This window comes from Burkholderia sp. Se-20373 (genome assembly GCF_017104705.1).
GTDB lineage: Bacteria > Pseudomonadota > Gammaproteobacteria > Burkholderiales > Burkholderiaceae > Burkholderia.
In genome coordinates this window covers 1-93059 of sequence record NZ_JAAGPH010000011.1, presented here as the reverse complement: position 1 = coordinate 93059, position 93059 = coordinate 1, and the positions used below count along the sequence as shown (strand labels likewise).

The following is a 93059-nucleotide window of genomic DNA, read 5'->3' as shown; positions in this document are numbered from 1 at the left end:
TCATCGGGCCGGGCGCGGCATCGGGTGCGCCGCGGCGTGGGACGGATTCGTCAAGGCGGATTCTCCGTTGGGCGGCGCATGCCGCGGGGTCTGCGGAAGGCGGCACTCTAGCGCGCCGCGGGCGGGCGCGGCAAGCGCGACCGGCGGCCGCAGCTCGCGGGGCCGGATCGCGGCGGCTTGTGGATAACTCTGTGAAGAACTCCCTGCTCGATGGCGTCAAACGCCCGCCGGGTGGGCTTCGAATCGGATGAGAATCATTCAGAAAGATTTAAAAATATATAAAAATCAATGTGTTAGAGAGAATTGTCTGGATTTTTCAGCGGTTTTCACGCGTTTTAGGCCGATGATTGCCAAAGTGTGGACACCTTCCGAACGTCACGGTGCATGCGCCCGGCGCTGGACGTCGCGTGCGTGTCGGACTATCGTGTCGCCGCCAGCATTCATTCGACCGTCCATGCCTTCCGACTCCCCATTTGCCGCACCGGGCGCGACCCGCGGCGGCGACGAAGTGATTCCCGTTTCGGCGCTCAATCGCGCGATTTCGACGATGCTCGAGCGCTCGTTTCCGCTGCTGTGGATTTCGGGCGAAGTGTCGAATTTCACGCGCGCCGCGAGCGGCCACTGGTATTTCTCGATCAAGGACCAGCAGGCGCAGATGCGCTGCGTGATGTTCCGCGGCCGGGCGCAGTACGCGGAGTTCACGCCGCGCGAAGGTGACCGGATCGAGGTGCGCGCGGTCGTCACGATGTACGAGCCGCGCGGCGAAGTGCAGCTCAACGTCGAGGCGGTGCGGCGCACCGGGCAGGGGCGCCTGTACGAGGCGTTCCTGCGGCTGAAGGCGCAGCTCGAGAGCGAGGGGCTGTTCGCGCCCGAGCGCAAGCGGCCGCTGCCGGCCCATCCGCGCGCGATCGGTATCGTCACGTCGCTGCAGGCGGCGGCGCTGCGCGACGTGCTGACCACCCTCGCGCGCCGCGCGCCGCACATTCCGGTGATCGTCTATCCGGCGCCCGTGCAGGGCGCGGGTTCCGCCGAAAAGCTCGTCGCGGCCGTCGAGACCGCGAATGCGCGCCGCGAGGTCGACGTGCTGCTGGTCTGTCGCGGCGGCGGCTCGATCGAGGATCTGTGGTCGTTCAACGACGAGGCGCTGGCACGCGCGATCGCGGCGAGCGAACTGCCGGTCGTCAGCGGCGTCGGGCACGAAACCGATTTCACGATCGCGGACTTCGCGGCCGACGTGCGTGCGCCGACGCCGACCGGCGCGGCCGAACTCGCGAGCCCGCAGCGCGCGCTGCTGCTGCGCGAGGTCGGCGAGGGCCAGCGGGCGCTCGCGCGCGGCATGGAACGCCGGCTCGAACAGCGCGCGCAGCAGCTCGACTGGCTCGCGCGCCGGCTGGTGAGCCCGGCGGAGCGGCTGCAGCGGCAGCGCACGCACGTCGAGCAGCTCGCGGTGCGGCTGGCGTCGGCGGCGTCGCGGCCGGTACGCGACGCGCGCGCGCGGTTCGCGCTCGCGCAGCTGCGCTGGCAGCGCGCACGGCCTGATCCTTCGCAGGCGCGCCAGGCGCTTGCGGGGCTGTCGCAGCGTCTTGCGCTGGCCCTGCGGCGCCGTCACGAACGCGACACGGCCCGCGTGTCAGCCTGTGCGGCACGGCTCGAGGTGCTGAGCCCGCAGCGCACGCTCGAGCGCGGCTATGCGGCGCTGATCGATGCGCAGACGGGCCGGGCGGTGCGCACGCCGAACGCGCTGAAGCCGCAGCGCCGCCTGACCGTGCATCTCGCGGAAGGCTCGGCCGACGTGTCGATCGCCGACGTGCAGCCGCGGCTGACCGATACGATCTGACGTAACGGGGGCAAGCGGCGCGAAGGTTGTCGCAACGGACGCATCGTGCACGGGAACGGATGCTGCTCCTCGACGGATTCGTCCTGCCGGACGTTGCGCAAACATCGCTTTTCCGCATACCGCGGATAAATGGCCCGTGAGTTTGCGGGGTTATTCGTCCTCGCCTACAATCGGACGCTCGGCAGCATCCAACACAGCCTCCCTACATACTCAACGAAGGAATCGCCATGGCTCATACGCTCCCGCCGCTCCCGTACGCTGAAGACGCACTCGCGCCGACCATCTCGCTCGAGACGATCCAGTACCACTACGGCAAGCACCATCAGGCTTATGTGACGAACCTGAACAATCTGATCCCGGGCACGGAATTCGAAAACCTGTCGCTGGAAGAGATCGTGAAGAAGTCGTCGGGCGGCATCTTCAACAACGCCGCGCAAATCTGGAACCACACGTTCTTCTGGAACAGCCTGTCGCCGAACGGCGGCGGCGCACCGACGGGCGCGCTGGGCGACGCGATCAACGCGAAGTGGGGTTCGTACGACGCATTCAAGGAAGCGTTCACGAAGGCCGCGGTCGGCACGTTCGGCTCGGGCTGGGCATGGCTCGTGAAGAAGGCTGACGGTTCGCTCGACATCGTGTCGACGAGCAACGCAGCAACGCCGCTGACGACCGCCGACAAGGCACTGCTGACGATCGACGTGTGGGAACACGCGTACTACATCGACTACCGCAACGCACGTCCGAAGTTCGTCGAAGCGTTCTGGAACATCGTGAACTGGGACTTCGCAGCGAAGAACTTCGCGTAAGGTCCGGCGCCTGCGCGCCGCTACGGCGCACGGCACCCAGCAAGAAAAGCCCTCGAAACGAGGGCTTTTTTGTTTTTGACGCGGTGGAACGTGCCGCGCGTACCGGGTCAGGCCAGGAGGCCGAGCCCCCAGCCGAGCGTCGCGCTTGCGATCACGACGGCCCACGGCGGCACGCGCCAGAACACCAGCGCGACGAATGCGACGAGCGCGGCGGCCAGATCGCGCGGCGCCACGATCGTGTCGGTCCAGACCGGGTGATAGAGCGCGGCGACCAGCAGCCCGACGACGGCCGCGTTCACGCCTGCGAGCGCGGCCTGCATGCGCGTGCTGCGGCGCAGGCGTTCCCAGAACGGCGCGGTGCCGGCCACCAGCAGGAACGACGGCGCGAAGATCGACACCAGCGCGATCGTGCCGCCGAGCCAGCCGTTCGGCGCCATGCGCAGCGACGCGCCGAGGAACGCCGAGAACGTGAACAGCGGCCCCGGCACGGCCTGCGCGACGCCATATCCGGCCAGGAACGCCGCATCGCCGACCCAGCCGGGCGCGACCACGGCCGCCTGCAGCAGCGGCAGCACCACGTGACCGCCGCCGAACACGAGCGCGCCCGTGCGGAAAAACGCATCGACGACGGCGAGCGTATCGGCGCGCAGCGTACGGGCCGCGAACGGCAGGACGACGAGAAGCGCGGCGAACAGCGCGAGCCACAGCACGCCCGCGCGAGGCGACACGTGCAGCGGCAGCGGATCATGCGCGCCACGCGGCGGCTGCGGCAGCAGCACGAGGCCGGCCAACCCGGCCGCGACGATCACCGCAACCTGGGTCCACGCGGCCGGTGCGAGCAACGCGACGCAGGCGGCCACGGCCATCAGCGTGACGCGGCGCGCATCCGGGCACAGCGTGCGCGCCATGCCCCACACGGCTTGCGCGATCACGGCGACCGACACGATGCGCAGCCCGTGCAGCGCACCGGCTTCGATCGGCGCGCCCGTCGCGTGCACGCCGAGCGCGAACAGCATCATCAGCAGCGCCGACGGCAGCGTGAAGCCGAGCCACGCGGCGAACATGCCCGCGTAGCCGGCGCGCGCGAGGCCGATCGCCATCCCGACCTGGCTGCTCGCGGGCCCTGGCAGGAACTGGCACAGCCCGACGAGATCCGCATACGTGCGCTCGGTGAGCCAGCCGCGCCGCGTGACGAATTCGGTGCGGAAGTAGCCGAGATGCGCGACCGGGCCGCCGAACGACGTGAGGCCGAGCCGCAGGAACGCGATGAACACAGGCCACGGATGGCGGGAGGGGGCGGAGGCGGTCGATGTGCTCAAGGCGAGGCGGGCGGATGAACGGACGAGCCGCCACGATAGCGCAACGCGGTGACAGCGGGGAGGTCGCGTGGCGGTGGTGCCGAACCTCAGCGCAGGCCGTCGGGCAACCCGCTCGCGCGCCGCAGCGCATCGACGTCCACGAGCTCGATCTCGCCGACGTGCAGCCGCACGACGCCGTCGGCCTGCAGCGCCTTCAGCAACTGGTTGGTGGTCTGCCGCGTCAGCGACAGCATCGCCGCGAGCTTTTCCTGCGACAGCCGGATGCGGGTGCGGCCGGCGCTGATCCCGCCGTAACCGTCGGCGATCATCAGCAGCCGGGCGGCGAGCCGCTGCGCGGCCGGCATCACGCTCATCGATTCGACGGTCAGGAAACTCAGACGCAGTTTCTGCGCCATCAGCAGCGCGAATTGCCGCCAGTATTGCGGCGTCGCATCGAGGATCGCGAGCAGCGCGGCCTGCGGGACGTGCAGCAGCAGCGCGTCGTCGAGCGCGATCGCGTCGTGCGTGCGCGGCTGGCCGTCGAACAGCGCGATTTCGCCGAACCAGGTAACGGGCTCGGCCACCGTCAGCAGCGCTTCCTTGCCCTGCGGGTCGACCGCACCTATCGTGAGTGAACCGGCCAGTACCGCGTACAGACCGCACGGCGGGTCGCCGCGCCGGAACAGCGCATGGCCGGCCGGCAGCCGGCGCAGCGCCGCGCGGGCGAGCAGGTCGGCGCGCAACGCGGGCGGCAGCGCGGCGAACCACGGGTTCGCTTCGATCTGCAGCAGGTACGGGGCGAGCGAAGAGGGCATGGGCACGCGATGTCGGGTAGCTGACAGAGGTTCTCGGGCGTGACGCGCATCATAGCGCTCAACCATGGACCAGGAGACGCGATGAAGACACTCGAAGACCATCTTGCCCAGTATGCGGCCTACCACCGCGACGCGCGCAACATCGCGACGCATCTGGTCGGCATTCCGATGATCGTGTTCGCGGTCGAGGTGCTGCTGTCGCGGCCGGCGCTCGGGATGCTGGCCGGCGTCGCGCTGTCGCCGGCGCTGCTGCTGGCCGTCGCGTTCGCGGTGTTCTACCTGCGTCTCGACCTGCGGTTCGGGATCGTGATGACCGCGCTGTTCGCGCTCGGCCTGTGGGCCGCACAGGCGCTCGCATTGCTGCCGACCGCGCAATGGCTCGCGATCGGCATCGGCGCGTTCGTCGTCGGCTGGATCGTGCAGTTCGTCGGGCACTGGTTCGAGGGCCGCAAGCCCGCGTTCGTCGACGATCTGGTCGGCCTGATGGTCGGGCCGCTGTTCGTCGTCGCCGAGGTCGCGTTCTTCGCGGGACTGCGCAGCGACGTGCGCCGCGAAGTCGAGCGTCGGGCCGGGCCCGTGCACGGCGGCGCGCATTCGCATGTCTGACGCACCCGTTTGCGTCTTCGGCGCGGGCGCGGTCGGCTGCTATCTCGGCGGACGGCTTGCGGCCGCAGGCGCGAACGTGACGCTCGTCGGCCGCGCGCGGATCGGCGACGCGATTCATCGGCACGGGCTGACGCTGACCGACCAGCGCGGCTATCGCGCGACGCTCGCGCCGGCCGATGTCGTGTTCGAGACCGATCCGGCGGCGGCAGCGGCCGCGCGGCTCGTGCTCGTGGCGGTGAAGTCGGCCGCGACGCGTGAGGCCGCGGTGCAGCTTGCCGGCGTGCTGCGGCCCGGCACGGTCGTGATCAGTTTCCAGAACGGCCTGCACAACGCCGACGTGCTGCGCGAAGCGCTACCGCAAGCGACCGTGCTGGCCGGCATGGTGCCGTTCAACGTGATCGAGCGCGCGCCCGGTGCGTTTCACCAGGGTTCGGCCGGCGCGCTGGCAGCCGAAACCTCCCCCGCGCTGACGCCGTTCGCCGGCGCATTCGCGCGTGCCGGGGTGCCGCTCGCGCTGCATCGCGACATGCCGGCCGTGCAATGGGCGAAGCTGCTGCTCAACCTGAACAACGCAGTCAACGCGCTCGCGAACCTGCCGCTGCGCGACGAACTCGCGCAACGTGCGTACCGGCGCTGCGTCGCGCTTGCGCAGCGCGAAGCGCTGCACTGGCTGTCGCGGGCCGCGATCCGGCCCGCGCGGCTGACGCCGTTGCCGGCCGGGTGGCTCCCGGCCGTGCTCGACTTGCCCGATCCGGCGTTTCGCGTGCTGGGCGGCCGGATGCTCGCGATCGACCCGCTCGCGCGTTCGTCGATGTCCGACGATCTCGCGGCGGGGCGGGCGACGGAAGTCGAGTGGATCAACGGCGAGGTCGTGCGGCTGGCCGCGCACTTCGGCGGGCAGGCGCCCGTCAATGCGCGACTGCGCGCGCTCGTGCACGACGCGGAACGTGCGGCGGCGCGCCCGGCCTGGCGCGGCGATGCGCTGTGGGCCGAGCTGAGCGCGCAAGCGCCGCGCGCGGGCGACGTGAGGGCTGCGTAGGGCTGCACGACTCGCCGCATGGGCGTGCGTGATGCCGCACGGCGTGTGCAACGGCTAAGATGCGGAGTGCGTTATACGACGCCTATGCGGAGCCGTCACCATGGTGGATCGCCCGACTCTCGATGCCTACGACGCTCATGCCGCGCAATACGCGCAGGACTGGCTCGACCAGGCTGCGCCCGACGACATGTACGCACTGCTGGAGCAGCATTTCTCGCCGGGGCCGACCGCGGACGTCGGCTGCGGGGCCGGGCGCGATACGGCCTGGCTTGCGTCGCGCGGCTTCGACGTGCGCGGCTACGACGCGAGCGCCGCGCTGCTCGACGAGGCGCGGCGCCGCCATCCGGATCTCACCTTCGAGCTGGCCGCGCTGCCGGCGCTGGCCGGCGTGCCGTCCGGCGCGTTTCGCAACGTGCTGTGCGAAACGGTCGTCATGCATCTCGAACAGACGGAGGCGGCCGCTGCCGCCGCGCGGCTGGCCGAGCTGCTGATGCCGGGCGGCACGTTGTACATGAGCTGGCGGGTGGCCGGAAACGGCGCGTTGCGCGACGAGCGCGGCCGCCTCTATACGCCGCTCGATTCGGCGCGGATGCGGGCGGCGCTCGGCGCCGGTACGCAAGTGATCGACGAGCACGAGGTCGTCAGCGCTTCGTCCGGCAAGCGCGTGCACCGGCTGATCGTACGCAAGGCTGCCGCGGCCGAATGAGCGCGGCGCGGCGGCGCGCTCATTCGCGGTTGAGTGCCGCTTCCCAGTTGATGTCGACGCAGAGCACCTGCATGCCGGTCGCGACCGGCGCGGCGATCGACGCGGTCACGCACAGGTGCGCCTCGTTGATCGACAGGTACGGTGCCGTCAGGTGCACACGGCCCGGCGCGCGCATCGCGTCGATGAAGTACGGGCGGCGTTCCCAGCTTGCCCCTTCGGAATGCAACAGCGGCCGGAAGCGCTTCGCGCGCTGCGAGACGCTGCCGCGCGCGAGCACGTTGTCGCCGATCTGGCGCCCCGAGGCGTCGAGCAGGAAGCAGCGTGCGGTCTCCGGCAGCCCGAGTACGGCTGCGGCCGCGTCGGTCAGCGATTCCCCCGCGACGAGCGTCTGGCTCGCTTCCTCGAGCGCCGCGACGTATGGCGCGAGCCGTTCCGCCTGCGTGCGCTCGCGTTTCGCGACGCGCAGCCGCAGCGCGGCCGACAGCGTATCCATGCAGCCCGCGGCGGCCTGCGGCTGCACCGGTTCGACGCTTGGCCCCGCGAAGTATTGGCCCTGCACGAAATCGACATCGCACTCCAGTGCGATCAGCGCATCGCGCTCGGTCGCGAGCCCGCCCATCAGCACGAGCTGACCGGATTCGTGCAGCAGCGACACCAGCCCCGGCAGCACGCGTTCGAGATGTGAGTGCTCGCTCGCCTGCGCGAGGATGCCGCGGTCGAGCGTGACGATGTCGGGATGCAGGTGCCACACGCGGTCGATGTTCGAATGCTTCGCGCCGAACCCGACCAGCGCGATCAGGAAGCCGGCCTTGCGCAGCCCGTCGACGATCGCCGCGTAGCGCGGCGTCTCGCCGCCCGCCTGTTCAGGCACCTCGAGCACGACCCGATGCGGCGGCAGCCCGAGCGCCTTCAGGTTCGCGAGCATCGCGTCGCTGTAGACGGTGTCCATCAGCGCGGCCGGATGCAGGCTCAGGAAGAGCCATTCGTCGTGGCTGTCGAAGGCGTGGAAGTTGCCGAGATGCAGCGATTCGGCGAGCCGGCCGAGCTCGAGCAGGTCGCCGCGCCGCGCCGCCTGCGTGAACACTTCGTGCGACGCCACCTGGCGGCTTTCCTCGTCGTGCGCACGCAGCGACGCGTGATAGCCGATCGCGCGGCGGTGCGACACCGAGAAAACGGGCTGGAACACGCTGAACACGGTGTAGCCGCCGTACAGCACGGTGCGCCGGTTCCCGTCGTCGCCGGCGACGGGGCGGGGCGGCTGAAAGCCGGGGGGATCGATTTCGATCATGCTCATGATGTCGGCCGAAGGAGGACTGCCAGTTTACCTAGAGAATAGGCGAGCAAGAAGCGTGCACGGCATCGTACCCCGTGCGGCGGCGCGTCGCGGCCGAGCCCCGCGGGGCATTGCCGTGTTTCAGATGCGCATCGCAGGGCCGCGCTGCACCGTGATGGTGCGCGCCGATCCGGTTCGGCGCGCACCACGCATCATGCGCGCTCGGACGGGTCGGTCTTGCGCGCGGTGCTGCGGATCTCGGGCGCGAGCTGCGCGAAGATCCACGCGGAAGCCGCCGTGATGATGCCGACGCAGATGAACGTCGCATGGAACGCCGGCAGCGTGTTGCTGGGCGTCACGGTGCGCAGCATGCCGGTGAACGTCGCGAGCAGCGCGCCCGCCACCGTGACGCCGAGGCTCATCGACAGCATCTGCACGAGCGAGAACAGGCTGTTGCCGCTGCTCGCGCCGCCCGTGCCGAGATCCTTCAGCGTCAGCGTGTTCATCGCGGTGAACTGCATCGAGTTGAAGCCGCCGAACAGCGCGAGATGCACGACCTTCACCCAGACGGGCACCGTGTCGCGCATCAGCGCGAAGCTCGCCATCATCACCCCGACCATGATCGTGTTCGCGAGCAGCACCTTGCGGTAGCCGTGCCGCGTGATCAGGCGCGTGATGATCCGCTTCGAGAACATCCCGGCGGCGGCCACCGGCAGCATCATCAGCCCGGCCTCGAACGCCGAGTAGCCGAGGCTCACCTGCAGCAGCAGCGGGATCAGGTACGGCATCGCGCCGCTGCCGATCCGCGCGAACAGGTTGCCGAGCAGCCCGACGCTGAACGTGTGGATCCGGAACAGCTCGAGCGAGAAGATCGGTTGCGGCGCGCGCACCGCATACAGCCCGTACGCGACGAAGCACGCGAGGCTCAGGATCAGCAGCACGAGCACGGCCGCGTGCTGCATCCCGAGATCGGCGAGCCCGTCGAGCGACAGCGAAATCGCGACCATGCCGATCGTCAGCAGCAGATAGCCCTTCAGGTCGAAGCGGCCGACGGCCGGGTTGCGCGAATCGGGCATCGAATAGAAGGTCGCGATGCAGCCCGCGATGCCGACCGGCACGTTGATCAGGAAGATCCAGTGCCACGACGCGATCTTCACGAGCCAGCCGCCGAGCGTCGGCCCGATCAGCGGGCCGATCAGGCCGGGAATCGCGACGAACGACAGCGCGGCCAGGTAGCGCTCGGCCGGAAAGGTACGCAGCACCGCGAGCCGTCCGACCGGCAGCAGCATCGCGCCGCCGACCCCTTGCACGACGCGGAACGCGACGAGCTGAGTCAGCGTATGCGCGTTTGCGCACAGCAGCGAGCCCAGCGAGAACACCAGGATCGCGCTGAAGAACACGCGCCGCGTGCCGAAGGTATCGGCGAGCCAGCCCGAGACCGGGATCATCACCGCCATCGTCAGCGAGTACGCGATCACGACCGACTGCATCCGCAGCGGCGATTCGCCAAGGCTCGCGGCCATCGACGGCAGCGCCGTGTTCACGATGGTCGCATCGAGCGTCTGCATGAAGAAGCCCGTTGCGACGAGCCAGAGCATCACGGTGAGGTTCTTTTCGCCGGGAGCGGCGGCGGGCGGGCGCTGGAACATGGGGGGCGGGAGGGTGGCGCGGGACAGCCGACATTGTAGGGAAAGCCGTCGCGTCGTGCCGGTTCGGCGCAAGGACGGCGCGGAGTCCGCCTGCGGAAGCCCCCGTCCCCGTCGATCGACCAGTACAGTTCAGCCAAAAGTGTCTGCAGCCGTATCTGTCCGTGTGCTGTCACTGTCCGAAATACTGATGCCATCGGATCCGTGCGACCAGGAGGCTGCCATGCGCGAACTGCGACTTTACGTGATCGACGGCGACGAGCCGGCCGGTCGCTGGCGGATCGTCGATCGCACCTCGCTGGAGGTGGCCGACGGCGAGGTCTGGGTGACGATCGAGGGCTTGCCCGACGATCACTGGCTTGGCGCCGGGGCTGCGCTGATGCTGGTGCCCGGCATGCGCGTATGGGTCAGCGCGGGGCCGCAGGGGGCGACGTTCGCGTTCGGTCCGCTCGAGGGGCCGGCGAGGCGCGCCGCGCAGGCGTGGTGGAGGCCGTTCGTCGCGTGGCGAGACGGCCGGCGCCATGCGTCCGTATCACTGCCGACGTAGCGCGCCCGGCGCGGGATCAGCGCTCCGTGCGTGCAGTGTTCGAGCGCATGTGTGATCCAGCCGGCCGTGCGGTCATGCGGCGATCAGCGTGATCTGCGAGTCCAGTTCCGGTACGTTCCGGTCGAACGAACGTTCGACGCTGGCGCGCGAGCGTTTCGCGTCGGCACGGCAGCGTGCGGGCAGCCGCACTCGATTCGCGTGATGGAGTGCGGTACCCGGTTGCGCGATCCGGTAATGAGCGCAGCAGGCCGCGGTTCACATGTGCAGGGGTTCACGCCGGCATCGAGGATACCGGCAGGTTTCCAGCGCACTGAAAGGCGTGAGGTCGGCCGTTTCTGCCGGTACGCAGGGAATACGACCGTATGTGCTCTGCGGATTCGTGCAATCGGGATTGTTCGCGACTGCCGCCGACCCTAGACTCGATGTTGTCTTCCTCTCCGTCCATTCCGCCATGACACCCGAACTTGCTTTGGCGCATCTGTGGCGGCTCGCACACGGCGACCCCGGCGCGCTGGCCCGTGCAACCGTAACGGGGCAGGACCCGACGCTGCCTTCGACCTTCCGGGTCGGCACGCTGGCCGCGGCGACGGTCGCGGCAGCCGGGCTCGCGGCGGCCGAATGCCACCGGCTTCGCACGGGTGTTGCGCAATCCGTCGACGTGTCGGTGCGCGACGCGCTCGTCGCGTTCCGCAGCGAACGCTACCTGCGCGTGGACGATGGTCCGCCGCCGGAGTTGCGTCATCCGGTGACGGGCTTCTTCGAGACGGGCGACGGACGCTGGGTCCAGTTGCACGCGAACTTCCCGCATCACTTGAGCGGCATTCTCGACGTACTCGGCTGCGGCGCGCAGCGGGACGATGTCGCCGCGGCGATCCGCACGTGGGATGGCGCGGCACTCGATACCGCGCTGGCCGACGCCGGGCTGTGCGCCGCATTGATCAGAACACCTGACGAGTGGGCGTCGCTCGAGCAAGCGCGCGCGATCGCGTCGCTGCCGCTGTTCGAGATCGAGCGGATCGGCGATGCGCCGCTCGAGCCGATCGGTCGCGGCGAAGCCGGCCAGCCGCTCACGGGTGTGCGCGTGCTCGATCTCACGCGCATCATCGCGGGGCCGGTCGCGGGCCGCACGCTGGCGTCGCACGGCGCGCAGACACTGCTCGTCAACGGCCCGCACCTGCCGAACATCGCGCCGCTCGTGATCGACAACGGGCGCGGCAAGCGTTCGACGTGGATCGACCTGCGCGATGCGGCCGGTGTCGATACGCTGCACGCGCTCGTGCGCGATGCGGACGTGTTCCTGCAGTCGTACCGCCCCGGCGCGCTCGCGGCCCGCGGATTCGCACCGCACGCGCTGGCGGAGCGGCGGCCGGGCATCGTGTGCGTGTCGATCTCGGCGTACGGACATGCGGGGCCGTGGGCGGCGCGGCGCGGCTTCGACAGCCTCGTGCAGTCGGCGAGCGGGATCGCATGGCAGGAGCAGCAGGCCGCGCACGCGGACGCGCCGCGCCATCTGCCGTGCCAGGCGCTCGATCACGCGACGGGGTATCTCGCGGCGTTCGGCGCGATGATCGCGCTCGCGCGGCGGGCGAGCGAAGGCGGAAGCTGGCACGTGCGGGTGTCGCTCGCGCAGACGGGACGCTGGCTGCAGTCGTTCGGCAATGTGCCGGACGGCCTGGGTGCGCCCGATCTCGCGGCCGCCGACGTGCGCGACCGGTTCGATCGCGTCGCATCGCCGTTCGGCATGCTCGATACCGTGCGGCCGGCCGAGCGTCTGTCGGCCACGCCGCCGGCGTTCGAGCGGCCGCCCGTGCCGCCCGGCACCGACGTCGCGCGCTGGCGGTAAGCGGCGGCCGCGCGGCCGGCGTTACTTGCGCAGCTCGACGACGAAGTCGTAGTAGTCGTTGCGGCAGTAGGTATCGGTCAGTTCGATGGCGCGCTGGTCCGACGTATAGCCGATCCGCGTGATCAGCAGCAGCGCGTCGTGCGGCGCGATGCCCATCTGTTCGGCGATTTCGTCGGTCGCGTTGACCGCGCGGAAATGCTGCAGCGCGCGCACGATCGGCGTGCCGCGCGCTTCGAGATAGCTGTACAGCGAACCGCCGATCGCCTGCGGATCGGGAATCAGCGTCGCGGGGAACGTCGAGTTCTCGACGGCCATCACGATGCCGTCGGCGAGGCGCAGGCGTTTCAGGCGTGTAACGGATGCGGCCGGCGACAGTCCGAGCTGGATCACTTCGTCGCGGTTCGCCGGCTGAATTTCGCGTGCGAGCCATTGCGAACTCGGCTTGAAGCCGCGGCGCTCGAGCATTTCGCTGAAGCTCGACAGTCGCGACAGCGGATCCTCGTAGCGCGGCTGGATGAAATTGCCCGCGCCCTGCGTGCGGCGGATCAAGCCCTGCTCGACGAGCAGCGCGATCGCCTTGCGCGCGGTGATGCGCGACACGCCGAGCGCATCGGACAGCACGCGCTCCGAAGGCAGGGCCTCGCCGGCTGTCCAGCGGTTGTCGTGGATCGCGTCGCCGAGCTTGCGGGCGAGCTGCAGGTACAGCGGCGTGTCGTTGTCCGGGTCGGGGCGCAGGTCCTGCCACCGGTCGTCCGTGGGTGCCTTCATGGAATGGGTATCGATCAGGTTGCGGCCATTCTAAGTCATCATGCGGTGCCGTTATAGCCGGTTTTTGCCGTGCAATAGGCCGTCGGCGTGCCGATTGACTACACTGACGCGTCGTATTCCATGCTTCGGCCGCGCTGCGCGGCCACGAACCCGCAACGAGGAACGCATGACAGACACGATCGCCACGGTCGTCCTGCCGGACGGCGAGACGATTCCGAAGCTCGGTCAGGGCACCTGGGAAATGGGTGAGCGGCCCGCCCGCCGAGCAGACGAGATCGCGGCGCTGCGCGAAGGCGTCGAACTCGGGATGACGCTGGTCGATACGGCCGAGATGTACGGCGACGGCGCGACCGAGGAACTGGTCGGAGAAGCACTCGCGGGCCTGCGCGACGACGTGTTCCTCGTCAGCAAGGTCTATCCGCACCATGCGAGCCGGCGCGGCGTCGTTGCCGCGTGCGACGCGAGCCTCAAGCGCCTGCGCACCGATCGTCTCGATCTGTACCTGCTGCACTGGCGCGGCTCGGTGCCGCTCGAGGAAACGGTCGAGGGCTTCGAGGCGCTGCAGCGCGCGGGCAAGATTCGTCGCTGGGGCGTGAGCAACTTCGATACGGCCGATATGGAGGAACTCGTCGACGACGCGGGCGGCGGTGCCTGCGCGACCAACCAGATCCTCTACAACATCGCGCGGCGCGGCCCGGAATTCGACCTGCTGCCCTGGCTCGCCGATCACCGGATGCCGGCGATGGTGTACAGCCCGGTCGACCATGGGCGGTTACCGAAGCGTTCGCCGCTCGACGAGATCGCGCGGCTGCGCGGCGTGTCGGTGATGCGCGTCGCGCTGGCATGGGTGCTCGCGCAGCCGGGCGTATTCGCGATCCCGAAGGCATCGAAGATCGAGCACGTGCGCGACAATCGCGCCGCGCTCGATTTCGAATTGAGCGATGACGAGCGCGCGCGGCTTGACGCGTATTTCCGTCCGCCGCGCAGCAAGCGCGCGCTCGAGATGCTCTGACGGCACCCGGCCAGGCAACGTGTCCGGTCAGTGGTTGCCGCCGGACGAGCCGCCGTTGCCGTGACCGCCGCCATTGCCGTTGCCGGTGCCGTGGCCATTGCCGACACCGTTGGGCCCGCCATTGCCGGCGCCACCACTGCCATTGCCGTTGCCGCCGCCATTGCCGTGGCCACCGTTGCCGTTGCCTTCGCCGTTGCCCGAGCCGCCGTTGCCGTGACCGCCGCCATTGCCCGAGCCGCCGTTGCCACCGCCATTGCCTTGACCACCGTTGCCATGGCCGCCGCCGTCGCCGTGACCACCGCCATTGCCCGAGCTGCCGTTGCCGCCGCCATTGCCTTGACCACCGTTGCCATGGCCGCCACCGTTGCCGTGACCGCCGCCATTGCCCGAGGCGCCGTTGCCACCGCCATTGCCTTGACCACCGTTGCCATGGCCGCCACCGTCGCCGTGACCGCCGCTGTCGCCATGACCGCCACCGTTGCCATGGCCACCACCGTCGCCGTGACCGCCGCTGTCGCCATGACCGCCACCGTTGCCATGACCGCCACCGTTGCCATGGCCACCGCCGTCGCCATGACCGCCGCCGTCGCCGTGACCGCCGCCGTCTCCGTGACCACCGCCGTCGCCATGACCGCCACCGTCGCCGTGGCTGCCACCGTTGCCATGGCCACCGCCGTCGCCGTGACCGCCACCATCGCCGTGGCCGCCACCATCGCCACCGCCACCGTGTCCGCCATGGCCTCCGCCACCGGAAGTGCCGCCCCCCGAAGTACCGCCACCCGAAGTACCGCCACCGGAAGTGCCACCACCGGAAGTGCCACCACCGGAAGTGCCGCCACCCGAAGTGCCGCCACCCGAAGTACCGCCACCGGAAGTGCCGCCCCCCGAAGTACCGCCACCCGAAGTACCGCCACCGGAAGTGCCACCACCGGAAGTGCCGCCACCCGAAGTGCCGCCACCCGAAGTACCACCACCGGAAGTGCCGCCACCCGAAGTGCCGCCACCCGAAGTACCGCCACCCGAAGTGCCGCCACCCGAAGTGCCGCCACCCGAAGTGCCGCCACCCGAAGTGCCGCCACCCGAAGTACCGCCACCCGAAGTACCGCCACCCGAAGTACCGCCACCCGAAGTGCCGCCTCCCGAAGTGCCGCCACCCGAAGTACCACCACCGGAAGTACCACCACCACCACCGGAACTACCGTTACCACCGTTGCCGGACGAGTTGCCGCTGCGACCCGTGCCGCTCGTCCCGCCGGACGTTCCGCCTGTCGTTCCACCGACACCGGCAGGTCCGACGGCACCGTTGCCGTTATTTCCCCCGCTACCGTTGCCGCTGCCACTACCGTTGGCCGGCCCAGGGCTGCCGCTACCACTGCCGCTCGGGCCGGCCCCGTTCCCGCCGATACCATGACCGGCATAGACCTGCACCGCACACCCAGCCGGATCGGCTGCGCATGACGTAGCGTCCGCGACCAGCGTCATGATGGTGTCCGAGCCGGCGTTCGCGCCGGGCGCGGAATCAGGCGTGGTGGTTTGTGCGACGGCATACGAGCAGCAGCACGCAAACGCGGCTGCGGCCAGCAAGGTTGCACGAGGGCGCCGTCCCGCCGGGCGGGACGGTTGTTTCGTCTTATGCATCATGGCCTCCCCATGCGCGCGATGCCTCGTTGCCGCGCGGCTAGCTACGTGTGGTGCAGGGGGCCATAAAATATTCGTTGTCCTATCGGTGGCCGATTGCCTTCGGGCCGGCGCTTGACGCCAGCCGCTAACGCGGATCGGCACGCGGGCCCGCCGTGCGAATCCCTATCTGCGAGATTCGTGCCATCGGCCGCTTGTGCCCGTCGCGCAAGGCGCGCGCGGACGCGCGACGCACGCACGCAGCATCGTCGGGGGATTTTGTTTCCGGAATGAAACGTCTGAGCTATGTTCAGCGCGCAGGCGCATCGGCCGCGCGCTGCCAGCGGTGGAACAGGATCGACGCGATCCAGCAGACGAGGAACAGGGAGACGATGCCGTAGCCGATCGGGCCGAAGCGTTCGCCGAGCGCATCGAGCGTGTCGCGCACGGGGCCCGTCAGCGACAGCTTGTCGGCCAGCAGGCCGGCCGCCTCGATCCCGCCGATCGCCAGTGCGACGGCCGCCGACACGAACGTGATGCTTGCGTTGTAGAGCAGCTTGCGCTGCGGATCGTCCATCGCCCAGCCGTACGCGTGAATCATCAGCACGTTGTCGGTCGAGTCGATCAGCGTCATGCCGGCGGTGAAAAGTGCGGGAAACAGCATGACCGTATAGACCGGCAGCCCCTGGCTCGCCTGCGCGGCGGCGATCGCGAGCAGGCCGATTTCGGTTGCAGTATCGAAACCGAGCCCGAACAGCACGCCGACCGGATACATGTGCCAGCTCTTCGACACGAACCGGAACAGCGGACGCAGCAGCCGGGACACGAGCCCGGCAGGGCGGTGCACATGCGCGGTATCGTGCGCATGCCCGTGCGTGCCACGATAGCGCCGCCACACGTCGCGCAGGATCACCAGGTTCACGCACGCGAGCACGAGCAGGAAGGTGGCCGACACCGCCGTGCCGATCGTGCCGCCGATCTCGCGGAACGCATCGAACCGGTCGCGCAGCGCGAACGCGGTCAGCGCGATGCCGAGCGTCGCGGCGATCACGATCGTCGAATGGCCGAGCGAGAAGAACAGCCCGACGCTCACCGGACGCTGGCCTTCCTGCATCAGCTTGCGCGTCGCAACGTCGATCGCGGCGATGTGATCGGCGTCGACCGCATGACGCAGCCCGAGTCCGTATGCGATCGCCGCGGTGCCGAGCAGCAGCGGATGATCGCGCAACACGGCGAGCGCCCACAGCCAGACGGCGGCGTTCGCGGCGATCAGGCCGGCATAGAGGATCAGCAGGCGGCGCAGGGCAGGGGTGGGCGGCATCGGGATGGTTCCATCTGATGAATCGCGATGCATTGTGGCACGCGAAAAAAAACCGGGTCGTGCCGATCAAAAAGGCTGCACGCACGGTGCGCGCGAATGAAAAAAGGCCCGTCCGGAACCGGACGGGCCTTGCCGCAAGCAGCAGCGCGCGAGCGCGTCGCGCTTACTTCACCTTCGCGCTGATCACGCCTTCCGATACGTTGGCCGGCGTTTCCGCGTACTGCTTGAACTCCATCGTGTAGGTCGCGCGACCCTGCGTGGCCGAACGCAGCGACGTCGAATAGCCGAACATTTCCGCGAGCGGCACTTCGGCGCGCACGAGCTTGCCGCCGCCGCCCGCGATGTCTTCCATCCCCTGCACGATGCCGCGACGGCTCGACAAGTCGCCCATCACGTTGCCCATGAAGTCCTCGGGCGTTTCCACCTCGACGGCCATCATCGGTTCGAGCAGCACGGGCTTCGCGCGGCGCATCGCTTCCTTGAACGCCATCGAGCCGGCCATCCGGAATGCATTTTCGTTCGAGTCGACGTCGTGGTACGAACCGAACGTCAGCGTGACCTTCACGTCGACGACCGGATAGCCCGCCAGCACGCCGCTCTTCAGCGTTTCCTGGATGCCCTTGTCGACCGACGGAATGTATTCGCGCGGAATCACGCCGCCCTTGATCGCGTCGACGAACTCGTAGCCCTTGCCGGGGTTCGGTTCGAGCGTGATCACCGCATGCCCGTACTGGCCGCGGCCGCCCGACTGCTTGACGAACTTGCCTTCGACGTCCTTCGCCGGCGTGCGCACCGTCTCGCGATAGGCGACCTGCGGCTTCCCGACCGTCGCTTCCACGCCGAATTCACGCTTCATCCGGTCGACCAGAATTTCGAGGTGAAGCTCGCCCATCCCCGAAATGATCGTCTGCCCGGATTCTTCGTCGGTCTGCACGCGGAACGACGGATCTTCCTGTGCCAGACGGTTGAGCGCCAGGCCCATCTTTTCCTGGTCGGCCTTCGTCTTGGGCTCGACGGCCTGCGAAATCACCGGCTCCGGGAAAATCATGCGTTCGAGCACGATCGGGTGCGCCGGATCGCACAGCGTGTCGCCGGTGGTCGCTTCCTTCAGGCCGACGGCCGCCGCGATGTCGCCCGCGCGCACTTCCTTGATTTCCTTGCGCTCGTTCGCGTGCATCTGCAGGATCCGGCCGAGCCGCTCCTTCTTGTCCTTCGTCGCGTTCAGCACCGTGTCGCCGGATTCGACCACACCCGAATACACGCGGAAGAAGATCAGCTGGCCGACGAACGGATCGGTCATGATCTTGAACGCGAGCGACGAGAACGGATCCTCGTCGTTCGGATGACGTTCCGCTTCCTTGTCGTGCAGGTCATGGCCGAGAATCGCGGGCACGTCGACCGGCGACGGCAGGTAGTCGATCACCGCGTCGAGCATCGCCTGCACGCCCTTGTTCTTGAACGCGCTGCCGCACAGCATCGGCACGATCTCGTTCGCGATCGTGCGCTTGCGCAGCGCGGCCTTGATCTCGTCCTCGGTCAGCGATTCATGGTCGTGCAGGTACTTCTCGAGCAGTTCCTCGCTCGCTTCCGCCGCGGCCTCCACCATCTTTTCGCGCCATTCGTGTGCGAGCTCGACGAGGTTTGCCGGGATGTCCTCGTACGAGAACTTCACGCCCTGGCTTTCGTCGTCCCACACGATCGCCTTCATCTTCACGAGATCGACGACGCCCTGGAAATGATCTTCCGCGCCGATCGGAATCTGGATCGGCACGGCGACGCCTTTCAGGCGCTCGCCGATCTGCTTCTGCACGCGGAAGAAATCGGCGCCGATGCGGTCCATCTTGTTGACGAACGCGATGCGCGGCACCTTGTACTTGTTGGCCTGGCGCCAGACGGTCTCGGACTGCGGCTGCACGCCGCCGACCGAGTCGTAGACCATGCACGCGCCGTCGAGCACGCGCATCGAGCGCTCGACTTCAATGGTGAAGTCGACGTGCCCGGGCGTGTCGATGATGTTGATCCGGTGCTCGGGATAGTTGCCGGCCATGCCTTTCCAGAACGCCGTGGTCGCGGCCGACGTGATCGTGATGCCGCGTTCCTGCTCCTGCTCCATCCAGTCCATCGTGGCCGCGCCGTCGTGCACTTCACCGATCTTGTGGCTCACGCCGGTGTAAAACAGGATGCGCTCGGTCGTCGTGGTTTTGCCGGCATCGATGTGAGCGCTGATCCCGATATTGCGATAGCGCTCGATGGGGGTTTTGCGGGGCACGTGAACCTCCTTAGGTTCGGATGTAAGCGGGCCGACGGTGGCGGCCCGGACTGGACAAGCGAGACTTCAAGCATAGCGCTTGCGCGTGGCTTTTGCAGATGCGGCCGGCGGCGGCGGAATCAAGCCGGGCGCCCCCGCCGGCGGGCGAAAAAAAGCCGGCGCGCAACGGGCGGCCGGCTTCGGTCGGTGCGCGGCACGGTGCCGCGGCAATGGCCGTTACTGGGCCTTCGGCAGGCCTTCGAGCTTCATGCCGGGCTTGATGCCCTTCGCCGCGAACCAGCCCTTGCTCATTTCGAGCGCATAGACGCCGTTGTTGCGCGGGCAGTGGTTGTCGGTCGTCTCGGCCTTCATCTCGTCGATGTCGGTGATCGTGCCGTCCGCGCGGATGAACGCGATCGACAGCGGAATCAGCGTGTTCTTCATCCAGAAGCAATGCACCGCGTTCTCGTTGAACACGAACAGCATGCCTTCATTCGGCGCGAGCTGCGAACGGTACATCAGCCCCTGTTCGCGGTCGGGGTCGTTCGCGGCGACGGCCGCGTCGATCACGTACATGCCGGCGCGCAGCTTCACGCGCGGGAATTCGCTCGGCTGCTTGGCGCCGGGCGGCACTTGCGCGCTGGCGGCCTGCATGCCGAACGCCATGACGGCGAGCGCGGCGGGAAACACGGCGGCGCGCGCAAGGCGGCCGAGCGACGAACGCAGGGAGAATTGCACAGCAAGGCTCCTATCTGGAAAACGAGACCCGCATGGTACGCGATGCGTGTCGTCGGGCACAAAAAGAAAAAGGCAGATCGCCTTGCGGTGATCTGCCTTTCAACGCCGTAAGAACGGCAAGACTGCGTGTTCTTGACTGCGTTATTTATTACAGCAAGCTTGCTTAGTTCGAAGCAGCTGCCGGTGCTGCTGCGTCGCTCGCTGCAGCCTTCTTCGATGCCTTGTGGTGCTTCTTAGCTGCGTGGTGCTTCTTGGCAGCGTGCTTAGCCGGTGCCGAAGCAGCTTCAGCAGCAGCCGGAGCAGCTTCCGGAGCCGATGCTTGTGCGAAAGCAGCCGTTGCGAAGAGACCAGCGACCAGAGCAGCGATCAGTTTGTTCATGTTGTGTTCCTCAGCTTTAGTTAATTAACCAAATGACCCGGCAATAGGAGTCATGTCGTCTAACGGTGCCATCCACCTTTCGGTTGACAGACGCTTCGAGAAATTTCTCATTGCGCTGCGGGCGCCGAATCGTATTCGATAAAAACGTCGCTTTCGTGACGCAAACACGGGTTCGGCTGCCAATGCCGGATAGCTAAGGTTGGCATCTGCGTGATTTAACGCGCGATCTTCGCAGCCGGTTGACGAAAAAGATGACGAAAAATTCGCCCATCCCGAATTCGTCATCCGGCGGGCGCGAAACCCTCCCACGGCGCGCGCGGCGGCAATGCGATTGTTTCTCCTGGTGCAATGCCGAGCGCGAATATATCCAGTGAGCCGATGCCGACACGCACCAGGCGCAACGTCGGAAAGCCGACGGCCGCCGTCATCCGGCGCACCTGCCGGTTCTTGCCCTCGGTGATCGCAAGCTCGATCCACGTCGTCGGGATCGCGGCGCGGTAGCGGATCGGCGGATTGCGCGGCCACAGCGTGTCGGGCGGCTCGATGAACTCGGCGCGGCACGGACGCGTCACGTAGTCGCCGAGGTCGACGCCGCGCGCGAGCGCCTTCAGGTCGGCGGAGCCGGGCGCGCCCTCGACCTGCGCCCAGTAGCGCTTGACGAGCTTGTGGCGCGGCTCGGCGATGCGCGCCTGCAGCGCGCCGTCGTCGGTGAGCAGCAGCAGCCCCTCGCTGTCCGCGTCCAGCCGGCCGGCCGCATAGACGCCGGGCGTTTTGACCCAGTCGCCGAGCGACGGGCGCGTCTCGTGCGCGGAAAACTGGCAAATCGTGCCGAACGGCTTGTTGAGGGCGATCAGGTTCATGGCGGGGCGTCCGCCCGGCGCGCCGCGGGAAGCGGGGGGCGGGCGGTCTATGGCAAATGGCGGAATCTTAATGCATAATACGGAACGGCAAGTCCTCTGTCTTATATAAGACATAAGTGGGGTCTTGATACGCAGTGCCGCGCTTCATGCCGAAGTGCCCGGTTGGGGCGCTAGAATAGCGGCTCGCTGTTGCCGTCACGGGGTGGCCATGCCGCGCCCCCGCCGCGCGCGCAGCTTCGACCAGCATCACCTGCTCAGCCACGTCACTGGAGTCGATCATGCCGTATCAGCACATCAAGGTTCCGGAAGGCGGTGACAAGATCACCGTCAACAAGGACTTCTCGCTCAACGTTTCCGATCAGCCGATCATTCCCTATATCGAAGGCGACGGTACGGGCTTCGATATCACGCCGGTCATGATCAAGGTCGTCGACGCGGCGGTCGCGCATGCGTACAAGGGCAAGCGCAAGATCCACTGGATGGAGATTTTCGCGGGCGAGAAGGCGACGAAGGTGTACGGTCCGGACGTGTGGCTCCCGGACGAAACGCTGCAGGTGCTGAAGGAATACGTGGTGTCGATCAAGGGTCCGCTCACGACCCCGGTCGGCGGCGGCATCCGTTCGCTGAACGTCGCGCTGCGCCAGGAACTCGACCTGTACGTGTGCCTGCGCCCGGTGCAGTACTTCAAGGGCGTGCCGTCGCCGGTGCGCGAGCCGCAAAAGATCGACATGGTGATCTTCCGCGAGAACTCGGAAGACATCTACGCAGGCATCGAATGGGCCGCGGGCTCCGAGCAGGCGAAGAAGGTGATCAAGTTCCTGCAGGACGAGATGGGCGTGAAGAAGATCCGCTTCCCGGAAACCTCGGGGATCGGCGTCAAGCCCGTGTCGACCGAAGGCACCGAGCGTCTCGTGCGCAAGGCGATCCAGTATGCGATCGACAACGATCGCAAGTCGGTCACGCTGGTGCACAAGGGCAACATCATGAAGTTCACGGAAGGCCTGTTCCGTGACGCCGGCTATGCGCTCGCGCAAAAGGAATTCGGCGGCGAGCTGATCGACGGCGGCCCGTGGATGCGCGTGAAGAACCCGAAGACGGGCAACGAGATCGTGATCAAGGATTCGATCGCCGATGCGTTCCTGCAGCAGATCCTGCTGCGCCCGGCCGAATACGACGTGATCGCCACGCTGAACCTGAACGGCGACTACATCTCCGACGCGCTGGCCGCGCAGGTCGGCGGCATCGGGATCGCGCCGGGTGCGAACCTGTCGGATTCGGTCGCGATGTTCGAAGCGACGCACGGCACCGCACCGAAGTACGCAGGCAAGGATTACGTGAACCCCGGTTCCGAGATCCTGTCCGCGGAAATGATGCTGCGCCACCTCGGCTGGACGGAAGCAGCCGACACGATCATCGCCGCGATGGAGAAGTCGATCCTGCAGAAGCGCGTCACGTACGACTTCGCGCGCCTGATGGAAGGTGCGACGCAGGTGTCGTGCTCGGGCTTCGGCGAAGTGCTGATCGAGAACATGTAAGACCCCTTCCGGGGTGGGCCGGCAGGTTGCCGGCCGCCCCGGCGCCTACTGCCGGCGCCGGAGCGTTTCGTGGATGGCAGGTTTGTTGGCAGGGCGGTCCGGCATGCGGGCCGCGGCGCCGCGATGCGGCCCGGAGCCCCTGCAAGGTAGAACATGACGGCCCTCGCAATACCACCGCCCGGCTGAGCCGGCGCGCCCCTTTCGCGACCGACCCGGTCGCTCCCCGCCGGTTACCCGCCGGCGCTCCCAGTCCAACAATCACGTAGCAATGCTTTGACCACCATGTCCACTTCGCCCAAGATCATCTACACCCTCACCGACGAAGCGCCCGCGCTCGCGACCTATTCGCTGCTGCCGATCGTCAAGGCCTTCACGCGCTCGTCCGGCGTCGCCGTCGAAACGCGCGACATCTCGCTCGCCGGCCGCATCATCGCCGCCTTCGCGGACATCCTGCCGCCCGAGCAGAAGGGTTCCGACGATCTGGCCGAACTGGGCCAGCTCACGCTGAAGCCGGAAGCGAACATCATCAAGCTGCCGAACATCAGCGCATCGGTGCCGCAGTTGAAGGCCGCGATCGCCGAACTGCAGGCGCAGGGCTACAAGCTGCCGGCCTACCCGGAAGATCCGTCGACGGACGAAGAGAAGGCGGTCAAGGCGCGCTACGACAAGATCAAGGGCAGCGCGGTGAACCCGGTGCTGCGCGAAGGCAACTCCGACCGCCGCGCGCCGCTGTCGGTCAAGAACTACGCACGCAAGCATCCGCACAAGATGGGCGCGTGGAAGGCCACGTCGAAGGCACACGTCGCGCACATGAGCGAAGGCGACTTCTACGGCAGCGAGAAGTCGGCGCTGATCGCCGATGCCGGCAGCGTGAAGATCGAACTCACGACGACCGACGGCGCGAAGAAGGTGCTGAAGGAAAAGACGGCCGTGAAGGCCGGTGAAGTGATCGACGCATCGGTGATGAGCCGCAATGCGCTGCGCAGCTTCATCGACGCGCAGATCGCCGACGCCAAGGCGCAGGACGTGCTGTTCTCGGTGCACCTGAAGGCGACCATGATGAAGGTCTCGGACCCGATCCTGTTCGGTCACTTCGTGTCGGTGTTCTACCGCGACGCGCTCGCGAAGCACGCGGACGTGCTGGCGCAGGTCGGCTTCAACCCGAACAACGGGATCGGCGACCTGTACGCGCGCCTGAAGGACCTGCCGGCCGACACGCGCGAAGCGATCGAAGCCGACGTCAAGGCCGAATACGCGGTGCGTCCGCGCCTGGCGATGGTCAACTCGGACAAGGGCATCACGAACCTGCACGTGCCGAGCGACGTGATCGTCGACGCATCGATGCCGGCGATGATCCGCGATTCGGGCGGCATGTGGGGCCCGGACGGCCAGCTGTACGACGCGAAGGCCGTGATTCCGGACCGCTGCTACGCCGGTGTCTACCAGGCCGTGATCGAAGACTGCAAGCAGCATGGCGCGTTCGATCCGGTCACGATGGGTAGCGTGCCGAACGTCGGCCTGATGGCGCAGGCGGCTGAAGAATACGGTTCGCACGACAAGACGTTCCAGATCCCGGCGGACGGCGTCGTGCGCGTCACCGACGAAGCGGGCAACGTGCTGCTCGAGCATGCCGTGGAAGCGGGCGACATCTGGCGCATGTGCCAGACGAAGGACGCACCGGTGCAGGACTGGGTCAAGCTCGCGGTCAACCGCGCGCGCGCGACCGGCGCACCGGCCGTGTTCTGGCTCGATCCGGCGCGTGCACACGACGCGCAGATCATCGCGAAGGTCGAGCGTTACCTGAAGGATCACGACACGACTGGCCTCGACATCCACGTGATGACGCCGGTCGACGCGACGCGTTTCTCGCTCGAGCGCATCCGTGCGGGCAAGGACACGATCTCGGTCACCGGCAACGTGCTGCGTGACTACCTGACCGACCTGTTCCCGATCATGGAACTCGGCACCAGCGCGAAGATGCTGTCGATCGTGCCGCTGATGGCCGGCGGCGGGATGTTCGAAACGGGTGCGGGCGGCTCCGCGCCGAAGCACGTGCAGCAGTTCGTCGAGGAAGGCTTCCTGCGCTGGGATTCGCTCGGCGAATTCCTCGCGCTGGCCGCGTCGCTCGAACACCTCGGCAACGCGTACCAGAACCCGAAGGCGCTCGTGCTCGCGAAGACGCTCGACCAGGCGACCGGCAAGTTCCTGGACGAGAACAAGTCGCCGGCGCGCAAGGTCGGCGGCCTCGACAACCGCGGCAGCCACTTCTACCTGTGCCTGTACTGGGCGCAGGCGCTGGCCGAGCAGACCGAGGACGCGGCGCTGAAGGCGCAGTTCGAAGGCGTGGCGAAGGCGCTGTCCGACAGCGAAGCACGCATCCTGGAAGAACTGGCGGCCGCACAGGGCAAGGCGCAGGCCATCGGCGGCTACTACCGCCCGAACGTCGACCTGACGAGCCAGGCCATGCGCCCGAGCGCGACGCTGAACAGCATCGTCGACGCGGTCGCCTGACGCAGGCCGCGCGATCGCGCGGGCCGATGCGTGTGCCGGCGCGGCGGGCATTGCTGCCTGCCACCGGCCACAAAAGAAAAACGCCCCGGACGCCCGGGGCGTTTTTCGTTGCTGGCGTGTCATTCAGACGTGAACAATTTCCCATTCGGCGATTTCGTGCGGCACTTCGAGCGTTGCCGTGTCCAGTTCGGACAGTTGCTCGCAGTCGCCGCGGGAGATGTGGTCGGCTGCCACTTCGGGGCACGAGAATGCGCCGAGCAGGGCGTTGCCGAACGTCGCTTCCCAGCCGCCGTTACCCGGCAGGATGTAGAACGACCCGAGCGCTGAACCAAAGCGAAATCCCTTCATTTCCGTTCTCCCTTTCTGATCACAAGCGATTCTGGTGTGCCGCCTGCCGGCTTGGCCGGCTGTGGCCCGACTGGCTGCTTGCGCCGGGTTCCGTATCGAACGTCGTGGCGAAGCGTCAGTGCATGGAACAAAGTCTACGTCCGCGGCCCGCTCGGATGGTGCATGTAGAACGGCTTCACTAAACAAAAATTCTCTTTTAAAAACAAATGATTATTGTCTTCGTTTTGTATTGCGGAACGTTTTTTGGCATCGCGAAACGGGGATTTTGTGCCCTGCACCACGAATTTTTATAACGCAGAGACTTGTTCCGCATCGTGAAATATTGACGGGTTTGCGGATCGATGAGGTGACCGGCGCCTTGGTGGGGCCGAACGGCAGGCGCGAGGCGACCGCCTGGGAACTGTACGCGGCAGGGTTGAGTGGCGCTTCGGCCGTGAGCGAAGCGCCGTGCATCGCCGGTCGACGATGCGTGCCCACGCGTGCCGAATCGGGTGCGGCGTGGTCGAACCCTGCGGCGAATCGCCGCCCGGCCGGCCGCGGCGCATCTCGATTTGGGCCTGCGGTTATGATGACGCGGGCATCGGGATTTGCGTCGCGCATCGGCGCTTCGGCCGGCCGGCGCGGGCGTCGCGGCGGCCGCGCGACCCAGCATGGATAACGAGGAACGATTGATGATACGGAGAACCTTCCTGTCGCGCGCCATCGGTGTCGCGGCCGCGTCGCTGTTCGCGCGCGCCGCGTGGGCGCAGCATGCCGGTCACGCCGGCATGGCCGGCATGGACTCGATGGACGACATGCCCGGCATGTCAGGGATGGCGGGTCACGGGCAGCACGGCAAATCCGCACCGGCCGCACTCGCCGCCGCCGACGCGCTGCCGGCCGGCGGGCCGCTCGCGGCGCTGCGCACGCTCGCGAACGAAAGCCGCGAGCCCGGCATGTTCCGGGCCACGCTGGTGGCGCAGCCCGTGGCGCGCCCGATGCTGCACGGTGCACGGCCGACCACGTTCTGGCAGTTCGGGGCGGGTACGCAGGGCCCCGTCGTCGGTCCGCTGATCGATGTGCGCGAGGGCGACACGGTCGAGATCAAGTTCGTGAACAAGCTGCCGCAGCCGTCGACCATCCACTGGCACGGCCTGCCGGTGCCGCCTGACCAGGACGGCAACCCTTCCGATCCTGTCGCGCCCGGCGCGTCGCGCGTGTACCGCTTCACGTTGCCGAAGGGGAGTGCCGGCACCTACTGGTACCACCCGCATCCGCACATGATGACGGCCGAGCAGGTCTTCCGCGGGCTGGCCGGCCCGTTCGTCGTGCGCGCCGCGGACGATCCGCTGGCGGGCTGGCCCGAGCGCAACCTGTTCGTGTCGGACCTGAAGCTTGCGCGCGACGGCACGATTGCATCGAACGACATGATGGACTGGATGAACGGCCGCGAGGGCCAGTTCGTGCTGGTCAACGGCGCCCGCCGGCCGCGGATCGACGTCGCGGGCGACGAGCGCTGGCGCGTGTGGAACGCGTGCAGCGCGCGCTATTTGCGCGTCGCGTTCGACGACGGCCGCGCGTTCGAGCATGTGGGCACCGACGGCGGCCTGTTCGACGCGCCGCGCCGCGTCACGTCGCTGTTGATCGCGCCGGGCGAACGGGCGGAGCTGCTGGTCCGTGCCGGCGACCGGGTGTCGCGCGCCGTGCTGCAGGCGGCCGAATACGACCGCCGCAAGATGTCGATGTCGCACGATGACGGACACGGCAGCCTGCGACCCGATCCGGCGCTGGCACTGGCCGACGTCGCATTCGCGCCGGCCGCCGCACGTGCGCTGCCGGCGACTCTGCGCGCGGTGCCGTCGCTGGGCGAACCGGTCGCGCACAAGACGGTCGCGTTCGGCGAGGAAATGGACATGGACGCGATGATGAAGGGGGCGGCGCGTGGCCGTCCGGCGGGCATGCGCTTCACGATCAACGGCGACACATACGCGCCGCATCGCGCGACGCTGACGAGCCGTCGTGGCGACGTCGAGCGCTGGGCGATTCGCAATGGCACCGACATGGATCACCCGTTCCACCTGCATGGCACGCAGTTCCAGGTGATCGAGCGCGAGTCGGGCGGTTCGCGCACGAGCGAACCGTTCCGTGCATGGCGCGATACGGTGAACGTGCGCAGCGGCGAAACCGTGACGATTCTCGTCACGCAAGACATGCCTGGAGAGCGCATGTTTCATTGCCACATTCTCGAACACGAGGATCTCGGCATGATGGGCACGCTGAAGGTCGTGTAACGAGGGAGTGATTATGTTTCACGCGCGAGATGAGTATCCGATCTGCACGCGTGACAAGACAATGTGTGTTCAATTATCGGGATTGAACGAAAAGGCCGGCCAATCGATTATCGATTGGCCGGCCTCAAATAAAGAAACCCGGCGCAAACCACGCGCCGGGTTTCTTCGTCTGATATCCGGTGCCTTATGCGGCCTGGATGTTCGACGCTTGCTTGCCCTTCGGTCCTTGAACGACGTCAAAGCTCACCTTCTGGCCTTCCTTCAGCGTCTTGAAGCCATTCATGGTGATAGCCGAGAAGTGCGCAAACAGATCCTCACCGCCCTCATCGGGAGTGATGAAACCGAAGCCCTTCGCGTCGTTGAACCACTTAACGATACCAGTTGCCATTTCCTACTTCCCCTGTCACACAGTCGCTGCTACTTACCACGAGCACGCTCGAAAAGCTAAACGACCGGAAAACACAGCCGTTCCCCCCTCACAAGCTCACCTTCGGCCTCTTTCATTTTGCCAACCGGCAAATTGAAAAAAGTGCCAGCTTGATTGTTGGCGCTCTTTATTGGAGTGTCAAGTGGAATTTTTAGACGTTTAGAGGGACGTTGTAAAGAACCCATTTTCAGGGTTTTTCCGGCTTTGCTTAGCAGCACGCGGCCAAGCGCGAGGTCTTGAAAAGCCGCATAATCGGCTCATATACCAGGCTCGAGTGACACGCGTTCGAGTCGTCCCGGCTTGTGGGATACTGGATGCGGACACGACGTTCCGGTGCGGTTCCCCCTGACGGTTCGTGTTCCGCGCCACGCGTGAAAGCCGGCACCGCAGCCGGCTTTCGTATGGCACGAAGAAGATCGCGTGTTCCGGGATTCCGGGGAGGGCGCCGGCCGGTCGGTCGGGTAATGGCAGGATTGCGGGCCTGTCCGAGTTGTTTAGAATGGGTGTATGGCGATTATCCCGGACAAGCAGGACAGCACTGTCCTGGAACGCAAGCAGCAGAAGCTCAAGCCGCCTTCGATGTACAAGGTGGTGCTGCTGAACGACGACTTCACGCCGATGGAATTCGTCGTGATGGTGGTCCAGGAGCATTTCAAGAAGGATCGCGAGACGGCCACGCAGATCATGCTGAAGGTCCATCGCGAAGGGCGAGGGGTATGTGGGGTCTATACGCGGGACATCGCGTCGACCAAGGTTGAGCAAGTCGTTACCCATGCGCGGCAGGCCGGGCATCCGCTGCAGTGCGTGATGGAGGAAGCATGATTGCCCAGGAATTGGAAGTCAGCCTGCACATGGCGTTCATGGAAGCACGCCAGGCGCGCCATGAGTTCATTACGGTCGAGCATTTGCTGCTGGCTCTGCTGGATAATCCGACGGCAGCCGAGGTGTTGCGCGCGTGCGCGGCAAACATCGAGGACTTGCGTCAGAACCTGCGCAATTTCATCCACGACAACACACCTACCGTCCCGGGTACCGACGATGTCGATACCCAGCCGACGCTCGGTTTCCAGCGCGTGATCCAGCGCGCGATCATGCACGTCCAGTCGACGTCGAACGGCAAGAAGGAAGTGACCGGCGCGAACGTGCTGGTCGCGATCTTCGGCGAGAAGGATTCGCATGCCGTGTACTACCTGCAGCAGCAGGGCGTGACGCGCCTCGACGTCGTGAACTTCATTTCGCACGGCATCGCGAAGACGAACAACGGCGAAGCCGCGAAGTCGGCCGATGCGAACGCGGAAAGCGAAGACGCGAATGCGCAGAAGGAAACCCCGCTCGCGCAATTCACGCAGAACCTGAACCAGATGGCGAAGGACGGCCGCATCGATCCGCTGATCGGCCGCGAGCCCGAGGTCGAGCGCGTGGTCCAGGTGCTGTGCCGTCGCCGCAAGAACAATCCGCTGCTCGTCGGCGAGGCCGGTGTCGGCAAGACCGCGATCGCGGAAGGGCTCGCCTATCGCATCACGCGCGGCGAAGTGCCCGACATCCTCGCGAACGCGCAGGTCTACTCGCTCGACATGGGCGCGCTGCTCGCGGGCACCAAGTACCGCGGCGATTTCGAGCAACGTCTGAAGACGGTGCTGAAGGAGTTGAAGGAGCGTCCGCACGCGATCCTGTTCATCGACGAAATTCATACGCTGATCGGCGCGGGCGCCGCGTCGGGCGGTACGCTCGATGCGTCGAACCTGCTGAAGCCGGCGCTGTCGTCGGGCGTGCTCAAGTGCATCGGCGCGACCACGTTCACCGAGTATCGCGGCATCTTCGAGAAGGACGCGGCGCTGTCGCGGCGCTTCCAGAAGGTCGACGTGACGGAGCCGACCGTCGAGCAGACGGTCGCGATCCTGCGCGGGCTGAAGTCGCGCTTCGAGGAGCATCACGGCGTCAAGTATTCGTCGGGTGCGCTGTCGGCCGCGGCCGAACTGTCGGCGCGCTTCATCACCGACCGCCACCTGCCGGACAAGGCGATCGACGTGATCGACGAAGCGGGCGCGGCCCAGCGCATCCTGCCGAAGTCGAAGCAGAAGAAGACGATCGGCAAGAGCGAGATCGAGGAAATCATCTCGAAGATCGCGCGCGTGCCGCCGCAGAGCGTGTCGCAGGACGATCGCAGCAAGCTGCAGACGCTCGACCGCGACCTGAAGAGCGTCGTGTTCGGCCAGGATCCGGCGATCGACGCACTGGCTGCGTCGATCAAGATGGCGCGCGCGGGCCTCGGCAAGATGGACAAGCCGATCGGCGCGTTCCTGTTCTCTGGCCCGACGGGTGTCGGCAAGACCGAAGTGGCGCGCCAGCTCGCGTTCACGCTCGGCATCGAGCTGATCCGCTTCGACATGTCGGAATACATGGAGCGTCACGCGGTGAGCCGCCTGATCGGCGCGCCGCCGGGCTATGTCGGGTTCGACCAGGGCGGCCTGCTGACCGAAGCCGTCACGAAGAAGCCGCACTGCGTGCTGCTGCTCGACGAAATCGAGAAGGCGCATCCGGACATCTTCAACGTGTTGCTGCAGGTGATGGACCACGGCACGCTGACGGACAACAACGGCCGCAAGGCGGATTTCCGCAACGTCATCATCATCATGACGACGAACGCGGGCGCCGAGTCGATGCAGAAGGCGACCATCGGTTTCACGACGCGCCGTGAAACGGGCGACGAGATGACCGACATCAAGCGTCTGTTCACGCCGGAGTTCCGCAACCGGCTGGATTCGATCATCAGCTTCCGCTCGCTCGATGAGGAAATCATCATGCGCGTGGTCGACAAGTTCCTGATCCAGCTCGAGGAACAGCTGCACGAGAAGAAGGTGGACGCGCTCTTCACCGACGCGTTGCGCAAGCATCTCGCGAAGCACGGCTTCGACCCGCTGATGGGCGCGCGGCCGATGCAGCGGCTGATCCAGGACACGATCCGCCGTGCGCTGGCCGACGAACTGCTGTTCGGCAAGCTGCTGAACGGCGGTCACGTGACGGTCGACGTCGACGAAGGCGACAAGGTGCAGTTGTCATTCGACAAGCTCGGGAACCCGCCGCACAAGCCGAACGAAGAGGCGGTCGAAGTCGAGTAAGCGATAATCGGGTAGTTCATGCGAACGGCGCGGGATGTTTTCCGCGCCGTTTCGTTTTATCTGGCGCCGGCGGCGCGATGGTGGTGCAGGGGAGTGGCAACGCAGTGACACAACAACAACGGACGTTCGACGACATCGTCGCGCGCGAACAGGGTTTGCGCCATGCGCTGACGTCTGGGCAGATGGCGATGATCGCGATCGGCGGCGCGATCGGCACGGGGCTGTTCCTCGGCAGCGGGTTCGCGATCGGGCTCGCCGGCCCGAGCGTGCTGGTCTCGTATGCGATCGGCGCGCTGATCGCGCTGCTGCTGATGGGCGCGCTCGCGGAAATGACGGTCGCCCATCCGACGGCCGGCTCGTTCGGCGCGTACGCCGAGCACTATGTCGGCCCGCTGGCGGGTTTCCTGGTGCGCTATGCGTACTGGTTCGCGGTCGTGTTCGCGATCGGCACCGAGATCAGCGCGATCGCCGTGTTCATGAAGTACTGGTTCCCCGCCGTACCCGGCTGGTACTGGGTGATCGGCTTCTCCGCGCTGCTGATCGCCGTGAACCTCGCGAGCGTCACGCTGTACGGCACGGTCGAATACGCGTTCTCGCTGCTGAAGATTGCGGCGATCGTCGTGTTCATCGTGCTCGGCGCCTATCTCGTGTGGTCGGCGCCGGCCGCATCGGGCGTCGGTTTCGCGAACTACACCGCGCACGGCGGCTTCATGCCGAAGGGGCCGTGGGGCACCTGGGTCGCGGTGATCGTCGCGATCTTCAGCTACATGAGCATCGAAGCCGTCGCCATTGCGGCCGGCGAGGCGCGCGATCCGCAGCACGCGGTCACGCGCGCATTTCGCTCGACCGTGTTCCGGCTCGTGCTGTTCTACCTGCTGACGCTGTCGCTGATGCTCGCGATCGTGCCGTGGACGCAGGCCGGCACCGACGAAAGCCCGTTCGTGAAGGTGATGGCCGCGACTCATGTGCCGTACGCGGCAGGCGTGATCAACTTCGTGCTGTTGATCGCGGCGCTGTCGGCGATGAACAGCCAGCTTTACGTGACGACGCGGATGATGTTCAGCCTGTCGCGCGCACGGCTCGCGCCCGCGGTGTTTGGCCGGCTCGGCACGAACGGCGTGCCGCGCGCGGCGCTGTGGATCTCGACGAGCGGCGTCGCGGTGGCGGCCGTGCTGGTCGCGCTGGCGCCCGACACCGCGTTCACCGTGATGATGGCGATCGCGATGTTCGGCGCCCTGTTCACGTGGCTGATGATCTTCGTCACGCACCTGCGCTTCCGTTCGCAGTATCGCGGCCCCGCGCTCGCGTTCCGGATGTGGGGACACCCGTTCGGCAGCCTGCTCGGTGCGGGACTCGTCGCGGCGATCCTGTTCACGACCGCGTTCACGCGCGAATTCCGGATGACGATGGTGGTCGGCGTCGTGTTCGTCGTGCTGCTCACGCTCGCGTACGCGCTGCATTACCGCCACCAGCACGCGCGGTGAGGGGCGCGGCCCGCCCGCGCCGATTTCCCGTTCGCTAAGGTTCCGTTAAGCCCGCGGCGACTACATTCGACCCTGTCTGCAAGGCAGGCCGGCATGCGCCGGCTTGCCGCTTTCCTGCAAAAAGGGGTTCGAATGAACAAACTTCCCGAAATCACGCTCGCGTTCTGGATCATGAAGATCTGCGCGACGACGCTCGGCGAAACCGGTGGCGACCTGCTATCGATGACGCTGAACGTCGGCTACGCGGTGAGCTCCATCCTGCTGTTCGGCTTCTTTCTCGTGACGCTGGGCGCGCAGCTCAGGACGACACGCTATCGCCCGGCGATCTACTGGGCCGTGATCGTCGCGACGAGCACGGCCGGCACGACGATGTCCGACTTCATGGATCGCACGCTCGGCCTCGGCTATGCGGCCGGCTCGTCGATTCTCGTCGCAATCCTGCTGGCGATCTTCGCCGTATGGCGCCTCAGCGGCGAATCGCTGTCGGTCGACCTGATCCGCACGCGCAAGGTCGAGCTGCTGTACTGGATCGCGATCCTGTTCTCGAACACGCTCGGCACTGCGCTCGGCGACTTTCTCGCGGACAGCTCGGGGCTCGGCTTCGGTGGCGGCGCGCTTCTGATCGGCGGGCTGCTCGCGGTGATCGTGCTGGCGCACTATTTCACGCGGATCTCCGGCGTGCTGCTGTTCTGGGCCGCGTTCGTGCTCACGCGCCCGTTCGGCGCGACGGTCGGCGACCTGTTGACGAAGCCGGTGGCGAAGGGCGGCCTCGCGCTCGGCACGATCGGCTCGTCGGCCGTGCTGCTCGGCGTGCTGGTCGCGATGGTGATCTATGCGATCGTGGCTCAATCGCGGCAGCGCGACCTGGCGCTCGCGCGGATCGCACAACCCGTCGAGGAATGACGGCGTAGGAATGAAAAAAAAGGGGCCGCGGCCCCTTTTTTGTTGCGCCGCTCAGTGACGGCCGGTGCTGCCGAAGCCGCCCTCGCCACGATCGCTTTCCGCGAAGTCGTCGACGATGTTGAACTGCGCCTGCACGACCGGGACGATCACGAGCTGGGCGAGCCGCTCGAACGGATTCAGCACGAACTCGGTCTGGCCGCGGTTCCATGTCGAGACCATCAGCTGGCCCTGGTAGTCGGAATCGATCAGGCCGACGAGGTTGCCGAGCACGATGCCGTGCTTGTGGCCGAGGCCCGAGCGCGGCAGGATCAGCGCCGCGTAGCCGGGATCGGCAAGATGGATCGCGAGGCCGGTCGGCACGAGCGTCGTCTCGCCCGGCTGCAGCGTGACCGGTGCATCGAGGCACGCGCGCAGGTCGAGGCCCGCGCTGCCGGTGGTTGCGTAGGCGGGCAGGTAGTCGCGCATGCGCGCGTCGAGGATCTTCAGGTCGAGTTTCATGCGGTCGTCGGATGAGTCGGGAAGTGCGCGGCGGTAATGGCCGCCGCGCAGGAGATCAGATCAGGCGGTTGTCGGGCAGGCGCTTCGCGATTTCCGCGACGAGCGTGTGCGCGAGTTCATCCTTCGGTGCGCGCGGCAGGCGCGTGAGGCCGGCGGCCTCGAACAGCACGACTTCGTTGTCGTCGCGGCCGAACGTCAGCGGGCCAAGATTGCCGACGAGCAGCGGCACGTTCTTGCGCTTGCGCTTCTCGTCGCCGTGCACGTCGAGATCGCCGCTTTCGGCCGCGAAACCAACGCAGAACGGCGGATCGGGCAGCGCGGCGACCGACGCGAGGATGTCGGGATTTTCGACGAACGCGAGCGCGGGCACCTTGTGGTCGGCCGTCTTCTTCATCTTGTGCTCGGCCGGTTGGGCGACGCGCCAGTCGGCGACTGCAGCCACCGCGATGAAGATGTCGGCATCCGCGACGGCATGCATGACCGCGTCGTACATCTGCTGCGCCGTCTGCACGTCCTGGCGGTAGACGCCCCACGGCGTGTCGAGTGCCACCGGCCCCGCGACGAGATGCACGTCGGCGCCGGCCTGCTGCGCGGCGCGCGCGAGCGCGAAGCCCATCTTGCCGCTCGAGCGGTTCGTGAGGCCGCGCACCGGGTCGAGCGGTTCGAACGTCGGGCCGGCCGTGATCAGCACGCGCCGGTGTGCGAGCACCTTCGCCGCGAAGTGCGCGACGATCGCTTCATAGATCGCCTCGGGCTCGAGCATGCGGCCGTCGCCGACTTCGCCGCACGCCTGCGCGCCCGAATCCGGGCCGAGTACCGACACGCCGTCCGCGCGCAGTTGCGCGGCGTTGCGCTGCGTGGCCGGGTTCTGCCACATCTGGCGGTTCATGGCGGGAACGACGAGCAGCGGGCAATCGCGCGCGACGCACAGCGTCGACAGCAGATCGTCCGCGAATCCGTGCGCGAGCTTCGCGAGGAAGTCCGTCGACGCGGGCGCGATCACGATCGCATCGGCTTCGCGCGACAGGTCGATGTGCGCCATGTTGTTGCCGACGCGCGCGTCCCACTGGCTCGTGTAGACGGGCCGGCCCGACAGCGCCTGCATCGTGACGGGCGTGATGAACTGGGTGGCGGCTTCGGTCATCGCGACCTGCACGGTCGCGCCGGCCTTCACGAGCAGCCGCGTGAGCTCGGCGATCTTGTAGCAGGCGATGCCGCCGGTCAGGCCGAGAACGAGGTGTTTTCCTGCGAGTTCTGCGTGTGCCAACTCAGGCCTCCAAGGGTCAAACGGAACGGCCGGCGCGAAGCCGGCCGTCGACGCCGAGTATGCGCGCTTAGCGCGAGCCGCGCACGCGACGCAGTTCGTCGTAGATCAGCAGCACCGCGCCGACCGTGATCGCGGAATCGGCGAGGTTGAACGCCGGGAAGTGCCAGGCGCCGAGATGGAAATCGAGGAAGTCGATCACGTGGCCGTAGACGAGCCGGTCGATCACGTTGCCGAGTGCGCCGCCGAGGATCATCGCGAGCGACAGGCTGAACAGCCGCTGCTGGCCGTGACGCTTCAGCAAGAAGCAGATCACGAGCGTCGCGGCGATGCCGAGCGCGGTGAACGCCCAGCGCTGCCAGCCGCCCGCGGTCGACAGGAAGCCGAACGCGGCGCCGCGGTTGTACACCAGCACGAGGTTGAAGAACGACGTCAGCTCGTGCTGCGCGCCGTACGCGAACGTCTTCAGGATCGCGATCTTCGACAGCTGGTCGAACAGGATCACGATCAGCGAAATGCCGAGCCAGGGCGCAAGCGCGCCGCTGGCCGGTTTCGACAGGGTCTTCGCCATGGTTAAGCAGCGCTCCGGATTTCGCCGTTTTCGAACAGGTTGGAGAAGCAGCGGCCGCACAGCGTCGGATGATCGGCGTGCGCGCCGACATCTTCACGGTAGTGCCAGCAGCGCTCGCACTTCTGGTACGTCGACGCAGCCACGTCGACGCTTTCCTGTGCTTCGTCATCGACCTTGACGACCGTCGCGGCCGACGTGATCAGCACGAACTTCAGATCGTCGCCGAGGCTCGTGAGCGCGTCGTAGCGTGCGCCGCTCGCGTGCACCGCGACTTCGGCCTGCAGCGACGAACCGATGCGGTTCGCGGTGCGTGCTTCCTCGAGCGCCTTCGTCACGTTGCCGCGCACATCGCGCAGCAGCGCCCACTTCTCGATCAGCGCGGCCGAGCCGTCAACTTCCGGATACGCGTAGTAGGTTTCCGTGTAGATCGTGTCGCTGGCCGGCTGGAACACCTTCCACGCTTCTTCCGCCGTGAACGACAGGAACGGTGCGAGCACGCGCAGCAGGCCGTGCGTCAGGTGGTACAGCGCCGTCTGCGCGGAGCGGCGTGCGCGCGAATCGGCGGCGCTCGTGTACAGGCGATCCTTCAGCACGTCGAGGTAGAAGCCGCCGAGATCCTCCGAGCAGTACGTCTGCAGCTTCGCGACGACCGGGTGGAATTCGTACTTCTCGTAGTGGCCGAGCAATTCCGTCTGCAGTTGCTGCGAGAACGCGACCGCATAGCGGTCGATCTCGAGCCATTCGTTGACCGGCACGGCGTGCTGCGCGAAGTCGAAGTCCGACAGGTTCGCGAGCAGGAAGCGCAGCGTGTTGCGGATGCGGCGATAGCCTTCGGTCACGCGCTTCAGGATTTCCTCGGAGATCGCGAGCTCGCCCGAGTAGTCGGTCGAGGCGATCCACAGGCGGATGATTTCCGCGCCCAGGCGGTTCGCGACTTCATGCGGGTCGATGCCGTTGCCGAGCGACTTGCTCATCTTGCGGCCTTCGCCGTCGACCGTGAAGCCGTGCGTGAGCAGGCCCTTGTACGGCGCGCGGCCGTCGATCATCGACGCCGTGAGCAGCGACGAGTGGAACCAGCCGCGGTGCTGGTCCGAGCCCTCGAGGTAGAGGTCGGCCGGGAACTGCAGCTGATCCTTGTGCGAGCCGCGCAGCACGTGCCAGTGCGTCGTGCCCGAATCGAACCACACGTCGAGCGTGTCGCGGTTCTTTTCGTACAGGTTCGCGTCGTCGCCGATCAGCTCGCGCGGGTCGAGCGTCTGCCACGCCTCGATGCCCGACTGCTCGACGCGCTTCGCGACTTCCTCGAGCAGCTCGAGCGTGCGCGGATGCAGTTCGCCGGTTTCCTTGTGCACGAAGAACGCCATCGGCACGCCCCACTGGCGCTGGCGCGACAGCGTCCAGTCGGGACGGTTCGCGATCATGCTGAACAGGCGCTGCTTGCCCCACGACGGGTAGAACGCGGTCGCGTCGACGCCTTCGAGCGCCGTTTCGCGCAGCGTCTTGCCGCCGTCGCGCGGCGTCACGTCCATCCCGGCGAACCACTGCGACGTGGCGCGGTAGATGATCGGCGTCTTGTGGCGCCAGCAGTGCATGTAGCTGTGCGTGTACTTCTCGCTGCGCAGCAGCGAGCCGGCCGCGTTCAGCGCCTCGACGATCTTCGGGTTCGCGTCCCAGATCGACAGGCCGCCGAACAGCGGCAGCGATTCGATATAGCGGCCGTCGCCCATCACCGGGTTGATGAAGTCGGAGTCGGTCATCCCGTGCGCCTTGCAGGACACGAAGTCCTCGATGCCGTACGCGGGCGACGAGTGCACGACGCCGGTACCCGTGTCGGTCGTCACGTAATCGCCGAGGTACACGGGTGCGGTGCGCTTGTAGCCGGGGTGAGCCGACGCGAGCGGGTGGTGGAAGCGCAGGCCCGCGAGCTTCACGCCCGGCGCGGTCGCCACGACGCGGCCCGTCAGCTTGAAGTCGGTCATGCAGGCTTCGACGCGCTCTTCCGCGATGATCAGCAGCCCGCGCTCGGTGTCGACCAGCGCGTAGACGATTTCCGGATGGAGGTTCAGCGCCTGGTTCGCCGGGATCGTCCACGGCGTGGTGGTCCAGATCACGATGCCGCCTTCGGCGCGCGGCAGGGCCGGCAGGCCGAACGCCTGCGCGGTCTTTTCCGGTTCCGCGAACGCGAACATCACGTCGATCGTCGGATCGGTGCGGTCCTTGTACTCGACTTCCGCTTCCGCGAGCGCCGAGCCGCAGTCGAAGCACCAGTTCACCGGCTTCAGCCCGCGATACACGTAGCCCTTCTCGATGATCTTGCCGAGCGCGCGGAGCTCTTCCGCCTCGTTGACGAAGTTCATCGTCTTGTACGGGTTGGCCCAGTCGCCGAGCACGCCCAGACGCTTGAAGCCGACCTTCTGCTTCTCGATCTGCTCGGTCGCATACGTGCGCGCCTTGCTCATCACTTCGGCCGCCGGCAGCGACTTGCCGAACTGCTTCTCGATCTGGATTTCGATCGGCATCCCGTGGCAATCCCAGCCCGGCACGTACGGTGCGTCGAAGCCGGCCATGTTGCGCGACTTGACGACGATGTCCTTCAGGATCTTGTTGACGGCGTGGCCGAGGTGGATGTCGCCGTTCGCATACGGCGGGCCGTCGTGCAGGATGAACTTCGGACGGCCGGCGCTGGCCGCGCGGATCTTCTCGTAGATGCCGCGCTCTTCCCATTCCTTGACCCACTGCGGCTCGCGCTTGGGCAGGTCGCCGCGCATCGGGAACGGCGTGTCGAGCAGGTTGACCGGATACTTGGCCTGCGGTTTCGAATCGGCTTTCTTGTTGCTCATGATGGAATCGCTATCTCAATCTCGGGGGACGCGCGAGCGTCGTGAATCGGGTATGCGCGCGACTGGGCGGCGCGAGGGTGCGGCGCGGGGCGCCGCCGTCCGGATCAGCTAATTCGGTCGGTGGCCGACGTCGCGAAGCCCGTGGCGCGGCTGCCCGGCGCACGGTCGCGCTCGATGAAGTACGCACGCGCATTCGCGACGTCCAGCGCGATCGCGCGCGACAGCGTCTCGAGATCGTCGAATTTCGCCTCGTCGCGCAGCTTCTTCAGGAATTCGACGCGGATGAGCTTGCCATAGGCATCGCCGTGCCAGTCGAGCAGGTGGACTTCGAGCAGCACGCGGCCCGAATCGTCGACGGTCGGGCGCAGGCCGAGGCTCGCGACGCCCGGCAGCGGGGCGGGGCCGAGGCCGTGCACCTGCACGACGAAGATGCCCGCGAGCGCCGGCCGCTTGTGTGCGATCGGCAGGTTCAGCGTCGGGAAGCCGAGGTCGCGGCCGAGCTTCAGCCCGTGCGCGACGTGGCCGCTGATCGCATAGCCGTGGCCGAGCGCCTGCGCGGCCGCATCGAGATCGCCGGCCGTGAGCGCGGCGCGCACGCCCGAGCTCGAGATGCGCGTGCCGTCGCTGCCGGCCACCGTACCCATCTGCTCGACCTCGAAGCCGTACTGCGCACCGGCCGCCTGCAGCGTGTCGAAAGTGCCCGCCCGTTTCGCGCCGTAGCAGAAATCGTCGCCGACCATCATCCAGCGCGTGTGCAGCCCGTTCACCAGCGTGCGTTCGACGAACGCCTGCGGCGACTGGCTCGCGAACGTGTGGTTGAAGTGCTCGACGACCACGCGGTCGACGCCGTGATCGCGCAGCGCCTCGAGCTTGTCGCGCAGCATCGCGATGCGCGGCGGCGCGCCGGCCGGGTTGAAGAATTCGCGCGGGTGCGGTTCGAACGTCATCACGCACACGGGCAGGCCGCGCGCGTCCGCTGCCGCGCGCACGCGCGCGAGCAGGGCCTGGTGGCCGCGATGGACACCGTCGAAGTTGCCGATCGTCAGCGCGCACGGGGCGCGGCTCTCGGCGTTGGGCAGGCCGCGGAAGACTTTCACGATAGCGGATGCAGCGTCGGGGAATGGGCGGTGGGATGCCGCAAAGCAGAAGATTATAAACGTTCGGGCGGGCCGGCGGCCGAGAAGGGGGGAAACGCGGGGGCGAATGGTAAAATTCGCGGATGAAAAAACTCGTGATCCTGATTTCCGGTCGCGGCAGCAACATGGAGGCCATCGTCCGCGCGTGCGCGCAGGAACGCTGGCCGGCCGAGGTTGCGGCCGTGATCGCCAACCGGCCCGACGCGGCCGGCCTGGCATTTGCCGCGTCGCACGGGGTGGCGACGGCGGTGGTCGACCACCGGTCGTTCGACGGCCGCGACAGCTTCGACGCGGCGCTCGCCGCCGAGATCGACCGATTCGCGCCCGATCTCGTGGTCCTCGCCGGCTTCATGCGCATTCTCACGCCCGCATTCGTCAGACGATACGAAGGCCGGCTGCTGAACATCCACCCGTCGCTGCTGCCGAGCTTCAAGGGCATCCACACGCACCAGCAGGCGCTCGACGCGGGGGTCGCGCTGCATGGCGCGAGCGTGCATTTCGTGATTCCCGAGCTCGACAGCGGCGCGATCGTCGCGCAGGGCGCGGTGCCCGTGCGCGCGGGCGACGACGCGGCCGCGCTCGCGCAGCGTGTGCTGACGGTCGAGCATGTGCTGTATCCGCGCGCGGTGCGCTGGTTCATCGAGGGGCGTCTGCGCCTCGAGAACGGCCGTGCAGTGGTGGCGCCGGAAGAGGCGCGCTGGATTTTCGCGGATCAACCGCATACCGAAACGAGTGAGGGCGTATGAAACTGCACGGATTCCTGATCGGCCAGACCGAGACTTTGTTGGCCGAGGTGCTGAAGTTCGCCGGCCCCGCCGATGCGACGACGAGCCGGTTCTTCCGCGCGCATCCGAAGCTCGGGCATGCCGAGCGCGGCGTGATCGCCGAGGCCGTGTTCGCGGTGCTGCGCCGCAAGATGGAGTTTTCGCATCTCGCCGAGAGCGGCACGGGCACGCCCGCGCGGCGCCTCACGCTGCTCGGCCTGATGCAGACGGCTGGCCGCAATGCGCTGAAGCCGTTCCTGTCCGACACCGAGTCCGCATGGCTCGAGCACGTATCGAAGATCGATCCGGCGAGCCTGCCGGTGCGCATCCGCACGAACCTGCCCGACTGGATCCACCAGGCCTTGTCGGCCCGTTTCGACGCCGACGAGCTCGCGCAGCTCGCGGCCGCGCTGAACTACCCGGCGCCGCTCGACCTGCGCGCCAACGTGCAGAAGGCCAGCCGTGATCAGGTCATCGACGGGCTGCGCGCGGAAGGCATCGATGCGGGCGCGACGCCGTTTTCCCCGTTCGGTGTGCGCGTGGTCGGCAAGCCGGCGCTGACGCGCCTGAGGCTGTTCGAGGAAGGCGCGATCGAGGTGCAGGACGAAGGCAGCCAGCTGCTGTGCTCGCTGGTCGCGCCGCGCCGCGGCGAGATGGTCGTCGATTTCTGCGCGGGTGCGGGCGGCAAGACGCTCGCGCTGGGCGCGATGATGCGCTCGACCGGGCGCCTCTACGCGTTCGACGTGTCGGAGAAGCGCCTGGCGAAGCTGAAGCCGCGCCTCGCGCGCAGCGGGCTGTCGAACGTGAACCCGGTGCTGATCGACAGCGAACATGACGCGAAGATCAAGCGGCTCGCCGGCAAGATCGACCGCGTGCTGGTCGATGCGCCGTGCAGCGGCCTCGGCACGCTGCGCCGCAATCCGGACCTGAAGTGGCGCCAGACGCGCACCGCGATCGACGAGCTGACGCCTAAGCAGGCGTCGATCCTCGCGAGCGCCGCACGTCTGGTGAAGAAGGGCGGCCGGCTCGTCTACGCGACCTGCAGCGTGCTCGACGCCGAGAACGAACGCATCGTCGAACGGTTCCTGGCCGACCATCCCGACTTCGTGCTGGTGCCGGCGCAGAAGGTGCTGGACGACCAGCGCATCGAGCTCGAGACGGGCGACTACCTGTCGCTGTGGCCGCATCGCCACGCGACCGACGGCTTCTTCGCCGCGGTGCTCGAACGGCGCGCTGCGCAGTAACGGCGGGCTGGACGGACGATGGAGAATCTGCAGAGCCGCCTGCTGTCGCACCGGCTGGCATTGGTCATCCGCGATTTCCACCAGCCGGTGATGATCTGGCAGGCGGCGATCCTCATCGGCGCGCTGTGCTTCGCATGGGTGGCCGCGCGCTTCGTGCACGGCCGGATCGACGCGCGCCGCCGGGCGGCCGGACGTGCGCCCGGCGCGGGCGCGCAAAGCCTGAAGCGCGCGTTGTTCCCGCTGTTCGGCAGCGTGTTCGTGGGCGGCGCGCAGCTCGCGTTCGACCCGTTCATGTCGACGTCGCTGCTGTCGCTCGCGCTCGTGCCGCTGTTCGGCATCGGGCTGATCTACGTGTTGTTCTTCTTTGCGCGGCGCGTGTTCGCGCGCGACGGCCACACGCATGCATGGCTGTCGATCGTCGAGAAGATCGTGTCGACCGTCGTGTGGGCCGCGATGGTGCTGACCGTGCTCGGCATCCAGCGTGACGTGCTCGGCTGGCTCGACAGCGTGCAGTTCCGTGTCGCCAATGCGCATCTCACGCTGCTGTCGGTGATCTCCGGCGCGCTGTGGGTGTGCGTGACGCTGATGGTCGCGATGTGGCTCGGCTCGGTGCTCGAGGATCGCCTCACGCGCGCGAGCACGCTCGACGCGAACCTGAAGGTCGTGCTGTCGCGGGTCGGCCGCGCGCTGCTCGTGTTCGCGGCGATCCTGATCGGGCTGTCGCTGGTCGGCATCGACGTGACCGTGCTCGGCGTGTTCGGCGGCGCGGTGGGTGTCGGCCTCGGTTTCGGGCTGCAGAAGATCGCCAGCAACTACGTGTCGGGCTTCATCATCCTGCTCGACCGCTCGCTTCGGCTCGGCGACGCGATCAGCGTGGGCGGTTTGCAGGGCGTGGTCACGCAGATCCGCACGCGCTACACGGTCGTGCGCGGCCTCGACGGCAACGAGACGCTGATCCCGAACGAAAAGCTGATCACCGACGTCGTGCAGAACCAGTCGTCGTACCTGACGCGCGGCTACGCGAAGGTCGCGGTGCAGGTCGCGTACACGAGCGACGTCGAGCACGCGCTCACGCTGCTCGCCGATGCGGCCAAGGGTGTGCCGCGCGTGCTGACGGAGCCTGCTCCGACCCCGTATCTGGTGGGTTTCGGCGCGGACGGGATCGACCTGGAGCTCGGTTTCTGGATCGAGGATTCGGCGAAAGGCACGTCCGGCGTGCGTTCGAGCGTGAACCGGAACATCTGGCGCCTGTTCAGCGAGCACGGGATTTCGATTCCGTTCCCGCAGCGCGAAGTGCGCGTCGTCGGGTTGCCCGACGCCTTTCCCGCCACGGACGTGACGGCCGGCAACAGCGCCGTGGACGGCCACGCACCGGCGGCATGACGCGGGCGGCCGTCAATCGTATCGACCCCGCGGCCGGTACCGGATCGCGGGCCTTTCCAAGTCCGCCCATGGACTGGGTTTGTTGCGTCAGGGCAAGAAAATGTTCATTTTTTACAAAGACTTGGAACGGTTGAAGTAAAATTCTGGTCTACACGCGGTATGCTTTCATTTTTCTGACGCTCGGCGCGTGCCGGCGTCGCTCTCATCACAGGTAACTGCCTTGTTGAATTCCCTGCTCGATTTTCTTTCCCACGGGCTCCTGCATTTTTCGTGGTGGCAGGTCGCGCTGTTCGCGCTCGCCGTCACGCACGTCACGATCATCGGCGTGACGGTCTACCTGCACCGCTGCCAGGCGCACCGCGCGCTTGAGCTGCATCCGATCGCGAGCCACTTCTTCCGCCTCTGGCTGTGGATGACGACCGGCATGCTGACCGGCCAGTGGGCCGCGATTCACCGCAAGCACCACGCGAAGTGCGAGACCGAGGAAGATCCGCACAGCCCGCAGACGCGCGGCATCTGGAAGGTGTTCCTCGAAGGCGCCGAGCTGTATCGCGCGGAAGCGAAGAACGAAGAGACGATGCGCAAGTTCGGCCACGGCACGCCGAGCGACTGGGTCGAGCGCAATGTCTATTCGAAGTATCCGATTCTCGGCATCAGCCTGATGATGGTGATCGACGTCGCGCTGTTCGGCGTGATCGGCCTGACCGTGTGGGCCGTGCAGATGGTCTGGATTCCGTTCTGGGCGGCTGGCGTCGTCAACGGCTTCGGTCACTTCTGGGGCTATCGCAACTTCAACTCGGCCGACGCGAGCACGAACCTGTTCCCGTGGGGCATCGTGATCGGTGGCGAAGAGCTGCACAACAACCACCACACATTCGCGACGTCGGCGAAGCTGTCGAACAAGTGGTACGAGTTCGACATCGGCTGGATGTACATCCGCATCATGTCGGCGTTCGGTCTCGCGAAGGTGAAGAAGGTCGCGCCGACGCCGCGCCTGAACAAGCCGAAGACGGTGCTCGACCAGGAAACCCTGCAGGCCGTGCTGTCGAACCGCTACGAAGTGATGGCACGCTACGGCAAGGCCGTGAAGCGTGCGTACCGCCAGGAGCTTGCGCACCTGAAGGAAATCGGCGGCGAGAAGTACCAGATGATGCGCGGCGCGCGCAAGTGGTTCCACAAGGATGCCGAGGGCCTCGACGAGCCGCAGAAGAAGCTGCTGCCGGAAATCTTCGCGAACAGCCAGAAGCTGCAAACCTACTTCCAGCTGCGCCAGGATCTCGCCGCGATCTGGGATCGTTCGACCGCATCGCGCGAACAGCTTCTCGCGCAATTGCAGGATTGGTGCCATCGCGCAGAACAAAGCGGCATCAAGGCGCTGCAGGAATTCGCGACGCGCCTGCGCCGCTACGCCTGATTCGAAATCGATTAGAATCTAAGGACGTCAAAAACCCCGCGTTGGCGGGGTTTTTTATTTGGTCCGCCGGTTTTTGAATGGTGATCGGCGGGGCCGGATTGGTATGAGGCTTGGGGCAACGTGGAAGCGTTGCTCCGGGGCGAGATCAGGGGATGGGATCGGGGTGGGCGCTAAAGCGCTAGCGCTGATCGACCGCGAAGCATGGGATCGGAGTAAGCGCTAAAGCGCTAACTCCGATCGACAGGAGATATGGAGATGCAATCGACGATCAAACCCGTCGAGTACGACCGGCCCGTTGCAGCAGGGACCGTATGCGGCGTGGGCCAGGCATGGGCCAAGGTGCCCGATGCACCGTCCGCCGAAGAGCGGGCCGCGCTGAAAGCGCGCATCAAGGCCTTGCTCGTGCGTGAAAAGGCCGTGCTGGTCGCGCACTACTACGTCGACGCCGAATTGCAGGAGCTCGCCGACGAAACCGGCGGCTGTGTCGCCGATTCGCTCGAAATGGCCCGCTTCGGCCGTGACCACGACGCACAGACGCTGGTCGTCGCCGGCGTGCGCTTCATGGGCGAAACCGCGAAGATCCTGAGCCCGAACAAACGCATCCTGATGCCCGATCTCGACGCGACCTGCTCCCTCGACCTCGGTTGCCCCGTCGACGAATTCTCGGCGTTCTGCGATGCGCATCCCGACCGTACCGTCGTCGTCTATGCGAATACCAGCGCCGCCGTGAAGGCGCGCGCGGACTGGATGGTCACGTCGTCGATCGGCCTCGAGATCGTGGCCGACCTGCACGCGCGCGGCGAGAAGATCATCTGGGCGCCGGATCGCCATCTCGGCAGCTACATCCAGAAGAAAACCGGCGCGGACATGCTGCTGTGGCAAGGCTCGTGCCTCGTTCACGACGAATTCAAGGGCATCGAACTCGACCTGCTGCGCGCCGAATATCCGGACGCGAAGGTGCTCGTCCACCCGGAATCGCCGGAAAACGTCGTCGCGCAGGCCGATGTGGTCGGCTCGACCACGCAGCTGATCGATGCGGCGGTCAAGTTCGACGCGACGCACTTCATCGTCGCGACCGATCTCGGCATCCTGCACAAGATGCAGCTTGCGGCGCCCGGCAAGACCTTCATCGCCGCGCCGACGGCCGGCAACAGCGCCACCTGCAAGAGCTGCGCGCACTGCCCGTGGATGGCGATGAACGGCCTCGCGAACCTTGCCGACGTGCTCGAACGCGGTCACAACGAGATCTGCGTCGATCCTGCGATCGGCGAGCGCGCACGCCTGCCGATCGACCGGATGCTCGATTTCGCAGCCGCGCACAAGAAGCGCGTGCAGGCGAGCGGCGATCTGCAGCGTGACCAGCAACTGTTCGCGAACGTGGGGGCTGCGTAATGAATAGCCCCCACGCTCACATTCGTTCGCTGGCCCCCGAGGGGGCAGCCACCGTCCTTGGGAGCGGCCCGGCGGAAGGCGGCGCGAGCTCCGCAGTATCGCCGCTCTTCAACATCGTCCGCGAGCAGTACGGCGCGGCATTCGACGATGCGATCGCGCGCAACGTGGCCGATGCGATCGCGGAAGACGTCGGCACCGGCGACCAGACCGGGCGGCTCGTACCGGCCGGCGGACGCCGCCGTGCGCGCATCATCGTGCGCGAGGAGGCCGTGCTGTGCGGCGTGCCGTGGTTCGAGGCCGTGATTGCCCGGATCGATCCGGCGATCGTCGTGCAGTGGCGTTATCGCGAAGGCGATCGTATGTCGCCCGATTCGACCGTCTGCGAACTCGAAGGGCCGGCGCGCGCGCTGCTGACGGCCGAGCGCAACGGATTGAACTTCCTGCAGCTGCTGTCGGGCGTCGCGACCGCGACGCGTCGTTACGTCGATCGCGTCGAAGGCACGCGCGCGAAGATCCTCGATACGCGCAAGACGCTGCCGGGCCTGCGGCTCGCGCAAAAGTATGCGGTGCGCGTCGGCGGCGGTGAGAACCAGCGCCTCGCGCTGTATGACGGCATCCTGATCAAGGAAAACCACATCGCGGCGGCAGGCGGTGTCGGCGAGGCGCTCGATGCGGCATTTGCGCTGGAGTCGGGCGTGCCCGTGCAGGTCGAAGTCGAGACGCTTGCGCAGCTCGATACGGCGCTCGCACATCGCGCGCAGTCGGTGCTGCTCGACAACTTCACGCTCGACATGATGCGTGAAGCGGTGCGCGTGGCGAACGGCAAGGCCGTGCTCGAAGTGTCGGGCGGCGTCAATTTCGATACGGTGCGTGCGTTCGCGGAAACGGGGGTCGATCGCATCTCGATCGGCGCGCTGACGAAGGACGTGCGCGCGACGGATTATTCGATGCGGATCGTCGACTGACCGAACGCCTTCGATCAGACAAAAAAGCCGTTGGCGCGCAAACGCCAACGGCTTTTTTCCTGTGCGGCCGCAGCCGGAAAGGGCGTGCCGCTCAGCGACGCGCGCGCGGTGTGAGCACGCTCGGCAGGGCCTTCGGCAGCGAGTTCGGCCAGTCGCGGCTGTAGTGCAGCCCGCGGCTTTCGCGGCGCGAGTGTGCGCTCTTCACGATCAGGGTCGCCACGTCGACGAGGTTGCGCAATTCGAGCAGGTCGCGCGTCACGCGGAAGTTCGCGTAGTACTCCTGGATCTCGTCACGCAGCAGCGACAGCCGGTGCTTCGCGCGTTCGAGGCGCTTGTCGGTACGCACGATGCCGACGTAGTTCCACATCAGGCGGCGCAGCTCGTCCCAGTTGTGCGCGACGACGACTTCCTCGTCCGCATCCGACACGCGGCTTTCGTCCCACGCGGGCAGCGTGGCCGGCGTTTCGGCATCGAAGCCGGCCGCTTCGATCGCCTCGGCCGCCGCGCGGCCGATCACGAGACATTCGAGCAGCGAGTTGCTCGCGAGCCGGTTCGCGCCGTGAAGCCCCGTGTAAGACGTTTCGCCGACCGCATACAGGCCCGCGAGATCGGTGCGCCCGGCGAGGTCGGTGACGACGCCGCCGCACGTGTAGTGTGCGGCCGGCACGACGGGAATCGGCTCTTTCGCGATGTCGATTCCGAATTCGAGGCAGCGCGCGTGGATCGTCGGGAAGTGTTCGCGCAGGAACGCTTCCGGCTGGTGACTGATGTCGAGATACACGCAGTCGATCCCGCGCTTCTTGATCTCGAAGTCGATCGCGCGCGCGACGATGTCGCGCGGCGCGAGTTCGGCGCGCGGATCGTGTGCGGGCATGAAGCGCGTGCCGTCGGGCAGCTTCAACAGGCCGCCTTCGCCGCGTACGGCTTCGGAAATCAGGAACGACTTCGCATACGGATGGAACAGGCAGGTCGGGTGGAACTGAATGAATTCCATGTTCGACACGCGGCAACCCGCGCGCCACGCCATTGCGATGCCGTCGCCGGTCGCGGTGTCGGGGTTCGTCGTGTACAGGTAGACCTTGCCGGCGCCGCCCGTGGCGAGCACCGTATGCGGCGCCTCGATCGTGATCGTGCGGTCGTTGTCGACGTCGAGCGCGTAGAGGCCGTGACAGCGGCGGCCGGGCAGGCCGAGCCGGTCCGACGTGATCAGGTCGATCGCGTGGTGGTTTTCGAAGAACGTGATGTTCGGATGCTGGCGTGCACGCGCCGACAGCGTGGCGAGCACCGCATGGCCGGTCGCGTCGGCCGCGTGGATGATCCGGCGGTGGCTGTGGCCGCCTTCACGCGTGAGGTGGAAGCCGAGCTCGGCCGCGTCGTCCTTCGTGAACGGCACGCCCTGCGAGATCAGCCATTCGATCGCTTCGCGGCCGTGCTCGACGATATAGCGCGTCGCGCCTTCGTCGCACAAGCCGCCACCGGCGACCAGCGTGTCGTCGACGTGGTTCTCGATGCTGTCCGCCGAATCGAGGACGGCCGCGATGCCGCCTTGCGCGTTATCGCTCGCGCCCTCCATCATCGACCGTTTCGCGATCAGCGCGACACGTCGCGTGCTGGCCAGGTTGAGTGCGACCGACAGCCCTGCCAGGCCGCTGCCGACGATCGCCACGTCGAATTTCATGCTGCATCTCCATCGTTACGCTTTTGATCTTGTGCGTTCCGGCGGCCGTGGCCGCGGAAAGGGGAGAGCATACCGCGTCGCGCCGGAGCGTGCGCGCAAAACAAAAAGCCCCGCATGTGCGGGGCTTTTCGGTCGCCGTCAGGCTAGCAGAAACCGGAGATTACTTGATCTTGGTTTCTTTGTATTCCACATGCTTGCGGACGACGGGATCGAACTTCTTGATCGCCATCTTTTCCGGCATGTTGCGCTTGTTCTTCGTGGTCGTGTAGAAGTGACCCGTACCAGCGGTCGACTCGAGCTTGATTTTGTCGCGTGCGCCTTTTGCCATGATTCTGCTCCTTGGGCTTAGGCTTCGCCGCGTGCGCGCAGGTCAGCGAGCACGGAATCGATGCCGTTCTTGTCGATCAGGCGCAGGCCGGCGTTCGAGACGCGCAGGCGCACCCAGCGGTTTTCGCTCTCTACCCAGAACCGGCGGTTTTGCAGGTTCGGCAGGAAGCGGCGCTTCGTCTTGTTGTTGGCGTGGGAAACGTTGTTGCCGCTCATCGGCGCTTTCCCAGTTACTTGGCATACGCGTGCCATGAGAGCACTCCTAATACGCTAAATTCGGGGTTCGATCGCCGATGAAGGTTCCATCGTACCGCCACGTGATCCATGGCTGCACTCAGAACGCCGAAGCCCTTACAGACAAGGCCCTTCGATGGCTAGAACTGGTTGGAAAAAAGACAGACGGCGATTCTAGCAGAAAAAGTTCAGAAAAATCAAACCTAATTTCGCATCGCCGTTGCGGCGCCGTTGGGCGGGCCGCAATCGCACAGTCTACATCCAACCGGCCCGTGCGAACGAAAAAGTATCACTGGTGCCGATCACGACGTGATCGAGCAGCCTGACATCGACGAGTGCGAGCGCGTCGTGCAGCACGCGGGTCAGGCGGCGATCTTCCGCGCTCGGCTGCACCGCGCCCGACGGATGGTTGTGGGCAACGATCAGTGCCGCGGCGTTGTATGCCATCGCGCGGCGCACGATCTCGCGCGGGTAGACGGCCATGCGCGTCAGCGAGCCGCGCGTGATTTCCTCCATGTCGATCAGGCCGTGGCGCGCGTCGAGGTAGACCGCGGCGAACACTTCGTACGGACGCGCGCCGATCTTCAGCCGCAGATAGTCCTCGACCGCGCCGGGCGAATCGATCGGCATCTTCTCTTGCGCTTTCTCCTTCAGCATGCGACGCGCGATCTCGATGACGGCAACCAGCCGCGCGGCGCGCGCGGGGCCGATGCCGGGGTGCGCCTCGAAATCGCCGGTGGTTGCCTCGAGCAATCCGTGCAACGACTTGAACTGCTTGACCAGTGCGCGGGCGGTGGTGAATACATCGTGCCCGGGCTTGCCCGTGCCGAGCAGCAGGGCGACCAGTTCGTCGTCGGTCAGCGCCGCCGGCCCGCGCTCCAGCAATCGCTCGCGTGGCCGCTCGGGCCGCCAGCCGCGCAGGCGGTGCTTGCGCCGGTGGATCGGGATGACGCGGCCGGGCGGATCGGCCGGCAGATCGGCGCTGTCGCGGCATTCGACGGGCGGCAAGGCTGGGCAGGGTGACAGCATGCTTGAAACTCCATTGGCGGCGGGCAGTGTGCGCGACGTCGTCGCACTTTCCGCCTTGCGCGCTCAGGTGACTTACAATATTGGTTTTGCGCCGGGCCTTTCGGCCGTATCGGGCGCCGACTGAACGAGTAATTCATGAGCCTCATCGATCTATCCGAAGTGAAGCCCGGTTCCCACGTCACGTTGCATTACCGGCTGGCACTCGCCGACGGCGCCGATATCGTCAACACCTTCACCGACAAGCCGGCCACGCTGCTGCTCGGCGCGGGGCAACTGGCGCCGTCGCTGGAACAGATTCTGATCGGCCTCAGGGTCGGCGACCATTCGACTTTTCAGCTAGCCCCCGAACAGGGGTTCGGTCCCCGGAATCCCGACATGCTCCAGCGCGTGACGCTGTCGACGCTGCGCGAGAACGGGATGGTCGGCGACGATTTCACGCCGGGCGAGCTGATCGAGTTCAACGCGCCGGACGGCGGCCGATACGCGGGCGTGCTGAAGGAAGTCAGCGAAACCTCGGCACTGTTCGACTTCAATCATCCGCTCGCGGGCCAAGCGCTCACGTTCGAAGTGAAAATCATCGGAATCCTGTAATCATGAGCACCACCGATACGCTGTCCGGGCAGACCGTCGCCGCCGATGCCGAAATCCTGCTGGCCCAGCCGCGCGGTTTCTGCGCGGGTGTCGATCGCGCGATCGAGATCGTCGAGCGCGCCATCGCGATGCACGGTGCGCCGATCTACGTCCGTCACGAGATCGTCCACAACAAGTACGTGGTCGAGGATCTGAAGAAGAAAGGCGCGATCTTCGTCGAGGAACTCGAGGAAGTGCCGGCCGGCAATACCGTGATCTTCAGCGCGCACGGCGTGTCGAAGGCCGTGCGCGACGAGGCCGACGTGCGCGGGTTGCGCATTTACGACGCAACCTGCCCGCTCGTCACGAAGGTGCACGTCGAAGTGGCGAAGATGCGCCAGGACGGCGTCGACATCGTCATGATCGGGCACAAGGGCCATCCGGAAGTCGAAGGCACGATGGGGCAGGTCGAGCGCGGCATGCATCTCGTCGAGAGCGTCGAGGACGTGCAGAAGCTCGAGCTCGCCGATCCCGAACGCATCGCGCTCGTCACGCAGACGACGCTGTCCGTCGACGATGCAGCCGAGATCATCGGCGCGCTGAAGGCGAAGTATCCGAAGATCCGCGAGCCGAAGAAGCAGGACATCTGCTACGCGACGCAGAACCGCCAGGACGCCGTGAAGTTCATGGCGCCGCAGTGCGATGTCGTGATCGTCGTCGGCAGCCCGAACAGCTCGAATTCGAGCCGCCTGCGTGAAGTGGCCGAGAAGCGCGGCGTGGACGCGTACATGGTCGATGCACCCGACCAGATCGATCCGGCATGGGTCGCAGGCAAGCGTCGCATCGGCGTGACGGCAGGCGCGTCGGCCCCCGAAGTGCTCGCCCAGGCCGTGATCGCACGGCTGCGCGAACTCGGTGTGCGCAATGTCCGCGCGCTCGACGGGATCGAGGAAAACGTGTCGTTTCCGCTGCCGCGCGGGTTGAACTTGCCGCCCGCCGCCTGATTGCCGCATCGCACCCGCGGAACACCGAAGCGCGCCTGACGGCGCGCTTTTTTTTGCCTGTCGAAATCGCAATCGCAACCATTATTCGGATCAATGGTGCAACCGGGTTGCCCCGCGCGCTTCCAAGCGTCTCTCAAAATTGGTTGCAATGCAGGAAAACCCCATCGAATCAGGATTATTGGCGTCCTATAAATGGAGTTACAATGCGCCCGTTTTCAGGCCTGAATGGCTTTGAAATCGGATTTTGGCAAGGCGCGGGAGACCACTCGATGCATGTGAAGTTGGCTTACGCCATGTCCGTCGCCGCACCGGTTGCAATGCTTGCCGGCTGCAGCAAAAAGAGCGACGACGAGGCGGGGAGGGAGGCTGCGGTGTTCGCGGCACCGCCGGCCAGCAGCGTGCGCGTCGCCGGAACCGGTCGTGCGGCACCGTTCGTGTGCCGCACCGCGCAATTGGGCAAGGACAAGGAAAACGGGGCACGTTTGGCGATCGAGGAAATCAATGCGCTTGGCCTGGCGAACGGCCAGGCAGCGGGCACGCAGGTTGCAGCACAGCAGGCCGCCGGTCGTGGCGTGACAGCGACCGTGCGCGCCGATCGACGCAGGCCGGCCCGAGTGCCCGGCGATGCGGGCAGCGTGCCGATGTCGCCGGTCCCCTTTCATTTCGATTCGACGAAACAGCGCGTTGCCGCGAGCAATGATGGCGCGGCGCGCGGTCTGGTTCGTACGATGGATTCCGACGCAGTCCTGACGAATGTCGGGCGCGGCGTTCGCGGTGCCTTGCGAGGCAGCGCGGCACGGAATCCGATCTGCCCGGGTGCGGGGCTTGCCTCGCCCCGGACGGGACAAGGCACGGATGCCGGGCAACCGGACGATGGCCGTCTCGGCATGCTGCCCTACGACTTCAAGGAGGCCACGAACACCGTCCTCGATGTCGTGACGATTTAGCGACGGGACTCATGACGGCACCGGAACAGTGCGGTGCCGTTTTTGTATCCGCTCCGGCGGCAGGTCCGGCCGTACAGGCCGGGCGACGCGCGCCGGGACGATCCACCCTTACCGGTATCGACTAGTACCCGCAGTGTCGCCGAGAAGGCGCGATTCCTCGCTTACCCGCGGGGCGCAACGTCCTCCGGCAGCACGGGCCAAGGAGCTTTAAATGGATATTTTCGTCCAGCAGGTTCTCAACGGGCTGGTGCTCGGCAGTGTCTACGCCATCATCGCGTTGGGCTACACGATGGTGTACGGCATTCTCGGCATCATCAACTTCGCGCATGGCGACGTGCTGATGATCGGCGCGATGGTCGCCCTGTCGGCCATCACCGTGCTGCAGAACCATTTCCCCGGACTCGGCAACGTCGCGACACTGACGATCGGCCTGGGCATCGCCGCAGTCGTCTGTGCATTCGTCGGCTTCACGATCGAACGGGTCGCCTACCGGCCGCTGCGTCGCGCACCGCGCCTCGCCCCGCTGATTACCGCGATCGGCGTGTCGATCCTGCTGCAGACCGCCGCGATGATCATCTGGTCGCGCAACCCGCTGCCGTTCCCGCAATTGCTGCCGACCGATCCGATCAACGTGATCAAGGCCACCGACACGACGCCCGGCGCCGTGATCTCGGTGACTGAAATCGTGATCATCGCGGTGGCGTTCATCGTGATGGGCGGCCTGCTGCTGCTCGTGCACAAGACCAAGCTCGGCCGTGCGATGCGCGCGATCGCCGAAAGCCCGAATACGGCCAGCCTGATGGGCGTGAACCCGAACTTCGTGATCTCCGCGACGTTCATGATCGGCTCCGCGCTCGCCGCGCTGGCCGGCGTGATGATCGCATCCGAATACGGCAACGTGCACTTCTACATGGGCTTCATCCCCGGCATGAAGGCATTCACGGCCGCGGTGCTGGGCGGGATCGGCAACCTCGGCGGTGCGATGGTCGGCGGCGTGCTGCTCGGCCTGATCGAGCAGCTCGGGGCCGGCTACATCGGCAACCTCACGGGCGGCGTATTCGGCAGTAACTACCAGGACGTGTTCGCCTTCGTCGTGCTGATCATCGTGCTGGTGTTCCGTCCGTCCGGCCTGCTGGGCGAACGTGTCGCGGATCGCGCGTAACGGAAGGGAGCAAACAACATGACATCCATTCAACCGATCGAATCCTCGACGTCGCTCGTCGAAGAGCGCAACACCACCAAGACCGTCATCATCGGCCTTCTGACCGCGGTCTTCGTGATCGCGGCGCCGATCATCATCGGCTCGGCCGGCGGCAACTACTGGGTCCGCGTGCTCGACTTCGCGATGCTGTACGTGATGCTCGCGCTCGGCCTGAACGTGGTGGTCGGCTTCGCCGGCCTGCTCGACCTGGGCTACATCGCGTTCTACGCGGTGGGCGCGTACACGGCGGCGTTGTTGAGCTCGCCGCACCTGAGCTCGCAATTCGAGTGGATCGCGGCGCTCGCGCCGAACGGGCTGCATGTGCCGTTCCTGATCATCGTGCCGATCGCGATGGCGCTGGCGGCGACCTTCGGGATCCTGCTCGGTGCGCCGACGCTGCGCCTGCGCGGCGACTACCTGGCGATCGTGACGCTCGGCTTCGGTGAAATCGTCCGGATCTTCATGAACAACCTCGACCGTCCGGTGAACATCACCAACGGCCCGAAGGGGATCACGGGCATTGATCCGGTGCACGTCGGCGGCTTCAACCTGTCGCAGACGCACTCACTGTTCGGGATCCAGCTGCCGTCGGTGTACATGTACTACTACCTGTTCGTGCTGTGCTCGCTGCTGGTGATCTGGGTGTGTACGCGCCTGCAGCACTCGCGTATCGGCCGCGCATGGGCGGCGATTCGCGAAGACGAGATCGCGGCGAAGGCGATGGGCATCAACACCCGTAACGTGAAGCTGCTCGCATTCGCGATGGGCGCGTCGTTCGGCGGCCTCTCGGGTGCGATGTTCGGTTCGTTCCAGGGCTTCGTGTCGCCGGAATCGTTCACGTTCTGGGAATCGATCGTCGTGCTGGCCTGCGTGGTGCTCGGCGGCATGGGCCACATCCCGGGCGTGATCCTGGGCGCGGTGCTGCTCGCGATCTTCCCGGAATTCCTGCGCTCGACGATGAGCCCGCTGCAGCACGCGCTGTTCGGTCATGACATCGTCGATACGGAAGTGATCCGTCAGGCGCTGTACGGTCTCGCGATGGTGGTCATCATGCTGTACCGCTCGGAAGGCCTGTGGCCCGCGCCGAAGCATGAGGACAAGATCGCGAAACTGGCGAAGCGCAACAGCAAGAAGCCGGTTCGTGCTTAATCGACGGACACTGGGGATATACACATGAGCGACAAACAAATCCGACTGTCCGTCAAAGGCGTGAACAAGCGCTTCGGTGGCCTGCAGGCGCTGTCCGACGTCGGCCTCGAAATCAAGGAAGGCGAGATCTACGGGCTGATCGGCCCGAACGGCGCCGGCAAGACGACGTTCTTCAACGTGATCACGGGCCTCTACACGCCGGACTCCGGCGAGTTCAAGCTCGACGGCTCGGAGTACAAGCCGACCGCGGTGCATCAGGTCGCGAAGACGGGCATCGCGCGCACGTTCCAGAACATCCGCCTGTTCGGCGGGATGACGGCCCTCGAGAACGTGATGGTGGGCCGCCACGTGCGCACCAAGCACGGGCTGCTCGGCGCGGTGTTCCAGACGCCGGCCGAACGCCAGGAAGAGCGCGAGATCAAGGAACGCGCGATCGAGCTGCTCGAATACGTCGGCGTGCTGCAGTACGCGGACTATACGTCGCGCAACCTGTCGTACGGCCACCAGCGCCGTCTCGAGATCGCGCGCGCGCTGGCCACCGACCCGAAGCTGCTCGCGCTCGACGAGCCGGCGGCCGGGATGAACGCGACCGAGAAGGTCGAACTCACGCGCCTGCTCGACAAGATCCGCTCGGACGGCCGCACGATTCTCCTGATCGAGCACGACGTGAAGCTCGTGATGGGACTGTGCAACCGGATGACGGTGCTCGATTACGGCAAGGTGATCGCCGAGGGTCTGCCGCAGGACGTGCAGAAGAATCCGAAGGTGATTGAGGCATATCTCGGCGCAGGGGTGCACTGATGGCAGCGGCAATGTTGAAAATCAAGGGCTTGCAGGTCAACTACGGCGGCATCCAGGCCGTCAAGGGCGTTGACATGGAAGTCCGCCAGGGCGAGCTCGTGACGCTGATCGGCGCGAACGGCGCGGGCAAGACCACGACGATGAAGGCGATCACGGGTCTGAAGGCGTATTCGGCCGGCGACATCGAGTACGAGGGCAAGTCGATCAAGGGCATTCCGACGCACGAGTTGCTCAAGCGCGGCCTCGCGATGGTGCCGGAAGGCCGCGGGATCTTCGCGCGGATGTCGATCGTCGAGAACATGCAGATGGGTGCATATCTGCGCAACGACGGCGAGCAGATCAAGAAGGACGTCGACCGCATGTTCGGCTTCTTCCCGCGCCTGAAGGAGCGTGCGACGCAGCTCGCGGGCACGCTGTCGGGCGGCGAGCAGCAGATGCTGGCGATGTCGCGCGCGATCCTCTCGAAGCCGAAGCTGCTGCTGCTCGACGAGCCGTCGATGGGCCTGTCGCCGATCATGGTCGAGAAGATCTTCGAAGTGGTGCGTGAAATCTCGAAGGAGGGCATCACGGTGCTGCTCGTCGAGCAGAATGCACGCCTCGCGCTGCAGGCGGCCGACCGCGGCTACGTGATGGATTCGGGCACGGTCACGATGGAAGGCGATGCGAAGCAGATGCTCGACGATCCGAAGGTGCGGGCTGCGTATCTGGGTGAATGAGTGAGTGAATGAGCGGGCCCGGTGGCGCGCGACGGCAGATGCCGGCCGCGTCGCACACGGGCTTTCGAAAGGCTGTCACGGGATGCCGTGACAGCTTTTTTTTCGTGTCATGCGATTCCGGTCGAACTTGTGCGTGCGGGCGCGACTCCATTCGACTGTTGCGCCGCGCTCGCGGCGCGGGAACGATGGGGGCGGCCGCTCGTTGCCGGTCGCCTGCCAACCGTCACACGGGCCGTGTAGCATCGGCGGCCCATCGGGACACGGAGAGCGCGCATGAGTCTGGACTACGGTTTCGTGAAGGCGAAGGTGACATCGGTGGCGAAGCTGAAAGGCTCGCCGCACGGTAGCGAGATCCAGTATCACGTCCACCTGACGCTGGCATTGCCGGGAGGCGACTGGGACGTCGCGATCAACGTGGGCACCAACGACGCGGACGACCTGCTGAACTACAAGCTCGTCTACGATTTCCACCACCCGATCACGCAGACGCTCGCGGCCGCGGCCGAGGGCTATACGGACCTGACGGGGCAGGCAGCCTTGCCCGCGCTCGACTACCTGCGCAGCGACATCCTGAACGAAACGGGCGCATGGCGCCCGAGCGCCGTGATGGACGGCACGGAGAATCAGGAGCCGATCCCGTCGCTGCTGCGGTTGGTGAACGCCGCGCAGTCGCAGGGGCTCGACGTCGTCGTGTTCGGCCGCTCGTATTCGGAAGGCAACGGCATCCACGACACCCACATGAACCAGGGGTCGACCGGCGCGAACTACCTGAACCGCGCGGGCGACGACCACAACGATCACAACGACATCTGGCAGGACGGCGCGCTGATCGTGCGCGTGAGCGATACGCAATGGGCCGCGTATTTCGCCGCGTTCGAGCAGCAGGCCGTGCCGACCGACGCGCTCGGCAATCCGCTGCCGGGCGCGGGGCCGATCACGCGCTGACGTGGCGGGCGGCCGGCCTCTGCTTCACGCGGCCGGCAGCGTCTTGCCGAACGAGATGCGTTCCTCGACGCGATAGCCGAGCGCCGCGTAGAAGCGGCACGCATCGTCGTTGCCGGGCAGCACCTGCAGGTTGATCTTCAGGCAGCCGCGCGCGGCGAGCGCGCGTTCCGCATGCGCGATCAGCGCGCGGCCGATGCCGAGCCGGCGTGCGTCGTTCGACACGCCGAACGAGTAGAGCCAGCCGCGATGCCCGTCGAAACCCGCCATCAGCGTGCCGACCACGCGTGCGCCGCTGGTCGCGACGAAGAACAGTTCCGGCTGCGTCGCGAGCTTCAGCTCGATCGATCGCAGCGGATCGCGGTGCGGCGGCGCATCCGCGTCTTCATACTGCGGGAACGCGTCACGCCATACCGCGAGCACGGCATCGGTGTCGGCGCGTTCGAACGGGCGGATTACAACGGCATCGGCGGTGGCATCCATCGGCGGGCTCTCCTTAGAGCGTGTCGAGCACCGACCGCAGCATCGCCATCATCTGGTCGATTTCCTCGGTCGTCACGTTCAGTGCGGGCATGAAGCGCAGCAGGTTCGGCCGCGCGGCGTTCAGCAGCAGGCCGTCGGGCTGCATGTCGCGGGCCTTCTCGACGATCTGCGGGCCGATGTCCTTGCCGAGCAGCAGCGCGCGCAGCAGGCCTTCGCCGCGTTCGCCTTCGAAGCCGCGCTCTTCCGACAGCTCGAGCAGCTTGCGCTTCAGGTATTCGCTGCGCGCACGCACACCTTCGAGGAAGCCCGGTGCGACGAGCTGCGAGATCACCGAATAGCCGACCGCCGTCATCAGCGGGTTGCCGTTGTACGTGCCACCCTGGTCGCCGGCCTCGAACACCGCGAACTCGGCCTTCGACAGCAGCGCGCCGAGCGGGGCGCCGCCGCCGATGCCTTTCGCGAGCGTCATGACGTCCGGCTCGATGCCGGACAGCTCGTACGCGAACAGCGTGCCCGCGCGGCCGCAGCCGCTTTGCACTTCGTCGACGATCAGCAGCAGGTCGTGCTGCTTCGTCAGCGCGCGCAGCGCCTGCATGAATTCACGCGTCGCCGGAATCACGCCGCCTTCACCCTGGATCGGCTCGAGCATCACGGCGACGGTCTTGTCGGTGATCAGCTTCTCGACCGAGTTGATGTCGTTCAGCTCGGCCTTCGGGAAGCCCGGCACCTGCGGGGCGTAGATCGTGTCCCAGCCCGGCTTGCCGCTGGCCGACATCGTCGCGAGCGTGCGGCCGTGGAAGCTGTGGTCGAACGTGATGATCTCGTACGCGCCGTTCTTGAACTTGCGGCCCCACTTGCGCGCGAGCTTGATCGCGCCTTCGTTCGCTTCCGCGCCGCTGTTCGTGAAGAACACCTTGTCGAACACGCTGTGCTGCGTGAGCAGGCCCGCGAGCTTCGCCATCGGTTCGTTGTAGAACGCGGGCGACGGGTTCAGCAGCTTTTCCGCCTGCGTCTTCAGCGCGTCGACGATGCCGTCGTTGCAATGGCCGAGGCTGTTGACGGCCCAGCCCTGGATGAAGTCCAGATAGCGCTTGCCCGTATGATCGTAGAGCCACGAACCCTTGCCGTGCGTAAACACGATGTCGGGGCGGTTCGTGATGTACATCAGCGAGTCGATCGGATAATCGTTCAGGGGCATGGCAGCAGACTCCAGCGGACGTTGAAAGGAAAGCAGGCAATAAAAAAGCCACGGAAGGCCGTGGCTGGTGGGTCGAACAGCTTGTGCGTAACCGGTGAAGCAGTGTGGGGGTTACGCGCGAGTCCGTGACGAGCCTGCGGCATCCGGGCGGAGCGGCGAGCGGCGACGTCGAAGGGCGGACAGGAAGCAGTTCATGTGCGCAAGCATAAGGCATCCCGCGCGTCACTGTAAACCGCCGCGATGCCACGGATGTGACATCGCGGCGCGCAGTGCCGTACGCGGGTGCGTCGGCCTCAGACCGGATGCGCGAGATCGGCGGCGCTCGTGAACGAGTCCGCGTAGAACTCGTCGGCCGGCAGCGCGTGGTGCTGCGTGAAGTCGCGCTGCGCGGATTCGACCATCACCGGCGCGCCGCATGCGTACACCTGGTGGCCCGACAGGTCGGGCAGATCCTCGATCACCGCGCGATGGACGAAGCCGGTGCGGCCCGTCCACTGATCGCCGGCGTCCGGCTCGGAGAGCACCGGCACGTACGTGAAGTTCGGGATCTCGCGAGCCCACTGCTCGGCGAGCTCGCCGAGGTAGATGTCCTTCTTGCGGCGCGCGCCCCAGTAGAGCGTCATCGGGCGCGTGATGCCCGTGTGCTTCACGTGCTCGATGATCGCCTTGATCGGCGCGAAGCCGGTGCCCGATGCGAGCAGCACGATCGGCTTGTCGGAATCTTCACGCAGGAAGAACGTGCCGAGCGGGCCTTCGAAGCGCAGGATGTCGCGCTCCTTCATCGCGCCGAACACGTGGTCGGTGAACTTGCCGCCCGGCATGTGGCGGATGTGCAGCTCGACCGCGCCTTCCTCGTGCGGCGCGTTCGCCATCGAGTAGCTGCGGCGCGAGCCGTCCTTCAGGATGAACTCGACGTACTGGCCCGCGAGATACTGCAGGCGTTCGTTGGCGGGGAGCTGCAGCTTCACGACCATCACGTCGTCGGCCTTGCGCTCGAGCGCGGCGATCCGGCACGGCAGCTTCTTGACCTGCACGCCGTCGACGCCGGCGATTTCACGCACGTCGATTTCGAGATCGCACTGCGCCTTCGAGCAGCACAGCAGCGCGAGGCCGCGCGTGCGCTCGTCGTTGGACAGCGCCGACGCGGCATGCGGGCCCTGTTCGATCTGGCCCGACACGATCTGGCCCTTGCACGAGCCGCACGCGCCGTTCTTGCAGCCGTACGGCAGATGGACGTTCTGGCGCAGCGCGGCCGCCAGCACGGTTTCATCCGACTCGACCTGGAATTGCCGGCCGCTTTGCTTGAGAGTGACGTTGAATGCCATAGAACCAAACTAGAACAAAATGGGGGGACCGTGCATGTCGGGCACGGCAGCTACAATGCAAACCCGTTGCGCGTCGCGCAACGGTGGCTACTGATTTCGCAACCAACATGATCGCGACTCGAATCCTGCGCCGGCCGCGCGCACTGATCGTCGGCTGCGGCGACGTCGGCATGCGCTGCGTCGCGCAATGGCGCGACGCGCGCCGCAACCTGCGGATCTTCGCGCTGACGAGCCATCCGGCCCGTCGCGACGAACTGCGCGCCGCGGGTGCAACACCGATCGTCGGCGACCTCGATGGCCGGGCGACGCTTGGCCGCCTCGCGGGTCTGGCCCGCACGATCCTGCATCTCGCACCGCCGCAGCCCGATGGCCGCGACGACCGGCGCACGCGTGCGCTGATCGCCGCAACGACCGTGCCTGCGCGACGGCCGCCGGTGCCGCCGGCCTCGGCGGTCGGCCGGCTCCGAACGCTGCGCACCGCTGCCCGACAGGCCGGCGCGCCCGTTCGGGCAGCGCGTATTGTACCCGACGGCCTTCGTGCGCCGAGGCTCGTCTACGCCAGTACGACGGGCGTTTACGGCGATTGCGGCGGCGCGCGCATCGACGAGACGCAGCCGCTGCGCCCCGCGAATCCGCGCGCGTTCCGGCGCGTGTCGGCCGAGCGGCAGTTGCGTGCGGCGACGGTGCGCGGCGTGCTGTCCGCGCGCATCGTGCGGATTCCCGGGATCTACGCGGCGAACCGTCTGCCGGTCGCACGGCTCGAGCGCGGCACGCCGGCGCTCGAACCGGCCGACGACGTCTACACGAACCACATCCACGCGGACGATCTCGCGGCGATCCTGCGCCGTGCGGCCGAACGCGGCAAGCCGGCGCGCGCCGTGCACGCGTCGGACGACAGCGAACTGCGGATGGGGGAGTATTTCGACCGGGTCGCGCAGGTGCTCGGCCTGCCGAGGCCGCCACGCGTCAGCCGCGCGGACGCCGAGCGTCAGCTCGAACCGACACTGCTGTCGTTCATGCGCGAGTCGCGGCGCCTGTCCAACGCACGGCTCAAGGCCGAATTGTGCGTGACGTTGCGCTATCCGACCGTAGACGATTTCCTTCAAACGCTTGCGCCGGGCAGCGCGTCAGGTGAGCGCCGGTAACGCCTCGATCAGCAGGAAGCACAGCAACGCGCCGATCAGCGCGCCAATCAGGTTCGGATGATATTTGTGCTTCCGGTGCATCGTGGCCAGCAGGCCGCCGATCACGATGACCCCGACGACCGCGAACGCGATCATCACGTACGACAGTTCAAAAGTATGGTTGCTCATGATGTCTCCCCTGCATCGCTGCTCGTACAGCTTGTGATTTCAGTATAGCGGGGGAACATGCGGCGGAGATGCGGCCGGACGTCGAACGGTCGTGCGGATTTTCCCTTACAGGGTTTTGACGGTATTGCGCAGCGCCGAAAGGTCGGCGTCATCGAGCCAGCGCCACGCGCCGGGCGCGAGATCGTCCGGCAGCGTGAAGCCGCCGATGCTTTCGCGATGCAGCGCTTCGACGCGATTGCTCGCCGCCGCGACCATGCGTTTGACCTGGTGATACTTGCCTTCGAGGACGGTCAGCGCGAGTGCGTGCGGGTCGCGCGCGTCGGCGGCGACCGCCGCGATCGGCTTCGGCTCGCCGTGCAACTGCACGCCGGTGCGCAGCGTGTTCAGCTGCGTGTCGTCGAGCGGGTGGCGCACGGTCGCCACGTAGGTCTTCGGCACCTTGCGTTTCGGCGACGTGTACGCGTGCACGAACTGGCCGTCGTCGGACAGCAGCAGCAGGCCCGTCGTGTCCTGGTCGAGACGCCCGACGCACTGCACGCCGCGTGCGACGAGCGGCGCAGGCAGCAGGCTGAACACGCTCGCGTGGTGTTGCGGGTCGCGTGAACACTCGTAGCCGGCCGGCTTGTTGAGCGCGAGATAGGCGCGTGCGTGGAACGGCCACGCCGTATCGTCGACCGAGAACACGAGGCCGTCGGTATCGAACGCGGCGTCGGGGTCGGTCGCGCGGGCGCCCGCCACGCTGACGCGGCCCGCTTCGATCAGGCCGCGGCACTGGCGGCGCGAGCCGAAGCCCTGGGTGTAGAGAATGCTTTCGAGATCCATAGCGCGCGCATTCTATCAAGCGATGGCGCGCGACCGGCATGAACGCGCATGCGCTGGTAAGCTGCCGGTACGTCGCGCGGGGCGCGGCGCCCGCTCATTCTTCACGGAAAGTCCATGCCTTTTGCTTCGTTCCCGTTCGGCCGCCACGCCGCTGCCGTCATCGTTGCGGCGACCGTCTCGTCGGCCGCGTTCGCGCACGCGCACCTCGCGAAGAGCGATCCGGCGGCGGGCGCGTCGGTGGCTGCCGCACCGGCCGCCGTCACGATCGACTTCACCGAGCCGCTGGAACCCGCGTTCAGCTCGATCGTCGTCGTCGACGGCGACGGCAAGGCGGTGTCGGACGGCCGCGCGCGCATCGACGCGTCGAACCGCAAGCGGATGTCGGTGCCGCTCACGGCGGTCGGCACCGGCGCCTATACGGTGAAATGGGTGGTCGTCGCGACCGACGGGCACCGCACCCAGGGCGCGTACGGCTTCAGCGTGAAGTGACGCAACGGCGACGGCAGGCCCGTGCCAGGGCTGCCGCCGCCCCTATCCGACAGGGAGTCCCGCATGAATCCGACGACGCTCGACGCACTCGCCGATTTTCCCCGTCAGCTCGAAGCGCATTTCGCGGCCGTCCCCGACGGCTACGCGCGCTGGACGCCCGACGACTGGGCCGGGATTCCAAGCGAGCATTTTTCGCCGCTCGGGCAGCTCTGCCATGTGCGCGACATCGAGATCGACGGCTATCACGTGCGGCTGCGGCGGATGCTCGACGAAGACCGGCCGCTGCTCGTGTCGATCGATGGCGACGCGCTCGCGATCGAGCGCCGCTACAACGACGCTTATGCGTCCGACGTGCTGGCGGCGATCCGCGAAGCGCGGCGCGAGACGCTGGACCTCGTGTCGCGTCTCACGCCCGAACAGCTCGCGCGCACCGGGGAATTCGACGGCTACGGTTCGCTGACCGTGCGCGGGCTCGTCCACTACCTGTGCAGCCACGACCAGCAGCACCTGGCCGGCATGCAGTGGCTGCTCGGCAAGATCGACGCGACGCTGTACGCGCGCTGAGCGGGCGCCGGGATAGGCGTCAATCGATCGAGGACAGATTCCGGCGCGGTTGTCGGTGCGACAGGCTGCACATCCGCGCTTCGATTGGATCGTTTTTCTGGATAATCCATCCAGCCGCGCCCGGCTGACCGGCGCGTCGCGCGTGCCTACACTCCAAGCTTCGTTCAACGAGAAAAGGAGTCAACCGTGGCAACTCACACGCTCGCAGACAAGGTCGTCCTGATCGCAGGCGGCGCAAAGAATCTCGGCGGCCTGATCGCGCGGGATCTGGCGAGCCACGGTGCGAAGGCCGTGGCGATTCACTACAACAGCGCCGCGTCGCTGGCGCAGGCCGAGGAGACGGCCGCCGCGGTGCGTGCGGCCGGCGCGGAAGCGGCAACCTTCCAGGGCGACCTGACGACGGCCGGCGCGGTTGAGAAGCTGTTCGACGACGCGAAGCAGCGCTTCGGCAAGATCGACATCGCGATCAACACGGTCGGCAAGGTGCTGAAGAAGCCGTTCACCGAGATCAGCGAGGCCGAGTACGACGAGATGTTCGCGGTCAACAGCAAGTCGGCGTTCTTCTTCATCAAGGAAGCGGGACGGCACCTCGAGGATCACGGCAAGCTCGTCACGCTCGTGACGTCGCTGCTCGGCGCGTTCACGCCGTTCTATGCGGCGTACGAAGGGTCGAAGGCGCCGGTCGAGCATTTCACGCGCGCGGCGTCGAAGGAGTACGGCGCACGCGGGATCTCGGTGACGGCCGTCGGGCCGGGCCCGATGGACACGCCGTTCTTCTACCCGGCCGAGGGCGCCGATGCAGTCGCGTACCACAAGACGGCGGCCGCGCTGTCGCCGTTCAGCAAGACGGGCCTGACCGACATCGAGGACGTCGTGCCGTTCATCCGCCATCTCGTCACCGACGGCTGGTGGATCACGGGTCAGACGATCCTGATCAACGGCGGCTACACGACCAAGTAACCGACCCGGCAACGGGCCGCGCGGCGCACCGCAATGGCGCGTTTGCGTGGACAATGGACGGGCGCGCGGCCTTGCGGCCGCGTGCCCGTTTTCTCTGTGCCGCCGAACCTTGTCGCGACGCGCGACGGCTGGCGGCGGCGTTCGTCCGAACCTACGTTCCCCGCCGATGGACAAGCTGGATCAGGTCAGAATCTTCCTGCAGGTTGCCGAGATGGGCAGCTTCATCAAGGCCGCGCATGCGCTCGACGTGCCGCGCGCGACCGTATCGGCGGCCGTCCAGCAACTGGAGACGGGGCTCGGCACGCGCCTCTTGCACCGCACGACACGCCAGGTGCAGCTGACCGCCGACGGTGCGCTGCTGCTCGAACGCGGCCGGCGCCTGCTCGCGGAGGCCGACGAACTCGACCGCCTGTTCCGCCGCCGCGACCGCGACGTGATCGGCCGGCTGAACGTCGACGTGCCGAGCCGGATCGCGCGCCGCGTGGTGGCGCCCGCGCTGCCGTCGCTGTTTCACCGTTATCCGAAGCTGCAACTGTCGCTCGGCTCGACCGATCGTTCGATCGACCTCGTGCAGGAGGGTGTCGATTGTGCGATTCGCGTGGGGCGGCTCGCGGACAGCAGCCTCGTCGTGCGGCCGCTCGGGCAGTTCACGCTGATCAACTGCGCGAGCCCCGACTACCTGCGCGAATGCGGCGTGCCCGAGCATCCGGATGCGCTCGCACACGGACACTGGGCGATCGGCTATGCGTCGCCGACGACCGGGCGCGAACTCGACTGGGAATACTGCGTGGACGGCCAGCGGCACACGCTCATGCTGCCGAGCCGGGTGATCGTCAACAATGCCGAAACCTATATCGCCAGCTGCATCGCCGGGATGGGGCTGATCCAGATTCCGCGCTTCGACGTCCAGCATCTGCTCGACAGCGGCGCACTCGTCGACGTGATGCCAGGCCACCGCGCCGCACCGATGGACGTGTCGGCCGTGTACCCGCACCGGCGCCATCGTTCGCGCCGGCTCAATGCGTTCGTCGAATGGTTCGGGGAACTGATGGCGAGCGCGCTGACGAGGGGCGGGGAGGGTGTGGAGGGCGACTGACCGGCACGGCCGGATCGCGTCACGTGCCGTCGTGCCTGTTTCAGCCGGGCAGCGCCGCGAACTGCCGGCTGCGCCCGGTTTCCCGCACCGCGTCGATCAACGCCGCGGCGGCGCCGCTCGGTTTCGCCGCGAACGCGTAGAAGCGCGCGGCCGGCAGCGCCGGCAGGCCGTCCTGCGGGCCGCATTCGCGCAGGCCGTCGCGCAACTGGCTGCGCGCCAGCGCGGTGACCGCGAAGCCCGCGAGCGCGGCCGACACGCAGCCGGCCATGCTGCTGCTCTCGAACAGCACGCGAAACGGCCGCAGCGCGGCGGCGAGTGCCGCGACGGCGGCTTCGCGATAGACGCATGGCTGCGGAAACAGCGCGAGCGGCACGTCGCCGCCGGCGTCGAGCGTGCGATCCGACGCGAACGCCCACACGAGCGGTTCTTCCCACAGCAGTTCGCCCGGCGTGTCGACCTGCCGGCACTGCTTGCCGAACACGACGTCGAGCCGGCCGAGCGTCTGCTCGCGCAGCAGCGACGCGGTGATCCCGACCTTCAGCTCGATCGACGTGCGCGGGTGGCGGTCGCGGAACGTGCGCAGCACGTGCGGCAGCCACGCACCCGCGAAATCCTCCGATGCGCCGACCCGCAGCGGCCCGTGCGCCGGCGCGCCGCGCAGCCTCGCGCGCACTTCGCGCTCCATGTCGACGATGTTGCGTGCGTACGCGTACAGCGTGTCGCCGGCCGGCGTGAGCGCGATGCGACGGGTGGTGCGCGCGAGCAGCACCGTGCCGGCTGCCTGTTCGAGCCGCTTGATGTGGCCGCTGACGGCGGACGGCGTCAGCGCGAGCCGTTCCGCGGCCGGCGCGAACCCGCGGCTGTCGACGACTTCGAGGAAGGTGCGCAGCAACGTGATGTCGAGCGACGTCGACGCGGGATCGGTCAGCGGTTCCATGGATCAATTAAACGCGATACTCAATGAATGAACCATGATACTCCGTGAATCGTGATGAAACGCCGGCCTACCATCGTGCACTCGGATCGACCCAACGGAGTGCACGATGACGACCTATGCGCATGCGACGACCGCGTCGCTCGACATTGCCTATCTCGAATGGAATCCGCGCGGCGAGCGCGTGGCCGTGCTGCTGCACGGCTGGCCGGACAGCCCGGTCGGCTGGGACGCGGTGGCGGCAAGGCTCGCCGCGCACGGCTACCGCGTGCTCGCGCCCGCGCTGCGCGGTTTTGCCCCGACCCGCTTTCGCGATGCATCCGTGCCGCGCAGCGGCCAGCTCGCGGCGCTCGGGCGCGACCTGCTCGACTTCGTCGACGCGCTCGGCCTCGAGCGGCCCGTGCTGGTCGGGCACGACTGGGGTGCGCGGGCGGCCGCGAACGCGTGCGGGCTGCGCGAAGGCGCCGCATCGCATCTCGTGATGCTGTCGGTCGGGTACGGCACCAACGATCCGGGGCAGCCGCTGTCGCTGCAGCAGGCGCGCAACTACTGGTATCACTGGTTCATGGCGACGCCGCGCGGCGAGCAGGCGTTGCGCGACGATCGCCGCGCGTTTGCCCGCCTGATGTGGGATACGTGGTCGCCGCCGGGCTGGTATCGCGACAGCGATTTCGAGGCGGCCGCCGCCGCGTTCGACGGGCCCGACTGGATCGACGTCGTCCTGCATTCGTACCGGCATCGATGGGGATTCGCACCGGGCACGCCGGCCTATGCCGACGACGATGCGTGGCTGAATCCCGCACCGGTGCTGGCGCTGCCGACGCTCGTACTGCACGGCGGCGCGGACACCTGCAATCATCCGGACAGCTCGGCCGGGCGCGAGCGGTTCTTTGCGGGGCGCTACGCGCGCCAGGTGCTGGACGGTGTCGGCCACTTTCCGCAGCGCGAGGCGCCGGCGGTAATCGCCGACGCGATCCTCGGCTTCTGCGCGCCAGGCCGAGGCGCGCCGGCGTGACCGGCGCACGGTGGATCAGCCGCCGACGCGGGCCGCGAGCAGGTCGGCCAGGCCGATGTTCCTGAACATCTCGCGGCGAATGCGATCGCCGACGCGGAACACTTCCTCCGCACCGTCCTGCGACGGATCGACGAACACGCGGTACGGGCGCTTGCCGGCCGGGGCGGCGACGATGTCGGCAATCGCCGTCGCGACGGCACCGGCATCGGCGTCCGCCGGTTCGAGCGCGGCGAGGCCTTGCAGCGCCTGTTCGGCGACGCCCGCGTACGGGCCGTCGACGTAGGCGGCCTGAATGGCCGCATCGGCCGGCTTGCCGGCGTGGGCGAAGTGATTCGTGCCCTGGGTGAAGGCGCCCGGCACGACGATCGACGTCTCGATCCCCCAGCGGGCCAGCTCGGCCGCATAGGACACCGCGAGCGAATCCATCGCGGCCTTCGCGGCGAAGTAGGGCGCGAGGAACGGCGGCGTACCGCCGCGCGCGGACGACGACGACACCCAGACGAGCAGGCCGCGCCCCTGGCGGCGCAGGTGCGGCAGCGCCGCGCGGTTGACGCGCTGGGTCGACACGACGTTGATGTCGTAGAGCTGGGCGATCTGCTCGGGCGTGAACGCTTCGGCCGGGCCGAACACCATGTGGCCGGCGTTATGGACGATGACGTCGAGGCGGCCGTTGTCCGCGATCACGCGATCGATGGCGGCACCGACGGACGCGTCGTCGCTGACGTCGAGCTCGACGGTGCGCAGGTCGACGCCGTGTTCCTGCGCGTACGCGGCGATGGCGGCGATGCGCGGCGCGTTGCGGCCGGTGCTGTCGCGCATCGACGCGTAGACGGTATGGCCGGCGCGCGCGAGCGCTTGGGCCGTCAGCAGGCCGAAGCCGCTGGAGGCGCCCGTGACGAGAATGACTTCCTTCATGATCGATCTCCGGTAAACGGTGGGCGTGGCAGGCGGCCGGTCAGCACATGCCGCCGTTGGCACGCAGGACCTGGCCGTTGACCCACGCGCCGTCGGGGCCGGCGAGGAATGCGACGACGCTGGCGATGTCCGCGGGCTGGCCGAGCCGCTCCAGCGGGTTCATCTTCGCCATCCGGTCGACGAGTTCGGCGCTCTTGCCCTGCAGGAACAGCTCGGTCGCGACCGGCCCCGGCGCGACGGCGTTCACGCTGATGCGGCGGCCGCGCATCTCCTGCGCGAGCACCTGCGTCATGCCCTCGACGGCGGCCTTGGTCGCGATGTACACGCCGTAGGTCGGCAGGCGCATGCCGATCACGCTCGAGGTCAGGTTGACGATGCGGCCGCCGTCGCGCACGCGCTTCGCCGCCTCGCGGCTGACGTTGAACGCGCCCTTCAGGTTGATCGCGACGGTCTGGTCGAATGCTGCGTCGTCGAACTCGGCCACGGGCGCGAGCTTCATCACGCCCGCGCTGTTGACGACCACGTCGATCCGGCCGAATGCCTGCTCGGCCGTGTCGAACAGCGCGGCCACCGCGGCCGGGTCGGCGACGTCGGCCTGTACCGCGACGGCCGTGCCGCCGTCGGCGACGATCGCGTCGACCACGTCCTGCGCGGGGCCGGCACCGCCCGCATAGTTCACGACGACCCTGAAACCGTCGCGCGCGAGACGACGGGCGATTTCCGCACCGATGCCGCGCGACGAGCCCGTGACGAGGGCGACCTGTTCCGATGTGCTCATGTCCTGCTCCTTGGTTCGTGAGTGCCGTGCGATCCGGCGACAGGACTACTGTAGGCTTCCTCGACCAATAAAAATAATGAATAATGATCAGATCAAGAATGACAGAAAGTATGTCTCATGGCATTCGACAGCAGGCTTTTGAGCGGGATCGGCGTGCTCTCGGCGGTGATCGAGGCCGGCACCTTCGCGCGCGCCGGCGAGGCGATGGGGTTGACGCAGCCGGCGGTGAGCCGTGCCGTCGCCCGGCTGGAGGAGCGCGTCGGCATCCGGATCTTCAACCGCACGGCCCGTGCGATCACGCTCACCGACGAAGGGCGGCGCTTCTATGAAGCGGTCGCGCCGCTGCTGGCCGGCATCGAGGACGCGGCGATCGACGCCGGGCAGTCGAAGGCGCGTGTCAGGGGGCGGCTGCGCGTCAACGTCGACGCGACTTTCGGCCACTACGTGCTGGCGCCGAAGATGGCGGAGTTTCTCGACTGCTTTCCCGACCTGTCCGTCGAGATCAGCGTGCGCGACCGGATGGGCGACCTCGTCGCCGACGGGTTCGACGTGGCGGTGCGGTTCGGTATTCCGGAACCGTCGTCATACCGTGCGCGGCTGCTGCTGGAAACGCGCGTGCTGACCTGCGCGTCGGCGGCCTATGTCGCGCGCCATGGCGAACCGCGGCACCCGCGGGATCTCGCGAGCGGGCATCGCTGCGTGCTGATCCGCGATCCGGTGACGGGGCGGCCATTCGAATGGGAATTCCATCGCGGCGAGGAGGTGGTGCCGTACGATGCCGCCGGCCGGCTGATGGTCAACGACACGGGCATGCTGCTCGGCGCGTGCCTCGGCGGCGCGGGGATTGCGCAGTTGCTGGAACTCTATGCGCGCGACATCCTTGCCGACGGGCGGCTGGTGCTGCTGCTGCCGGAATGGGCGGACGAGACGTTTCCGCTCTACGCGTACCACCACGCGTCCAATCTCGTTTCCGCGAAGGTGCGCGTGTTTCTCGACTTCGTGCGGGCGTTGATGGCCTGAGCCTGAACTCGGCTCGACGTGCCGACGGCGGCCTTCGCGTCCATTCATTCGGTGCGATGCGGAATGCTGTCCGGGAACGGGTAGGGCGCGTGCGGGCCCGGCCAGTCGGGCACCGGCGGCGCGGTCAGGATGTCGCAGCCGGTCAGCATGAGCGACAGCACCACGGCGAGCGCGCGGCGGCAGAGCGGAGATGAAATCGGGCGCATGGACATGGCGTGCCTCCGTGCCGCGCATCCTCATGACGCTTGGACTGTTGCGCGGGGGCATGCGTTGCGGTGCACGGCAAAAACAAAAAACCCGCGAAGCGGCGAGCTTGCGCGGGTTTCGGGAGGCGCAGCGCGTCACGCTGCGAGAATGCTGGTGCCCAGGGCCGGAATCGAACCGGCACGCCTTGCGGCGGGGGATTTTGAGTCCCCTGCGTCTACCAATTTCACCACCTGGGCTTGATCCTGGCCGCGCATGCGATGGTGCGCGGCGAAACGCGGATTATGTCCGAAATCCAGCCGCCGGGCAAGCTGCCCGGTTGCGGGCCGCGCACGTCACTGACTGAGGTAGACGAATCGGCCCTGCTTGACGATCCCCATCACGCTTGCGCGCTGGTCGAGTCCCACATGATCCTTGTCGCTCGTGTTGACGACACCGTTCGGCACGACGAGCTCGTGCGCGCGTTCCAGCTCGCGCCGCAGCGCCGCGCGGAACGCGGGGGTGCCGGGCTGGGCGGCCTTCAATGCGCGGCCGACCGCGTCGGCGAGGCGCGGGTAGACGCCCGCCGCGTCGCCCGCGAACTGCGTGACCGTGGCGGCGCCGTACTTCGCTTCGTACGCGTCGACGAACGCGAGCGCGGCCTTGCGGGCCGGATGATCGGCCGGCAGCGTGCGCGCGACGACCACCGGCTGGGTCGGGAACAGCGTCCCGTCGACATCCTTGCCGCCGAGCTTGATGAATTCCGGTGTCGCGATCCCGTGCGTCTGGTAGACCGGGCCCTTGTAGCCGCGCTCGATCAGCGTGCGCTGCGGCAGCACGGCCGGCGTGCCCGAGCCCGCGATCAGGATCGCGTCGGGTTTCGCCGCGATCAGCTTCAGCGCCTGGCCCGTGACGCTCGCGTCGGTGCGGTTGAAGCGCTCGGTCGCGACCACGCGGATCTTGCGCAGGTCCGCGAAGCGCGTGAACTCGTTCAGCCAGCTGTCGCCGTAGCTGTCCGCGAAGCCGATGAAGCCGACCGTCTTCACGCCGTGGTTCGCCATATAGCGCGTCATCACGTCGGCCATCGCGCGGTCGCTCTGCGCCATCTTGAACGCCCAGGTCCGCGCGCCTTCCTGCGGCTCGACGATCGCGCCCGAGCCGACCAGCGTGATCATCGGCGTCTGCCCGGCGGCCACCGCGTCGAGCGCCGCGAGCGCGGCCGGCGTGATGTTCGGCCCGACCACGACGTCGACATGATCCTCGTCGACCAGCTTGCGGATGTTGCGCACCGCCGTGCCCGGGTCGGACGCGTCGTCGAGCACCGTTACCTGCACGGGTTGCCCGGCGATCGTCTTCGGCCACATCAGGATCGCGTTCTTGCTTGTGATGCCGATCGCGGCGGCCGGGCCGGTCGACGACAGGTCGACGCCGACCTTCAGGTCGGCATGCGCGGCGGTGCAGGCCAGCACCAGGGCGGCGCCGGCAGCGCGGCGCAACAGGGCGGGAAGCGTCATGCGGAATTCTCCGTCGGACAGCAAAAAGGGGCGCGATGTGCGCCCCCGTGTTTATACACGCCGCTCAGAGTTCGTACGATTCGGATTCGCCCTTGAGCGCCTGCTCGATCAGCTTGCGGTTCAGCGTCGGCGACAGCAGTTCGACCAGCGTATACACATAGCTGCGCAGGTAGGCGCCCTGCTTGAGCGCGACGCGCGTCACGTTGCTGCCGAACAGGTGGCCGACCGGGATCAGCCGCAGGCTGCGGTCACGCTCCGGATTGAACGCGATGTCGGCCATGATGCCGACGCCGAGGCCGAGCTCGACGTAGGTCTTGATCACGTCGGCATCGATCGCCTCGAGCACGATGTCCGGCGACAGCCCGCGCAGCGCGAACGCATGGTTGATCTTCTTGCGGCCCGCGAACGCATCGTCGTACGTGATCAGCGGGTACTGCGCGAGATCGTCGAGCGTGACCGGCTTGCGTTCGAGCAGCGGATGGTCGGCCGGCACGACGGCCGCGTGGTGCCACTGGAAGCAGGGCAGCGACACGAGTTCCTTGTAGTCGGAGATCGCCTCGGTCGCGATCGCGAGATCGGCCTGGTCGTGGATCACCATCTCGGCCACCTGCGTCGGGCTGCCCTGCAGGATCGACAGGTGGACCTTCGGGAAGCGCTTCTTGAACTCGGCGATCGCGGCCGGCAGCGAGTAGCGGGCCTGCGTGTGGGTCGCGGCGATGGTCAGGTTGCCCTGATCCTGTGCGGCATAATCCTTACCGACCCTTTTAAGGCTTTCAACCTCCTGGAGAATCCGCTCGACCGACGCGAGGATGATCCGACCCGGCTCGGTGAGCGAGCGCACGCGCTTGCCGTGCCGTGTGAAGATCTCGACGCCCAGCTCGTCCTCGAGCTCGATGATCGCCTTCGATACCCCCGGTTGCGACGTGTAGAGCGCCTTGGCGGCCTCGGTGAGATTGAAATTCTGCCGGACGGCCTCGCGCACGAAGCGAAATTGGTGCAGGTTCATTTATAACCCTTCCGCATATCAACAGAATTTTTTAGTCGTTTGAAATATAAGGCGAGTTTATTACGATTCACCGGAGTTTTTCAAATATGGATATCTGTTTTCGTCATTAGCAATCCAGCCGGGCAGCGGAAGGCCGGCGATAGCGGCGGAACGGAGATTCGGGCGCGACGTGGCTAGGACGTCGCGCGGTCACCACGAAAACCCTGGGGTCCCCGAATGTATCAGTACGACCAATACGACCAGACGATCGTCGACGAGCGTGTCGCGCAGTACCGCGATCAGGTGCGCCGCCGGCTGTCGGGCGAGTTGAGCGAAGACGAGTTCCGTCCGCTGCGCCTGCAGAACGGCCTCTACATGCAGCGCCACGCGTACATGCACCGCATCGCGATTCCGTACGGCAACCTGCGCAGCGACCAGCTCCGGATGCTGGCGCGCATTGCCCGCGAACACGACCGCGGCTACGGTCACTTCTCGACCCGCTCGAACATCCAGTTCAACTGGATCAAGCTGGAAGAAACGCCCGAGATCCTCGCGAAGCTCGCGTCGGTGCAGATGCACGGCATCCAGACGTCGGGCAACTGCATCCGCAACATCACGGCCGACCAGTTCGCCGGTGTCGCGCAGGACGAAGAGATCGATCCGCGTCCGTGGTCGGAAATCCTCCGTCAGTGGTCGACGTTCCATCCCGAATTCGCATGGCTGCCGCGCAAGTTCAAGATCGCGGTGTCGGGCTCGAAGGACGACCGCGCGGCCGTGCAGATCCACGACCTCGGCGTGTACCTGAAGAAGAACGCGCAGGGCGAAGTGGTCGCGAGCATCCTCGCGGGCGGCGGCCTCGGCCGTACGCCGATCATCGGCGCGGTGATCAAGGAAGACCTGCCGTGGCAGCACCTGCTCACCTATTGCGAAGCCGTGCTGCGCGTGTACAACCGTTACGGCCGCCGCGACAACCTGTACAAGGCGCGCATCAAGATCCTCGTGAAGGCGTTGTCGCCCGCGAAGTTCGCGCAGCAGGTCGAGGAAGAGTGGCAGCACCTGAAGGACGGCCCGTCGACGCTCACGCAGGCGGAAGTCGACCGCGTGTCGCAGTACTTCCAGCCGCCCGTCTACGAGAAGCTGGCCGACACCGACGCATCGTTCGAACAGCACCTGCTCGAGAACAAGGCGTTCGCGCGCTGGGTCGAGCGTAACGTTGCCCCGCACAAGGTGTCCGGCTATGCCGCCGTCACGCTGTCGCTGAAGGATCACCGTATCGCGCCGGGTGACGCGACCGACCAGCAGATGGAGCTGGTGGCCGACTGGGCCGACGCTTACTCGTTCGGCGAGCTGCGCGTGTCGCACGAGCAGAACCTGATTCTCGCGAACGTGAAGAAGCGCGATCTGTTCGCGGTGTGGGAAAAGGCGAAGGCAGCCGGTTTCGCGACGCCGAACATCGGCCTGCTGACCGACATCATCGCGTGCCCCGGCGGCGACTTCTGCTCGCTCGCGAACGCGAAGTCGATCCCGATCGCGCTGGCGATCCAGCAGCGTTTCGACGATCTCGACTACGTGTACGACCTCGGCGACCTGTCGCTGAACATTTCCGGTTGCATGAACTCGTGCGGTCACCACCACGTCGGCAACATCGGCATCCTCGGCGTCGACAAGGACGGCGCCGAGTGGTACCAGGTGTCGCTCGGCGGCGAGCAGGGCACGGGCCGGAACGGCGCGCGCCTCGGCCGCGTGATCGGGCCGTCGTTCTCGGCGGAAGAAGTGCCCGACGTGATCGCGAAGCTGATCGACACGTTCGTCGAATCGCGCGTCGACGGCGAGCGTTTCGTCGACACGTACGATCGCATCGGCATCGCGCCGTTCAAGGAGCGCGTGTATGCGGCGCGCCAGGCAGTGAACGCGTAACCAACCGGGTAGAAGGAATTAGCAGATGGCTTCGATTATCAAGAACCGCGCAGTGATCGACGATGCATGGCAGGTCGTGCGCGCGGCGGAAGACGGCGCACTGCCCGCGGTCGACGCGTTGCCGGCCGGCAAGGTGCTGGTGCCGTTCGTGTTGTGGCAGGCCGAGCGCGCGGCGCTCGTCGCCGCGAAGACGAAGGACGAGCTCGGCGTGTGGCTCGCGCCGGACAGCGAGCCGGCCGATCTCGTGGCCGATTTCGGTGCGATTTCGCTGATCGCCGTCGAGTTCCCGCGCTTCGCGGACGGCCGCGGCTACAGCATCGCGCGCCTGCTGCGCGAGCGCCACGGCTGGACGGGCGAACTGCGCGCGATCGGCGACGTGCTGCGCGACCAGTTGCTGTACATGTCGCGTTGCGGCTTCGACGCCTACGCGGTGCGCGCCGACAAGGACATCCACGACGCGCTGAATGCGTTCACGGAATTCACGCAGCGTTACCAGGGCGCGTTCGACCAGCCCGAACCGCTGTTTCGCCGCCGCGGCGCGACGCCCGACGCGAAGGTGAGCGCATGAGCACCACGACCGCTACCGCGCTGACGCCGGAACTCGCCGCGAAGGTCGAGCGCCTCGATGCGCTGCTCGCGCAGATCGGTGCCCGTCACGAGAAGGTGAAGTTCGCGAGCAGCCTCGCGGCGGAAGACATGCTGCTGACGCATGCGATCCTGTCGAAGGGCGTGCGGATCGGCATCTTCTCGCTGAACACGGGCCGCCTGCACGCGGAAACGCTCGGCATGATCGATCGTGTGCGCGAGCGCTACGGCTACGAGATCGAGCAGTTCCATCCGCAGCAGGACGCGGTCGACCAGTATGTCGCCGAGCACGGCCTGAACGCGTTCTACGAGGGCGTCGAGCTGCGCAAGTCGTGCTGCCACATCCGCAAGGTCGAGCCGCTGAATCGCGCGCTCGCGGACGTCGGCGCATGGGTCACGGGCCAGCGCCGCGAGCAGTCGGTCACGCGTGCCGAGCTGCACGAGGAAGAACAGGACGAAGCGCGCGGGATCGCGAAGTACAATCCGCTCGCCGACTGGACGGAAAGCGACGTGTGGGCGTATCTCGAGGCGTTTGACGTGCCGGTGAATCCGCTGCATGCGCGCGGCTACCCGAGCATCGGCTGCGAGCCGTGTACGCGGGCGATCCGTCCCGGCGAGGACAGCCGCGCGGGCCGCTGGTGGTGGGAGTCGCGCGATACGAAGGAATGCGGCTTGCACATCACGACGATCACGCCGATTCCCGCGGACGCCGAAGCCGGCGCCACGCACTGAAAGCCTGACAAGAAACTGAATATTGCGCCGCCTGCGACAGCGGGCGGCACGAACCCAGAAGAGAAGGACTGAAATCATGAGCACGACGCTCGAGCAATCCGCCTTTGCCCCGCCCGCCGGTGCCGACAACCGCATGGGCCACCTCGACTGGCTCGAAGCCGAGTCGATCCACATCCTGCGCGAACTGGTCGCCGAATGCAGCAAGCCGGCGCTGTTGTTCTCGGGCGGCAAGGATTCGGTCGTCGTGCTGCATCTGGCGCTGAAGGCATTCGGCCTCGGCGCGAACCGCAAGACGACGCTGCCGTTCCCGCTCGTGCACATCGATACGGGCCACAACTACGAAGAAGTGATCGACTTCCGCGATCGCCGCGCGCAAGAACTCGGCGCCGAGCTGGTCGTCGGCCACGTCGAGGATTCGATCAAGCGCGGCACGGTCGTGCTGCGCCGCGAAACCGATTCGCGCAATGCCGCGCAGGCCGTCACGTTGCTCGAGACGATCGAGCAGCATGGCTACACGGCGCTGATCGGCGGCGCGCGGCGCGACGAAGAGAAGGCGCGTGCGAAGGAACGCATCTTCTCGTTCCGCGACGAATTCGGCCAGTGGGATCCGAAGGCGCAGCGCCCGGAACTGTGGAGCCTGTACAACGCCCGCCTGCACAACGGCGAGCACCTGCGCGTGTTCCCGATCTCGAACTGGACCGAACTCGACGTGTGGCAGTACATCGCGCGCGAAAACCTCGAACTGCCGTCGATCTATTACGCGCACCAGCGCGAGATCGTGCGCCGCAACGGGCTGCTCGTGCCCGTCACGCCGCTCACGCCGATGCGTGACGGCGAGACGAGCGAGCTCGCGCAGGTGCGCTTCCGCACGGTCGGCGACATTTCCTGCACGTGCCCGGTCGAGAGCGACGCGGACGACGTCGAGAAGATCATCGCCGAGACGGCGGTGACCGAGATCACCGAGCGCGGCGCGACCCGGATGGACGACCAGGCCTCCGAAGCCGCGATGGAACAGCGCAAGAAGCAAGGTTATTTCTGAAGCACACGAGGACATTCACATCATGAGCATCATCGAGAACACCGAAGACCTCGGCGTGCTGCGCTTCATTACCGCAGGCAGCGTCGACGACGGCAAGAGCACGCTGATCGGCCGCCTGCTGTACGACAGCAAGGCCGTGCTGTCCGACCAGCTGTCCGCGCTGTCGCGTGCGAAGAACAAGCGCACGGTCGGCGACGAGCTCGACCTCGCGCTGCTGACCGACGGCCTCGAAGCCGAGCGCGAGCAGGGCATCACGATCGACGTCGCGTACCGCTATTTCGCGACCGCGAAGCGCAAGTTCATCATCGCCGATACGCCGGGCCACGAGCAGTACACGCGCAACATGGTGACGGGCGCATCGACCGCGCATGCGGCGATCGTGTTGATCGACGCGACGCGCATCACGGTCGAAAACGGTGTCGTGCAACTCCTGCCGCAGACCAAGCGCCACAGCGCGATCGTCAAGCTGCTCGGGCTGCAGCACGTGATCGTCGCGATCAACAAGATGGATCTGGTCGACTACAGCGAAGCGCGCTTCAACGAGATCCGCGACGCGTACGTCACGCTCGCGAAGCAGCTCGGCCTGAACGACGTGCGCTTCGTGCCGGTGTCGGCGCTGAAGGGCGACAACATCGTCGGCGCGAGCGAGCGCATGCCGTGGTACGCGGGCGAACCGCTGCTCGACGTGCTCGAATCGCTGCCGGTCGAGACGCAGGCGCATGACGCGCTGCGCTTCCCGGTGCAATGGGTCGCGCGCCAGGACGGCAGCTCGGCGGACGATTTCCGCGGCTACATGGGCCGGATCGAGTCGGGCGAAGTGAAGGTCGGCGACGAGATCGTCGTGCTGCCGTCGAACCGCACGGCGACGATCGCGGAGATCGTCGCGCCGGTGCCGGGCGGCACCGCGTCCGTGCCGCACGCATTCGCGGGCCAGACCGTGACGATCCGCCTCGCGGAGGACGTCGACGTGTCGCGCGGCGACATGTTCGTCACGTCCGGCGAGCCGGTCGAGCCGGCGAAGAAGCTCGAAGCCGATCTGTGCTGGTTCGACGAGACGCCGCTGTCGCCGCAGCGCAAGTACCTGCTGAAGCAGACCACCAGCACGGTGTTCGCGAAGATCGGCGGCGTCAAGCAGGTGCTCGACGTGCACACGCTGTCGCACGCGACCGACCGTCACGATCTGAAGATGAACGACATCGGCCGCGTCGCGCTGACGCTGCAGAAGCCGATCGTGTGCGACACGTACGACGCGCATCCGGGTACCGGTGCGTTCGTGCTGATCGACGAGGCGACGCATCACACGGTCGCCGCAGGGATGATCCGGGCGTTCTCGGCATGACCGGGCAACCGCGCCGCTTCGCGGTGGCGCGGGCCGGAGCCGACACCCGCTGGAAGGCGAAGCGACAAACATGGGCAAGGTGTATCTGATCGGAGCAGGGCCGGGCGCGGCCGACCTCATCACGGTGCGCGGCGCGCGGCTGCTCGAGCAGGCGGACGTCGTGCTGCACGACGCGCTCGTCGAGCCCGCGATGCTCGACTACGCGCCGAATGCGCGCCGGATCGCCGTCGGCAAGCGCTGCGGGCAGCGCTCGACCGCGCAGCACTTCATCAACAAGCAGATCGTCGATGCGGCACGCGAGCATGCGTGCGTCGTGCGGCTGAAGGGCGGCGACCCGATGCTGTTCGGTCGCGCCGAAGAGGAGATGCGCGCGCTGGAAGCGGCCGGCATCGACTACGAGGTCGTGCCGGGGATCACCGCGGCGCTGGCCGGGGCGGCGACGCTGAAGCGTTCGCTGACGTTGCGCGGCGTATCGCGCAGCGTCGCGTTCGCGACGCACAGCCGCGCGCCGGGCAGCGACGAGATTCGCGAAGCCGCGCGCGCCGATTCGATCGTCTATTACATGGGCCGCGACAGCGCGCCCGGCATTGCGCAGGAGCTGATCGACGCGGGCCGTGCGCCGGCGACGCCGGTGGCGATCGTGGAGGCGTGCAGCACCGCGCGCGAACGTACGCTGACGCTGACGCTCGCGCAGATGGCGGCGGGCGACGCGCAGGCGTGGCTCGATCCCGCGGAACCGAGCCTGCTGATGATCGGCGACGCGTTCGCCGAGCGCGCCGGGCAGGCGAAAGCCGGCGATGCGCTGCGAAGTGCAGCCTGAGCGGAACCCGGCTGGAGTTCCAAACGAAAAAAGCGCTGGCGGAAGCCGGCGCTTTTTCTTTGTTGGCCGTGACGGGCGTGATTTACGCGCCGTCGCCGATCTGGTCGATGCAGTAGCGCGCGATCGCGTCGAGCACGCCGTCGTCTTCGCCGACGGCCGTCGCGCAGCGGATCTCGACACCCGGATGCACGGCGCGGCACGCGTCGACGAGCTGCGGCAGGTCGCGGCGGACATGGCCGCCCTGGCCGAAGAACACCGGCACCACGGTGATGTGGGTGCAGCCGGCCGCGACCTGCTCGGCGACCGCGTCGCCGAGCGACGGCGTCATCAGTTCGAGGAACGCGAGCGACACACGGGCGGCGGGGGAGGGGGCGCCGCGCAGCCGCGCGGCGAGCCGTTCGAACGGCTCGGCCCAGCGCGGATCACGCGCGCCGTGGCCGAACAGGACGATGCCGTGCGAATTCATGTCGAAGCCTCCGTCGTGACGCGGCGCTCAGTGCCGGTCGACCCACTTGAGCGCGAACAGGCCGAGCGCGAGATAGATCAGGCCCGGCGTCGCCGCGGTGAGCGGCGCGGGCCACGTGTTCAACGTGCCGATGTGCGAGAACAGCGTATTGAGGAGCTGGAAGCTCATGCCGAGCATGATGCCGCCGAACACCTTCACGCCGACCACGCCCGCACGCGTGTGCAGGTACGCGAACGGCAGCGACAGCACGAGCATCACGAACACCGCGAACGGATACAGCAGTTTGCGCCACAACGCGATGTCGTAGCGCTGCGTGTCCTGCTGGTTCTCGTGCAAATGCTGGATGTAGCGGAACAGGTTGATGATCGACATGCGATCCGGCGACACGAGCAGCACCGACAGGATCTGCGGTGTCAGGTCCGAGCGCAGCCGGTATTCGGGCAGCGATACCTGCTGCGACCGGTACACGGGGTTCAGCGCGTCGGCAGGCTGGCCGCTGATCGGCTTGATCGGCGTCAGCTCGGTTTCGTTGACGCCCTTCAGCAGCCAGTGGCCGGGCGGCTCGTAGCGGCCCGTCTGCGCGATCCGCACGTTGCGCAGCTGGAATTTCGAATCGAATTCATAGATGCGCACGTTGCTGATCGTCGAGTCGGGCGACAGGCTGCCGACGTTGACGAAGCGCGTGACCTGCTCGCCGTTTTCACGGGCCGCGAGCGTGTCCTTCACCCACACACCCGACTGGAAGTTCGACGACACCGATGCGCCGAGCGCCTGCAGCCGCACGCGTTCGGACAGCTGGTCGGCGTACGGGCCGACGAATTCGCCGATCAGGTAGGTGATGATCACGAGCGGCACGCCGATCTTCAGCAGCGAGCGCAGCGCCTGGTTGGTCGCGAGGCCCGACACGCGGAAGATCGTGAATTCCGAGTTCGCGGCCATCTGCGCGAACACGTAGATCGCGCTGATCAGCGCGGCGACCGGGATTATTTCGTAGAAGCGCGACGGGGTCTGCAGCGCGACGCGCAGCACCGCGTAGCCGAACTTGTAGTTGCCGTGCCCGACCGAGTTCAGTTCGCTGATCAGGTCGAAGAAGAAGAACAGGCCCGAGAACGCGAACAGGATGAAGACGAACGTGACGTAGATCTGTCGCGCGAAGTACTTTTCATAGAGCCGCATCGATCATGCTCCCGAGCGGCCGAACAGCGCGCGTGTAAACAGCGGACGATTGCGCACGCGCAACCAGAAGATGAACGCGACGATCGCCGCGACGACCAGATGCAGGCCGACGAGACCGACGCCGAACGACATCTTGCCCTGCTCGATCTGCGACTGCACCACGTTCAGCAGGTTCGAGTACGTGAGGTAGATCAGCACGGCCATCACGAGGTTGATCGTGCGGCTGCGGCGCGGGTTCTGGTACGACAGCGGAATGCCGAGCACCATCAGGTTGAGCGCGATCAGCGGCAGCCCCGCGCGCCACGCGAATTCCGCGAGGTTGTCGTTCGTCGGGTTGCGCAGCAGGTCCGGCGTCGGCGTGCTATTGGTGGTCTGCACGTTGGTGACCGGGGTGCTCGTGATCTTCACGCCATAGCGCTCGAACTCCATGATCTTGAAGTTCGGCTGGCCGGGCGTGCCGTCGTAGCGGCGGCCGTCCTCCAGGACGACGAAGCGGCTGCCGTCGCGCGTTTCCGTGTGCCCCGTCTGCGACACGACCACGTTGACCTTGCCGTTCTCGGTCGAGGTCACGAACACGTTCTGCACCTTGCTCTGGTCGGGCGTCATCTTCTCGATGAAGAACACGCGGTGGTTCGAGGCCGATTCGCGGAACTGGCCGGGCGCGAGCAGCGAGATCTCGTCGCGCTGCTGGAAGCGCGCCTTGATCATCTTGCTTTGCTGGTTCGACCACGGCCAGCCGACGAACGCGAAGAAGGCGATCAGCAGGATGATCGGCGTGGCGAACACGCCGATCGGCTTGATGAGGCGCGTGAGGCTCACGCCGGACGCGAGCCACACGACCATTTCGGAGTCCCGGTACCACCGGGTCAGCACGAACAGGATCGACACGAACAGCGTGACGACGAGCATCACGGCGAGGTAGCCGATCACGGTGAGGCCGATCAGCACGAGGACGTCCCGCGGATCGATTTCACCGGACGCGGCGTAGCCGACGATGCGGATCATCATCGTCGTGAGCATGATCGTGAGCAGCACCATGAACACGGCGCCAGCCGTATACGCAAGCTCGCGCTGGAGGGAGCGTTCGAAGATCATTCTTGATGAGAAGAGGGCGGGAGGCTGCGCACGCGTGGTGGAGCGCTCGCGCCGCCACGGGAAAAATAGCGGATAATTGCGGCTTTCATCCTTAGCCCAGATTTTATCCGAGGACAAGCGCGATGGACTTTAGCATAAAAGGCTGTGATTGGAGCAAAGGCGAGGCGAAGGGGTTCCTGACCGGGAAGTCCGACTGCATCGTGCTCGGCATCTTCGAGGCGCAGACCCTGTCAGGCGCGGCGCTCGATATCGACACGGCCACCAAGGGGCTGATTTCGCGCGTGATCAAGGCCGGCGACATGGACGGCAAGCGCGGCAAGACGCTGTTCCTGCACGAAGTGTCGGGCATCGGCGCGTCGCGCGTGCTGCTCGTCGGCCTCGGCAAGCAGGATGCTTTCAATCAGAAAGCCTATAACGATGCCGTGACCGCCGCATGGCGCGCGCTGCTGGCGACCAAGGTCGTCCAGGTCACGTTCACGCTCGCGCAACTGCCGGTCGACGAGCGCAGCTCCGACTGGGGCGTGCGCGCGGCAATCCTCGCGCTGCGCAACGAGACCTACCGCTTCACGCAGATGAAGAGCAAGCCGGAGCCGGCGTCGCACACGCTCAAGCGCGTCGTGTTCAGCGTCGATCCGTCCGACGAAAAAGCCGCGAAGGTCGCGGTCAAGCAGGCCGTCGCGCTCGCGAACGGGATGGATCTCACCCGCGACCTCGGCAACCTGCCGGGCAACGTCTGCACGCCGACCTACCTCGGCAACACCGCGAAGAAGATCGCGAAGGATTGGGGCCTGAAGGCGGAAGTGCTCGGGCTCAAGCAGATCCAGGCGCTGAAGATGGGCTCGTTCCTGTCGGTCGCGCGCGCGTCGGTCGAGCCGCCGCAGTTCATCGTGCTGCACTACCAGGGCGCCGCCGCGAAGGCCGCGCCGGTCGTGCTGGTCGGCAAGGGCATCACGTTCGACACGGGCGGCATCTCGCTGAAGCCGGGCGAGGGCATGGACGAGATGAAGTACGACATGTGCGGCGCGGGTTCCGTGCTGGGCACGATGCGTGCGGTCGCCGAGATGGGCCTGAAGATCAACGTCGTCGCGATCGTGCCGACCTGCGAGAACATGCCGGGCGGCAACGCGACGAAGCCGGGCGACATCGTCACCAGCATGAAGGGCCTGACGATCGAGGTGCTGAACACCGACGCCGAAGGCCGTCTGATCCTGTGCGACGCGCTCACGTATGCCGAGCGCTTCAAGCCGGCTGCGGTGATCGACGTTGCCACGCTGACGGGCGCGTGCGTGATCGCGCTGGGCGGCCACAACAGCGGCCTGTTCTCGACGGACGACGCGCTCGCGGGCGAACTGCTCGACGCGTCGCGCGAGGCGAACGACCCGGCATGGCGCATGCCGCTCGACGACGAGTACCAGGATCAGCTGAAGTCGAATTTCGCGGATCTCGCGAACATCGGCGGGCGTCCGGCCGGCGCCGTGACGGCCGCGTGCTTCCTGTCGCGCTTCACCGACAGCTATCCGTGGGCCCACCTCGACATCGCGGGCACCGCATGGAAGGGTGGCGCGGCGAAGGGCGCGACGGGCCGTCCGGTGCCGCTGCTCGCGCAGTTCCTGATCGACCGCGCCGGCCAGTGATGGCGGTATTGACGACGCTGCGGGTACGCGGGCAATGACGCGGATCGATTTCCACTCGAACGTCGGCGATTCGCTCGCGTACGCGTGCCGGCTGCTGCGCAAGGCCTACCTGGCCGGGCAGCCGGTCGTCGTGCTCGCCGAGCCCGCGCGCCTGCGCGCGCTCGACGAGCGGCTCTGGACGTTCTCGCCGCTCGATTTCATCCCGCATTGCGGTGTCGACAGCGAGCACGCCGCCGGCACGCCGATCGTGCTGGCCGCGGATCTCGACCGCGTGCCGCATCATCACGTGTTGCTGAACCTCGGCGCAGCCGTGCCCGCGCAGTTCGCCCGCTTCGAGCGCCTGCTCGAAGTGGTCGGCAATGCGCCGGACGAGCTGGCCGCGGGCCGCGACCGCTACCGGTTCTACCGCGACCGCGGCTACGCGCTGAACAACTACAAGCAGGGCAGCTAGCCGCAACCGTCAACGGAGTGTTCCCGTGACCAAAGTCGATTCATCCTCGATCCCGACGCTGACCGACGTGCTGGTGCCGGGCAAGCCGGTGCCGGCGCGCTCGCCCGCGCCAGACGTACCGCAGTCGCCGGCCAACGCGGCGATTCCGGTGCTCACCGACGTGGTCGTGCCGCACGCCGCAGGTGCGGCGCCGGCCGATTCCGCGCAAAGTGAACTCGACCCCGATTCCGTCGTGGTCGAATGCGTGCCGACGCCGCATGTGCCGGCGATCGAACTGCCGGGCGACGTGGCGACGGCTGCCGCGGCAGCGATGGGCGAGACCGATGCGCCGGCCGAACCCGGTGCCGCGGAGCACGTGGTCGCCGAAGATTCAGCCGTAATGAGTGCGCCGCTGCCATCGTCGCTGGCCGACGACCATGTGCTGCATCCCGCGTTCGCCGCGGTTGCGCACGAGGCGGTGGGGCACGCGCGTGAAGCGCACCTGCCGGAGGCCGTCGTGCCAGTCGCTGCGCTGCAGCCTGAAGCGCAGGCCGCAGCCGGGCTGACGCCGGAAGATGCGCAGCACATCGCCGAGCGCCTGCGCAATCGCCTGACGAACTATCTGACCGGGGAAGGGCGCGACGCGATCGAAGGCCGCTGTCGCGATGCGCTGCATGAGCATTCGGCCTGGCTGGTCGGCCAGATCACGCGCGAAGTGGCGCTGGCGCTGGAAACCGAGGTGATGGGTTGGGTCCGCGACGCGGTCGACGAAGAGATCGCACGGCGCCGCGCCGGTCATTCCGGCTAAGCAACGGGCGTTTCGCTGCAACGCGGGGTGCGATTCCCGTAAAGGCGGGTGAAGCTACCGGCGGGGTACGGCACGGGTGAGCCGGGCATGCCCGCCAGTCGGCGGAATCCGGCAGGTTGGCTTTTCGGCCCGGGCGTCCGGGTCAGCGCATCGACAGCACCCATTGCGCGAGCGTGCGGGCTTCGCTGTTCGTCAGTTGCGTATTGGCGGGCATCGGCACGCCGCCCCATACGCCGACGCTGCCTTTCACGATCGACTGGGCAAGGTAATCGACGGCGTCGCCGCGCGGCGCATACTTGCCGGCGATGTCGTGGAACGACGGGCCCATCAGCGGCTTGCCGATCGCGTGGCAGGCCATGCAGTTCTTGCGCTGGGCCAGCGCGAGCCCGTCGGCCTGGTCGGCGCGCGCCGCTGCCCCGCTGCCGATCAGCAATGTGGCGAGCAGGACGCGCAATATCGAGTGTTTCATGCGGTTCTCCGCCGGCGGGGACGGCCGGCTACATGGTCCGCGCATTATAGAAGCAAAGGGAAAGCGCGTTTTGCGCGTTCCCCCGGCGGCCATGTTTATCGGGGTCGCATGTCTTGACGTGCCCGGATCAACCCGTGACGGCGCCCTGGTTCGCCGGACGGGTGAGCGCCGCGAATTTCGCGAGCACGCCGCGCGTGTAGCGTGGCGCCGGCTGTTGCCATGCGGCGCGGCGGCGCGCGAGTTCCGCGTCGTCGACGTTCAGTTGCAGCAGCAGCCGATGCGCGTCGATCGTGATGGAGTCACCCTCTTGCACGAGCGCGATCGTGCCGCCGACGAACGCCTCGGGCGCGACGTGGCCGACCACCATCCCCCAGGTACCGCCCGAGAAGCGGCCGTCCGTGATGAAGCCGACCGATTCGCCGAGCCCCTTGCCGATGATCGCCGACGTCGGCGCGAGCATTTCCGGCATGCCGGGGCCGCCCTTCGGGCCGAGATAGCGCAGCACGAGGATGTCGCCGGCGCGGATCCGGTCGCCGAGAATCGCATCCATCGCGCTCTGCTCGTCGTCGAACACGCGTGCCGGGCCCGTGATCACCGGGTTCTTCAGGCCGGTGATCTTCGCGACCGCGCCGTCTTCCGCGAGATTGCCCTTCAGGATGGCGAGGTGGCCTTCCTTGTACAGCGCGCGGTCGACCGGGAAGATCACGTCCTGGTCCGCGCGCGGCACGCTCGGCACGTCCCTCAGTTCGTCGGCGAGCGTGCGCCCGGTGATCGTCATGCAGTCGCCGTGCAGCAGCCCTGCGTCGAGCAGGATCTTCAGCACCTGCGGAATCCCGCCGGCCCGGTGCAGGTCGGTCGCGACGTACTTCCCCGACGGCTTCAGGTCGCAGATCACGGGCACACGCTTGCGGATGCGCTCGAAGTCCTCGATCGTCCAGTCGACCTCGGCCGCGTGCGCGATCGCGAGGTAGTGCAGCACCGCATTGGTCGAGCCGCCCGTCGCCATGATCACCGACACCGCGTTCTCGATCGACGCCTTCGTGATGATGTCGCGCGGCTTCAGGTCGCGCTTCACGGCCTCGACGAGCACACGCGCCGATTCGGCGGCCGAATCGACCTTCTCCTGGTCGGGGTTCGCCATCGTCGACGAGTACAGCAGCGACATCCCGAGCGCCTCGAACGACGAGCTCATCGTGTTCGCGGTGTACATTCCGCCGCACGACCCCGACGTCGGGCAGGCGTTCTGCTCGACACCTTCGAAATCCTCCTGCGACATCCGGCCCGCGGTGAATTCGCCGACCGCCTCGAACGACGACACGATCGTCAGGTCCCGGCCTTTCCAGTTGCCGGGGCGGATCGTGCCGCCATACACGTAGATGCCCGGCACGTTCAGGCGCGCGAGCGCGATCATCCCGCCCGGCATGTTCTTGTCGCAGCCGCCGACCACCACCACGCCGTCCATCCATTGCCCCTGCACGCAGGTCTCGATGCAGTCGGCGATCACCTCGCGCGACACGAGCGAGTACTTCATGCCTTCGGTGCCCATCGACATGCCGTCCGAAATCGTCGGCGTGCCGAAGATCTGCGGGTTCGCATCGGCCGCCTTCACGGCCGCGACGGCCGCATCCGACAGGCGCTGCAGGCCGGAATTGCACGGCGTGATCGTCGAATGGCCGTTCGCGATGCCGACCATCGGCTTGTCGAAATCGTCCTTCTGGTAGCCGAGTGCGTAATACATCGAGCGGTTCGGCGAGCGGGCCACGCCTTGCGTGATGTGCTTCGAGCGACGGTTGTAAGCCATGGGGGACTCCATCGTTGTCTGGGGCAACGCCGTCGAGCGGCGAGCCGGTTCGGATCAATCAAGCATGGAGTGTCCGGATTGGGATGTCCAATATATTATTTGTCGCTTATTAAGTCGTTTTTCGAATGAGAGAGCCATGGCTGATCCGACTCCCGACCTGCGCCAGTGGCGCTATTTCGTGACCGTCGCCGACGAGCGCCATTTCGGCCGCGCGGCCGAACGCCTGTCGATGACGCAGCCGCCGCTGTCGCAGGCGATCCGTGCGCTCGAGGATGCGCTCGGCGTCGCGCTGTTCGCGCGCACCAAGCGCTCGGTGGCGCTGACGGCGGTCGGGGCGGCGCTGCTGCCGGACGTGCGCCGGCTGCTTGCAGCGGCCGATGCGTTGCCGCCGCTGGCGCGACGGCTCGCGCGCGGCGAGGCCGGCTCGCTGTCGCTCGCGTTCGTGTCGACCGCCGATTACGGGCTGCTGCCCGCGCTGCTGCGGGCGTTCGGCGCGCGCTATCCACAGGTGCGGCTGCAACTCGCGGAGGCGACGAGCGACGTGCAGATCGACGAGCTCGTCGCGGGCCGCATCGACGCGGGGCTCGTCATTCCGCCCGTGCCGCCGCGCCACGCGGCCGGGTTGTCGTACCTGCCCGTCATGCGCGAGCCGCTGGTGGTGGCGATGCCGGCCGCGGCGAGCGAGGCGCCGGAAGACGTGCCCGTTCGTCTCGCCGAGGTTGCCGCGTTGCCGCTCGTGATCTTTCCGCGTCGTCTGGCGCCCGGCTTTTATGACATCATTACGGGCTGCTACGGCGCGGCGGGGGCAACGCCGCACATCGGCCAGGAGGCGATCCAGATGCAGACGATCGTCAGCCTCGTGTCGGCCGGCATGGGCGTCGCACTGGTGCCGCAATCGCTGCGTAACCTGCGGCGCACCGGCGTGGTCTACCGGCCGCTTGCCGATCACGCGCCGGTCGTCGAGACAGGCCTCGTGTGGCGCACCGGTGACGTGAGCCCCGTGCTGGCCGGCTTCATCGACGTCGTGCGCGCGCAGGGCCTCGCCACGTGACGTGAACGATGACGCGCCGGTGCCGTCCAACGCGCGGTGCGGCGCGTTTGCGACGGCCGTACCGCATTCGAAAACTTCTTCGCTAACCCATGATCATTCACCCGAATTTCGACCCCGTTGCGATCCATCTCGGGCCGCTGGCCGTGCGCTGGTACGGGCTCATGTATCTCGTCGGCTTCATCGCGGCGATCGTCGTCGGCCGGATCCGGCTGAAGCTGCCGCACGTCGCGGCGCAGGGCTGGACCGCGAAGGACATCGACGACATGATGTTCTACGGCGTGCTCGGCACCGTGCTCGGCGGCCGGCTCGGCTATGTGCTGTTCTACAAGGCCGATTTCTACTTCTCGCATCCGCTCGACGTATTCAAGGTGTGGGAAGGCGGCATGTCGTTTCACGGCGGCTTCCTCGGCGTGACGCTCGCGATGATGCTGTTCGCGTGGCAGCGCAAGCGCCACTGGCTGCAGGTCACCGACTTCGTCGCGCCGATGGTGCCGACGGGGCTCGCGGCCGGCCGGCTCGGCAACTTCATCAACGGTGAGCTGTGGGGACGCGTGACCGATCCTTCGGCACCGTGGGCGATGCTGTTCCCGGGCGCGATGCGCGACGATGCGGCATGGTTGCCGAAGCATCCGGAACTCGTCGAGAAGTGGCATCTTGCCGACGTGTTCATGCAATACCAGATGCTGCCGCGCCATCCTTCGCAGCTCTATGAAATCGCGCTCGAAGGCATCGCGCTGTTCTTCGCGCTGTTCTTCTTCGCGCGCAAGTCGCGGCCGATGGGCGCCGTGTCCGCGCTGTTCCTGATCGGCTACGGCCTCGCGCGCTTCACGGTCGAGTTCGCGCGCGAGCCCGACGACTTCCTCGGCCTGCTCGCGCTCGGCCTGTCGATGGGGCAGTGGCTGTCGCTGCCGATGATCCTCGCGGGCGTCGCGCTGATGGTCTGGGCGTATCGACGCCGCGCGGCGCATGCCGCTGCGTGATGCGATGTCGATGCACGTGCGATCGGCGCATGCATCGGCACCCTGCAGGTCAACGCAAAACGCCGGCCCTCGGGCCGGCGTTTTTCATTTCGGACTACCGTGCGCTGCGTGTTACTTCATCTGCACGGAGCCGTTGACGGTGACCGACACGGTAGCCTTGCCGCCTTCGACCGCGATCGGTGCGCTCATCTTCGCGCTGTCCATCGGCGCCGCGGCCATCGCCATCATGCGCGGGTACGGCTGTACGTTGCGGCCGCCGCCGACGTTCACGTCGCGGATCGTGTAGCTGCCATAACCGAATGCCTTCGCGGCTTCATCCGCGCGCGCGCGGAACGACTTGATCGCCTCGGTTGTCAGCTTCTGCTCGGCCGCGCGCTGCGCTTCGGGCGACAGCGAGAACTCGACGTTCGCGACCTGCATCAGGTTCGACAACTGGCCCGCAAGCTTCGACGCGGCAGCGAAATCGCGCGATTCGAGCGCCACTTCAGTACGACCGCGCCATGCGGAGATCTTGCCGTCACGATCGGTGCTCGGGTACACGGAGAAGGCGCCCGTGTGTGCGGTGACGCCCGATACGCCCTTCGCCTGCGACAGCGCTGCATCGGCGCGCTGGTTCAATTGCGCGGTGAGGCTGCCCGGATCCTTGGCCTGCTGCTCGTAGAACAGCGTGATGTGGATGATGTCCTGCGGCACGTCCGCGCTGGCCTGCGACGACAGCGACAGCACGCCTGCCGGCTCCGGAAAGTGCGGGTTCGCGGTTTGCGCGTGCGCGGCGGTCGACGCGAGCGTCAGCGCGGCGGGAACGGCGGCGGCAAGGGCGAGCGACAGCGCGAGTGCGGATTTCTTGGTCATTGTTGGACTCCTGGTGCGAGAGCGTGCACGCGGATTGCGCGTGCACGACGCGGGCGTACCGCGCGACGAAAAAACGACAGCCGGCCTGATCGGCCGACAGTGGTTGCTTAGGCCGCGCGAACGTGCCGCGAGTTCCGTTGCGGCAGTGCATCCTGACCAGATTTGACCTTTGGCGTGTGCCTACTTCATCAGCTTTTCGGTGATGAAGCGCCATTCGGCGCGCGTGACCGGCGTGATCGACAGCCGGTTGCCGCGCGCGAGCACGCGCATGTCGGCGAGTTCGTCGTGTTCGCGCAGCGCCGCAAGCGGCACGAGCGGCGCTTTTTTCACGAAGCGCACGTCGACGAGCAGCCAGCGCGGTGCTTCCTGCGTCGACTTCGGGTCGTAATAGGGGCTTGTCGGATCGAACTGCGTGGGGTCGGGGTAGGGCGTCGACGACACTTCGGCGAGGCCCGCGATGCCGGGCTCGGGGCAGCTCGAGTGATAGAACAGCACGCCGTCGCCGATCTTCATCGTGTCGCGCATGAAATTGCGCGCCTGATAGTTGCGCACGCCGGTCCACGGCAGCGAGCGCTGCGGTGCGTTGGCGAGATCGTCGATGCTTGCTTCGTCCGGTTCGGACTTCATCAGCCAGTATTGCATGGATCGTGATCGACGCAGAAAGAGGCTGCTACAAAAGAAAACGGCACCGGGCTTCGCCCGATGCCGTTGGATAGGCCCCCGCCTTGGCCGCTAGGCCGGCATCCTGAACCTGAGGTTCAGAATTGGTCGCAGTTAGCAGCACTTCGGGTACATCAGACAGAGTGACGCGCGCGCCCGTGCTACAAATTTCCGCAACCGTGCACATGGCATTGGTTCAAGGAATATATGACCTTGGCGAACCAGGCAGGGAAGCTGACTGAACTGTGATTCGATGCGCCAATTTGACCACCGTTGATCGCCGAGATCAAGGGGAATCGACGCATCGATTAAAACGTTACTGCGTCTCGTGCTGTGCGAGCACCGCGCCGAGCTGTTCGTTCATCTGGTGCATTGTACGACGGATTTCCTCGGCCGGAAATGCTTCACCGTGCCGCACGCTCGTTTGCAGCCGCAGCAATTCGGACGCGAGCGACAGCGCCGCCATCACGGCGATGCGATCGGTGCCGCGTACCGAGCTGTTCGAGCGGATTTTCGACATTTCGGCGTCGACGCGTGCGACCGCTTCGAGCAGCGCCGCTTCGGTCTCGGCCGAGCAGGCGAGCCGATAGGCCTGACCGAGAATCGAGACTTCGATCTGCTTGGTGCTCATGCATGTTCTCCATGGCTGGCCGCGTCATCGCCATCCGTACGCGCCTGCGCATCCAGCAGGTCGAGCTGGTTGTCGGCTTGCTCCGCATTTTTCGAGCGCGGCAGCTTTTCGAGAATCGCGTTCAGTTTCACCTGGGCGTCGTCGATCTTTGCCGACAGCGTGTCACGCTCGGCCGCAAGTGCATTGCGTTCATCGCGCAGTTGCGCGAGTTCCGCGCGGACAGCGTCCGCATCCGCGCGCAATTGCGCGACCTGCTCCTCGAGCGCGAGCCGTTCCGAGTGATAGCGCTTGTTCAGCGAAATCAGACGGCCAATATTTTGAGATAGGGTTTCGAGTTCGTTGAGCATTTGCTGCGTCCTCTAAAGACCCAGCATTTTAGCGCGGAATAACGCGCAATCCGACATCTGTAACGTTTCCAGTCGTAACACCCCTGCTTCTTGCCGCGAATCAGCGCGTCCCGTGCGTGTCCGGACGCTTCCTTGACGCTCGCGCGACCCGCTCCTAAACTGGCGCCGCCTCGGTGCTCGCGCGTGGAACGCGCGGTTAAACGGGAAGCAGGGCGCGGGCGCCGGAAGCCCGCCAACCTGCGCTGCCCCCGCAACGGTAAGCGGCCGCGTCTCGTGACGCAGGCCGGCTCGGGCGCGTTTCGCGTGCAGCTCCTGCATGCGGACGCGGGCCACTGCGCATCATCGCGCGGGAAGGCGAGCCGGACCGCCGCCAGCCCGGATACCGGCCGAGACGGGGAGCCCGCACGGGCTTCGTGACGCGCGGCCTGCGGGGAGGCGGGCCGCGCAATGCTTTACGGAATCTTCTTCGATGCTGACCCCAATCGTCCGCGCGGCGCTCACGTCACGACCGGCCCGCTGCCGCAAGCGGGTGCGCCGCACGTCGTGTGCGGCGCCGTGCGCGGCATGAGCGCCGCGCGCGCCACCGCGATCTGGGCCGCGCTGGCGGC

General features: G+C 66.8%; 90 protein-coding genes, 1 tRNA gene, 1 other RNA gene and 1 riboswitch. Of the genes, 48 read left to right on the top strand and 44 right to left on the bottom strand.

Annotated features, from left to right (window positions below):
- Nucleotides 1–454: 454 nt before the first annotated feature.
- A complete protein-coding gene (gene xseA, locus G3N96_RS06660) occupies nucleotides 455–1837 on the top strand; it encodes an exodeoxyribonuclease VII large subunit (RefSeq protein ID WP_206136703.1) in 1383 nt (460 codons plus the stop codon).
- A gap of 227 nt (nucleotides 1838–2064) precedes the next feature.
- Nucleotides 2065–2643, top strand: coding sequence for a superoxide dismutase [Fe] (gene sodB / locus G3N96_RS06655; RefSeq protein ID WP_011352986.1), 579 nt, complete (start codon nucleotides 2065–2067; stop codon nucleotides 2641–2643).
- 107 nt (nucleotides 2644–2750) lie between these two features.
- Here sodB and chrA read toward each other — a convergent pair whose 3' ends face one another.
- Both chrA and G3N96_RS06645 read right to left on the bottom strand, forming a co-directional pair.
- Nucleotides 2751–3962: a chromate efflux transporter gene (chrA, locus tag G3N96_RS06650; RefSeq protein ID WP_206136702.1), complete on the bottom strand. Its 1212-nt coding sequence runs from the start codon at nucleotides 3960–3962 to the stop codon at nucleotides 2751–2753.
- Between the two features lie 86 nt (nucleotides 3963–4048).
- Nucleotides 4049–4756: a Crp/Fnr family transcriptional regulator gene (locus G3N96_RS06645; RefSeq protein WP_206136701.1), complete on the bottom strand. Its 708-nt coding sequence runs from the start codon at nucleotides 4754–4756 to the stop codon at nucleotides 4049–4051.
- Nucleotides 4757–4837: 81 nt separating this feature from the next.
- Here G3N96_RS06645 and G3N96_RS06640 point away from each other — a divergent pair, with 81 nt between their 5' ends.
- From G3N96_RS06640 to G3N96_RS06630, 3 genes are all read left to right on the top strand, one after another.
- Complete coding sequence (locus G3N96_RS06640; RefSeq protein WP_206136700.1) at nucleotides 4838–5362, top strand: Mpo1-like protein; 525 nt, start codon at nucleotides 4838–4840, stop codon at nucleotides 5360–5362.
- On the top strand, nucleotides 5355–6401 hold the full coding sequence (locus tag G3N96_RS06635; RefSeq protein WP_206136699.1) for a 2-dehydropantoate 2-reductase: 1047 nt from the start codon (nucleotides 5355–5357) through the stop codon (nucleotides 6399–6401). The genes G3N96_RS06640 and G3N96_RS06635 overlap by 8 nt, the downstream gene beginning before the upstream one ends.
- Before the next feature lie 100 nt (nucleotides 6402–6501).
- A complete protein-coding gene (locus G3N96_RS06630; RefSeq protein WP_206136698.1) occupies nucleotides 6502–7107 on the top strand; it encodes a methyltransferase domain-containing protein in 606 nt (201 codons plus the stop codon).
- 19 nt (nucleotides 7108–7126) lie between these two features.
- On the opposite strand, the gene G3N96_RS06625 is transcribed toward G3N96_RS06630, so the two are convergent.
- Nucleotides 7127–8401 carry an EAL domain-containing protein gene (locus tag G3N96_RS06625; RefSeq protein WP_206136697.1) on the bottom strand — a complete coding sequence of 425 codons (1275 nt, stop codon included), beginning with the start codon at nucleotides 8399–8401 and terminating at the stop codon, nucleotides 7127–7129.
- Between the two features lie 191 nt (nucleotides 8402–8592).
- Nucleotides 8593–10029, bottom strand: a complete 1437-nt coding sequence (gene mdtD, locus G3N96_RS06620; RefSeq protein WP_124580986.1) for a multidrug transporter subunit MdtD — start codon at nucleotides 10027–10029, stop codon at nucleotides 8593–8595.
- 220 nt (nucleotides 10030–10249) lie between these two features.
- On the opposite strand from mdtD, the gene G3N96_RS06615 reads away from it, so the two are divergent.
- Together G3N96_RS06615 and G3N96_RS06610 are read left to right on the top strand one after the other, a co-directional pair.
- Nucleotides 10250–10573 (top strand): DUF2917 domain-containing protein, encoded by a 324-nt coding sequence (locus G3N96_RS06615; protein WP_206136696.1) that lies wholly within the window; start codon nucleotides 10250–10252, stop codon nucleotides 10571–10573.
- 451 nt (nucleotides 10574–11024) lie between these two features.
- On the top strand, nucleotides 11025–12416 hold the full coding sequence (locus G3N96_RS06610; protein WP_206136695.1) for a CoA transferase: 1392 nt from the start codon (nucleotides 11025–11027) through the stop codon (nucleotides 12414–12416).
- Between the two features lie 21 nt (nucleotides 12417–12437).
- Here G3N96_RS06610 and G3N96_RS06605 read toward each other — a convergent pair whose 3' ends face one another.
- Nucleotides 12438–13184, bottom strand: coding sequence for a GntR family transcriptional regulator (locus G3N96_RS06605; RefSeq protein WP_089440857.1), 747 nt, complete (start codon nucleotides 13182–13184; stop codon nucleotides 12438–12440).
- A gap of 166 nt (nucleotides 13185–13350) precedes the next feature.
- Here G3N96_RS06605 and G3N96_RS06600 point away from each other — a divergent pair, with 166 nt between their 5' ends.
- Nucleotides 13351–14196, top strand: coding sequence for an aldo/keto reductase (locus G3N96_RS06600; RefSeq protein WP_206136694.1), 846 nt, complete (start codon nucleotides 13351–13353; stop codon nucleotides 14194–14196).
- 27 nt (nucleotides 14197–14223) lie between these two features.
- On the opposite strand, the gene G3N96_RS39130 is transcribed toward G3N96_RS06600, so the two are convergent.
- From G3N96_RS39130 to G3N96_RS06570, 6 genes are all read right to left on the bottom strand, one after another.
- The gene (locus tag G3N96_RS39130; protein ID WP_241022512.1) at nucleotides 14224–15834 is read right to left on the bottom strand and encodes a hypothetical protein; all 1611 of its coding nucleotides are present in this window, start codon (nucleotides 15832–15834) and stop codon (nucleotides 14224–14226) included.
- Between the two features lie 289 nt (nucleotides 15835–16123).
- Nucleotides 16124–17134, bottom strand: a complete 1011-nt coding sequence (locus G3N96_RS06590; protein WP_185634258.1) for a HoxN/HupN/NixA family nickel/cobalt transporter — start codon at nucleotides 17132–17134, stop codon at nucleotides 16124–16126.
- 163 nt (nucleotides 17135–17297) lie between these two features.
- Nucleotides 17298–19403 (bottom strand): elongation factor G, encoded by a 2106-nt coding sequence (gene fusA, locus G3N96_RS06585; protein WP_206136692.1) that lies wholly within the window; start codon nucleotides 19401–19403, stop codon nucleotides 17298–17300.
- A gap of 216 nt (nucleotides 19404–19619) precedes the next feature.
- Entirely contained in the window at nucleotides 19620–20120 is a 501-nt protein-coding gene (locus G3N96_RS06580; RefSeq protein WP_039368216.1) for a DUF192 domain-containing protein, read from the bottom strand.
- A 163-nt stretch (nucleotides 20121–20283) separates the two neighbouring features.
- The gene (locus tag G3N96_RS06575) at nucleotides 20284–20499 is read right to left on the bottom strand and encodes a hypothetical protein (protein WP_011352970.1); all 216 of its coding nucleotides are present in this window, start codon (nucleotides 20497–20499) and stop codon (nucleotides 20284–20286) included.
- A gap of 281 nt (nucleotides 20500–20780) precedes the next feature.
- Complete coding sequence (locus G3N96_RS06570) at nucleotides 20781–21359, bottom strand: pseudouridine synthase (RefSeq protein WP_206136691.1); 579 nt, start codon at nucleotides 21357–21359, stop codon at nucleotides 20781–20783.
- A gap of 278 nt (nucleotides 21360–21637) precedes the next feature.
- Here G3N96_RS06570 and icd point away from each other — a divergent pair, with 278 nt between their 5' ends.
- Entirely contained in the window at nucleotides 21638–22894 is a 1257-nt protein-coding gene (gene icd, locus G3N96_RS06565; protein ID WP_006478026.1) for an NADP-dependent isocitrate dehydrogenase, read from the top strand.
- Between the two features lie 282 nt (nucleotides 22895–23176).
- Complete coding sequence (locus G3N96_RS06560; RefSeq protein ID WP_206136690.1) at nucleotides 23177–25405, top strand: NADP-dependent isocitrate dehydrogenase; 2229 nt, start codon at nucleotides 23177–23179, stop codon at nucleotides 25403–25405.
- A 123-nt stretch (nucleotides 25406–25528) separates the two neighbouring features.
- Here the strand turns inward: G3N96_RS06560 and G3N96_RS06555 are convergent, their stop codons facing one another.
- A complete protein-coding gene (locus tag G3N96_RS06555) occupies nucleotides 25529–25753 on the bottom strand; it encodes a hypothetical protein (RefSeq protein WP_006490888.1) in 225 nt (74 codons plus the stop codon).
- Between the two features lie 671 nt (nucleotides 25754–26424).
- Here G3N96_RS06555 and G3N96_RS06550 point away from each other — a divergent pair.
- Nucleotides 26425–28023 (top strand): multicopper oxidase family protein, encoded by a 1599-nt coding sequence (locus tag G3N96_RS06550; protein ID WP_206136689.1) that lies wholly within the window; start codon nucleotides 26425–26427, stop codon nucleotides 28021–28023.
- Between the two features lie 184 nt (nucleotides 28024–28207).
- Here the strand turns inward: G3N96_RS06550 and G3N96_RS06545 are convergent, their stop codons facing one another.
- Nucleotides 28208–28411, bottom strand: coding sequence for a cold-shock protein (locus tag G3N96_RS06545; protein ID WP_006478030.1), 204 nt, complete (start codon nucleotides 28409–28411; stop codon nucleotides 28208–28210).
- A 546-nt stretch (nucleotides 28412–28957) separates the two neighbouring features.
- Between G3N96_RS06545 and clpS the strand changes: the two genes are divergently transcribed.
- The 4 genes from clpS to G3N96_RS06525 all read left to right on the top strand — a co-directional run bounded on the left by clpS (nucleotide 28958) and on the right by G3N96_RS06525 (nucleotide 33956).
- Entirely contained in the window at nucleotides 28958–29272 is a 315-nt protein-coding gene (gene clpS / locus G3N96_RS06540; RefSeq protein WP_124583134.1) for an ATP-dependent Clp protease adapter ClpS, read from the top strand.
- Nucleotides 29269–31569 (top strand): ATP-dependent Clp protease ATP-binding subunit ClpA, encoded by a 2301-nt coding sequence (gene clpA, locus G3N96_RS06535; RefSeq protein WP_124583132.1) that lies wholly within the window; start codon nucleotides 29269–29271, stop codon nucleotides 31567–31569. Before clpS ends, clpA begins: the two co-directional genes overlap by 4 nt.
- A 104-nt stretch (nucleotides 31570–31673) precedes the next feature.
- Nucleotides 31674–33053, top strand: coding sequence for an amino acid permease (locus G3N96_RS06530; RefSeq protein ID WP_089495485.1), 1380 nt, complete (start codon nucleotides 31674–31676; stop codon nucleotides 33051–33053).
- Nucleotides 33054–33185: 132 nt separating this feature from the next.
- On the top strand, nucleotides 33186–33956 hold the full coding sequence (locus tag G3N96_RS06525) for a hypothetical protein (RefSeq protein ID WP_124583130.1): 771 nt from the start codon (nucleotides 33186–33188) through the stop codon (nucleotides 33954–33956).
- Nucleotides 33957–34007: 51 nt separating this feature from the next.
- Here G3N96_RS06525 and dut read toward each other — a convergent pair whose 3' ends face one another.
- The 5 genes from dut to G3N96_RS06500 form a co-directional block, all read right to left on the bottom strand.
- Nucleotides 34008–34454, bottom strand: a complete 447-nt coding sequence (gene dut, locus G3N96_RS06520) for a dUTP diphosphatase (protein WP_021160741.1) — start codon at nucleotides 34452–34454, stop codon at nucleotides 34008–34010.
- Between the two features lie 55 nt (nucleotides 34455–34509).
- A complete protein-coding gene (coaBC, locus tag G3N96_RS06515; RefSeq protein ID WP_206136688.1) occupies nucleotides 34510–35721 on the bottom strand; it encodes a bifunctional phosphopantothenoylcysteine decarboxylase/phosphopantothenate--cysteine ligase CoaBC in 1212 nt (403 codons plus the stop codon).
- 67 nt (nucleotides 35722–35788) lie between these two features.
- Nucleotides 35789–36289, bottom strand: coding sequence for a signal peptidase II (gene lspA, locus G3N96_RS06510; protein ID WP_069248662.1), 501 nt, complete (start codon nucleotides 36287–36289; stop codon nucleotides 35789–35791).
- Nucleotides 36290–36291: 2 nt separating this feature from the next.
- Nucleotides 36292–39129: an isoleucine--tRNA ligase gene (gene ileS / locus G3N96_RS06505; RefSeq protein ID WP_206136687.1), complete on the bottom strand. Its 2838-nt coding sequence runs from the start codon at nucleotides 39127–39129 to the stop codon at nucleotides 36292–36294.
- 104 nt (nucleotides 39130–39233) lie between these two features.
- Nucleotides 39234–40226 carry a bifunctional riboflavin kinase/FAD synthetase gene (locus G3N96_RS06500; RefSeq protein ID WP_089440845.1) on the bottom strand — a complete coding sequence of 331 codons (993 nt, stop codon included), beginning with the start codon at nucleotides 40224–40226 and terminating at the stop codon, nucleotides 39234–39236.
- A 122-nt stretch (nucleotides 40227–40348) separates the two neighbouring features.
- Between G3N96_RS06500 and purN the strand changes: the two genes are divergently transcribed.
- The 6 genes from purN to nadC all read left to right on the top strand — a co-directional run bounded on the left by purN (nucleotide 40349) and on the right by nadC (nucleotide 47427).
- On the top strand, nucleotides 40349–41011 hold the full coding sequence (gene purN / locus G3N96_RS06495; RefSeq protein ID WP_039368183.1) for a phosphoribosylglycinamide formyltransferase: 663 nt from the start codon (nucleotides 40349–40351) through the stop codon (nucleotides 41009–41011).
- Nucleotides 41008–42273 carry an RsmB/NOP family class I SAM-dependent RNA methyltransferase gene (locus tag G3N96_RS06490; protein ID WP_124583122.1) on the top strand — a complete coding sequence of 422 codons (1266 nt, stop codon included), beginning with the start codon at nucleotides 41008–41010 and terminating at the stop codon, nucleotides 42271–42273. Before purN ends, G3N96_RS06490 begins: the two co-directional genes overlap by 4 nt.
- 18 nt (nucleotides 42274–42291) lie before the next feature.
- Nucleotides 42292–43656 (top strand): mechanosensitive ion channel domain-containing protein, encoded by a 1365-nt coding sequence (locus G3N96_RS06485; RefSeq protein WP_124583120.1) that lies wholly within the window; start codon nucleotides 42292–42294, stop codon nucleotides 43654–43656.
- A 220-nt stretch (nucleotides 43657–43876) separates the two neighbouring features.
- Complete coding sequence (locus G3N96_RS06480; protein WP_206136686.1) at nucleotides 43877–45070, top strand: acyl-CoA desaturase; 1194 nt, start codon at nucleotides 43877–43879, stop codon at nucleotides 45068–45070.
- A gap of 255 nt (nucleotides 45071–45325) precedes the next feature.
- The gene (gene nadA, locus G3N96_RS06475; protein WP_206136685.1) at nucleotides 45326–46462 is read left to right on the top strand and encodes a quinolinate synthase NadA; all 1137 of its coding nucleotides are present in this window, start codon (nucleotides 45326–45328) and stop codon (nucleotides 46460–46462) included.
- On the top strand, nucleotides 46462–47427 hold the full coding sequence (gene nadC / locus G3N96_RS06470) for a carboxylating nicotinate-nucleotide diphosphorylase (RefSeq protein WP_241022511.1): 966 nt from the start codon (nucleotides 46462–46464) through the stop codon (nucleotides 47425–47427). Before nadA ends, nadC begins: the two co-directional genes overlap by 1 nt.
- Before the next feature lie 91 nt (nucleotides 47428–47518).
- Here nadC and nadB read toward each other — a convergent pair whose 3' ends face one another.
- From nadB to radC, 4 genes are all read right to left on the bottom strand, one after another.
- Nucleotides 47519–49105: an L-aspartate oxidase gene (gene nadB, locus G3N96_RS06465; protein ID WP_046544591.1), complete on the bottom strand. Its 1587-nt coding sequence runs from the start codon at nucleotides 49103–49105 to the stop codon at nucleotides 47519–47521.
- Between the two features lie 160 nt (nucleotides 49106–49265).
- Nucleotides 49266–49433, bottom strand: a complete 168-nt coding sequence (gene rpmG, locus G3N96_RS06460) for a 50S ribosomal protein L33 (RefSeq protein ID WP_006478046.1) — start codon at nucleotides 49431–49433, stop codon at nucleotides 49266–49268.
- Nucleotides 49434–49450: 17 nt separating this feature from the next.
- Nucleotides 49451–49684: a 50S ribosomal protein L28 gene (gene rpmB / locus G3N96_RS06455; protein WP_004186391.1), complete on the bottom strand. Its 234-nt coding sequence runs from the start codon at nucleotides 49682–49684 to the stop codon at nucleotides 49451–49453.
- Nucleotides 49685–49921: 237 nt separating this feature from the next.
- Nucleotides 49922–50695, bottom strand: coding sequence for a DNA repair protein RadC (gene radC, locus G3N96_RS06450; protein WP_124583118.1), 774 nt, complete (start codon nucleotides 50693–50695; stop codon nucleotides 49922–49924).
- Between radC and G3N96_RS39670 the strand changes: the two genes are divergently transcribed.
- The 9 genes from G3N96_RS39670 to G3N96_RS06410 all read left to right on the top strand — a co-directional run bounded on the left by G3N96_RS39670 (nucleotide 50694) and on the right by G3N96_RS06410 (nucleotide 58028).
- A complete protein-coding gene (locus G3N96_RS39670) occupies nucleotides 50694–50819 on the top strand; it encodes a hypothetical protein (protein ID WP_256093565.1) in 126 nt (41 codons plus the stop codon). The two genes, radC and G3N96_RS39670, sit on opposite strands and share 2 nt — an antisense overlap.
- A gap of 11 nt (nucleotides 50820–50830) precedes the next feature.
- Nucleotides 50831–51286, top strand: a complete 456-nt coding sequence (locus tag G3N96_RS06445) for a peptidylprolyl isomerase (RefSeq protein ID WP_046544593.1) — start codon at nucleotides 50831–50833, stop codon at nucleotides 51284–51286.
- A gap of 2 nt (nucleotides 51287–51288) precedes the next feature.
- Complete coding sequence (gene ispH / locus G3N96_RS06440) at nucleotides 51289–52269, top strand: 4-hydroxy-3-methylbut-2-enyl diphosphate reductase (protein WP_011352949.1); 981 nt, start codon at nucleotides 51289–51291, stop codon at nucleotides 52267–52269.
- Between the two features lie 203 nt (nucleotides 52270–52472).
- Nucleotides 52473–53216 carry an amino acid-binding protein gene (locus G3N96_RS06435; protein WP_206136684.1) on the top strand — a complete coding sequence of 248 codons (744 nt, stop codon included), beginning with the start codon at nucleotides 52473–52475 and terminating at the stop codon, nucleotides 53214–53216.
- A gap of 211 nt (nucleotides 53217–53427) precedes the next feature.
- Complete coding sequence (locus G3N96_RS06430; RefSeq protein WP_006478051.1) at nucleotides 53428–54378, top strand: branched-chain amino acid ABC transporter permease; 951 nt, start codon at nucleotides 53428–53430, stop codon at nucleotides 54376–54378.
- A gap of 18 nt (nucleotides 54379–54396) precedes the next feature.
- Complete coding sequence (locus tag G3N96_RS06425; protein WP_206136683.1) at nucleotides 54397–55566, top strand: ABC transporter ATP-binding protein; 1170 nt, start codon at nucleotides 54397–54399, stop codon at nucleotides 55564–55566.
- Nucleotides 55567–55590: 24 nt separating this feature from the next.
- Nucleotides 55591–56367: an ABC transporter ATP-binding protein gene (locus G3N96_RS06420; RefSeq protein WP_021160760.1), complete on the top strand. Its 777-nt coding sequence runs from the start codon at nucleotides 55591–55593 to the stop codon at nucleotides 56365–56367.
- Nucleotides 56367–57083, top strand: coding sequence for an ABC transporter ATP-binding protein (locus G3N96_RS06415; protein ID WP_089426143.1), 717 nt, complete (start codon nucleotides 56367–56369; stop codon nucleotides 57081–57083). Before G3N96_RS06420 ends, G3N96_RS06415 begins: the two co-directional genes overlap by 1 nt.
- A 273-nt stretch (nucleotides 57084–57356) precedes the next feature.
- Complete coding sequence (locus tag G3N96_RS06410) at nucleotides 57357–58028, top strand: DUF2278 family protein (RefSeq protein WP_206136682.1); 672 nt, start codon at nucleotides 57357–57359, stop codon at nucleotides 58026–58028.
- 24 nt (nucleotides 58029–58052) lie between these two features.
- On the opposite strand, the gene G3N96_RS06405 is transcribed toward G3N96_RS06410, so the two are convergent.
- From G3N96_RS06405 to G3N96_RS06395, 3 genes are all read right to left on the bottom strand, one after another.
- Complete coding sequence (locus tag G3N96_RS06405) at nucleotides 58053–58508, bottom strand: GNAT family acetyltransferase (RefSeq protein WP_206136681.1); 456 nt, start codon at nucleotides 58506–58508, stop codon at nucleotides 58053–58055.
- A 13-nt stretch (nucleotides 58509–58521) separates the two neighbouring features.
- On the bottom strand, nucleotides 58522–59706 hold the full coding sequence (locus G3N96_RS06400) for an acetylornithine transaminase (protein WP_206136680.1): 1185 nt from the start codon (nucleotides 59704–59706) through the stop codon (nucleotides 58522–58524).
- 293 nt (nucleotides 59707–59999) lie between these two features.
- Nucleotides 60000–61031 carry a CDP-6-deoxy-delta-3,4-glucoseen reductase gene (locus tag G3N96_RS06395; protein ID WP_206136679.1) on the bottom strand — a complete coding sequence of 344 codons (1032 nt, stop codon included), beginning with the start codon at nucleotides 61029–61031 and terminating at the stop codon, nucleotides 60000–60002.
- 107 nt (nucleotides 61032–61138) lie between these two features.
- Here G3N96_RS06395 and G3N96_RS06390 point away from each other — a divergent pair, with 107 nt between their 5' ends.
- Nucleotides 61139–62176 carry an NAD-dependent epimerase/dehydratase family protein gene (locus G3N96_RS06390; RefSeq protein ID WP_206136678.1) on the top strand — a complete coding sequence of 346 codons (1038 nt, stop codon included), beginning with the start codon at nucleotides 61139–61141 and terminating at the stop codon, nucleotides 62174–62176.
- On the opposite strand, the gene G3N96_RS06385 is transcribed toward G3N96_RS06390, so the two are convergent.
- Both G3N96_RS06385 and G3N96_RS06380 read right to left on the bottom strand, forming a co-directional pair.
- Complete coding sequence (locus tag G3N96_RS06385; protein WP_089495472.1) at nucleotides 62159–62347, bottom strand: hypothetical protein; 189 nt, start codon at nucleotides 62345–62347, stop codon at nucleotides 62159–62161. The two genes, G3N96_RS06390 and G3N96_RS06385, sit on opposite strands and share 18 nt — an antisense overlap.
- Nucleotides 62348–62449: 102 nt before the next feature.
- On the bottom strand, nucleotides 62450–63166 hold the full coding sequence (locus tag G3N96_RS06380; protein ID WP_089495471.1) for a 16S rRNA pseudouridine(516) synthase: 717 nt from the start codon (nucleotides 63164–63166) through the stop codon (nucleotides 62450–62452).
- A 114-nt stretch (nucleotides 63167–63280) separates the two neighbouring features.
- Between G3N96_RS06380 and copC the strand changes: the two genes are divergently transcribed.
- The 4 genes from copC (at nucleotide 63281) to G3N96_RS06360 (ending at nucleotide 66275) form a co-directional block, all read left to right on the top strand.
- Nucleotides 63281–63655, top strand: coding sequence for a copper homeostasis periplasmic binding protein CopC (gene copC / locus G3N96_RS06375; RefSeq protein WP_206136677.1), 375 nt, complete (start codon nucleotides 63281–63283; stop codon nucleotides 63653–63655).
- 63 nt (nucleotides 63656–63718) lie between these two features.
- A complete protein-coding gene (locus G3N96_RS06370) occupies nucleotides 63719–64219 on the top strand; it encodes a DinB family protein (RefSeq protein WP_124583108.1) in 501 nt (166 codons plus the stop codon).
- 186 nt (nucleotides 64220–64405) lie between these two features.
- The gene (locus G3N96_RS06365; protein WP_124583107.1) at nucleotides 64406–65179 is read left to right on the top strand and encodes an SDR family oxidoreductase; all 774 of its coding nucleotides are present in this window, start codon (nucleotides 64406–64408) and stop codon (nucleotides 65177–65179) included.
- A gap of 166 nt (nucleotides 65180–65345) precedes the next feature.
- Nucleotides 65346–66275: a LysR family transcriptional regulator gene (locus G3N96_RS06360; RefSeq protein ID WP_206136676.1), complete on the top strand. Its 930-nt coding sequence runs from the start codon at nucleotides 65346–65348 to the stop codon at nucleotides 66273–66275.
- A gap of 40 nt (nucleotides 66276–66315) precedes the next feature.
- Here G3N96_RS06360 and G3N96_RS06355 read toward each other — a convergent pair whose 3' ends face one another.
- Nucleotides 66316–67212, bottom strand: a complete 897-nt coding sequence (locus G3N96_RS06355) for a LysR family transcriptional regulator (protein WP_206136675.1) — start codon at nucleotides 67210–67212, stop codon at nucleotides 66316–66318.
- Nucleotides 67213–67318: 106 nt separating this feature from the next.
- Between G3N96_RS06355 and G3N96_RS06350 the strand changes: the two genes are divergently transcribed.
- Nucleotides 67319–68224 carry an alpha/beta hydrolase gene (locus tag G3N96_RS06350; RefSeq protein ID WP_206136674.1) on the top strand — a complete coding sequence of 302 codons (906 nt, stop codon included), beginning with the start codon at nucleotides 67319–67321 and terminating at the stop codon, nucleotides 68222–68224.
- Between the two features lie 15 nt (nucleotides 68225–68239).
- On the opposite strand, the gene G3N96_RS06345 is transcribed toward G3N96_RS06350, so the two are convergent.
- On the bottom strand, nucleotides 68240–69139 hold the full coding sequence (locus G3N96_RS06345; RefSeq protein ID WP_206136673.1) for an SDR family oxidoreductase: 900 nt from the start codon (nucleotides 69137–69139) through the stop codon (nucleotides 68240–68242).
- Between the two features lie 40 nt (nucleotides 69140–69179).
- The gene (locus G3N96_RS06340) at nucleotides 69180–69917 is read right to left on the bottom strand and encodes an SDR family oxidoreductase (RefSeq protein WP_124583097.1); all 738 of its coding nucleotides are present in this window, start codon (nucleotides 69915–69917) and stop codon (nucleotides 69180–69182) included.
- Between the two features lie 117 nt (nucleotides 69918–70034).
- On the opposite strand from G3N96_RS06340, the gene G3N96_RS06335 reads away from it, so the two are divergent.
- Nucleotides 70035–70937: a LysR family transcriptional regulator gene (locus G3N96_RS06335; RefSeq protein WP_206136672.1), complete on the top strand. Its 903-nt coding sequence runs from the start codon at nucleotides 70035–70037 to the stop codon at nucleotides 70935–70937.
- Between the two features lie 44 nt (nucleotides 70938–70981).
- On the opposite strand, the gene G3N96_RS06330 is transcribed toward G3N96_RS06335, so the two are convergent.
- From G3N96_RS06330 to G3N96_RS06315, 4 genes are all read right to left on the bottom strand, one after another.
- On the bottom strand, nucleotides 70982–71149 hold the full coding sequence (locus tag G3N96_RS06330) for a hypothetical protein (protein WP_185634256.1): 168 nt from the start codon (nucleotides 71147–71149) through the stop codon (nucleotides 70982–70984).
- A 146-nt stretch (nucleotides 71150–71295) separates the two neighbouring features.
- Nucleotides 71296–71380 (bottom strand) — tRNA-Leu (locus tag G3N96_RS06325).
- Nucleotides 71381–71476: 96 nt separating this feature from the next.
- On the bottom strand, nucleotides 71477–72634 hold the full coding sequence (locus G3N96_RS06320; protein ID WP_206136671.1) for an ABC transporter substrate-binding protein: 1158 nt from the start codon (nucleotides 72632–72634) through the stop codon (nucleotides 71477–71479).
- A gap of 64 nt (nucleotides 72635–72698) precedes the next feature.
- A complete protein-coding gene (locus tag G3N96_RS06315) occupies nucleotides 72699–73640 on the bottom strand; it encodes a CysB family HTH-type transcriptional regulator (RefSeq protein WP_046544612.1) in 942 nt (313 codons plus the stop codon).
- Between the two features lie 216 nt (nucleotides 73641–73856).
- Here G3N96_RS06315 and G3N96_RS06310 point away from each other — a divergent pair, with 216 nt between their 5' ends.
- From G3N96_RS06310 to cobA, 6 genes are all read left to right on the top strand, one after another.
- On the top strand, nucleotides 73857–75536 hold the full coding sequence (locus tag G3N96_RS06310) for a nitrite/sulfite reductase (RefSeq protein ID WP_206136670.1): 1680 nt from the start codon (nucleotides 73857–73859) through the stop codon (nucleotides 75534–75536).
- 25 nt (nucleotides 75537–75561) lie between these two features.
- Entirely contained in the window at nucleotides 75562–76104 is a 543-nt protein-coding gene (locus G3N96_RS06305; RefSeq protein ID WP_206136669.1) for a DUF934 domain-containing protein, read from the top strand.
- Entirely contained in the window at nucleotides 76101–76853 is a 753-nt protein-coding gene (locus tag G3N96_RS06300) for a phosphoadenylyl-sulfate reductase (protein ID WP_206136668.1), read from the top strand. The genes G3N96_RS06305 and G3N96_RS06300 overlap by 4 nt, the downstream gene beginning before the upstream one ends.
- A 76-nt stretch (nucleotides 76854–76929) precedes the next feature.
- Nucleotides 76930–77892 carry a sulfate adenylyltransferase subunit CysD gene (gene cysD, locus G3N96_RS06295; RefSeq protein ID WP_124583059.1) on the top strand — a complete coding sequence of 321 codons (963 nt, stop codon included), beginning with the start codon at nucleotides 76930–76932 and terminating at the stop codon, nucleotides 77890–77892.
- 22 nt (nucleotides 77893–77914) lie between these two features.
- A complete protein-coding gene (locus G3N96_RS06290; RefSeq protein WP_124583057.1) occupies nucleotides 77915–79231 on the top strand; it encodes a sulfate adenylyltransferase subunit 1 in 1317 nt (438 codons plus the stop codon).
- Between the two features lie 70 nt (nucleotides 79232–79301).
- On the top strand, nucleotides 79302–80051 hold the full coding sequence (cobA, locus tag G3N96_RS06285; RefSeq protein WP_124583055.1) for a uroporphyrinogen-III C-methyltransferase: 750 nt from the start codon (nucleotides 79302–79304) through the stop codon (nucleotides 80049–80051).
- Between the two features lie 82 nt (nucleotides 80052–80133).
- Here cobA and G3N96_RS06280 read toward each other — a convergent pair whose 3' ends face one another.
- Genes G3N96_RS06280 through lptF form a run of 3 tightly spaced genes read right to left on the bottom strand, consistent with a single transcriptional unit; the run spans nucleotide 80134 to nucleotide 82788 of the window.
- Nucleotides 80134–80517 (bottom strand): CbiX/SirB N-terminal domain-containing protein, encoded by a 384-nt coding sequence (locus G3N96_RS06280; protein WP_124583053.1) that lies wholly within the window; start codon nucleotides 80515–80517, stop codon nucleotides 80134–80136.
- Nucleotides 80518–80544: 27 nt separating this feature from the next.
- On the bottom strand, nucleotides 80545–81693 hold the full coding sequence (gene lptG / locus G3N96_RS06275) for an LPS export ABC transporter permease LptG (RefSeq protein ID WP_124583051.1): 1149 nt from the start codon (nucleotides 81691–81693) through the stop codon (nucleotides 80545–80547).
- A gap of 3 nt (nucleotides 81694–81696) precedes the next feature.
- A complete protein-coding gene (lptF, locus tag G3N96_RS06270) occupies nucleotides 81697–82788 on the bottom strand; it encodes an LPS export ABC transporter permease LptF (RefSeq protein WP_124583049.1) in 1092 nt (363 codons plus the stop codon).
- 122 nt (nucleotides 82789–82910) lie between these two features.
- Between lptF and G3N96_RS06265 the strand changes: the two genes are divergently transcribed.
- From G3N96_RS06265 to G3N96_RS06255, 3 genes are read left to right on the top strand one after another with little or no spacing between them, the layout of a single operon-like run.
- Entirely contained in the window at nucleotides 82911–84422 is a 1512-nt protein-coding gene (locus tag G3N96_RS06265) for a leucyl aminopeptidase (RefSeq protein ID WP_124583047.1), read from the top strand.
- A 34-nt stretch (nucleotides 84423–84456) separates the two neighbouring features.
- Nucleotides 84457–84873, top strand: a complete 417-nt coding sequence (locus G3N96_RS06260) for a DNA polymerase III subunit chi (protein WP_124583045.1) — start codon at nucleotides 84457–84459, stop codon at nucleotides 84871–84873.
- A gap of 25 nt (nucleotides 84874–84898) precedes the next feature.
- A complete protein-coding gene (locus G3N96_RS06255) occupies nucleotides 84899–85660 on the top strand; it encodes a DUF2486 family protein (RefSeq protein ID WP_206136667.1) in 762 nt (253 codons plus the stop codon).
- A gap of 142 nt (nucleotides 85661–85802) precedes the next feature.
- Here G3N96_RS06255 and G3N96_RS06250 read toward each other — a convergent pair whose 3' ends face one another.
- Both G3N96_RS06250 and ilvD read right to left on the bottom strand, forming a co-directional pair.
- Nucleotides 85803–86129 (bottom strand): c-type cytochrome, encoded by a 327-nt coding sequence (locus G3N96_RS06250; protein WP_124583041.1) that lies wholly within the window; start codon nucleotides 86127–86129, stop codon nucleotides 85803–85805.
- A 127-nt stretch (nucleotides 86130–86256) separates the two neighbouring features.
- Nucleotides 86257–87930: a dihydroxy-acid dehydratase gene (gene ilvD, locus G3N96_RS06245; protein ID WP_206136666.1), complete on the bottom strand. Its 1674-nt coding sequence runs from the start codon at nucleotides 87928–87930 to the stop codon at nucleotides 86257–86259.
- Nucleotides 87931–88066: 136 nt separating this feature from the next.
- On the opposite strand from ilvD, the gene G3N96_RS06240 reads away from it, so the two are divergent.
- Both G3N96_RS06240 and lgt read left to right on the top strand, forming a co-directional pair.
- Nucleotides 88067–88981 (top strand): LysR substrate-binding domain-containing protein, encoded by a 915-nt coding sequence (locus tag G3N96_RS06240; protein WP_206136665.1) that lies wholly within the window; start codon nucleotides 88067–88069, stop codon nucleotides 88979–88981.
- Nucleotides 88982–89070: 89 nt separating this feature from the next.
- Nucleotides 89071–89961: a prolipoprotein diacylglyceryl transferase gene (gene lgt, locus G3N96_RS06235; protein ID WP_069248621.1), complete on the top strand. Its 891-nt coding sequence runs from the start codon at nucleotides 89071–89073 to the stop codon at nucleotides 89959–89961.
- Between the two features lie 111 nt (nucleotides 89962–90072).
- On the opposite strand, the gene G3N96_RS06230 is transcribed toward lgt, so the two are convergent.
- The 5 genes from G3N96_RS06230 to G3N96_RS06210 form a co-directional block, all read right to left on the bottom strand.
- Nucleotides 90073–90813, bottom strand: a complete 741-nt coding sequence (locus tag G3N96_RS06230; RefSeq protein ID WP_089426114.1) for an SIMPL domain-containing protein — start codon at nucleotides 90811–90813, stop codon at nucleotides 90073–90075.
- 180 nt (nucleotides 90814–90993) lie between these two features.
- Nucleotides 90994–91455, bottom strand: a complete 462-nt coding sequence (locus G3N96_RS06225) for an EVE domain-containing protein (protein ID WP_206136664.1) — start codon at nucleotides 91453–91455, stop codon at nucleotides 90994–90996.
- A 71-nt stretch (nucleotides 91456–91526) separates the two neighbouring features.
- A non-coding RNA gene (ssrS, locus tag G3N96_RS06220) (6S RNA) lies at nucleotides 91527–91708 on the bottom strand.
- An 81-nt stretch (nucleotides 91709–91789) separates the two neighbouring features.
- On the bottom strand, nucleotides 91790–92104 hold the full coding sequence (locus tag G3N96_RS06215) for a cell division protein ZapA (RefSeq protein ID WP_011352906.1): 315 nt from the start codon (nucleotides 92102–92104) through the stop codon (nucleotides 91790–91792).
- Nucleotides 92101–92451 (bottom strand): ATPase, encoded by a 351-nt coding sequence (locus G3N96_RS06210; RefSeq protein ID WP_089440812.1) that lies wholly within the window; start codon nucleotides 92449–92451, stop codon nucleotides 92101–92103. Before G3N96_RS06210 ends, G3N96_RS06215 begins: the two co-directional genes overlap by 4 nt.
- A gap of 154 nt (nucleotides 92452–92605) precedes the next feature.
- A riboswitch (cobalamin riboswitch) is annotated at nucleotides 92606–92857 on the top strand.
- Nucleotides 92858–93059 lie beyond the last annotated feature (202 nt).

What these genes read in the sequence shown, in the direction of transcription:
- xseA (WP_206136703.1), top strand. Translation starts at nt 455, where the DNA reads ATGCCTTCCGACTCCCCATTTGCCGCACCGGGCGCGACCCGCGGCGGC.
- sodB (WP_011352986.1), top strand. Translation starts at nt 2,065, where the DNA reads ATGGCTCATACGCTCCCGCCGCTCCCGTACGCTGAAGACGCACTCGCG.
- G3N96_RS06645 (WP_206136701.1), bottom strand. Translation starts at nt 4,756, where the DNA reads ATGCCCTCTTCGCTCGCCCCGTACCTGCTGCAGATCGAAGCGAACCCG.
- G3N96_RS06640 (WP_206136700.1), top strand. Translation starts at nt 4,838, where the DNA reads ATGAAGACACTCGAAGACCATCTTGCCCAGTATGCGGCCTACCACCGC.
- G3N96_RS06635 (WP_206136699.1), top strand. Translation starts at nt 5,355, where the DNA reads ATGTCTGACGCACCCGTTTGCGTCTTCGGCGCGGGCGCGGTCGGCTGC.
- G3N96_RS06630 (WP_206136698.1), top strand. Translation starts at nt 6,502, where the DNA reads ATGGTGGATCGCCCGACTCTCGATGCCTACGACGCTCATGCCGCGCAA.
- G3N96_RS06625 (WP_206136697.1), bottom strand. Translation starts at nt 8,401, where the DNA reads ATGAGCATGATCGAAATCGATCCCCCCGGCTTTCAGCCGCCCCGCCCC.
- mdtD (WP_124580986.1), bottom strand. Translation starts at nt 10,029, where the DNA reads ATGTTCCAGCGCCCGCCCGCCGCCGCTCCCGGCGAAAAGAACCTCACC.
- G3N96_RS06615 (WP_206136696.1), top strand. Translation starts at nt 10,250, where the DNA reads ATGCGCGAACTGCGACTTTACGTGATCGACGGCGACGAGCCGGCCGGT.
- G3N96_RS06610 (WP_206136695.1), top strand. Translation starts at nt 11,025, where the DNA reads ATGACACCCGAACTTGCTTTGGCGCATCTGTGGCGGCTCGCACACGGC.
- G3N96_RS06605 (WP_089440857.1), bottom strand. Translation starts at nt 13,184, where the DNA reads ATGAAGGCACCCACGGACGACCGGTGGCAGGACCTGCGCCCCGACCCG.
- G3N96_RS06600 (WP_206136694.1), top strand. Translation starts at nt 13,351, where the DNA reads ATGACAGACACGATCGCCACGGTCGTCCTGCCGGACGGCGAGACGATT.
- G3N96_RS39130 (WP_241022512.1), bottom strand. Translation starts at nt 15,834, where the DNA reads ATGCATAAGACGAAACAACCGTCCCGCCCGGCGGGACGGCGCCCTCGT.
- G3N96_RS06590 (WP_185634258.1), bottom strand. Translation starts at nt 17,134, where the DNA reads ATGCCGCCCACCCCTGCCCTGCGCCGCCTGCTGATCCTCTATGCCGGC.
- G3N96_RS06575 (WP_011352970.1), bottom strand. Translation starts at nt 20,499, where the DNA reads ATGAACAAACTGATCGCTGCTCTGGTCGCTGGTCTCTTCGCAACGGCT.
- G3N96_RS06570 (WP_206136691.1), bottom strand. Translation starts at nt 21,359, where the DNA reads ATGAACCTGATCGCCCTCAACAAGCCGTTCGGCACGATTTGCCAGTTT.
- icd (WP_006478026.1), top strand. Translation starts at nt 21,638, where the DNA reads ATGCCGTATCAGCACATCAAGGTTCCGGAAGGCGGTGACAAGATCACC.
- G3N96_RS06560 (WP_206136690.1), top strand. Translation starts at nt 23,177, where the DNA reads ATGTCCACTTCGCCCAAGATCATCTACACCCTCACCGACGAAGCGCCC.
- G3N96_RS06555 (WP_006490888.1), bottom strand. Translation starts at nt 25,753, where the DNA reads ATGAAGGGATTTCGCTTTGGTTCAGCGCTCGGGTCGTTCTACATCCTG.
- G3N96_RS06550 (WP_206136689.1), top strand. Translation starts at nt 26,425, where the DNA reads ATGATACGGAGAACCTTCCTGTCGCGCGCCATCGGTGTCGCGGCCGCG.
- G3N96_RS06545 (WP_006478030.1), bottom strand. Translation starts at nt 28,411, where the DNA reads ATGGCAACTGGTATCGTTAAGTGGTTCAACGACGCGAAGGGCTTCGGT.
- clpS (WP_124583134.1), top strand. Translation starts at nt 28,958, where the DNA reads ATGGCGATTATCCCGGACAAGCAGGACAGCACTGTCCTGGAACGCAAG.
- clpA (WP_124583132.1), top strand. Translation starts at nt 29,269, where the DNA reads ATGATTGCCCAGGAATTGGAAGTCAGCCTGCACATGGCGTTCATGGAA.
- G3N96_RS06525 (WP_124583130.1), top strand. Translation starts at nt 33,186, where the DNA reads ATGAACAAACTTCCCGAAATCACGCTCGCGTTCTGGATCATGAAGATC.
- dut (WP_021160741.1), bottom strand. Translation starts at nt 34,454, where the DNA reads ATGAAACTCGACCTGAAGATCCTCGACGCGCGCATGCGCGACTACCTG.
- lspA (WP_069248662.1), bottom strand. Translation starts at nt 36,289, where the DNA reads ATGGCGAAGACCCTGTCGAAACCGGCCAGCGGCGCGCTTGCGCCCTGG.
- ileS (WP_206136687.1), bottom strand. Translation starts at nt 39,129, where the DNA reads ATGAGCAACAAGAAAGCCGATTCGAAACCGCAGGCCAAGTATCCGGTC.
- purN (WP_039368183.1), top strand. Translation starts at nt 40,349, where the DNA reads ATGAAAAAACTCGTGATCCTGATTTCCGGTCGCGGCAGCAACATGGAG.
- G3N96_RS06490 (WP_124583122.1), top strand. Translation starts at nt 41,008, where the DNA reads ATGAAACTGCACGGATTCCTGATCGGCCAGACCGAGACTTTGTTGGCC.
- G3N96_RS06485 (WP_124583120.1), top strand. Translation starts at nt 42,292, where the DNA reads ATGGAGAATCTGCAGAGCCGCCTGCTGTCGCACCGGCTGGCATTGGTC.
- nadA (WP_206136685.1), top strand. Translation starts at nt 45,326, where the DNA reads ATGCAATCGACGATCAAACCCGTCGAGTACGACCGGCCCGTTGCAGCA.
- nadC (WP_241022511.1), top strand. Translation starts at nt 46,462, where the DNA reads ATGAATAGCCCCCACGCTCACATTCGTTCGCTGGCCCCCGAGGGGGCA.
- nadB (WP_046544591.1), bottom strand. Translation starts at nt 49,105, where the DNA reads ATGAAATTCGACGTGGCGATCGTCGGCAGCGGCCTGGCAGGGCTGTCG.
- rpmG (WP_006478046.1), bottom strand. Translation starts at nt 49,433, where the DNA reads ATGGCAAAAGGCGCACGCGACAAAATCAAGCTCGAGTCGACCGCTGGT.
- rpmB (WP_004186391.1), bottom strand. Translation starts at nt 49,684, where the DNA reads ATGGCACGCGTATGCCAAGTAACTGGGAAAGCGCCGATGAGCGGCAAC.
- G3N96_RS39670 (WP_256093565.1), top strand. Translation starts at nt 50,694, where the DNA reads ATGCTTGAAACTCCATTGGCGGCGGGCAGTGTGCGCGACGTCGTCGCA.
- radC (WP_124583118.1), bottom strand. Translation starts at nt 50,695, where the DNA reads ATGCTGTCACCCTGCCCAGCCTTGCCGCCCGTCGAATGCCGCGACAGC.
- G3N96_RS06445 (WP_046544593.1), top strand. Translation starts at nt 50,831, where the DNA reads ATGAGCCTCATCGATCTATCCGAAGTGAAGCCCGGTTCCCACGTCACG.
- ispH (WP_011352949.1), top strand. Translation starts at nt 51,289, where the DNA reads ATGAGCACCACCGATACGCTGTCCGGGCAGACCGTCGCCGCCGATGCC.
- G3N96_RS06435 (WP_206136684.1), top strand. Translation starts at nt 52,473, where the DNA reads ATGCGCCCGTTTTCAGGCCTGAATGGCTTTGAAATCGGATTTTGGCAA.
- G3N96_RS06430 (WP_006478051.1), top strand. Translation starts at nt 53,428, where the DNA reads ATGGATATTTTCGTCCAGCAGGTTCTCAACGGGCTGGTGCTCGGCAGT.
- G3N96_RS06425 (WP_206136683.1), top strand. Translation starts at nt 54,397, where the DNA reads ATGACATCCATTCAACCGATCGAATCCTCGACGTCGCTCGTCGAAGAG.
- G3N96_RS06420 (WP_021160760.1), top strand. Translation starts at nt 55,591, where the DNA reads ATGAGCGACAAACAAATCCGACTGTCCGTCAAAGGCGTGAACAAGCGC.
- G3N96_RS06415 (WP_089426143.1), top strand. Translation starts at nt 56,367, where the DNA reads ATGGCAGCGGCAATGTTGAAAATCAAGGGCTTGCAGGTCAACTACGGC.
- G3N96_RS06410 (WP_206136682.1), top strand. Translation starts at nt 57,357, where the DNA reads ATGAGTCTGGACTACGGTTTCGTGAAGGCGAAGGTGACATCGGTGGCG.
- G3N96_RS06405 (WP_206136681.1), bottom strand. Translation starts at nt 58,508, where the DNA reads ATGGATGCCACCGCCGATGCCGTTGTAATCCGCCCGTTCGAACGCGCC.
- G3N96_RS06400 (WP_206136680.1), bottom strand. Translation starts at nt 59,706, where the DNA reads ATGCCCCTGAACGATTATCCGATCGACTCGCTGATGTACATCACGAAC.
- G3N96_RS06395 (WP_206136679.1), bottom strand. Translation starts at nt 61,031, where the DNA reads ATGGCATTCAACGTCACTCTCAAGCAAAGCGGCCGGCAATTCCAGGTC.
- G3N96_RS06390 (WP_206136678.1), top strand. Translation starts at nt 61,139, where the DNA reads ATGATCGCGACTCGAATCCTGCGCCGGCCGCGCGCACTGATCGTCGGC.
- G3N96_RS06380 (WP_089495471.1), bottom strand. Translation starts at nt 63,166, where the DNA reads ATGGATCTCGAAAGCATTCTCTACACCCAGGGCTTCGGCTCGCGCCGC.
- copC (WP_206136677.1), top strand. Translation starts at nt 63,281, where the DNA reads ATGCCTTTTGCTTCGTTCCCGTTCGGCCGCCACGCCGCTGCCGTCATC.
- G3N96_RS06370 (WP_124583108.1), top strand. Translation starts at nt 63,719, where the DNA reads ATGAATCCGACGACGCTCGACGCACTCGCCGATTTTCCCCGTCAGCTC.
- G3N96_RS06360 (WP_206136676.1), top strand. Translation starts at nt 65,346, where the DNA reads ATGGACAAGCTGGATCAGGTCAGAATCTTCCTGCAGGTTGCCGAGATG.
- G3N96_RS06355 (WP_206136675.1), bottom strand. Translation starts at nt 67,212, where the DNA reads ATGGAACCGCTGACCGATCCCGCGTCGACGTCGCTCGACATCACGTTG.
- G3N96_RS06350 (WP_206136674.1), top strand. Translation starts at nt 67,319, where the DNA reads ATGACGACCTATGCGCATGCGACGACCGCGTCGCTCGACATTGCCTAT.
- G3N96_RS06345 (WP_206136673.1), bottom strand. Translation starts at nt 69,139, where the DNA reads ATGAAGGAAGTCATTCTCGTCACGGGCGCCTCCAGCGGCTTCGGCCTG.
- G3N96_RS06340 (WP_124583097.1), bottom strand. Translation starts at nt 69,917, where the DNA reads ATGAGCACATCGGAACAGGTCGCCCTCGTCACGGGCTCGTCGCGCGGC.
- G3N96_RS06335 (WP_206136672.1), top strand. Translation starts at nt 70,035, where the DNA reads ATGGCATTCGACAGCAGGCTTTTGAGCGGGATCGGCGTGCTCTCGGCG.
- G3N96_RS06330 (WP_185634256.1), bottom strand. Translation starts at nt 71,149, where the DNA reads ATGTCCATGCGCCCGATTTCATCTCCGCTCTGCCGCCGCGCGCTCGCC.
- G3N96_RS06320 (WP_206136671.1), bottom strand. Translation starts at nt 72,634, where the DNA reads ATGACGCTTCCCGCCCTGTTGCGCCGCGCTGCCGGCGCCGCCCTGGTG.
- G3N96_RS06315 (WP_046544612.1), bottom strand. Translation starts at nt 73,640, where the DNA reads ATGAACCTGCACCAATTTCGCTTCGTGCGCGAGGCCGTCCGGCAGAAT.
- G3N96_RS06310 (WP_206136670.1), top strand. Translation starts at nt 73,857, where the DNA reads ATGTATCAGTACGACCAATACGACCAGACGATCGTCGACGAGCGTGTC.
- G3N96_RS06305 (WP_206136669.1), top strand. Translation starts at nt 75,562, where the DNA reads ATGGCTTCGATTATCAAGAACCGCGCAGTGATCGACGATGCATGGCAG.
- G3N96_RS06300 (WP_206136668.1), top strand. Translation starts at nt 76,101, where the DNA reads ATGAGCACCACGACCGCTACCGCGCTGACGCCGGAACTCGCCGCGAAG.
- cysD (WP_124583059.1), top strand. Translation starts at nt 76,930, where the DNA reads ATGAGCACGACGCTCGAGCAATCCGCCTTTGCCCCGCCCGCCGGTGCC.
- G3N96_RS06290 (WP_124583057.1), top strand. Translation starts at nt 77,915, where the DNA reads ATGAGCATCATCGAGAACACCGAAGACCTCGGCGTGCTGCGCTTCATT.
- cobA (WP_124583055.1), top strand. Translation starts at nt 79,302, where the DNA reads ATGGGCAAGGTGTATCTGATCGGAGCAGGGCCGGGCGCGGCCGACCTC.
- G3N96_RS06280 (WP_124583053.1), bottom strand. Translation starts at nt 80,517, where the DNA reads ATGAATTCGCACGGCATCGTCCTGTTCGGCCACGGCGCGCGTGATCCG.
- lptG (WP_124583051.1), bottom strand. Translation starts at nt 81,693, where the DNA reads ATGCGGCTCTATGAAAAGTACTTCGCGCGACAGATCTACGTCACGTTC.
- lptF (WP_124583049.1), bottom strand. Translation starts at nt 82,788, where the DNA reads ATGATCTTCGAACGCTCCCTCCAGCGCGAGCTTGCGTATACGGCTGGC.
- G3N96_RS06265 (WP_124583047.1), top strand. Translation starts at nt 82,911, where the DNA reads ATGGACTTTAGCATAAAAGGCTGTGATTGGAGCAAAGGCGAGGCGAAG.
- G3N96_RS06260 (WP_124583045.1), top strand. Translation starts at nt 84,457, where the DNA reads ATGACGCGGATCGATTTCCACTCGAACGTCGGCGATTCGCTCGCGTAC.
- G3N96_RS06250 (WP_124583041.1), bottom strand. Translation starts at nt 86,129, where the DNA reads ATGAAACACTCGATATTGCGCGTCCTGCTCGCCACATTGCTGATCGGC.
- ilvD (WP_206136666.1), bottom strand. Translation starts at nt 87,930, where the DNA reads ATGGCTTACAACCGTCGCTCGAAGCACATCACGCAAGGCGTGGCCCGC.
- G3N96_RS06240 (WP_206136665.1), top strand. Translation starts at nt 88,067, where the DNA reads ATGGCTGATCCGACTCCCGACCTGCGCCAGTGGCGCTATTTCGTGACC.
- lgt (WP_069248621.1), top strand. Translation starts at nt 89,071, where the DNA reads ATGATCATTCACCCGAATTTCGACCCCGTTGCGATCCATCTCGGGCCG.
- G3N96_RS06230 (WP_089426114.1), bottom strand. Translation starts at nt 90,813, where the DNA reads ATGACCAAGAAATCCGCACTCGCGCTGTCGCTCGCCCTTGCCGCCGCC.
- G3N96_RS06225 (WP_206136664.1), bottom strand. Translation starts at nt 91,455, where the DNA reads ATGCAATACTGGCTGATGAAGTCCGAACCGGACGAAGCAAGCATCGAC.
- G3N96_RS06215 (WP_011352906.1), bottom strand. Translation starts at nt 92,104, where the DNA reads ATGAGCACCAAGCAGATCGAAGTCTCGATTCTCGGTCAGGCCTATCGG.
- G3N96_RS06210 (WP_089440812.1), bottom strand. Translation starts at nt 92,451, where the DNA reads ATGCTCAACGAACTCGAAACCCTATCTCAAAATATTGGCCGTCTGATT.